The 106,256-nt window shown below is 37.9% G+C and carries 101 protein-coding genes, 1 rRNA gene and 2 riboswitches; of the genes, 25 read left to right on the top strand and 77 right to left on the bottom strand.

Going from position 1 to position 106,256, the window contains the following annotated elements; all coding sequences use genetic code 11:
- Positions 1-141 precede the first annotated feature (141 nt).
- The gene (locus ACIQZG_RS11195; protein ID WP_402755257.1) at positions 142-1,080 is read right to left on the bottom strand and encodes a YihY/virulence factor BrkB family protein; all 939 of its coding nucleotides are present in this window, start codon (positions 1,078-1,080) and stop codon (positions 142-144) included.
- Positions 1,081-1,163: 83 nt separating this feature from the next.
- Positions 1,164-1,496, bottom strand: a complete 333-nt coding sequence (locus ACIQZG_RS11190) for a YtxH domain-containing protein (RefSeq protein ID WP_402755256.1) — start codon at positions 1,494-1,496, stop codon at positions 1,164-1,166.
- A gap of 179 nt (positions 1,497-1,675) precedes the next feature.
- Between ACIQZG_RS11190 and ACIQZG_RS11185 the strand changes: the two genes are divergently transcribed.
- Positions 1,676-1,897, top strand: a complete 222-nt coding sequence (locus ACIQZG_RS11185) for a DUF1128 domain-containing protein (RefSeq protein WP_402755255.1) — start codon at positions 1,676-1,678, stop codon at positions 1,895-1,897.
- Between the two features lie 49 nt (positions 1,898-1,946).
- Here ACIQZG_RS11185 and motB read toward each other — a convergent pair whose 3' ends face one another.
- Both motB and motA read right to left on the bottom strand, forming a co-directional pair.
- The gene (motB, locus tag ACIQZG_RS11180; protein WP_402755254.1) at positions 1,947-2,714 is read right to left on the bottom strand and encodes a flagellar motor protein MotB; all 768 of its coding nucleotides are present in this window, start codon (positions 2,712-2,714) and stop codon (positions 1,947-1,949) included.
- Complete coding sequence (gene motA, locus ACIQZG_RS11175; protein WP_402755253.1) at positions 2,698-3,501, bottom strand: flagellar motor stator protein MotA; 804 nt, start codon at positions 3,499-3,501, stop codon at positions 2,698-2,700. The genes motB and motA overlap by 17 nt, the downstream gene beginning before the upstream one ends.
- 620 nt (positions 3,502-4,121) lie before the next feature.
- Here motA and ACIQZG_RS11170 point away from each other — a divergent pair.
- Entirely contained in the window at positions 4,122-4,256 is a 135-nt protein-coding gene (locus tag ACIQZG_RS11170; RefSeq protein WP_402755252.1) for a hypothetical protein, read from the top strand.
- Positions 4,257-4,455: 199 nt separating this feature from the next.
- Complete coding sequence (locus ACIQZG_RS11165; RefSeq protein WP_402755251.1) at positions 4,456-5,019, top strand: beta-class carbonic anhydrase; 564 nt, start codon at positions 4,456-4,458, stop codon at positions 5,017-5,019.
- A gap of 53 nt (positions 5,020-5,072) precedes the next feature.
- On the opposite strand, the gene ACIQZG_RS11160 is transcribed toward ACIQZG_RS11165, so the two are convergent.
- Both ACIQZG_RS11160 and ACIQZG_RS11155 read right to left on the bottom strand, forming a co-directional pair.
- Entirely contained in the window at positions 5,073-5,657 is a 585-nt protein-coding gene (locus ACIQZG_RS11160) for a GNAT family N-acetyltransferase (protein ID WP_402755250.1), read from the bottom strand.
- A gap of 127 nt (positions 5,658-5,784) precedes the next feature.
- The gene (locus tag ACIQZG_RS11155; RefSeq protein ID WP_402755249.1) at positions 5,785-6,555 is read right to left on the bottom strand and encodes a polyphosphate kinase 2 family protein; all 771 of its coding nucleotides are present in this window, start codon (positions 6,553-6,555) and stop codon (positions 5,785-5,787) included.
- Positions 6,556-6,851: 296 nt separating this feature from the next.
- Between ACIQZG_RS11155 and ACIQZG_RS11150 the strand changes: the two genes are divergently transcribed.
- Entirely contained in the window at positions 6,852-7,583 is a 732-nt protein-coding gene (locus ACIQZG_RS11150) for a hypothetical protein (protein ID WP_402755248.1), read from the top strand.
- A gap of 28 nt (positions 7,584-7,611) precedes the next feature.
- On the opposite strand, the gene map is transcribed toward ACIQZG_RS11150, so the two are convergent.
- Positions 7,612-8,367, bottom strand: coding sequence for a type I methionyl aminopeptidase (gene map / locus ACIQZG_RS11145; RefSeq protein ID WP_402755247.1), 756 nt, complete (start codon positions 8,365-8,367; stop codon positions 7,612-7,614).
- A gap of 194 nt (positions 8,368-8,561) precedes the next feature.
- A complete protein-coding gene (thiT, locus tag ACIQZG_RS11140; RefSeq protein WP_402755246.1) occupies positions 8,562-9,122 on the bottom strand; it encodes an energy-coupled thiamine transporter ThiT in 561 nt (186 codons plus the stop codon).
- A gap of 140 nt (positions 9,123-9,262) precedes the next feature.
- Positions 9,263-9,371: riboswitch (TPP riboswitch) on the bottom strand.
- A gap of 130 nt (positions 9,372-9,501) precedes the next feature.
- On the opposite strand from thiT, the gene ACIQZG_RS11135 reads away from it, so the two are divergent.
- From ACIQZG_RS11135 to ACIQZG_RS11105, 7 genes are all read left to right on the top strand, one after another.
- Positions 9,502-9,834: a magnetosome magnetite crystal formation protein family gene (locus ACIQZG_RS11135; RefSeq protein ID WP_402755245.1), complete on the top strand. Its 333-nt coding sequence runs from the start codon at positions 9,502-9,504 to the stop codon at positions 9,832-9,834.
- A 56-nt stretch (positions 9,835-9,890) separates the two neighbouring features.
- On the top strand, positions 9,891-10,016 hold the full coding sequence (locus ACIQZG_RS11130; protein ID WP_402755244.1) for a hypothetical protein: 126 nt from the start codon (positions 9,891-9,893) through the stop codon (positions 10,014-10,016).
- A 102-nt stretch (positions 10,017-10,118) separates the two neighbouring features.
- Positions 10,119-11,912, top strand: coding sequence for a helix-turn-helix domain-containing protein (locus ACIQZG_RS11125; RefSeq protein ID WP_402755267.1), 1,794 nt, complete (start codon positions 10,119-10,121; stop codon positions 11,910-11,912).
- Positions 11,913-12,027: 115 nt separating this feature from the next.
- The gene (locus ACIQZG_RS11120; RefSeq protein ID WP_402755243.1) at positions 12,028-13,341 is read left to right on the top strand and encodes a GntP family permease; all 1,314 of its coding nucleotides are present in this window, start codon (positions 12,028-12,030) and stop codon (positions 13,339-13,341) included.
- A gap of 65 nt (positions 13,342-13,406) precedes the next feature.
- On the top strand, positions 13,407-14,150 hold the full coding sequence (locus ACIQZG_RS11115; RefSeq protein ID WP_402755242.1) for a (Fe-S)-binding protein: 744 nt from the start codon (positions 13,407-13,409) through the stop codon (positions 14,148-14,150).
- Positions 14,141-15,565 carry a LutB/LldF family L-lactate oxidation iron-sulfur protein gene (locus ACIQZG_RS11110; protein ID WP_402755241.1) on the top strand — a complete coding sequence of 475 codons (1,425 nt, stop codon included), beginning with the start codon at positions 14,141-14,143 and terminating at the stop codon, positions 15,563-15,565. Before ACIQZG_RS11115 ends, ACIQZG_RS11110 begins: the two co-directional genes overlap by 10 nt.
- 2 nt (positions 15,566-15,567) lie before the next feature.
- A complete protein-coding gene (locus ACIQZG_RS11105) occupies positions 15,568-16,287 on the top strand; it encodes a LutC/YkgG family protein (RefSeq protein WP_402755240.1) in 720 nt (239 codons plus the stop codon).
- 34 nt (positions 16,288-16,321) lie between these two features.
- Here the strand turns inward: ACIQZG_RS11105 and ACIQZG_RS11100 are convergent, their stop codons facing one another.
- From ACIQZG_RS11100 to ACIQZG_RS11060, 9 genes are all read right to left on the bottom strand, one after another.
- A complete protein-coding gene (locus ACIQZG_RS11100; RefSeq protein WP_402755239.1) occupies positions 16,322-19,402 on the bottom strand; it encodes an AAA family ATPase in 3,081 nt (1,026 codons plus the stop codon).
- Positions 19,399-20,556, bottom strand: a complete 1,158-nt coding sequence (locus ACIQZG_RS11095) for an exonuclease SbcCD subunit D (RefSeq protein WP_402755238.1) — start codon at positions 20,554-20,556, stop codon at positions 19,399-19,401. Before ACIQZG_RS11095 ends, ACIQZG_RS11100 begins: the two co-directional genes overlap by 4 nt.
- Positions 20,557-20,594: 38 nt before the next feature.
- Complete coding sequence (locus tag ACIQZG_RS11090) at positions 20,595-21,554, bottom strand: SGNH/GDSL hydrolase family protein (RefSeq protein ID WP_402755237.1); 960 nt, start codon at positions 21,552-21,554, stop codon at positions 20,595-20,597.
- Between the two features lie 70 nt (positions 21,555-21,624).
- A complete protein-coding gene (locus ACIQZG_RS11085; protein ID WP_402755236.1) occupies positions 21,625-22,854 on the bottom strand; it encodes an aminopeptidase in 1,230 nt (409 codons plus the stop codon).
- 1 nt (position 22,855) lies between these two features.
- Positions 22,856-24,004, bottom strand: coding sequence for a DEAD/DEAH box helicase (locus ACIQZG_RS11080; protein ID WP_402755235.1), 1,149 nt, complete (start codon positions 24,002-24,004; stop codon positions 22,856-22,858).
- Positions 24,005-24,121: 117 nt separating this feature from the next.
- A complete protein-coding gene (gene cuyB / locus ACIQZG_RS11075) occupies positions 24,122-24,823 on the bottom strand; it encodes a cysteate racemase (protein WP_402755234.1) in 702 nt (233 codons plus the stop codon).
- Entirely contained in the window at positions 24,820-26,052 is a 1,233-nt protein-coding gene (locus ACIQZG_RS11070) for a carboxylate--amine ligase (RefSeq protein WP_402755233.1), read from the bottom strand. Before ACIQZG_RS11070 ends, cuyB begins: the two co-directional genes overlap by 4 nt.
- 145 nt (positions 26,053-26,197) lie before the next feature.
- Positions 26,198-27,121 carry a C39 family peptidase gene (locus ACIQZG_RS11065; protein WP_402755266.1) on the bottom strand — a complete coding sequence of 308 codons (924 nt, stop codon included), beginning with the start codon at positions 27,119-27,121 and terminating at the stop codon, positions 26,198-26,200.
- Positions 27,122-27,324: 203 nt separating this feature from the next.
- Positions 27,325-28,821, bottom strand: coding sequence for a class I adenylate-forming enzyme family protein (locus ACIQZG_RS11060; protein ID WP_402755232.1), 1,497 nt, complete (start codon positions 28,819-28,821; stop codon positions 27,325-27,327).
- Positions 28,822-29,078: 257 nt separating this feature from the next.
- Between ACIQZG_RS11060 and ACIQZG_RS11055 the strand changes: the two genes are divergently transcribed.
- Positions 29,079-29,657, top strand: coding sequence for a metallophosphoesterase family protein (locus ACIQZG_RS11055; protein ID WP_402755265.1), 579 nt, complete (start codon positions 29,079-29,081; stop codon positions 29,655-29,657).
- Between the two features lie 45 nt (positions 29,658-29,702).
- Here ACIQZG_RS11055 and ACIQZG_RS11050 read toward each other — a convergent pair whose 3' ends face one another.
- The 6 genes from ACIQZG_RS11050 to ACIQZG_RS11025 all read right to left on the bottom strand — a co-directional run bounded on the left by ACIQZG_RS11050 (position 29,703) and on the right by ACIQZG_RS11025 (position 33,548).
- Positions 29,703-31,454: a protoglobin domain-containing protein gene (locus ACIQZG_RS11050; RefSeq protein ID WP_402755231.1), complete on the bottom strand. Its 1,752-nt coding sequence runs from the start codon at positions 31,452-31,454 to the stop codon at positions 29,703-29,705.
- Positions 31,455-31,891: 437 nt separating this feature from the next.
- Positions 31,892-32,464 (bottom strand): DUF305 domain-containing protein, encoded by a 573-nt coding sequence (locus tag ACIQZG_RS11045; protein WP_402755230.1) that lies wholly within the window; start codon positions 32,462-32,464, stop codon positions 31,892-31,894.
- Between the two features lie 82 nt (positions 32,465-32,546).
- Positions 32,547-32,747, bottom strand: a complete 201-nt coding sequence (locus ACIQZG_RS11040) for a cysteine-rich CWC family protein (protein ID WP_402755229.1) — start codon at positions 32,745-32,747, stop codon at positions 32,547-32,549.
- 117 nt (positions 32,748-32,864) lie between these two features.
- Positions 32,865-33,050 (bottom strand): gamma-type small acid-soluble spore protein, encoded by a 186-nt coding sequence (locus ACIQZG_RS11035; protein WP_402755228.1) that lies wholly within the window; start codon positions 33,048-33,050, stop codon positions 32,865-32,867.
- Positions 33,051-33,066: 16 nt separating this feature from the next.
- Positions 33,067-33,276, bottom strand: coding sequence for a hypothetical protein (locus tag ACIQZG_RS11030; protein WP_402755227.1), 210 nt, complete (start codon positions 33,274-33,276; stop codon positions 33,067-33,069).
- Positions 33,277-33,320: 44 nt separating this feature from the next.
- Positions 33,321-33,548, bottom strand: coding sequence for a hypothetical protein (locus ACIQZG_RS11025; protein ID WP_402755226.1), 228 nt, complete (start codon positions 33,546-33,548; stop codon positions 33,321-33,323).
- Between the two features lie 153 nt (positions 33,549-33,701).
- On the opposite strand from ACIQZG_RS11025, the gene ACIQZG_RS11020 reads away from it, so the two are divergent.
- Complete coding sequence (locus ACIQZG_RS11020) at positions 33,702-34,196, top strand: L,D-transpeptidase family protein (RefSeq protein ID WP_402755264.1); 495 nt, start codon at positions 33,702-33,704, stop codon at positions 34,194-34,196.
- Positions 34,197-34,297: 101 nt separating this feature from the next.
- Here the strand turns inward: ACIQZG_RS11020 and ACIQZG_RS11015 are convergent, their stop codons facing one another.
- Positions 34,298-34,573, bottom strand: a complete 276-nt coding sequence (locus tag ACIQZG_RS11015) for an MBL fold metallo-hydrolase (protein WP_402755225.1) — start codon at positions 34,571-34,573, stop codon at positions 34,298-34,300.
- A gap of 199 nt (positions 34,574-34,772) precedes the next feature.
- Here ACIQZG_RS11015 and ACIQZG_RS11010 point away from each other — a divergent pair, with 199 nt between their 5' ends.
- Positions 34,773-36,446 (top strand): ribonuclease J, encoded by a 1,674-nt coding sequence (locus ACIQZG_RS11010; protein ID WP_402755224.1) that lies wholly within the window; start codon positions 34,773-34,775, stop codon positions 36,444-36,446.
- Between the two features lie 152 nt (positions 36,447-36,598).
- On the opposite strand, the gene ACIQZG_RS11005 is transcribed toward ACIQZG_RS11010, so the two are convergent.
- Together ACIQZG_RS11005 and ACIQZG_RS11000 are read right to left on the bottom strand one after the other, a co-directional pair.
- Entirely contained in the window at positions 36,599-37,384 is a 786-nt protein-coding gene (locus ACIQZG_RS11005; protein ID WP_402755223.1) for a DUF7225 domain-containing protein, read from the bottom strand.
- Positions 37,385-37,540: 156 nt separating this feature from the next.
- Positions 37,541-38,416, bottom strand: a complete 876-nt coding sequence (locus tag ACIQZG_RS11000; protein ID WP_402755263.1) for a radical SAM/SPASM domain-containing protein — start codon at positions 38,414-38,416, stop codon at positions 37,541-37,543.
- A gap of 216 nt (positions 38,417-38,632) precedes the next feature.
- On the opposite strand from ACIQZG_RS11000, the gene ACIQZG_RS10995 reads away from it, so the two are divergent.
- Positions 38,633-39,055, top strand: coding sequence for a hypothetical protein (locus tag ACIQZG_RS10995; protein WP_402755222.1), 423 nt, complete (start codon positions 38,633-38,635; stop codon positions 39,053-39,055).
- A 125-nt stretch (positions 39,056-39,180) separates the two neighbouring features.
- On the opposite strand, the gene ACIQZG_RS10990 is transcribed toward ACIQZG_RS10995, so the two are convergent.
- From ACIQZG_RS10990 to ACIQZG_RS10945, 10 genes are all read right to left on the bottom strand, one after another.
- The gene (locus ACIQZG_RS10990) at positions 39,181-39,636 is read right to left on the bottom strand and encodes an SRPBCC family protein (protein ID WP_402755221.1); all 456 of its coding nucleotides are present in this window, start codon (positions 39,634-39,636) and stop codon (positions 39,181-39,183) included.
- 382 nt (positions 39,637-40,018) lie between these two features.
- Positions 40,019-41,212 (bottom strand): NupC/NupG family nucleoside CNT transporter, encoded by a 1,194-nt coding sequence (locus tag ACIQZG_RS10985; protein WP_402755262.1) that lies wholly within the window; start codon positions 41,210-41,212, stop codon positions 40,019-40,021.
- A gap of 213 nt (positions 41,213-41,425) precedes the next feature.
- Positions 41,426-42,463: an S-methyl-5-thioribose-1-phosphate isomerase gene (gene mtnA, locus ACIQZG_RS10980; RefSeq protein WP_402755220.1), complete on the bottom strand. Its 1,038-nt coding sequence runs from the start codon at positions 42,461-42,463 to the stop codon at positions 41,426-41,428.
- A gap of 45 nt (positions 42,464-42,508) precedes the next feature.
- Positions 42,509-43,141, bottom strand: coding sequence for a class II aldolase/adducin family protein (locus tag ACIQZG_RS10975; RefSeq protein ID WP_402755219.1), 633 nt, complete (start codon positions 43,139-43,141; stop codon positions 42,509-42,511).
- A 13-nt stretch (positions 43,142-43,154) separates the two neighbouring features.
- Positions 43,155-43,889, bottom strand: coding sequence for a GntR family transcriptional regulator (locus ACIQZG_RS10970; protein ID WP_402755218.1), 735 nt, complete (start codon positions 43,887-43,889; stop codon positions 43,155-43,157).
- An 82-nt stretch (positions 43,890-43,971) separates the two neighbouring features.
- Entirely contained in the window at positions 43,972-44,700 is a 729-nt protein-coding gene (locus tag ACIQZG_RS10965; protein WP_402755217.1) for a nucleoside phosphorylase, read from the bottom strand.
- Between the two features lie 493 nt (positions 44,701-45,193).
- The gene (locus ACIQZG_RS10960; protein ID WP_402755216.1) at positions 45,194-46,594 is read right to left on the bottom strand and encodes a SpoVR family protein; all 1,401 of its coding nucleotides are present in this window, start codon (positions 46,592-46,594) and stop codon (positions 45,194-45,196) included.
- A 63-nt stretch (positions 46,595-46,657) separates the two neighbouring features.
- Positions 46,658-47,815, bottom strand: coding sequence for a sporulation protein YhbH (gene yhbH / locus ACIQZG_RS10955; RefSeq protein ID WP_402755215.1), 1,158 nt, complete (start codon positions 47,813-47,815; stop codon positions 46,658-46,660).
- Positions 47,816-47,996: 181 nt separating this feature from the next.
- Positions 47,997-49,892, bottom strand: a complete 1,896-nt coding sequence (locus tag ACIQZG_RS10950; protein WP_402755261.1) for a PrkA family serine protein kinase — start codon at positions 49,890-49,892, stop codon at positions 47,997-47,999.
- Positions 49,893-50,205: 313 nt separating this feature from the next.
- A complete protein-coding gene (locus tag ACIQZG_RS10945) occupies positions 50,206-51,474 on the bottom strand; it encodes a saccharopine dehydrogenase NADP-binding domain-containing protein (protein ID WP_402755214.1) in 1,269 nt (422 codons plus the stop codon).
- A 229-nt stretch (positions 51,475-51,703) separates the two neighbouring features.
- Between ACIQZG_RS10945 and ACIQZG_RS10940 the strand changes: the two genes are divergently transcribed.
- Positions 51,704-52,663, top strand: a complete 960-nt coding sequence (locus tag ACIQZG_RS10940; RefSeq protein WP_402755260.1) for a M23 family metallopeptidase — start codon at positions 51,704-51,706, stop codon at positions 52,661-52,663.
- A gap of 167 nt (positions 52,664-52,830) precedes the next feature.
- Here ACIQZG_RS10940 and ACIQZG_RS10935 read toward each other — a convergent pair whose 3' ends face one another.
- Positions 52,831-53,361 carry a DUF3841 domain-containing protein gene (locus ACIQZG_RS10935; RefSeq protein ID WP_402755213.1) on the bottom strand — a complete coding sequence of 177 codons (531 nt, stop codon included), beginning with the start codon at positions 53,359-53,361 and terminating at the stop codon, positions 52,831-52,833.
- Positions 53,362-53,568: 207 nt separating this feature from the next.
- On the opposite strand from ACIQZG_RS10935, the gene ACIQZG_RS10930 reads away from it, so the two are divergent.
- The gene (locus ACIQZG_RS10930; protein ID WP_402755212.1) at positions 53,569-54,969 is read left to right on the top strand and encodes a trypsin-like peptidase domain-containing protein; all 1,401 of its coding nucleotides are present in this window, start codon (positions 53,569-53,571) and stop codon (positions 54,967-54,969) included.
- Between the two features lie 89 nt (positions 54,970-55,058).
- Here the strand turns inward: ACIQZG_RS10930 and ACIQZG_RS10925 are convergent, their stop codons facing one another.
- Complete coding sequence (locus ACIQZG_RS10925; protein WP_402755259.1) at positions 55,059-57,431, bottom strand: polyprenyl synthetase family protein; 2,373 nt, start codon at positions 57,429-57,431, stop codon at positions 55,059-55,061.
- Positions 57,432-57,660: 229 nt separating this feature from the next.
- The gene (locus ACIQZG_RS10920; RefSeq protein WP_402755211.1) at positions 57,661-58,353 is read right to left on the bottom strand and encodes a hypothetical protein; all 693 of its coding nucleotides are present in this window, start codon (positions 58,351-58,353) and stop codon (positions 57,661-57,663) included.
- Positions 58,354-58,690: 337 nt separating this feature from the next.
- Between ACIQZG_RS10920 and ACIQZG_RS10915 the strand changes: the two genes are divergently transcribed.
- Entirely contained in the window at positions 58,691-58,900 is a 210-nt protein-coding gene (locus ACIQZG_RS10915; protein WP_053581958.1) for an alpha/beta-type small acid-soluble spore protein, read from the top strand.
- A 98-nt stretch (positions 58,901-58,998) separates the two neighbouring features.
- Here the strand turns inward: ACIQZG_RS10915 and ACIQZG_RS10910 are convergent, their stop codons facing one another.
- The 4 genes from ACIQZG_RS10910 to pxpA all read right to left on the bottom strand — a co-directional run bounded on the left by ACIQZG_RS10910 (position 58,999) and on the right by pxpA (position 62,896).
- Positions 58,999-59,511, bottom strand: coding sequence for a YehS family protein (locus ACIQZG_RS10910; RefSeq protein ID WP_402755210.1), 513 nt, complete (start codon positions 59,509-59,511; stop codon positions 58,999-59,001).
- Between the two features lie 510 nt (positions 59,512-60,021).
- On the bottom strand, positions 60,022-60,813 hold the full coding sequence (locus tag ACIQZG_RS10905) for a putative hydro-lyase (protein ID WP_402755209.1): 792 nt from the start codon (positions 60,811-60,813) through the stop codon (positions 60,022-60,024).
- Between the two features lie 63 nt (positions 60,814-60,876).
- Positions 60,877-62,094 carry an NRAMP family divalent metal transporter gene (locus ACIQZG_RS10900; protein WP_402755258.1) on the bottom strand — a complete coding sequence of 406 codons (1,218 nt, stop codon included), beginning with the start codon at positions 62,092-62,094 and terminating at the stop codon, positions 60,877-60,879.
- Positions 62,095-62,119: 25 nt separating this feature from the next.
- Positions 62,120-62,896, bottom strand: a complete 777-nt coding sequence (gene pxpA / locus ACIQZG_RS10895; protein ID WP_402755208.1) for a 5-oxoprolinase subunit PxpA — start codon at positions 62,894-62,896, stop codon at positions 62,120-62,122.
- Positions 62,897-63,172: 276 nt separating this feature from the next.
- On the opposite strand from pxpA, the gene pxpB reads away from it, so the two are divergent.
- From pxpB to ACIQZG_RS10880, 3 genes are all read left to right on the top strand, one after another.
- Positions 63,173-63,913 (top strand): 5-oxoprolinase subunit PxpB, encoded by a 741-nt coding sequence (pxpB, locus tag ACIQZG_RS10890; protein ID WP_402755207.1) that lies wholly within the window; start codon positions 63,173-63,175, stop codon positions 63,911-63,913.
- Positions 63,904-64,902: a 5-oxoprolinase subunit C family protein gene (locus ACIQZG_RS10885; protein WP_402755206.1), complete on the top strand. Its 999-nt coding sequence runs from the start codon at positions 63,904-63,906 to the stop codon at positions 64,900-64,902. Before pxpB ends, ACIQZG_RS10885 begins: the two co-directional genes overlap by 10 nt.
- A 72-nt stretch (positions 64,903-64,974) precedes the next feature.
- Complete coding sequence (locus ACIQZG_RS10880) at positions 64,975-65,109, top strand: hypothetical protein (RefSeq protein WP_402755205.1); 135 nt, start codon at positions 64,975-64,977, stop codon at positions 65,107-65,109.
- A gap of 139 nt (positions 65,110-65,248) precedes the next feature.
- Here ACIQZG_RS10880 and ACIQZG_RS10875 read toward each other — a convergent pair whose 3' ends face one another.
- The gene (locus ACIQZG_RS10875; protein ID WP_402755204.1) at positions 65,249-66,007 is read right to left on the bottom strand and encodes an IclR family transcriptional regulator; all 759 of its coding nucleotides are present in this window, start codon (positions 66,005-66,007) and stop codon (positions 65,249-65,251) included.
- Between the two features lie 348 nt (positions 66,008-66,355).
- Positions 66,356-67,633 (bottom strand): MFS transporter, encoded by a 1,278-nt coding sequence (locus ACIQZG_RS10870; RefSeq protein WP_402755203.1) that lies wholly within the window; start codon positions 67,631-67,633, stop codon positions 66,356-66,358.
- 363 nt (positions 67,634-67,996) lie between these two features.
- Between ACIQZG_RS10870 and ACIQZG_RS10865 the strand changes: the two genes are divergently transcribed.
- Complete coding sequence (locus ACIQZG_RS10865) at positions 67,997-68,164, top strand: hypothetical protein (RefSeq protein WP_402755202.1); 168 nt, start codon at positions 67,997-67,999, stop codon at positions 68,162-68,164.
- Between the two features lie 145 nt (positions 68,165-68,309).
- On the opposite strand, the gene ACIQZG_RS10860 is transcribed toward ACIQZG_RS10865, so the two are convergent.
- From ACIQZG_RS10860 to rlmD, 3 genes are all read right to left on the bottom strand, one after another.
- Positions 68,310-69,278: a tRNA dihydrouridine synthase gene (locus ACIQZG_RS10860; RefSeq protein ID WP_402755201.1), complete on the bottom strand. Its 969-nt coding sequence runs from the start codon at positions 69,276-69,278 to the stop codon at positions 68,310-68,312.
- Between the two features lie 213 nt (positions 69,279-69,491).
- Entirely contained in the window at positions 69,492-69,680 is a 189-nt protein-coding gene (locus ACIQZG_RS10855; RefSeq protein ID WP_132363450.1) for a hypothetical protein, read from the bottom strand.
- Entirely contained in the window at positions 69,680-71,053 is a 1,374-nt protein-coding gene (gene rlmD / locus ACIQZG_RS10850) for a 23S rRNA (uracil(1939)-C(5))-methyltransferase RlmD (RefSeq protein ID WP_402755200.1), read from the bottom strand. The genes ACIQZG_RS10855 and rlmD overlap by 1 nt, the downstream gene beginning before the upstream one ends.
- A gap of 374 nt (positions 71,054-71,427) precedes the next feature.
- Between rlmD and ACIQZG_RS10845 the strand changes: the two genes are divergently transcribed.
- A complete protein-coding gene (locus ACIQZG_RS10845) occupies positions 71,428-72,789 on the top strand; it encodes a methyl-accepting chemotaxis protein (protein WP_402755199.1) in 1,362 nt (453 codons plus the stop codon).
- Between the two features lie 69 nt (positions 72,790-72,858).
- Here ACIQZG_RS10845 and cydS read toward each other — a convergent pair whose 3' ends face one another.
- The 15 genes from cydS to ACIQZG_RS10770 all read right to left on the bottom strand — a co-directional run bounded on the left by cydS (position 72,859) and on the right by ACIQZG_RS10770 (position 90,384).
- Positions 72,859-72,966 carry a cytochrome bd oxidase small subunit CydS family protein gene (gene cydS, locus ACIQZG_RS10840; protein ID WP_402755198.1) on the bottom strand — a complete coding sequence of 36 codons (108 nt, stop codon included), beginning with the start codon at positions 72,964-72,966 and terminating at the stop codon, positions 72,859-72,861.
- 12 nt (positions 72,967-72,978) lie between these two features.
- Positions 72,979-74,004 carry a cytochrome d ubiquinol oxidase subunit II gene (locus tag ACIQZG_RS10835; RefSeq protein WP_402755197.1) on the bottom strand — a complete coding sequence of 342 codons (1,026 nt, stop codon included), beginning with the start codon at positions 74,002-74,004 and terminating at the stop codon, positions 72,979-72,981.
- On the bottom strand, positions 74,001-75,347 hold the full coding sequence (locus ACIQZG_RS10830) for a cytochrome ubiquinol oxidase subunit I (RefSeq protein ID WP_402755196.1): 1,347 nt from the start codon (positions 75,345-75,347) through the stop codon (positions 74,001-74,003). Before ACIQZG_RS10830 ends, ACIQZG_RS10835 begins: the two co-directional genes overlap by 4 nt.
- 266 nt (positions 75,348-75,613) lie before the next feature.
- The gene (locus ACIQZG_RS10825) at positions 75,614-76,546 is read right to left on the bottom strand and encodes a diacylglycerol kinase (RefSeq protein WP_402755195.1); all 933 of its coding nucleotides are present in this window, start codon (positions 76,544-76,546) and stop codon (positions 75,614-75,616) included.
- Between the two features lie 68 nt (positions 76,547-76,614).
- On the bottom strand, positions 76,615-77,175 hold the full coding sequence (locus ACIQZG_RS10820) for a thioredoxin family protein (RefSeq protein WP_402755194.1): 561 nt from the start codon (positions 77,173-77,175) through the stop codon (positions 76,615-76,617).
- Positions 77,176-77,367: 192 nt separating this feature from the next.
- Positions 77,368-78,795, bottom strand: coding sequence for an Asp-tRNA(Asn)/Glu-tRNA(Gln) amidotransferase subunit GatB (gatB, locus tag ACIQZG_RS10815; RefSeq protein ID WP_402755193.1), 1,428 nt, complete (start codon positions 78,793-78,795; stop codon positions 77,368-77,370).
- 1 nt (position 78,796) lies between these two features.
- Entirely contained in the window at positions 78,797-80,260 is a 1,464-nt protein-coding gene (gene gatA, locus ACIQZG_RS10810; protein WP_402755192.1) for an Asp-tRNA(Asn)/Glu-tRNA(Gln) amidotransferase subunit GatA, read from the bottom strand.
- A 24-nt stretch (positions 80,261-80,284) separates the two neighbouring features.
- Positions 80,285-80,572, bottom strand: a complete 288-nt coding sequence (gene gatC / locus ACIQZG_RS10805) for an Asp-tRNA(Asn)/Glu-tRNA(Gln) amidotransferase subunit GatC (RefSeq protein ID WP_053581921.1) — start codon at positions 80,570-80,572, stop codon at positions 80,285-80,287.
- 302 nt (positions 80,573-80,874) lie between these two features.
- Positions 80,875-82,014, bottom strand: a complete 1,140-nt coding sequence (locus tag ACIQZG_RS10800; RefSeq protein ID WP_402755191.1) for a CamS family sex pheromone protein — start codon at positions 82,012-82,014, stop codon at positions 80,875-80,877.
- Between the two features lie 23 nt (positions 82,015-82,037).
- A complete protein-coding gene (ligA, locus tag ACIQZG_RS10795) occupies positions 82,038-84,038 on the bottom strand; it encodes an NAD-dependent DNA ligase LigA (RefSeq protein WP_402755190.1) in 2,001 nt (666 codons plus the stop codon).
- Positions 84,039-84,052: 14 nt separating this feature from the next.
- Positions 84,053-86,302, bottom strand: coding sequence for a DNA helicase PcrA (gene pcrA, locus ACIQZG_RS10790; RefSeq protein WP_402755189.1), 2,250 nt, complete (start codon positions 86,300-86,302; stop codon positions 84,053-84,055).
- 109 nt (positions 86,303-86,411) lie between these two features.
- Entirely contained in the window at positions 86,412-87,101 is a 690-nt protein-coding gene (gene pcrB / locus ACIQZG_RS10785) for a heptaprenylglyceryl phosphate synthase (protein ID WP_402755188.1), read from the bottom strand.
- Between the two features lie 135 nt (positions 87,102-87,236).
- Complete coding sequence (locus ACIQZG_RS10780; RefSeq protein WP_010857147.1) at positions 87,237-87,557, bottom strand: YerC/YecD family TrpR-related protein; 321 nt, start codon at positions 87,555-87,557, stop codon at positions 87,237-87,239.
- Between the two features lie 14 nt (positions 87,558-87,571).
- Positions 87,572-88,615, bottom strand: a complete 1,044-nt coding sequence (locus ACIQZG_RS10775) for a DUF3048 domain-containing protein (RefSeq protein ID WP_402755187.1) — start codon at positions 88,613-88,615, stop codon at positions 87,572-87,574.
- 47 nt (positions 88,616-88,662) lie between these two features.
- Positions 88,663-90,384: an adenine deaminase C-terminal domain-containing protein gene (locus ACIQZG_RS10770; RefSeq protein ID WP_402755186.1), complete on the bottom strand. Its 1,722-nt coding sequence runs from the start codon at positions 90,382-90,384 to the stop codon at positions 88,663-88,665.
- Positions 90,385-90,576: 192 nt separating this feature from the next.
- Here ACIQZG_RS10770 and ACIQZG_RS10765 point away from each other — a divergent pair, with 192 nt between their 5' ends.
- Complete coding sequence (locus ACIQZG_RS10765; protein ID WP_402755185.1) at positions 90,577-90,996, top strand: YgaP-like transmembrane domain; 420 nt, start codon at positions 90,577-90,579, stop codon at positions 90,994-90,996.
- A gap of 69 nt (positions 90,997-91,065) precedes the next feature.
- Here the strand turns inward: ACIQZG_RS10765 and purD are convergent, their stop codons facing one another.
- From purD to ACIQZG_RS10700, 13 genes are all read right to left on the bottom strand, one after another.
- The gene (gene purD / locus ACIQZG_RS10760) at positions 91,066-92,322 is read right to left on the bottom strand and encodes a phosphoribosylamine--glycine ligase (protein ID WP_402755184.1); all 1,257 of its coding nucleotides are present in this window, start codon (positions 92,320-92,322) and stop codon (positions 91,066-91,068) included.
- A 474-nt stretch (positions 92,323-92,796) separates the two neighbouring features.
- A complete protein-coding gene (gene purH, locus ACIQZG_RS10755; protein WP_402755183.1) occupies positions 92,797-94,323 on the bottom strand; it encodes a bifunctional phosphoribosylaminoimidazolecarboxamide formyltransferase/IMP cyclohydrolase in 1,527 nt (508 codons plus the stop codon).
- A gap of 234 nt (positions 94,324-94,557) precedes the next feature.
- Entirely contained in the window at positions 94,558-95,127 is a 570-nt protein-coding gene (purN, locus tag ACIQZG_RS10750; protein ID WP_402755182.1) for a phosphoribosylglycinamide formyltransferase, read from the bottom strand.
- The gene (gene purM, locus ACIQZG_RS10745; RefSeq protein WP_402755181.1) at positions 95,127-96,182 is read right to left on the bottom strand and encodes a phosphoribosylformylglycinamidine cyclo-ligase; all 1,056 of its coding nucleotides are present in this window, start codon (positions 96,180-96,182) and stop codon (positions 95,127-95,129) included. The genes purN and purM overlap by 1 nt, the downstream gene beginning before the upstream one ends.
- A 119-nt stretch (positions 96,183-96,301) precedes the next feature.
- On the bottom strand, positions 96,302-97,726 hold the full coding sequence (gene purF / locus ACIQZG_RS10740) for an amidophosphoribosyltransferase (RefSeq protein WP_402755180.1): 1,425 nt from the start codon (positions 97,724-97,726) through the stop codon (positions 96,302-96,304).
- Positions 97,702-99,936: a phosphoribosylformylglycinamidine synthase subunit PurL gene (gene purL, locus ACIQZG_RS10735; RefSeq protein WP_402755179.1), complete on the bottom strand. Its 2,235-nt coding sequence runs from the start codon at positions 99,934-99,936 to the stop codon at positions 97,702-97,704. Before purL ends, purF begins: the two co-directional genes overlap by 25 nt.
- On the bottom strand, positions 99,923-100,606 hold the full coding sequence (purQ, locus tag ACIQZG_RS10730; RefSeq protein ID WP_402755178.1) for a phosphoribosylformylglycinamidine synthase subunit PurQ: 684 nt from the start codon (positions 100,604-100,606) through the stop codon (positions 99,923-99,925). The genes purL and purQ overlap by 14 nt, the downstream gene beginning before the upstream one ends.
- 2 nt (positions 100,607-100,608) lie before the next feature.
- Positions 100,609-100,857, bottom strand: coding sequence for a phosphoribosylformylglycinamidine synthase subunit PurS (gene purS, locus ACIQZG_RS10725; protein ID WP_402755177.1), 249 nt, complete (start codon positions 100,855-100,857; stop codon positions 100,609-100,611).
- A 2-nt stretch (positions 100,858-100,859) separates the two neighbouring features.
- Positions 100,860-101,570: a phosphoribosylaminoimidazolesuccinocarboxamide synthase gene (purC, locus tag ACIQZG_RS10720; protein WP_402755176.1), complete on the bottom strand. Its 711-nt coding sequence runs from the start codon at positions 101,568-101,570 to the stop codon at positions 100,860-100,862.
- A gap of 127 nt (positions 101,571-101,697) precedes the next feature.
- Entirely contained in the window at positions 101,698-102,993 is a 1,296-nt protein-coding gene (gene purB / locus ACIQZG_RS10715) for an adenylosuccinate lyase (RefSeq protein ID WP_402755175.1), read from the bottom strand.
- Between the two features lie 13 nt (positions 102,994-103,006).
- A complete protein-coding gene (purK, locus tag ACIQZG_RS10710; protein ID WP_402755174.1) occupies positions 103,007-104,131 on the bottom strand; it encodes a 5-(carboxyamino)imidazole ribonucleotide synthase in 1,125 nt (374 codons plus the stop codon).
- Entirely contained in the window at positions 104,128-104,616 is a 489-nt protein-coding gene (purE, locus tag ACIQZG_RS10705) for a 5-(carboxyamino)imidazole ribonucleotide mutase (protein ID WP_402755173.1), read from the bottom strand. The genes purK and purE overlap by 4 nt, the downstream gene beginning before the upstream one ends.
- A gap of 215 nt (positions 104,617-104,831) precedes the next feature.
- Positions 104,832-104,930: riboswitch (purine riboswitch) on the bottom strand.
- A gap of 93 nt (positions 104,931-105,023) precedes the next feature.
- The gene (locus ACIQZG_RS10700; protein WP_402755172.1) at positions 105,024-105,218 is read right to left on the bottom strand and encodes an NETI motif-containing protein; all 195 of its coding nucleotides are present in this window, start codon (positions 105,216-105,218) and stop codon (positions 105,024-105,026) included.
- A 340-nt stretch (positions 105,219-105,558) separates the two neighbouring features.
- On the opposite strand from ACIQZG_RS10700, the gene ACIQZG_RS10695 reads away from it, so the two are divergent.
- Positions 105,559-105,717 carry a hypothetical protein gene (locus tag ACIQZG_RS10695; protein WP_402755171.1) on the top strand — a complete coding sequence of 53 codons (159 nt, stop codon included), beginning with the start codon at positions 105,559-105,561 and terminating at the stop codon, positions 105,715-105,717.
- 448 nt (positions 105,718-106,165) lie between these two features.
- Here the strand turns inward: ACIQZG_RS10695 and rrf are convergent.
- Positions 106,166-106,256, bottom strand: a 5S ribosomal RNA gene (gene rrf, locus ACIQZG_RS10690); the annotation flags it as partial.

Here is a 106,256-nt window from a genome sequence, read left to right as displayed (position 1 = left end):
GCAATGGACGTTAAAAAAAATGACTCCGGCAGCATACCGAAGTCATTTAATCGCTGTTTAATGTAGCAAATGGTCTTTTATTAAACTGTCTACTTTATAGGGTTCAGTTCATAATCGTGATGCAAGGCTTTTTCAATGTAATCAAAACTCAGGTGATTTTCGATGTTTGTATAATTCTTTTTGTAGCGCTCTTTTTTGCATTGTCGCATTGAGCATTGCGCCAAAAATTAAAATCATGCCGGTGAAATATAACCATAGCATTAAAATAATGACACCACCAATACTGCCGTATGTAGCAGAATAATTCCCAAAATTATTAATATAAAAAGAAAAGCCATATGTTAAGGCCAACCAAGCTAATGTAGAAAATATTGCACCTGGCCATACCCCCATTATCTTTTGTCGCGGACTCGTATTAGGTACAAACCAATAAAGTCCCAGTAAAACTAAAAAGATAAGCAACAAAGGCATACTCCAACGTATATTATTCCAGAACACAATGAATTTCTCTTCGACACCGACTATCGAAAATAAAAAACGCCCTATTTGCTGACCAAAGACAGGCAATAGTAACGCGACACCCACAACAACTACAAGTGCAATTGTAAAAACAAGAGATAGTCCTCTATTCACAATCCCTACTCTACCTTCCGTATCGTAGGCTTTATTTAATGCACGGAACAAGGCATTAATTCCTTTTGATGCAGACCAAATCGTACCGATTATCCCAATGGATAATAAACTACTATTACGACGCGTTAAAATTTCATTTAGTGTGCTTTCAATTAGCCTATATACTTCATCAGGCAATATGTTCACTAATGTCGAATACATTAGCTCGGTTTCTAAATTTAAATACGGTAACAACGTCACAAGGAAGATAAGCAACGGAAAAAAGGATAATAAAAAGAAATAAGCCAACTGGGCACTAAGTGCAGATATTTCAACTCGGTGGATTCGAAGCAGGATATCTTGCAAAAAGCCCTTTGAGGTTGTGACATCTACAGTCGCTACATCCGCTGAGACAAAGGCTTTTACAGCACCTAATGCAGCATTTGCTGATGCTTTTTTCTTCTCCATGCAGTTCTCCTCCTTACTATACAATCACACTTTGGCCGAATTGCACATATCACTATGGCTCGGTACTTAAACATTTATTAAAATTAAACTTGTTCTTTATCTGTTGGTGAGAAGGCAGATTTTGTATCACTAATCATATCTTGAATTGTGGAAGGTAACTCTTTAAACTCATCTACTTTTTCGACTAACATATTGACATTATCTGAAGCACTTTCATAAAACGACTGAGCAGCTGTCACTTTTTCTTGAATAAGTTCCTGCAATTCTTCTCGATTTTCTGCATAATAAGATACTGTTTCAGCAATTCTCTTTGTAGAAGCAATTGTTTTTTCACGTGTTGTACGATCAAGCATACTAAGTGCAGCACCTACTGCAGCGCCAACGATAATAGATGCTAATAACTTACTTTTCCCCATACTATAATACCTCCTACTAGTGTTAATATACATTTCCTCTATAGATAAATAAACAACTTACCTCCTCTATTCTACCCAAAAATAGGATGTTTTTAAAGCAATGCTCAAATACAGTGTTGACAATTTTTTTATTCAATGAAATGATATTGGCGAGGACTACGAAAGGTAGGTTTAAACAAATGAATTTATCAACACCATCTAAAGAAAATGTTATTTATATGGTTGAGCAAATGAAGGATAAACTTCGCATGGTCAATGTGGATGCAATGAAATCAGAGAATTTCGATGAAGCCAACTATGAGGATTTAGTATATTTATATGAAATGGTCATGAAGCGCGATTCATTTAGCCCTAGCGAAATGCAAGCGATCGTTGCAGAACTAGGCTCACTTCGTAAATAATAAAAGCTATTAGCTGCGGCGTAAAGCCTGTTGCTAATAGCTTTTATTTTTATTGTGTATTTGTTGTAACTGAACCGTCTTCTGCAACAAGAGGCTGAATTAACACTTCTACTCGACGGTTTTTCGCACGCCCCTCAGCAGTATCGTTTGGAGCAATGGCTTTGTTTTCACCATGCCCTTTTGCACTAAAATATCTCGGATCTAAATTCTCATTACTATTTATTAAAACTTTCAGGAAGTTTGTAGCACGCATAACCGACAATTCCCAGTTTGAGGCAAATTCAGAACCTGATTGTGGTACATTATCTGTATGCCCTGTAACGACAATATTACGTGCAGGATCTAATACTAATACATCGGCAAGCTCTTTAGCAATCGGTTGATACTCTGATTTAATCGTTGCTTTTCCCGAGTCGAATAGGATACTATCACGAATCGTTACTAATAAACCTTCATCAGTCATCTCCGTTGCAAACTGACCTTCCATTTCATTAACTGCGATGAAATTATCGACACTACCCTTAATCTCAGCTAGTTCCTGCTGATCTTTTAAGTAAGCCGAATTTTGTTGAGGTGTTTCATCACTATCTGCATTAGGTGTTTGCACTGCTGATGGTTGTTCTAAAAAGCTCGTCCCACCATCAAACACTTGAGTAAAAACTTGTGACATTCGATCTAGCTTTTCTTGGTCAACCGAACTTGAGGCAAATAACACGATGAATAACGCTAATAACAGCGTCAAAATATCTGCGTACGGTACTAACCATGACTCATCCATATGCTCTTCATGCTTTTTTTTCTTAGCTTTCTTTGCCAAGGCCGCCCGCCCCGCTTTCACCCATAATTTGACGACGTTCTTCCATCGTTAAGTAAGAAGATAATTTCTGTTCAATAACACGTGGAGCTTCCCCTTCTAAAACAGAAAGGATTCCTTCAATCATCATGCGCTTTTGCTTTACTTCTACAGATGATTTGCGTTTTAACTTGTTGGCAAATGGATGCCATAAAACATAACCTGTGAAGATACCTAACAATGTTGCCATGAAGGCAGCTGAAATGGCATGTCCTAATTTTTCAATATCATTCATATCTGCTAATGCGGCGATTAAACCAACTACCGCACCAAGTACCCCAAGTGTAGGGGCATATGTACCTGCTTGCGAGAAGATTGCAGCACCACTTGTATGACGATCTTCCATTGCTTCCACTTCTTCCGTCAATACATCACGAATATAATCTGCATTTTGACCATCAATGGCTAATGTAAGGCCATTTTTCAAGAATGGATCTTGAACTTCAGAAGCTTTACTTTCAAGAGCTAGTAAACCTTCTCGACGTGCTAAATCAGCCCACTGTGAAAACATTTTAATGATTTCAATATCATCAGCTAATTTAGTCTCTTTAAATAGGATTTTAAATAACTTTGGTACACGCTTTAATTCCTTCATTGGGAAGGCAATCGTAACCGCGGAGATTGTACCAAAAATGATGATTAATATGGCTGCAGGATTGTAAAATGCACTTAAGCTTACACCTTTCAACACCATTCCTGTTAGTAGCGCAATAAACGCTAAAATTATACCGACTAACGACGACATATCCATTAATAGAACCTCCAAATCTTAAACCAGTATTGATTACGTTTAATTTTTCCATATTATATAATATAGTATAAATGTATTTTAAAAATTAATCGATGCCATAAATGCTATTTCTTTGAATTTTGACTATATTTGATTATATTGAATTAAGAATAATACACTAATTTGTTCATATTCTAATTGAGTTAAGGATTTGTTATTATCATTTGACACAATTTTACTACACAATACTAAATTAGCTACGAAAATAGTATTAAATACCCAAAAAACACCACCTTTTTAAATGAGTTGTTAGACCGATAAGGCAAAACCAACTCATATAATTATCGAAATATCGAGGTGAAATGATAAAAAAATGATTCCATCGACTTTTTCAGTCAAAATTAGGTTGCTAATCATTATGAAAAAGTTCCAAAAGAGACATTCTTTTTTTCACCCTCAAAAAATCCAACAGTTTTCATGGAGCATACTACATCAGTAACACACCCAAATAATTTATTAACATACATTTCTAACAAACTCTTGCCATATATTTCATAAATTAACCTTACTCTTTTATGACAATCTATTGTATAATTGCATTTAATGAAAGTTGATTATCTAGTAGAAAGGGGTATTTATCTATGTTCATCACAACTGTACTTGGCTTTTCGGCCGTTCTATTAATTGCAACTGCATTCTTCATCCATTACCTACAAGTAGGTTTAGATTCTAAATCTTCAGTAACTGTAGATCCAAAACCAACACAAAAATTTTAATCTCTGTTAAGACAGCTACTATTTTTGTAGCTGTTTTTTCTTTATTATATGCTATATATTTATCACCTTTATTTCGATATACTAAGTAAATTACTGAACTTCTTAATTTCTTCGCAAAATTGCGTGAATATTGTCATTATTGTTTGCGTATTTTTAATTTTGCTCTAAAATGTTTCAGTAGGGAAGGGAGCAATTTTTCATGACAATGTTAAAAGATATTCTAGAATTCAATGAAGATTTTGTACAAGACAAAAAATACGAACCTTTTATTACAACAAAATACCCAGATAAACATATTGTAGTTTTATCTTGTATGGATACTCGCCTTGTCGAGCTTTTACCAAAAGCAATGAATCTACGAAATGGTGATGTAAAAATCGTAAAAAGTGCAGGAGCATTAATTAGTCATCCATTTGGCGCAGTTATGCGTAGCTTACTAGTTGCCGTTTACGAATTACAAGCAGACGAAGTATATGTAGTTGGTCATTATGACTGTGGTATGAGTGCAGTTGATCCTGAGTCTATGCTAAGTAAGATGGTAGACCGAGGCGTAAGCGAAGAAACAATTAAAATGATGGAGTATTCTGGTATCGATCTAAAAGAGTTTTTACGTGGCTTTGGCGACGTAGCGACAAGTGTAATGAAAAGTGTTGATACAATACGCAATCACCCACTAATGGTAAAAGATATTCCTGTTCACGGTCTAGTCATCGATCCTAATACAGGTCGTCTAGATTTAATCGCAGACGGTGCCAATCAATAAAAAGATGTGTCTATCCTTCGAAGTCTCGGAGGATAGACACATCTTTTTTAAGTTTATTTTTCTAAGCGTGCATACATATAATGATCTACCCATTTCCCATTAATATATAATAGTTTACGCAATAAACCCTCCTGCTGGAATCCCGCTTTTTCAAGTACCCGAATAGAAGGCCTATTTTCTGGTGCTACATACGCCTCAATACGATGTAAACCAATTTCCTCAAATGCAAAATTGGCAACTAATTCTACTGCTTCTGTCACAATACCTTTTCCAACATAAGCTTCATCCATTGCATAGCCTACAAACCCACTTGAATACGGCAATCTTTTCACTGAGTAAATTGCAATATGTCCGATTAAATAATCTGTACCAAGCTCATAAATGCCAAATGTGAATTCCCGTTGAGTGCCCATTAAATATAAGCTTTCCTGAATTTTTTTATATTGTGTGTCTACTGTATAGTAGTCAGGCCGATTCAGCGGTTCGTATGTAGACCAAAAGTATTTATTGCGGCTTACGAGACCTGTTAAACTCCGTGCATCTTTTTCTTGGAATGTCCGAACGTAGCATTTCTTCCCCTCAATCAACACCACATTTCCACCCTTTTTCTTTAGTAAATTCCAAATTTTCAACACCATTTCTCCACACAAACCTTCCAATAATTGTCGATATATTTCTCATTGTATGTAAAAAAAGATGCTGCTACAACTAAATCAGCTTATTGTTTAGTTGTAGCAACATCTCTCGTATTATTATATTTTCTACTTACACATTTGATGATTCTAGTGTGTCTAATATATTTGTTAAATGCAAACCGCGTCTTTGAGCTTCACGCTCGATGTGTGCAATTGTTTCTTGTAGCACTTGTACACGTGAATGTTTTTTATCGTCGCCCGCTACTAAAATCCATGGAGCATTTTCCTTATCTGTTTTCTCAAACATGTCATTGGCCGCCTCTATGTATAGAGGTGTTTTTTCACGGTTACGCCAATCTTCTTCTGTTAGCTTCCATGCTTTATACGGATCTTGTGCTCTGTCTGTAAAACGTTTTAACTGTTCTTCATCGGATACATGTAACCAGAACTTCACAACTATGTAATCTCCGTCTGTCAGTAGCTTTTCATAGTTATTAATTTCATCGTATGCACGAGACCACTCTTCCTTTGTCGCAAAGCCTTCGATACGCTCTACAAGTACACGCCCATACCATGACCGGTCAAAAATTGAGATTTGCCCATGCTGCGGCAATTTACGCCAGAAGCGTTGTAAATAGTTGTAACGAAGTTCATGTGGTTGCGGTGCCGATATTGGATGCACTACATAGCCGCGCGGGTCTACTCGTTCGATAAGGCGTTTAATAGCTCCCCCCTTACCTGCCGCATCCATGCCTTCAAATACAAGTATAAGACCTATTTTATTATTTAGTAAAAATTGTTGAGCATTTAACATTTCATATTGAAGGACTTTTAATTTCTTTTTATACATTTTTTTATCTAATTCAATGGATAAATCTAAATCTTTTATAGTTTGAGACATTTAAAAACCTCCCCTTATGTGATTAATCTTATTGTACAAGAGATAAGTAAGCTTGAATATAAAAATGGTAAATTGTAGATAATACTAACAAATTAGCATAATATACTAGTCGGTATTTCCGTTATAATTAAACGTTGTATTATTTGAAAGGCTCATTCGGATTACTTCGCTCATCAACAGAACATTTCGGATTATCGCTATAAAAGGTATACTTATTTAATAAATAGAAATTCAGTGACAATCATATACTTATTTGCTTTTTCACTATACAATTTAACAGGAAGGGAGAGGAAATTATGCCTCAATTTATTTTCGTGACAATTACGTATATTGTCGCACTCATCCTAACCTTTTCATCCTATATCATAAAGATAAATGGTCAATCTTCATTAGAAATTTCTAACCGCTTACCGGTTATGTTTGCCCCTTTAAATGTAAGTTATGTTATTTGGATTGTGATTTTTATATTACTCGGTTATTGGTTAGTTATGAATCTGAATAAACAGCGCACGCAGGAAGCCTTGTCTCTCAAGCAGGGAATACTATTTGGGAGCGCATGTACACTACAAATGTTGATGATAATCTTCTGGCATTTAGAACTATTTATCGCCTCTTTAATCGTCACGTTCATGTTAGTCCTTTACTTATTTATGCTGTATAATACGTATCCACTCAGCAATAATAAGCTAACTGGTCGTGTACCACTGTCTATTTATTTTGCATGGACAACATTTCTACTCATGACAAATTTAAGTTTTACATTAACCTCATTTGAATGGAATGGTTTTGGTTTAAGTAACCCTCTATGGGCCGTTATTTTATTAACAGTTGGCACTGCCATTGCTTTACATATTCGCTTCCATCATTTCGATATTGCGTTTCCACTTGTCTTCATTTGGGCATACATCGGCATCGCACTCCATAATGGCTTTGATGAACTTCTTGTGACAACAGCTGCACTTTTTTTATGTGGTGTCCTGCTTGTCGGCATAATATTCATCAAAAAAAATCCCGCATACCAAAAATAATTTGGTATACGGGATTTTTTATTTTTTGTTACTCGTCATCTAACGTTGTTAGAATAATTGGTGCACCCTTAGTGACAATGATCGAATGCTCAATTTGTGCAACTAATGATTTGTCTGGTGTGACAAATGTCCAGCCATCACCAGACTCAACAATATGCTCAGCTTTTGCGGAGATGAATGGCTCAACAGCAAGCACCATACCCTCCTTCATAATTGTTGTATCCCATGCATCGTAATAGTTTAAAATATGACTTGGCTCATCGTGTAAAGACTTCCCTAAACCGTGACCTGTTAAGTTCATAATAACTGTTAAATCATTCGCATAGGCTTCACGCTCAACAGCCTTACCAATTTGGTTTAGTTTTGAGCCAGCTTTTACTTTAGTCATCGCACGTTCAAAAGCACTTTTCGCTACGCGGCAAAGCTTTTCTTTCTCTTCATAGCCTTCACCAACTACGAATGAAATACCTGTATCTGCAAAATAACCATTTAAAGAACCAGATACGTCGATGTTCACGATGTCCCCTTCTTGAATGACACGGCTACCAGGAATACCATGTGCTACTTCTTCATTCACACTAATGCAAGTATAACCAGGGAAATCATATTCTCCTTTAGGTCCAGATACAGCGCCTCGCTCGGCAAACATACGTCCTGCAATCTCATCTATTTCCAGTGTCGTCACACCTGGTTTTGTAGCGGCCTTCATCGCTTCACGGATTTCAGCGCAAATACGGCCAATTTTTTTAAAAGCTTCAATTTCTTCTTGTGTTTTTACAATCATTTTAAAACGTCCCTTTCATCCTAATGTCTACTCTTTAATATACCACAACTCCAGTATAAAAATGAGGAATCCGCGTTATTTGGTATGTCAATTACGCCTTGGCATATTTGCCTTCAAATTTCGAATAGTGTATGAACACCAGTTAAAAAAGCTAAAAACCGCCCGATTATTAGAGAAATCAGACGGTTTAATAATTAAGATTTTCGTTGCATTAATTGTGGTGCAGATGTAAATAATAGCACGCAAGCCACAGCTGTTAAAATTGTAGCAGGCAGCATATACGTTCCGTTGTAAATAATAGAATAAACCCATGCATTTTGGTCGCCAGCATATTCTGCAAAGAACACTGCACCAGCAGCCGTATGTGCAGCATACCTTAAAAAGCCTGCTACAACGATGCCAATGATAATATAGTTTGCCATTTTCACCTTATTCGAATTCGCGGCTGCATCAAGTACTGGTTTACGTACAATCGCTGCTAGCCCAACAACCGTGAAGGCAACGCCGTAATCTAATAAACCTTGGAACCAGTGTACGATATAAGCTCCAAACATTGTTTGCATAACACCAACGAGTAGACCAGTTGTTAACCCTGCACCTAGTCCCCAACGAAATGCTATTAATACAATCGGCACCATGACAAGACTAACCGAGCCACCCTGTGCCCATACTTTAAATGATACTTGGTCGAGCACAAGGCCTACCGCAGCAAAAATCGCAATTTCCACCAGCATTAATAATCTTTTTTTGTCCATAACATTATTCTCTCCTTTGTTCCGATGTAGGATACAAGGCAGGAATAGAAATCAGTTGCTTTAATGCTTGGCTGTCTGGCAATCTACTATAATGGGTAAAATAAAAACGATGCCAGGACAGAGCCTAACATCGTAAAAGTGTCGGTTTCTATCCACAATCCCTACGCAAGCGTTAACTTACAGGTTCAAAGAGTGAAGGCATTACGTGCCAAGTCTCAGCCGACATCATCGGCACCCCTTGTGGTCGTTACATCTAGATTTTTGTTTGAACATCATTATTGTACGCAAACACTCGCCCAATTACAACCGTCTCTTTACTAAATTTTTTTGAAACTTTTCAGATTTTTGTGCGTAAATATTAAAAAAGGAGGGACAACTAATGGAGAATCAAAAAATCTTATCTGCATTTAGTTATCTCAGTATTTTTTTCGCACCATTTATCGTACCTTTAGTCGTTTATTTTATTTCAAAGGATAACGAAGTTAAGCGCCACTCTATTCGAGCACTCATCTCACACTTAATTCCAGTTGCTTTTGGTATCGTTTTCTTTATCCTATTCGTCTTCTCAACGATATCGTTTAATACAACTGATCCATTTGCAAATGGCAATTCGCTCATTATTGTTTGGCTAGTTACCTTTGTTATTTACTTATTCGTATCACTAGGCATTGTCATTTGGAACATCATTCAAGCAGTACGCGTTGTCCGTTAATGTTTCTTCCAGACAAAAACAGGTAGCAATAATGATAAAAAGGGAGTTGGATTCAAATGAAAGTATCTAACGTAGTAAAGACTGCTGTTAAATTAGCACCAATCGTTATTCCTATCATAAGAAAAGTAGTAGAAGCTAAAAAAGGAAAGGCTCCTACTTCATCAAACACATACACAAAATAATTTGTTCGCTTTAGCTATCTCCAGTTCGTGAGATAGCTTTTTTATTGTCTGCATACATCCACAAATATAGTTTAAAATGAATAGCAACAAAACAAAAAGGAGCTGTTTACGATAAATACCGAAAAACAATTACTAAGCTTAGTCAATGCAGCGCAAGTACTTACTTCAACGCTCGATATTAATCAAGTGCTGGAAAAGCTGATGAGTGAAGTATTACATGTTATTGATGGTGCCGATGCAGGGGTACTATTTATGCTTAATACACAGACTAATCGACTGATTGCCAAGCATGCCATTGGCTATAATCTCGCACACTTAAAAAAAATTCATCTGGCCTCTAATGAAGGTATGACTGGAAAAGTGTTTTCACAAAAAAAGGCGTTTAGATTCCATTCGAGTGACGATGTAACTGAGAACATGTCCGACTTATTCCCACTATATGAGGAAGACTATACAAAGGCAGTTGGTGACTTTGCATATCCCAAAAGCGCTGTTTGTGCACCACTTCTCGATAAAAGTAACGCATGTATCGGCGTATTAACAATTGTCAATTTTTCAGGGGATACACACTTTGAAAATAACGATTTAATGATGCTACAAGCATTCGCCAATCAATCATCTATTGCGATTGAAAACGCAAAACTATTCACGCAAAATGAGCGCTCCAAGCGGATTTATGATGCGCTAACACGTGTTTCTTTAACACGAGGTCGTCTCAGCGACATGACAGATACACTGGCTTCTTTACTTGGACAACCAGTAGCCATTATGACAGATTTTTATGATGTACTTGTTGCCTCATCCGCAACAGCAAAACACGCTGCAGAACTTTTGAGGGAGCAGCAAATTGAGTATCTAAATAACGTAGTACAGCAGTGCGTGCAACATCAAGTTCACATCGCAATGGACGAAGATATGTATGTAAGTTACTTATTCCCGATTCATACAGAACGTGGTGTTATCGGTATGCTACTTGTTGTGATGCACGATCATTTGCAGATGGATCCTCTTGACTTGTTTGCTGTCGAACAGGCAAGCGCTCTATTTGCTCTTCAGTTAGCTGAGCAAGAAAAGGAACTTGAAATTTCTTTCAAATACGACGGCTATTTGTTGCAACAACTTTTAAATTTAGATTTCACTGGATTTTATAAGCGCCAAGAAGCACTTCAAACTACGCATTTCTTATGCGCTACGCTACAGCTTCAAGATAATGCTTTCGGCGTTATGCAAACAAAAAAACAGCAGCAACAATTTAGCCAATTACTCTATCGTGCTTCACGTTTATTTTCTTTTCCGATTTTCACCTCGGAGCACGATTTCCACTATCAATTTTTATTTATGAACAATCTCCAAGTACCTGTTGAACAATTTAAAGAACATATTCAACAGTTTTTCGAGCTAATTGATAAAGATGTGAAAATATACAATTCTTTATCCTTTCATGTTGGTCTTGGACGAGTTTTCGAATCTATAGAAAATATTACAAGCTCACACCGTGATTCAAAAAAGTGCATCGACTATTTACAAACACTTGAACAAGCACCACTTATTTTGTCCTATGACAAACTTGGGCCTTATACACTTTTTTTAAATAACGATCCACAGGAAATGGCAGAGTACATAGATATGAAACTTGGAGCAATTATCAAATATGACAATCAACATAAAACGGATTTGTTATACACACTTAAATTGTATTTTGTACATAATCAAAATCGCAAACACACTGCGGAAGCGTGCTTTGTGCATATAAACACGATTAAATATAGGCTTCAGACTATTTTTTCATTACTTGATATCAATGAAAAAAACGGGCAAATTATGTTTGAGTTGAATCTCGCACTCTATATGCAATCGTACTTACAAAATGCCAAATTGGCCAAAACAAACAAATGACAAACTCTACCTTTGTCGTTTTTTACATAGTAATTTTATAGCATTCATTGTTATACTATATCCTACTTGTTGAATTTTCAGAATATTTAAGATAAACATGGAGGACCTGAGAACAATGGAAATATGGAGTTTGTTTACGATTATTGCTTCACTTGCATTATTAATATTTTTAGCATTACGAGGTTTCAGTATTATTATCATTGCGCCAATCGCTAGTTTGGTCGTAATACTATTAAACCAAATGCCTATTCTAGATTCTCTCCAAGGGAACTATATGAGTGGATTTATGAACTTTATGAAAAATTACTACCTCATCTTTTTGTTTGCCGCAATTTTCGGTAAATTCATGGAAGATAGTGGTGCAGCACGATCAATTGCTGAAAAGCTATTAATCGTTATGGGACGTAATAGCAAGTTCAATGCACTGATGGCAATCGTGATTATTTGTGCCTTTTTAACACTAGGTGGTATTAATACATACGTTGTTATTTTTGCTATTTTACCAATTGCTAAGCCATTGTTTAAGGAATTAAATATGCCTTGGCACTTGTTCACAGGGGCATTCTTCTTTGGAATAGCAACCTTTACGATGACGATGCTTCCAGGTTCACCATCTGTACAAAACATTATTCCAACAAAATACTTAGGCACAACTACTACAGCAGCTCCTGTTGTTGGAATTGTCGCTACGATTACCATTATTTTTTTAAACTGCTTCTATTTAAAACGTCAATTATCAAAGTCAGAGGCACGTGGTGAAACATATGAGAATATGAAAAATCCAGATAAAAATGATTCAAAAGCATTTGAGGCAACAGCAAAAAAATTACCGCCATTTATCTTAAGTGTTTTACCACCAATCTTTTTAATCGTCACATTAAACGTGTTTAAAGTAGATATCCTCTACACGTTAATGCTTACTGTTCTTATTGCGATTATTATCTTCTGGAAATATATCGATAACAAATTACAGGCGATAAACATTGGCGCAACGAATACCGTTTTACCAATTATCAATACTAGTGCGGATGTCGGATATGGGACAGTAATTGCTGCTACAGCTGGCTTTGGTTTAATAACAGAAATGCTTGCTAACATTCCTGGCAGCCCGTTAATTTCCCTTTACGTAGCCATTGCAGCACTCGCAGGGATTACAGGTACAGCATCTGGTGGTCTCGGCATTGCAATGGAAACGTTTGTTCAGACGTATTTAGATTTAGGTGTTGCCCCTGAGGCAATTCACCGTATTGCAGCAATCGCCTCTGGTAGTTTAGATTCATTGCCTCATAATGGTGCAGTTATTACTGTACTTGCAGTTATTGGCTTAACGCATAAAGATGCCTACAAACACATATTCTTTGTATCAGTCATCGGTCCATTAGTGGCTGCCATTCCAGCACTAATTGCCGCTATCTTAATTTATTCGTAATACTAATTCGCCCTCACGCTATATGAGGGCATTAACATTAATTAACCAGTAGGAGATGAACGCACATGAAAGTCTCACTTTTCGCGACATGTATAGTCGATATGTTTCAAACAAATGTGGGCAAGGCAACTGTAGAACTTCTAGAACATCTTGGCTGTGAAGTCATTTTTCCAAAAGGACAAATTTGCTGTGGACAACCAGCCTACAATTCTGGCTATGTAAAAGATGCAAAGGAAGCGATGAAAAACATGATTACAGCATTTGACGATGCTGAATATGTTGTCTGCCCCTCTGGCTCTTGCGCTTATATGTTCCGTGAATATGAAAAAGTTTTTGCAGATGATGTGCTATGGGCAACACGCGCAAAACGATTAGCAAAAAAAACGTATGAACTAACACAATTTATCGTCGATGTATTAGGTATTACAGATGTCGGCGCTAGCTTCGACGGCAATGTGACCTATCACATGTCATGCCATATGACACGACTACTCGGTGTCAAAAGTGCACCATTAACATTACTAGAAAACGTTAAAGGGTTAACCTATACAGAGCTACCAAACAAAACAACTTGCTGTGGCTTCGGTGGTACATTCTCAGTCAAAATGACACCTATTTCCGAGCAAATGGTTGATGAAAAGGTACAGCATATTATCGAAACGAAAGCCAAATATTTAGTTGGTGCAGATGAAGGCTGCTTAATGAATATCCGTGGACGCGCAGAGCGATTAGGCGCGCACGTACAAGTACTACATATTGCTGAAATATTAAATTCTAGAGATGCGGAGGTGCGTGCACAATGCCAATGAAGGTCGGCGATGAGCCATTTAATAATCGGGTTGGAGAAGGCATTCAAAATACTTTTATGCGTAGTGCTGTTTCCGGAGCACAAGATCGACTAGAAACGAATCGTCTATTAGCTATTGAGGAACTTAGCAATTGGGAAGAGTGGCGCTCACTTGGTGAAGAAATTCGTCAACATGTGTTAGCAAATCTTGACTACTATTTAACGCAGTTAAGTGACCAGGTTGCAGCACGTGGTGGTCATGTTTTCTTTGCTGCCACAGCTGAGGATGCAAGGTCCTATATCGCAGGTATTGCCAAGGACAAGCAGGCAAAAAAAATTGTCAAATCAAAGTCGATGGTGACAGAGGAAATTGACTTAAATCATTATTTAGAGAAGCATGCTGGCTGTCGCGTGATTGAAACCGATTTAGGAGAGTATATTTTACAACTCGACGATGATTTACCTTCACATATCGTAGCACCAGCTTTACACCGTAAGAAAGAACAAGTACAGGAAAGCTTCAAGCGTCATCATCAATACGAGGGCTCTGAACGTCCTGAGGAATTAACTAAGCATGCACGTAAAATGTTGCGAGATGATTATTTAACAGCGGATATCGGCATTACAGGTTGTAACTTCGCCGTGGCGGAAACAGGATCTGTTTGTATCGTAACCAATGAAGGTAATGCGGATTTATCGACAGCATTGCCGAAAACGCAAATTACTGTAATGGGTATGGAACGACTCGTACCAACTTTTGAAGAGCTAGAAGTGCTTGTCAATATGCTAACACGAAGTGCTGTTGGTCAAAAGCTTCCAAGCTATGTAACTGTATTAAGTGGTCCCCGCCAAGAAGGTGATGTAGATGGTCCTGAAGATTTCCACTTAGTCATTGTTGATAATGGCCGTTCTGAAATTTTAGGTAGTGAATTCCAATCGATTTTACAATGTATTCGCTGTGGCGCTTGTGCTAATATTTGCCCTGTTTATCGTCATGTAGGCGGTCACTCATATGGTTCTATTTACTCCGGTCCAATTGGTGCCGTTTTATCTCCATTGCTTGGTGGCTACGATGAATATAAGGAATTACCATTTGCGTCTACACTTTGTGGGGCTTGTACCGATGTTTGTCCCGTAAAAATTCCATTGCATGAATTACTGCACAAGCATCGACAAACGATTGTGGAAAAAGAAGGCCGTGCACCAATATCAGAACGCTTCCTTATGTCTATCTTTGGAATGGGCTCATCATCATCTGGTATGTATAAATTTGGATCTAAGGTTGCCTCAAGTGCCTTAAAGCCATTGACAAAGGGCGACCATATTTCAAAAGGTGTTGGACCATTAAAAAATTGGACGGATATTCGTGAATTCCCTGCACCAAAAAAAGAACGCTTCCGTGACTGGTTCGACAATCGACAAAAAGGAGACCACTAATCATGACAGGCACAATTCAAAATCGCGACTCATTTATAAGCCAATTATCGTCTAGACTACAACGCACTGATGTTCCTAAGCATGTAGAACGTCCACAATGGCGCCATACACCGCAACATAAAACATTACAAAATTTATCGCAGGATGAGCTATTAGCCGTTTTACAAAAACAATGCACACGCATTAATACAAACTGTATTGTTACATCCTCTGCTGATTTAGCATCTACGATGGAAGAAGTCATTACGGATAACGGTAGTGGCCCAATTATGGTTTGGCAGGATGAACGCTTTGATGCATACGGTCTTACACCACTATTTACACAAACATTACCCGACAAACAAATCGAGCTCCATACTTGGGACCCCGTGATAGGGAGCGATAATATTGCACTTGTAGAAAAAGCCAATATCGGGATTACGATAAGTGATATCACATTGGCCGAGTCTGGTACAGCAGTACTATTTAGCGAGCCTAATCATGGCCGTACAGTAAGCTTCTTGCCAACAAAGTCGATTATTTTAATGCCCAAAAGCTCAATCGTTCCTCGAATGACACAAGCTGCTATGCAAATCCGTGAACGTTTACAAAATGGGGAAACATTAGCTTCGTGCATTAATTTCATTTCAGGTCCAAGTAACTCTGCTGATATTGAAATGATATTAGTCGTAGGAGTACACGGTCCAATGTATATGACCTACATCATTATCGACGATTTATAAAAAAGAGGCGCTTTTTTGTTAAGCACCTCTTTTCTTATTTCACTTCAAAGCGGGTTTTACTATAGCCACTCAATGTTTTTTCAACATGTAAAACTGCTGGCATTGCCGCTTTTAGCTCTGCTACATGTGAAATAACACCAATCATGCGACCGGAATCCTGTAAATCAATTAGGGTATCTATTGCTTTATTTAATGCTTCTTCATCAAGAGAACCAAAGCCTTCATCAATAAACATTGTTTCAATGCGAATATTTCCTTGGAAGCTCTGTATAACATCCGCCATACCAAGCGCAAGGCTTAATGACGCATTAAACTTCTCTCCGCCGGACAATGTTTTTACATCTCGTATTTGGTCGGTATAAGCATCGTAAACATCCAAGCCAAGCCCACTTTGCTTCGCATGCTTTTCTAAACGATCCGAACGGCGAAGCTCGAACTGTCCATTTGATAAATGATACAGGCGAATATTTGCCGCTGCAGTTATTTTATCTAAATAATTGATTTGAATATAACGCTCAAAAGATATTTTTTTCGCATTCTGACCATTTAGTAATGAATGAAGCTCTTTAACACGCCCCGCTTCTTTCTCCAGTGACTGTATTTCCTCAGCTACCTCTTCTATTTTTACGATAAAGTCTGCACAAGCCTTCGCATAACCTTTTGTACGTTGCAGTAGATTAAACGCTTCCTCATATGTTGCACGTAACGTCACTAGCTCAGCTTCCAACAAACTTAAATCTTGTTGCTCTTTACCTTGAAGTTGCTTAGCACCTTCCGTAATTTGCACTTGCAATGTGTGAACTAATAATTCATAATCACTGCACGCTTTTCGTAATGTCTCAATTTGCGCTACGCTTCGTTTTGCCGCATTATATGCCTGGTAGCCTTCAAAACCAACATCCTTCATACTCTCCGAAAATTGCTCACGTTTTACATTTAAGTTCGCTTGTACTTCCTCATAAGCAGTTTTCGCTAACTCAACAGCCATCGTTGCATTACTAGCAGCTTCTTTTGTCTGCTGCAAATTTTGCTGACTTGCTTGCCATGCTGCTTGTAACGCTATTTTGTGTTTACCTGCTTGATCAATTGCACCTTTCAATGCCTGTAGCGATTGCAAGCCTTCAGGAATTTGTTTTTGTTGTTCTGCAACAATTGTCTGTTGCTTCGTTAACTCCATTGAACATTCAGCCAGATGACGTTCAAATTGTAATTGTCTTGTCTGCAACTTTTCTGTTATGTCCAATGAATTTTTATGCTTTGTACGGATTAGCGACAATTGTTCACTAACTACTTTTAAAGTTGCAATTTGTTGTTCAACATGTTGTAAAGTTGCTTTAATGTCCCTTTGATCTGCTACAGTAATATTTAAAGTCGCTAGTTGTTCATCGGTTTCTTGATAAAGCTGCTTCACAGATTTAAGCGTTGCTTCTTTTTCAAAGTACAAGCGTTCTTCCGCCTGTACCATCTCTCGCATTTTCTCAAGCTGTTCTTCATCAATTGCTTCTATATCAGTAGTATGTGTGATTTGGTGATCCATGCTTCCGCATACTGGGCAAGGCTCGCCCTCTACTAATTTCGCAGCTAAAATACTCGCCTGATTGGTAATCCATTTTTGTTCTAGCTGTTGAAGTAGCTGCTTTGAATTTTTATATTGATGATCTGCCATGTTTACTTCATGACTAGATGATTCTATCGTACTCTCATATTTCTCGACTTGCGTCAGTAACGCTACTTGCTCACGAAGCTTTGGTAATTGTACTAAATATGACTCGTATGGTTCCAGTTGTACTTCATAGTCTGCTATTCTTTGTGCAAATTGCTGTAGTTGCTGTCGCTCTTGCTCAAGCATTATTTGGTTGTCTGTGACCGCTTGTTGAGCAGTTACCACCTCTTGTCCTAACGCATGCAATTGCTGCCGATTGCTTTCATAAGTTTCGAAAATCGGTAAAAGCGCCTGCAGTTGTAGCTCTTGCTCTATAGCTTGTTGACGTTCTTGCTCTTTCTCTTCCTCTTGTGCAAACACCTCTTGTGCCATTTTAAATTGTGTTTCCGCTTTTTGCTGTTTTGCCATCGCTTGCTTATATATTTCTTCTTTGCGATCTTGGTCGGTCCGTATATCAGTACACTGCTGCTCAAAAATAATTAAACTATTAGCCCGTTCAGCTACTTTTATTTCCTGTTCCTTTGCAACATATATACTTCTTTCATTTTCAAGGGATTGAAGCCGAATTTGACGTTTTGCCTGTTCTTCAAATTGCTCATTTAGCGCTTTTGCCATGCTGTAATGCTCTTGCTCTTTTTGATGCAATGCATAAGCATCATCGTAGCGCTTTTGTTCCATTTGAATGTTTTCAATATAAAAGGATTGTTCTACTTCAAGCGCTGCCTTAAGTTGATGCATATTTTCGGTATTATTTGTGATGCAATCAAAAAGCTGTGATGTACGCTGAGGTAATGCACCTGCAATTTGCCCTAAGACATGCTCTTTTAATTGTTTTGCCCGCTCTAAATCTTTCTCTGCTTCCTTACGTTTCGCATCGAGCTTTTTCGTCATATCACCGAAGCGATCTGTTTTAAAGATTTTGCGTAAAATCGATTCTTTATTAGTAGAATCCGAAGTTAAAAGTTTACGAAACTCCCCTTGAGGCAACATCACAATTTGACTAAACTGATCCTTTGTTAAACCAATGATTTCTTGTAGCTTTTTATCAACTTCATTTGTTTGCTGTTTTTCAACAATGCTAAAATCAGCAACACCTGCCTTGATCTCTGCAAGCTCAACCTTCTTACCTGTAACACTTTTATTTTTTGCTTTAATATGACCAGGTTGACGCAACACTTTAAAGGTTTTCCCTCGCATTTCGAATACTAGCTCTACTGATGTATAGACATCATCCTCTGCGAAACCACTGCGTAGTGTTGCTGTGTCCTGACGATCTTCACCGCTACCTGCACCATAAAGTGCATAGCAAATGGCATCAAAAATTGTTGTTTTACCCGCACCTGTTTTCCCAGAAATCGCAAATAATCGATGCTCGCCCAACTGCTCAAAATCAATGACTTCTGTATTTTTATATGGACCAAATGCGGTAATTGTTAATTTTAATGGTTTCACCTAGCAGCCTCCCGTTCTTCATCAAGTAATTCTTGTAGCATATCGGTAAATAATTGCTCGGTTTCACTATCTGGTTGTTCACCTATCATTTCCCCATAAAAAGCGCGGAATAAATCAATATCCTCTACTTTTTCTGCCTCAATCGCTTGGATTTGATTCGACAAATCAGTATGAGCTGCCTTTCGTTCAATGTGCAACGCATTTGGAAATACTGTACGAATTCGCTCCATCGGTGAAGAGACTGGAATTTCGTCCGTTAAATGCACAAAGACATAGTCATCACTTGGTGGTTGCATTAATAAATCATCCATTAATCCCTCCACTACACGTAAATTACGTCTTGGAATTAACTTACGTTTTTCTACAGTTACTTGCCCTTCTTCATTTAACTCGACTATTAAAAAACCCTTTTCATGTAAATGTTCAGAAAGGGAATACTTTAATGGTGAACCCGCATACCGAATTGTTTCATTTAAGACAAAGTGTGCCTTATGTAAATGCCCAAGCGCCGTATAGTTGAAAGGTTCGAATAGCGCAGCATCCACGCATTCGGAACCACCAATTGATAATGGCCGTTCTGAATCACTCGTATTCTCTTCTTCTTTTCCGTACTTCGTCACAAAGGCATGTCCAATAAAAATATTGCGCTGCGATTTGTCCATTGTCTCTTCAATGTGCTCTATAATTTTCTGCATGGCATCTTGATAAGACTGAATTGTATCATCTGCTAAAATTGTGCGTACCGCTGCTGGTTCTGCAAAAGGCACAAGATGAAAATGCACCTCACCAAAGTCATCTGACAAAACAATTGGTGTATGCTCCTTTGTAAACTGCCCTGCCATATGAAGCCCACTCTCGCGCATTAAACGACTACCGAAATTCAAGCGTCCAGCACTATCATGGTTCCCTGCGATTGCTAATACCGGAATTCTCTTCTCCAATACAATTTCTGCTAATGTATCATTTAGTAAATTCACTGCCTCTACAGGCGGCAGTGAACGGTCATATAAATCGCCCGCCACAATGATGGCATCTGGCTTTTCTTCATCAATAGCCTGCATAAATTGTTGTAAAATATAGTGTTGATCTTCAGTCATATAAACACCTTGAACAAGCTTTCCTAAATGCCAATCCGCTGTATGGAATATTTTCATTCATCGTGCCCCCAGTCTTTTTTTCATTTTACCATGAGTCAAACAAGAATATACGTTCTAAACTCAAGCAAAAAAAAAGGGATTCCACTTGCTCGAATCTCTTTCATACGTTCTATCAATGTCACATAGCCAAAAACATTTCGCAACGATAGTATTTCTTCTTCAATGACCGCTACCTCTTCAATTTCTACTTCCGCTGTGCGCTGCATTTCTAAAATTTCATCAAACGTCTTCGGATTAGGCTTTGGCAATTCCGAAGATTGAATAGCTAGTGCATTACTTCCACTATAAGTCTTCAAAAAAGCATTTGCCATTTGGCGATAGCCTTCAAAATTCGGATGCACGTCCGCTAGGTTTGGTAAATAATTGACTGCATTTAAGCCGAAAGCATCGTACACATTAACATACGTTGCACCTGCCTGTTCAGCCTGTTGTTGCAGGATTGTATTCAAACGCACAAGTTGAGCATTCGTGCCCTCTTTTTGTGACGGATGCACATTTGGATAGGCAAAATAATATCCCATCACAAATACCTCCGCTTGTGGTGCACGCACCCGTAGCTCTGCCAATATCTCTGTCATATTCTTTCTTGCCATATTCAACGCATAATCTGTCTGTAGTTGTGAAAATGCTAAAGTTCCGGCATTTGGATTCACTTGCACTAATCGCAGTAAATCATTCGCTCCAGCTGAAACCGTGATGAGCGTCGCATTTTTTAGTAGCTCACTTGCTTCCTCAGACTGCACTCGCTCTAATACATCTGCAGTTGTAAATCCTGGGAAAGCAAGTTCCTTCGTATAGCTGTTTAGTTCTCCTAACATACCAAGTCGCATCGCAATAAAATCAGTATAACCTGCATCGATTTCCTGATACGGTGTTTGACCAGCAGCCAAAGAGTCACCAAGGGCAATATAATTTTCACTCGATGCATAAGCAGATGAAACGCCCAGCATGACTGAAAGCATAACTGCACCTATTAAGCTAAATAAACGTTTCATCTGCTCACCTTCCATACTCGATAGTAATTCTGATATCTTTTTTAAAAGAAAGCACCTTATATAAATTAGATTAAAACGCCCAGCTACCTTTACGGAAAATCGGCTCAACTGTACCATCAGGTAAAATACCGTCGATATCCATCTCACCACTACCAATCATAAAGTCCTCATGCGTTACAGAAACATTCGCACCTAATGCTTCCAGCTGGCCGTTCGCAAGATCACGACCACCTTCTAAGCAAGTCGGATAAGCTTCACCAATTGCTAAATGATTGGATGCATTTTCATCAAATAACGTATTGAAATACAAAATTTCAGACGCTGAGATTGGCGATTCATGCGGTACTAAAGCAACCTCACCTAAGTAACTCGAACCTTCATCTACTGCAATTAACTCTTGCAACAAATCATGCCCTACGCCAGCTTCTGTCTTCATAATTTTCCCGTTTTCAAAAGTGAGTTTGAAATCATCAATAATATTGCCTTGATACACAAGTGGTTTTGTATTGCTTACATAGCCATTAACCCCTTGTTTCATTGGCAGTGTATACACTTCTTCAGTCGGCATATTAGCAATAAATACTGTATCCTCTGGTGTTTTACTACCACCCGTCAGCCATTTATGTTGTGGTGCTAGCGCAATTGTTAGGTCTGTGCCTGGTGCTGTGTAATGTAGTTTCGCATATTTTTTCTCATTTAATAATGTTGCACGTGACTCTAAATTAGTGACGTGCTTACGCCAGTTTTCAACCGCGTCGCCTTCTCCAATACGCACTGTTTTGAAGATTGCTTCCCAAAGAGCCGGTACTTGCTCATCTGTACTTAAATTAGGAAAAACTTTCGCTGCCCATTTTTGTGATGGTACTGCCACGATAGACCAAGCAATTAAATCTTTCATGACCGCATTGCGATAATTTTTTAGTGCCGCTCCAGAAACCTTTTGATGTGTTGCTAAACGATCGGCAGGAATTCCTGTTAACAGATCAGGATCAGCTGCATCAATCCACAAAAGTGCACCTTTACGTTCAATTAGCTCATCACGCATTTTGACAATCCACTCTGGATAACGATTGAATTCTTCGTTGGAGGCATTTTCAAAATAAGCACGGTCAATTTGACCATCCGAAAAATTGACATGAACACGCCCTGCTCCAGCTTTATAAGCTTCTTGTACTACCAAGCGCGCAAATTCTAATGCATCAACAGATGTATTCACTAATAGGTACTGCCCTGGCTGAATATTCACGCCAATTTTTACTGCTAGCTCTGCGTATTCTTGCAATTTTTCTTCAAATGTCATCTTATTTCCCTCGCTTTTTTACGACCGTTTTAGAATTCCCTTCTACTAGCTCACCATCATGCCAAATTTTTTGCACAGGCTTGCCAGGAATTTCACGTGTCCATTTTTTATACGTTTTTTCATCATGGTATGAAAGTAAAGTCAATACTTCACCATCAGCCCCTGCACGGCCCGTACGACCAGAACGATGTAGGTACTGCTCAATTGTACGAGGCACATCGACATGAATAACATGTGTTAAACCTGCTATATCTAAACCTCGTGCAGCAATATCTGTGGCGATTAAAATACGTGCATCACCTTTACGGAATGCGTCTAAAGCTTTTTTACGCTCTTCTTTTTTCATATCTGAATGTAGTGTCACGATTGGTGCCGAACGATATTGTAATTTCGTTTCCTTCATTAAAAGCTGATCGATATTGTTGACGAATGCTAATGCACGAATACCCTCTGTATGAGATAGACGACGTAAGAAATCTGTTTTATCACGTTCTTCAACTTTGACGAATGAATGCACGACTTTGCCGAATTTCACCATATCTTCAGGTCTAATTTTAATGCGTATTGGTTCGAACATCATACGACTTGCCACTAACTCAATTTCTTCAGTAATTGTGGCAGATACAACGACAACTTGGCGACCGAAGGCAGCATTTTCGATAAATGATTTCACGACTACACGATATTCGCGACTTAACAATTGGTCACATTCATCTAAAATAACAGTCTCCACTTCTTTTAACTTTAACTTACCCGCACGTGCTAATTCATTTAGACGACCTGGTGTCCCCACAACGATTGTTGGTTTCTTTTTTAATTTTTCAATTTGACGCGCCGAGTTGGCTCCACCGATAAGTTGTTGCACAGTTATATCTGTACCCGCTGTCCACTCACGAATAACCTCAACAATTTGCATCGCTAATTCTTGTGAAGGTGCTACGATTAAACCTTGTGTTTGTTTTTTCGCACCATTTACTTTATTTAATAAAGGTAATACATATGCTAACGTTTTCCCTGAACCTGTTGGAGATTCAGCCACGATGTCTTTTCCTTCAAGCATTGCTGGTAGCATTTCTTCTTGGATTTTCATTGGTTCTTCGAAACTCCACTTTGCTTGTAATGTTTCATTTAATAAATTTATTACTGACATTATTTTTTCCCACTTTCTATCTACTTGACTTTAGTTTAACACACTAACAAGACACAAGCATTTGCGAAAATCATGTAAAAAACCCGCCTCTCTTAAAAAGGCGAGTTCTGAATAATGTTAATCCACTAATTCATAACCGCATGCAAGTACTGCACATTCCGCCAATACAATTAGTGAATCTATATATTTCTTAGATAGCTTTAAATCACGATTGACGATGGAAAGCTCTGTACAGCCTAAAATAATACGATCACAACCAAGCGCTAGCATCGCATCTTCTATTGGTTGCCAATCTTCTTTCGTGACATCCTTACCTGCTTTGACGTAGTCATAAATGATCGACATCACTTTTTCTTTCATACCGGCATCAGGTACAACAGGTGTAATACCATATTCTTGTAATGCATTTTGATACATGCGCGAAGTTAATGTACCTGTTGTCGCTAAAATCCCGACACGCTGCGCACCTAATTCGTGTGCTCGTTTCGCTGTTTCACGAATCATATGTAATACAGGTACAGGTGATCCTTCCGCTAATTCTTCATAAAATGTATGGGCAGTATTACACGGAATAACGATCATATCGGCTCCTACTGATGCAAGTTTTTTCGCATCTTCGACTAATACAGGCACTGGGTTTTCATTTGTATTATCCAAAATATAAGCCGTACGATCAGGGATATTTGTATCATTATCGATAATCGTATGCACGTGTTCCTGATCCTTCGCTGCTTTCGTACGTCTTACAATCATTTCACCGATAAACATTGTTGCTAGTGGACCAACGCCACCAATAATACCTAAAGTTTGTTTTTTCATGTGTTAGTCAGACCTTTGTTGTTAAAATATTTCTTATACTTGCGGTAATAGTTTAAATTATCTAGCGTCACATTCATCCAGCGTTTGGCATTCATATCCTTGTAGTTAAAAATTGAATCCGTCGCTAAACCTTGGCGAATTAAACTTTTTGCTTCAATCACAAGCTGTTCATTAGATACATACTTAAATAACACACCATTTGGTACAATCGTCCAAAGATGTCTCTTTTGCACATATGTTAATGGTAGCTTGCTGCCACGAATAAAATCATCCGCTACGTACTGCATTAAATTAAAGCCACTTGCCGTTACATAATAGTTCGAAAGCTCATTATGTAGTTCAATACTTAGCAATTTATACTGTCCGTCACGATCATCATACTTCATGTCAAACGTCGCAAAACCTTGAAATTGTATTGTTTCTAGAAACGTCTTTACACGCTCCATAAGATCTTTATCATATGTTGTCATAATCGCAACATAACGGCCAATTCCGTCTGGTGAATGTTCTTCTAAAATAGGGTTTCCTACAGATAGTAGCTTGACTTTATGATCTTGTCCAACATAAGCATTCACGACATGCATATTTGCATCTTCCCCTGGGATATACTGTTGAATCATCAAATCATCCCTGTACGCAGATTCCTTGTAAATCGCGTGGAAAATTGCATCTTTTTCTTCTTTATTATACGCAATAAAAACTTTTTTCTTCCCTGGAAAAATACATGTTTCATATTTCGCCATATTCATCGGCTTAATGACAACTGGATACTCGATAGGTTCATCGAATGTCTCATAATCATTAACGGTGCAAACATGCATTGGCGGATAGTCAAAACCGTATTCTGCACAAAGTTTATACATCTTTTCACGTGTTAATAACTGCTCTGCTAATGATGCATCCACATAAGGAATCACATACAGCTCTGATAATTCTTCTTTATGCTGGATAATTTTTTTCACATAAAACTCATCACATGCTAAAAGCAGTAATTTTTTCTCTGGAACTTCTTCTGCAATTGCTTTTAATGCGATGACGAATCGTTCCTCAATATGAAGTCTCGGTACTTCACGAAACGTTAGTAAATCACTCTGCTGAATTTTGGCCTTATTTGTATGATTTAACGCAAGTGATTTTACGCCATAGGACTCATAAAAGGCACGTGCCATGCCATATGCATTCATTTCATCTCCCAATAAAACTGGTAAAAAAGCATGTTCAATGACCATATTGTTCAACTCACTTTAGCTTTTCTTTTTTTGTAAGTGTATCATATTTCACGTGTACGCTCGTTCCTACTGAAAAAAAAAGAATAAAGTACAGAAAGAGGCACCTCAGAATAACTTCTGAGACACCTCCTTCGCTGTGATTTTCTTAATGTACTGCCACTGCTTGTCTACCAAGTTCTCGGTAGCTTTTAAAAAACTGATTTTCATTGTATGTTACATACCCTTTTAACGGGTCCATCACAACTACTTTCTCATCTAAATGCCCTGTTAACACAACTGCATGCAGGTTGCTAAAGCCTTCACGTGGCAAACTTTCTCCTTTATAGATCCAGCCCTTATTAAACTTTGGTGGTGATAAATCGAGGGTTACCCACACAACGACAGGTATACCGTCCTGTACAAGCTTTAAAATCTCTTCCTTCGATTTACCACTCATATCCGTTACACTCAATTCCTTCTGCTTGTCTGCAATTACGGCTTGAGCTGCTTTTACAATTGGTGCAGCAAAAACGTACATACCAGTTTGTTTGTTTCGAGGATTTCCTGCAAAGGCATCCGCTGGGTTTGGACCAATGCGCTGTCCATTCACAATCTCAAACTCCTGCTTAGGTAAATACTTATCCGCCATTTCTAGCTTTGAGACACTTAACCCATAATAATTTAATACCGAAGTCAATGACGTAATTTCACAACCGTGTGGTAGCTCTGGATTTTGCATCACAATCGGTACATCTAATTCTTGCTCATCACGTGAAAAATGCGTTTGTAGATTGTAATATGGTTTTGTCTCGTCATACGTAAAAGTATCAATCGTCGTATAACCATCGCCTGTTACACTATTTTCAATTGTCGTCGCTGCTATCGCATACTCTTTACCATTTACTAACTTTGAAAATGTCGCCTCGCCCTCTTCTGAGCCAAGCGCATTCTCTATTTCTAACCCAGTCGCCAAATCTGTTACTGTTATATATAAATCTGGAATCGGTGCTCCACTATAAAATTCAACAGTCAATACGGTTAATTTATTTCTTTCCTCGTCAATTAGCTGATTACAGCCTGAAAGCATCATCACTATAAGACATATAAAAAGCAGGCGTTTATATTCCGGCCACAATGCGAAATTCTCTCCTATCTCGCTCAAAGACAATGACTATCTTCAATTCTAGTTTTTCAATTTCCAATAGTCTTCATTATACGCCATCTTTTACTATGTTCCCATGTTATCATGATACTTTATTGAGGATTATGAAGATTCTTTGTCTAGACTTGTAACTACGACGTTTTCACTTTTGGTCGTAAAGTATGCTTCAACACTTTGCCTGACGCATTACGAGGTAATTCTTTTAAAAAGTCTATTTCAAAAGGAACTTTATATTTTGCGAGATGTGTACGACAATGCGCAATAATTGTCTCTGCATCGACTTCTTTACCTTTTTTTAGTACAACAAAGGCCTTCGGAACTTCTCCGTATACTTCGTGTGGAATGCCCACAACCGCAGCTTCTAAAATTTCAGGAATTTGATATAATACCTCTTCCACTTCAATCGGATAAACATTTTCTCCACCACGAATAATCATATCTTTTTTACGATCCACAATATATAAGTATCCCTCATCATCAAAGCGACCTAAATCCCCCGAATATAACCAACCATCATTTATAGTCCTCGATGTCTCTTCTTCATTACGTAAATAACCTTTCATTACTTGAGGACCTTTTACGCAAATCTCTCCGACTTCTCCAGCAGGTACTATTTCACCATAGCTATCTACAATTTTTAATTCCGTTCTTGATAAGGCTTTACCAACTGAACCTATTTTCGTTAGTGCATCAGCATCTAGGAGTGATGTTGCAGCTGGCGAGTTTTCAGTTTGACCATATAAGTTTTGTATTTTCACATTAGGAAATATCTCTTTCATTTGCTTTACAAGCTCATACGGCATAGGTGCCGCACCATAACAGAGTAAACGTAGGTTTGACAACGAAGATGTTTGCAAAGAAGGTGTGTTTAATAAAATTGTATACATTGCTGGCACGCCAAAGAAAATGGTAGCATTTGTTTTTACGATCTGTTCTAACGTAATACTTGGTGAAAAGGCTTCTTCTATAATCAATGTGCCCCCTTGATAAAATATTGGCATCGCAAATACATGTAGCCCTGCACAATGGAACAGTGGTGTACATATAAACATTCGGTCCTCATTTGTCATAGTCATCGATGCAGACCAAATTTCTGCAGCAGCAACAATATTTTGATGCGTCAGTAAAACGCCTTTGGGCTTACCTGTCGTACCCGATGTATACATCACTACAGCTGTATCATTCGGGTCTAGTAATATCGCATCCATAGGTTCATCATAGTGTTTAATAATGTCAGCCATTTCTTTTAAGTTTACTTTATGCTGAAATTGGTATGAGGTCTCCGCTATAACATTTTCAATTTTCTCATCATAAATAAGCCCTTTTGCTTCTGAATGATTGAAGATAAATTTAATTTCGGTTGCGGCAAGCTTTGTATTGATTGGCATCACTACAAAACCAGCTAAATGTATCCCCATGTAAGCTACTAAAAATAAGTCTGAATTAAGTGTATAAAGAGCAATGATATCTTCTTTTTCAAACCCCTCGCCTTGTAAGTAAGCTGCAAATTTTTGAGCGCGCTCGTAAAGTTCTCTATACGACCAACTTCTTTCTCCATATATCGTTGCAATAGCATCTGGCTGTTTTTGTACATATTGTTGTAAAACATCTGTCATTAATAAAGACATTATGAATTCCCCCTATAAAAAGAATTGTTTAAACCTTATTACATCAGGTACTTTTAAAAACATTACCTTTCTTCAAAAAATTATTGATTCTACGTAATATTTGTCTTCTATCAAGCTACTATATGATTTACATCTTCAGTTCATACTTAATATCTTCAAAATGTTGTCACAAATTATACTTATACATATTACTTTTCTATAAAATACCATTAGGTGTATGATACTTTTATAGTTAATTTTAGAAAGGCTTGATTGCTATTATTTACGCACTATTAGGAGATTTACATTCTAGTATTGAAGATACAAAAACAGTGCTAGCACAAATACAACAAACAGCCAGTGATGCTGAAATTATTGGTCTCGGGGATTTATATGAATGTACTGTGAGTAAAAAGAAAGCGAAGAACATTACAAATTTACCGCTGCAAAAAGCGGCCATTGTAGAAGATGAATTTGAAGAGCTTCTAACATTCCCCTCTGTTCGTGGCAATCAAGAAGAACGTATTATGAATGTCACAGGGATTGATCGTTTCACTACATTACCTGAGTTAATAGAAATAGACGGCGCTACAATTATGCATGGTCACCAGTTTCAATGGAACATCAAATGGCAGCCTACTTTTCCTACTTTTAAACAGCAAATTCTTTTCTTTGGCCATAGCCATGAATCTGGGCTTTACCACAAAAATAAAAAAATACCCATTAACATTACATTCGGTAAACCAATTTCACTCCAAGAAAAACAATACGGTGTAAATGTTGGCTCTGTTGTAGACCACCGGGAATGGTGCTTATATGATAGCAACAGCCAAACAATCACATTCATGCGTGCATGATAAAAGGGCCTTTCCGCTGTGGAAAGGCCCTTTTTAAAATTAACATTAATGCATGTATTGTTTCTTCTCATTTATTATAATTTGTTTTAATTCTTTAAGCTTTTCAATTACAATCAATGATTCGCTTGTAATGTCATTTAAATAATTTTCAGCGTCTTCTTTATTGCCACAGTTATACGCGTTCACTGCTTGTTTGGCAATCTCGTGCACATGGATAAATGGTTTTTCTAAATCAATGTATGCTCGCTCTTTGCCTAATAAAGATTTCCCAGTACCATAATACCATTCACCCAGACGGGAATCTTGTGGTGATCCCACATCACTTTCTGTCAATGACTCGAAACCAAGCAGTAAATTGTAGATTTTCCAACGCCACAATAAATGATCCGTAATAGTGAGTTCAATTATATCCTCTTGACTAATAATGAAATTTTTTGAAATCGTAGTCGAACGATACTCGTCAATCATTTTACTTAACTTATAAATAGCGGAGCCAGTTTCAAATACAATCTCCTTACTTTGCTGCATATTTTCTGTAATATTATGATTACGTTCTGCAATATAATTTGCAGACACAGCTTGTGCTCTCACAGTAGTAGCAAGTTCTTCAAACCGAGCACCTTGCTGTTGCAGGTTTTTATTCAAAGCAGCTAGTGTATCAGAAATATGTAAAGTATCTGTAACCCCTTGATGTAAATCATGCGAGAATTGATTTGTTAAGGTGCTAATATTATTTGTAATTTGAAGCAACGCTTGTATATCTGTATGAATGGACTGAACAGATTTTTTTGTGTCATCTGCAAGCTTTCGAACTTCTTCTGCTACAATGGCAAAACCTTTACCCGCCTCACCTGCACGCGCAGCTTCAATCGATGCGTTTAGCGCAAGCAAGTTTGTTTGATCTGCAATAGCTTTAATAAGTTCCATTAGCTTCGCAACGCTATTGACCCGTTCTACTAAGCGTTCAATATCTCCTTGCATTATCTTTTGACCCTCGTCAGTCGTTTGTAAAATAGCAGACACATGTTGCAACGAATTTAAGTCTTGGTTTAACTCTTTTAATGCGATTCTCGTATGACTAGAAATATCGCTTACTGAAGCCGAGATTTCTTCTATGCTCACATCTAAATCACGCATCGAATCATCTGCTGCAATAATTTCTTTTTGCTGCACATCTTGGAATTGGACTAACTCTTTAATAGAATCTAGCTGTGTATTGTACGTAATAATTTCTCCTAAACCATTTACAACAGATCCTGCTTGAATTTCGATATATGTTTCTATAATAATTTGTTGGTCAATCGTTACCAAACTATCATACGCTAAAAGTACATCTAACATCTTTTCCTGGTTGCGCGATAAATCTTTTACGATTAATGGGATGATTAATTGGTTAATTAACGTGTAAGCTGAAATCATCCAGTTTGGTAATACGCCAATACGTGCATGTGTATATGCAATACTTCTTCTTTTAAACACATACTCAAGATTGAGTTCATCTACAAAAAGACTATAAAAATGTTTATCAAATAAACCCTTTAAACGTTCTACAGACGAGTGCTTATTAATAACACTCTTGAATTCTGGTATTTCTAATAAGCGATCATAGAAGTTGTCTAAAATATATTGTCGATTATCTTCATAAATTTTACGTAGGAAACCTACTGATTCTCTTCTAATTTGGGATAACGCTAAGAAATCTAGTTTCTCTTTAAATCGTTCATTTGCTTGAATATCTGATTTTTTTATTGCTGAAAAATAATCATAGGATTGATTGTTCTTTTTCTTTTTAAACACTTTTTTCCGCCCTTCTAAGACCTATTGTTTGATAAAATACAGTGAGGCTTTAACCTTTAGGCGTATAAACACACTCTATTTAAAGTTAAAGCCACAAAACCATGCTTTATACAATTGTCCTCTCAAAAGAGCAGTTCCCTCCCTTCATCTTAGTATTAAATATGTAAAATCCATCTGCATTTTTCTATCATTAAGCGTTCTATCCTTCAATTTGAATATGGAAAAATTAGCTTTTAAAAAGTAATTTTTCAATTTATAGAACAAATATATTTTACCAACTAAAGATTCACAATAATAGAGCAATTTGATTTGTTTATAGAACTATTGATAATACATACCTATGAATGAAAGAGATGAAATACGCCTTCAATCCCAGGTTATTAAGATAACTAAAAAAAACGCTAAAGTCTTGCGTGGATTTTAGCGTTTCTTTCGTATTAACAATCCGATAATCCTTCGAGTAATTTAAACATTAGCTCGATTTGCTTACATTGCGTATTGATAATAGATTGAAGAATTGGGATTAATTCTTGGCAAATACAGAATCTAAGTGCGTTTTGCGCCATTCGCACAGCCCCTTGATGATGGGGAATCATTTCGCGTATAAAGTTCACATTTATACTGTTTGATATAGGTGCTGAGCACATTTCATGAAACATCACTTCAGCAATTTCTTTAAAGGCACACATATAATCATAAACTTCATATTCCGAATTTTGAACAATACAGCATCGGTTTTGAATTGCTTCCATATATTCAATGCTCTCTTTTTGTTCTGCAATTATGTTTTGTGCAAGACACTGTACGCCTAGATTTGTTGTGTATCTCAGGATATTTTCAGACATTTTAATGCCTGCAATATGGTGCGGAATCATCTGCTTGATAAAATTATCGGAAATACTACACGTTATCGTTATATAGGTCATTCTTTGCATCATCTTTTTTAGGATTCTTTCATATTCCTCTAAGTACGCTTGGGTCACATTACTTAACTCAACCATTTTTTTCATAAGGTCATAAGCTCCTTTCAGAATAGTGTATGCCTTATAGGTTGTTGTGCCATAGACGTTTGTACCAGTGGATTCCTAAACCCTAGTCACACTTATATGTATCGATACAGTTCTGACAAATACAATGTTTCCCCTGACTTTCAACAGGAACAGTTTCTAAAATTCCTTTAGGAAATTTTGCTGTGACACACCAACATGTCATTTGCTGATCTGCTCCTACCTTGCAATGATTATCTCCGCCACAAAGGGGACAACGTTTTTCATCTAATGACAACTTATTCACTCCTTACTAAATCTTACTTCTCTTCAACCTTATCAAACTTAAACGAAGTTTTCTACTTCGTGCAAATAAAGTGGGAGTACGAAAACTTTGCTCTTTTCGCACTCCCTCGGCTACCCTCTATTGGTTTTTCATCTTTATTTCATCACTATTGGTATCACTGTATACAGCAGTGCCTTTTCCACCACTTTTTGCTATTAGCTCTTTCACTTCATTATAGGTTAACCCTGAAGCTGCATTTTGTCTTTTCACTTCAATAATATCGGTGCCGGAAGATGTGAACTGCTTTTCATTATGATCGTTCATGCGAAAACCTCCATTTTTATAATTCATCAGGCTGCATTTCGACTAATTCATCGCCTTCTCTTTTCACCTTTTTATTAAGTTCTTCAATCGGTATGGCATCCACTGTCTGCATATCTTCATGTAAATCAAAAATACTAATGGTATCCGAATCGACCATGTCTGGTTTGTCTTTACTCGCAAGATTCATAAAGACCTTTTTCTCATGCGGTACATTTTCCTTATCCAAAACATCACGCTCCTTTAGCGTTAATGTGTGTAATGGAATGAGGATTATGTGTCACTTTTAGATTTGTCGATTCTATGATATTCGGAAATTTGAACGACCCGGACATTGCGCGTGTGCAACTCATGATAAATCCCTCTACTATCTGTAAACGAAATCCAATGATCTCGCTCACTTTTAATAAGCGTTTCAACTTGTTTCAGAGTCTCCTCATGTACAAACCTTCTGATGTAATGTTCTTCGTCAAAGAAATAAGTTACTTTAAATTCTTTCATGCCTTCTAAGCTCCTAATTCGTACAGTATAAAATGCTAATTACCTTTATCTTGTCCAATGATTTATGGCTTCATCCTCCAAAGTTGTTGCTGAAACTTTCTAAATGCAAAGCATAGAATACTGTAACAACTTGCATCTATGGAGGTGGTTGCACTGATTCATACGGTTACAGCAGGTCAAACATTATCGCAAATAGCAAGAGATTATCGTACGCCTTTATCCGCCATCATAAGCGCAAATCCAGGTATCAATCCAAATGTCCTTTATATTGGCCAACAAATTGTAATACCTGGTTTTCCAAACCCTAATACGATTCCCTATCGAATTGAAATTTCGGTGAACAATCGTTGGTTACGTTTAATCAAAGATAATGTTCTTCAAAAACAATACCCTATTGCAGTAGGAAGAATGTTGCACAATACACCGGTAGGTAACTATATCATCATTAATAAAGAACCAGACCCAGGAGGTCCATTCGGTACATTATGGATGAGTTTATCCAAAGAACACTACGGCATCCATGGAACAAATGATCCAAGCTCCATTGGTCATGCCGTCTCACATGGCTGTATTCGCATGCACAATAATGATGTTGAAGAATTATCCAGTATTATTCCAATAGGTACATCGGTTTTTATACATCCATAAGCAAAAACAGCTCTGCTAACCAAAAGCTAGTCGAGCTGTTTTTAGTTTGTGCAAAATTTCAATACATAAAAGTAGCATTATTATGAAATACTCTAATTTAATCAAAAACTTAATGTTTCTCCAAGCTTTAGCAACTTCAACTTTTCCGTTTTTAGATTACTCTCTGTCCACTTCTTTTCTAATCTATCTATTGCCTCTTTCGGTGTATCATCTGCCAAACGAAACGCATCATATTGCATAGGAATAAATAAATCAGCGTTTAAATCTTGATAGCTTTGCACAGCTTCTTTTGGTGTAATATGTTGTGATTTCATAAACCACTCTGGATCATAGGCCCCTATCGGCATCAAAACACAATCAATGTTCCAGCTGAGCATGTCCCTGGAGGCATCTGATGAGCCGCTTCACTCGGCAAGCATCATCTCAAACAATGAGCATTCAATATGCTTTATAGAGCATGTCATCCCTACTTTTTGATGACAAAAAATTTTATGTAAAACTCTTTAAGTATAAGCCTAATCACTTCATGCAATACTATTGAATAACATAGTGAACGCAAAGTAGGAGGACTTAATTTTGGCTAATAAAGAGAATTTATTATCTATTTTCGCCTTAGGTGGCATCAATGAAATCGGCAAAAATATGTATGTAGTGCAATATGCAAACGATTTGGTCATTATCGATTGTGGCGCAAAGTTTCCCGATGAAAGTTTATTGGGGATTGATTTAATCATCCCTGATATTACTTACTTGCAGGAAAATAAAAATAAAATCAGAGCGTTAGTTGTAACACATGGACATGAAGATCATATTGGGGGCATCCCCTATCTCTTAAATAAATTAAATGTCCCTATTTATGCTACACGCTTTACCCTTGGATTAATTGAACTAAAACTAAAAGAGCATAAACTTTTGAGAACTTCGGAGTTAAACGAGATACAATCTGATTCCCAGCTGAATTTCGGTAATATTAATGTTAACTTTTTTAAAACGAGCCATAGTATACCCGATTGTTTAGGTATTGTCTTTGATACCCCTGAAGGAAAAGTCGTTCATACGGGAGACTTCAAATTTGATTTAACTCCTGTCAATAATCAAGGTTCAGACATTCATAAGATGGCCGAAATTGGATCTCAAGGTGTTTTAGCCCTCATTTCTGAAAGTACCAATGCCGAACGTCCAGGATCTGCACCATCTGAACAGTTAGTAGGTGGTCATATTGAAGATGCCTTTGCTCGTGCCACTCGTAAAATCATCATCTCTACTTTCGCCTCAAATGTAAATCGAATTCAGCAAATAGTAAATGCCGCTATAAAAGTTAATCGAAAAATAGCATTACTAGGGCGAAGCATGGTGAATGTAGTATCTGTCGCGTTAGAGCGTGGTTATTTAACTATTCCTGAAGAGATGCTCATCGATGCGCAAGAAGTGAAATATCTCCCACCTGAAGAAGTCGTTGTTTTATGTACAGGAAGTCAAGGTGAGCCATTAGCCGCGCTTGCTCGTTTAGCAAGGAACCAACATCGTGACGTTAAGATTTTACCTGAGGATACTGTGATTTTTGCCGCTTCACCCATTCCAGGAAATGAGAAAGATGTTTCACGTATCGTAGATCATATGTTTAAAATCGGCGCTAAGGTAACTTACGGCTCCTCTAGTCATACAGGAATGCATGTATCTGGCCACGGCTATCAAGAGGATTTAAAACTCATGCTTACTTTTATGAAGCCGAAATACTTTATCCCAATCCACGGAGAATATCGAATGCTCCATTTACATCGTTTGTTGGCGGAATCTGTTGGTGTAGAAAAAGGACATACCTTTATCATGAAAAATGGAGATGTCGTCGATATTGAAAATTCAATAGCCCGCCAAACCAGAAAGATACCAGCTGGAGATTCATACGTTGACGGAGTAGGTACAGGAGAGGTTGAAGGGATTGTATTACGCGATCGTAAGCAGCTTTCAGAAGATGGTATGCTCGTAATTGTTTTAACGTTAAACAAAGCAGACGGAACACTCTTTTCTGAGCCTGACACCATTTCCCGTGGATTTGTGTACGCAAGAGATTCTGAAACCCTTTTAAGCAAGGTTAGCGTACTTGTGAAAGAAACTGTAAACGAGCTACAAGAAGTATATACACAACAACCCTTCATATTTAAAAAGGAACTAAAAAAAGTAGTCGGTCAATATATTTTTTCACAAACAAAAATGAAGCCCATGCTTCTACCAATCATTATTGAAATTTAATCATCGAGAATGTTTTGAAAAACCAATCAAAACATTCTCTTTTACATTTATCATTTTTGCTATTGCACTAAAAAGAACATCAATACATATACTTCGGTATAGTATGCAATATTGAATACTACTATATAAGTGACCCTTATCTACTTTTTTGATTATTTTTCAGCAGTATATAATTTTTTCAGACGATTAATATCCACTTCAAATTTATTTTCATACTTTCTCGCTATAGTTTTAACTTGTTCTTTTGGTCCGAAATAAATTACTTTAAAATCATCATTTATGTATTGAACGACAAACAATTCATCAAATGCATCAAACGTATTTTGATTTAGAGTGATAAAACCCGTAGTTTGAGCTGTTGTTTTAACGCTAATTTTTTTACCATTACTCACAACATCAAATCCATGTTGATTTGTTTGCCTTGATAGACTTCCTTTTGTGACAATTGCACATAGAAATTCGCCAATTCGCCCAGTTAAATGACGCAATTCAGTAGGTTTGCAGCCAAGTAAAGTCATTTCATATTGTAAAATTTGATTGTAATCTTCATAAAGCTTTAGGATTTGTTCAGTACTAATAATGTCCATTGCACCATGAGCATCACTAACATTGATTGGTTCATCATAAAGAATTTTTTCACCGTTCCGCCATTCTCCTACAACGAATTCACCTGTCTGCCCCTTAGGCTTATGAAAAATCAGGCCTGTATATGCGAAGTTTTCTCCTATGTATTTGTAATTACTTTTTGTAACATATTGAAACAAATGCTTGTTGAAAGTAATTCCTTTATTGTATCGGTTGTAACAATAATCTGATAAAATCACACTTTCTGGATTAGTACCATACTGTCTTTTTAATTGAGACTTTACTTCTCCTGATGAAATAATTTGGTTTTCCTTATTCTTCATCATTTCTTTAATTTGCTCATAAATTGTCATTATGTAACCTCCGTTTTGAACCATCAATTATACATATGACTAACACATCCACCGATGATTATTAGCTATATTTTCAAGTAGTATAGCATTTGTAATACCCATATTTTGTCCATATAAAAAAACAGCTCCATATCGAGCTGTTTTTTGTATGTCTTTTCACATGCCAAATTTCTGTCTGTATCCGCACTTCCTGCACAATTCTTCGACCGCTTCTCTTCTCGAAAACCCATCCACAATATTATTAGCTCTCTCACCTTCGACAATTTCAGTAAAAGATTTATCATTAACGTTCCCTAGATTAATGACGCCCTCGCCATCTAAACAACAAGGCACGACTGTACCATCTACAAGAATTGCTGCTTGACTACGCAGTGCATGACAGAATCCTTTCCCCTCATCCTCAGGTGCAAGCAAGCTAGGCCATCTAAATTCATGATCTTGGTTTAAGTACACATTATGCGCGATTTTAACACCTTTGCCTGGCTGTACTTTTTCTTCAATTTTATAATCTAAGCCATATTCTTTTTCTAGAATTTCTAATGTTTCACGATTCCGTCTCGCTGCAATATCCGTCATTTGCTCTTTTTGCAAATTCCATAAACGATACGAAATGATTGTATTATATTCCTTCGCTTCACGCACAAAATCTAAAATATCACCTAAATACTTTTCACGATTTTCAGAGCCCTCATGTCCATCAAAGCTATGCAGTGAGAAGTTTATTTGACGCAACGCTGGCTTACCAAGTAATTTTTCACGGTTCTTTTTAATCAGCGTACCATTCGTAGTAAGGTTAACTTTGAACCCTTTTTCATGGGCAGCATCTAATAGTTGATTGATGCGCGGATGTAATAATGGCTCCCCCTTTACATGCAAGTAAATGTATTTAGTATGTGGCCGGATTTCATCAAGTATTTTATTGAATTGCTCTACCTTGATAAGTCCTTTTGCACGTTCTGTCGGCGGACAAAAACTACAAGCAAGATTACAAACACTTGTAATTTCGATATATACTTTTTTAAATGTTTTCAACGGGTATTCACCAATCCAGTTCTTTAAATATTCAATCCTTCTCATTTTAACAAATTTTCACGATGTCGAGCATTTTTTCACAACTCTACCTTACGATAACTAAGCGAATATCTCATCTCTATTCAATTTCCTCATTGAACAATGGCTACTCGCACAAACAAATCCAATCAATTTTAATATTTTAATAGTAGACCAAAAGAAAGGAGTGAAAACCCCGTGTTAGGAAATGAGAGAAACTTAAACAATTCTAATTTTAATAAAAAACAAGAAAGAAAATGCCATAAAGATCCAGATCAAGATTGCTTAAATATCACTATCCACATTCATAACACCTTTAATATCGGAAAAAAAGAATATCATATTGAACAAAGGGCAGAGGGCGGCGGACAAATCAATAAAGATGTTGGTACGAATGCCAACCAAGGTGGTCAAAACGCTTTAAATCGTAGCCAAACAAAAAATGAAAAGTCCCAATTTGCAGATGGAAATGGTAGAAGTGGTATTGCTGGAGACCATAATGATGAGGCAGGTGGGCAACAAGGCATAAAAGTAAAAGAGAGTGTTGTAAAAGACAGCGATATTCATTCATCTTCCAATCATAGCGAAAGTCAAGAAGACGTAACGGAAGATGATGATTAACTTTCATTCAACAAAATAAGCTACCTGGTGTAGATTCCAGCTTCATATCTTTTTGATTGAAGGGGTCGTCAAAAAGCCCAATATTGACTTTTCGATGACCCCTTCGCTTAAAGATTATACGACCATTAACCACTGAATTCAGTTTCAGCAACGTTTTTTACACGCTCTATAAACCTAATGACTACCTTCTCGTTAGCAAATAATAATAATAATTTTACTAACCACTTTAAAGGACGATTTGTCACTGTATATGTAAATGAAGTCTCACTTTCATTTATTTTATATAGTTCATAGAATGCCGTAATTTCAAATAAATCAGCGAGTCTGAAACCTACTTTCAGCATTTTTTTATCCGGTGTATCCATGTATTCTAAAGTTTCTACATCATACTCTTGTTCCCGTTTTCCTTCTCTATATTTTTGGCGATATACACTACCAACTACTTCTTCCGTAATTTTAATAGGTATGTTTTCAACAATTTGAGGCATAATTTTTTGCATATCCTCCAATGAACCGTTAAAAAATCCCCATACATGCTCAATTGGAGCTTTTATTTCGATATTTTTTGTCCATGTCTTCATTAGAAACACCTCTATTTTTAAAGCAAGTTTTTTATAGTACTATCCATTAAAGCTGACCTTCAAACAAAATAGCTAAATTGGTTCAAAAATATAACAAAAAAAAAAGCAGAGTAGCCTAGAGACTGCTCTTCAACCATAGAAGTAAAAACATCCTCGTTAAAGTAAAGAAGTTACTATGAGCATATCCCAAAAGGTACACCCTCTGATATTCCCCGCCCTTTAAACGTTCTAACTCGACCGAACCTACCATGATAAATATCCCTATCTAAACAAAAATAAACAGCCAGTCTTCGGTGAAATACCGTCAACTGGCTGTACAATAAGGGTTTTTCTTACTGTCTTAATAAAACAATAAGTGCTTATTATTTACTCAACATTTTTATTACCAAACATATAGACCAACCATGGCCGCGCTTAATAACGAGACTAATGTTCCCGAAAGAATCATCATCCAAACACCTTTGGACAAATTATCTGCTTGCTCTTTTTTAAGAATACCATTAAAGCAACCTAGAATCATACCAATAGTAGAAAAGTTCGCAAATGACACAAGGAATGTACTAAGAACCGCCATCATATGCGGACTGAACGAATCCATAATCGGCATAATATCTGCCATTACAACGAACTCATTCGTCACTAACTTAGTACCCATGTATTGAGCCGTTTGGAATGCTTCTCCGATTGGCAAACCAAGAAGGAAAGAAAATGGAGTCATGATTACACCCAAAATATTACTTAGCGATAACCAAGGAGCGAATAAATGTAGAACTTTATCTATAAGAGCAGCGAGTGCTACAAATGAAATTAGCATTGCAGTAATGATTAAAATCAACTTACCTGCTCCGAGAATAGATTCGCCTAAGAAAGAAAAGAACGGTGGCTTTTCTTCTTTGTTCATTTCAAAAATAACGTCTTCTTCCTTTGTTACAACTACTGGATTTAAAATACTTGTAATAATAATCGCATTAATGATATTTAAAGGAATCGCCGTTAATACAAATTGAGCTGGTAACATTTGTATGTATACCCCAATCATTGCCGCTGAAACACAACTCATGGACATCAGTGATACTGTCAATAAGCGCTCCTGACTCATTGACTTTAGTTGTCCACTCGATACCGCCAACGCTTCTGTATTACCAAGGAACATCATTTCAATTGCATAAAAAGATTCAAATTTAGGTTGTCCAGTCAGTTTAGAAAGTCCCCAACCTAATCCTTTAATTATTTTCGGCAACACACCAAAATACGTAAGGATATCAAATAGTGGAACAACAAGTAGTATTGGCATTAAGGCACTAAATACCATGTCCATATTTTCGACATTTACCATGCTAGAAAATGCCAAACCAACACCTGAAAATGCAGTGTCTATTAACCAACTAAAACTTATAGCTGCTTGTTCAACAAACCATCTCCCCAGTGGAAAGGCAATTAATAGCCAAGCCAAGAAAGCATTGAATACTACTAAAATACCAATAGCCTTCCAATTAATCTTCTTTTTGTCCTTCGAAAACAAAAAGGCAAAACCAATAAACGCAAATATACCAAGGATGTTAATAATCAGATATATGCCCATAATGTACTCCTTCGATAAGTTCAAACTCTTAACAATCCAACCATAATAACAAGATCATCTAGTTATCTAAATGTCTAACATTTCTTATACTTGTCCACCGTAGAATAACGACGGTAGATGTTTGATGTGTTTATAAAGAGCATGTTCTTTAATTTATCCATTCGAATTATAATACTTATTTGATAAATATAACAACATAACGTTCGATTAAAATAGATTTTTTAAACTTTCTGTATATGGCGCTCTAATAATCCCTTTTTCTGTAATAATAGCTGTGATCAAATCATTTGGTGTCACATCAAATGCAGGATTAAAAACTTTCACACTATTTGGAGCTGTTTGTTTACCAAAGCCACAAGTTATTTCTTCATCTGAGCGCTCTTCAATTGGTATATCAGCACCCGTTTCTGTCTCTAAATCAATTGTTGATAACGGACTAGCAACATAAAATGGAATATTATGCTTTTGTGCTAAAACTGCTAAACCATATGTGCCAATTTTATTTGCTGTGTCTCCATTCGCTGCAATGCGATCACAGCCAACAATTACGGCATCCACTTTTCCTTGTTGCATCACCATAGCGGCCATGCTATCTGTAATTAAAGTTACATCGATATCTGCTTGCATAAGCTCCCATGTTGTTAATCTTGCACCTTGTAACAATGGTCTTGTTTCATCAGCAAATACACGAATGTCCATATTTTTTTCCTTTGCTAGATAAATTGGTGCAAGCGCAGTTCCATATTTAGCTGTCGCAATTCCCCCTGCATTACAATGTGTTAATAGAGTCATGCCATCTTTTAAAAGTGTTAAGCCATGTTCTCCAATGCTTTTACAAATTTCAGCATCATCTTTCTTAATTGCATCTGCTTCATTCCATAAAATTTGCTTAATTTCAACAACTGGCTGTTCTTTATTTGCAACAAGCGTGTTCTTCATTCGATTTAATGCCCAGAATAAATTAACTGCAGTTGGACGTGAGGAAGCGAGATATTGTGAAATTTCTTCGTACTTAGCTACGAATGACTCATAATCCTCTTCCTTCAATTGACTTGCTCCAAGTGCTACTCCATACGCTGCCGCGATACCAATCGCTGGTGCTCCACGGACTTTCAACTGAACAATAGCATCCCAAACATCTTTTACAGAATCGATTTCAAGATACACTTCCTCTAGAGGTAGTTTTGTTTGGTCAAGTAGAATTATTTTTTCTCCGTTATATGTAACAGATTCTATATTTCTCATAATTACACTTCCTTTATTTGAAAATTCAGTAAATTAAAATTCCTATTATAGCCCTAGTTTTTCCTTCATTTTCTTTATCGCCGATTCCTTAACTAAACGAACATCGCCTATTGATCTTGCAAAATGATAAATTTTTGCAGAATCCTCCAAATATACAGCCTTCATATACGCTTCATCCATTGTTTTACCAATTGTAAGTGCTCCATGATTAGCTAGTAGACATGCAGATGTTTGTTCTTTCAATAAAGTTTCAGCAGTAACATCACCTAACTCTTTAGAGCCCGGCATTGCGAATGGAGCAAGCGGTACCTTTCCTCCAAGCAAGACCATTTCAATCAACACTACTGGAATAGATTGATTGAGGACTGCAAAGGATGTTGCATAAGGTGAATGCGTATGAGCAACACCACCTACATCTGATATTTTTTCATAAATACTTAGATGCATTTGCCATTCAGAAGAAGGTGGCTTAGTGCCAGATAGAATATTTCCATTAAAATCAATAACAGTGATATCCTCTGGCAACATTGTTTCATAAGCGGCACCACTTGGCGTGATTGCCATCACTTTTAAATCTCTGTCAACTGTACTGAAATTACCGCTAGTTCCAGCCATCAGACCCGTATTATAAGCTTTCAAAGCATTCTCATGTACCGTTTGTTTTAACTTACTATACATTTCGCAGTTCTCCTTACCTTCTACGAACCAAATGAAACTTCATGATGTTATTAACAATAAGACTTTTCCCATAAAAAACAGGCTCATTCATATTTGTATAGAAGGTTTGCTCCAATACTTGTAGGGCTTCATTTTCTAAAATAGCAAGTTTTTCTGCAACATTTGCCGAGGCATTTTCAGCAAAAATATTACACTGCGAGCTAAAAATAGGAGTACCTTGAACAGTACTAAAATAATTCAGAAGAGAAGCATCTGCATACTTAGTGTAAAAATCTTCGCATATATACTTTTCAGGAATGTATATATAGTCCAACGCAAATGGCTTTTTGTCTGCTGTACGAATGCGTTCAAAAAACATTAAATTATCCGTTTTTTCTAAGCCTAGTATTTCTCGTATTGAATCATCTGTACATTTACAAAGTTCGGCTGTACCGATCGTTCCAACTGAATAGTTTTGTGCTTTGACAAGGTCTGTCATGCTATCTAGTCTCTCAAGTCCCGTTGAAAGCATTGGTGTTTTAGAAATAACAAATGTACCAACACCATGTTTTCGCATAATGTAACCCTCTAGTTCTAACTTTTGAAGAGCCTCTCTCAAAACAGGACGGCTTATATTTAATTTGTTTGCTAGCTTTTGCTCTGCATCTAATTTTTCACCAATTTTAAGTACATCATTTTCTATTAGTTCGATTATTTTTTTAAAAGCAATAGATGATAATGATTTTTTTTCAATTCCAATATCCTTCATGTGTATTCCCCCTAAGACATCTCTCTTCCATCATACTATTGTTAAATAATAAATGACAACATATGTCATAGGAGGTCACTCATTACAGGTTGATAAATGTATCTAGTGCAATATCAATTTCTGCTTGAATCGCATCATTTACGATATCTTTATGTGGATTATAATTATTCATATCCGCAAATGCATAACCATCAAGAGCAAAAATCCCTACTGCTGATACACCTCGTAATCTCGCAATAACATATAAAGCAGCCAGTTCCATTTCAGCACCTAGAGCGCCTGATTCTTTATATAACATATGTGGTATTTCAACTGGACCAGCATAAAACGCATCTATTGTAGCGATTGTTCCTAACCCGTATGTAACATTCGCCTTTTTCGCACTTTCTTCTAATTTCAGCAACATTTTAAAATCTGCAACTGCTGGTACACCTTCTGGAACAAGCTGCCTAGTTAATCCATCTGCTCGCACAGCTGAATCAGCAATAATTAAACTACCTGGTGGTAATTTTTCAGTGTACGACCCAGCAGTCCCAACACGAATGATTTTTTTTGCTCCAGCTTTAATTAATTCCTCAAAACATACCGCAGCTCCTGGAGCGCCAACGCCATGTGAGGCTACTGTAATTTTTTCACCTTTATAATAACCATTAATAATACGGTATTCCCTAGAATAAGCGATTTCCTCAGCATGATCGAATCGCTCACCAATCACCTTTGCTCGTTCTGGACTTCCACAAACGATGACTTTTTCCGCAATAGATCCTTCTTCAACTTGGATATTCGGCAACATTTTCCCTGCGCTCTCCATGAATTATCACCTCGTTATTTGTAAAGAGGTTTGACCTCTTAACCACTATACTATATATCCATGTTAACACTGTCAATATTATTCTAAAAATTATTATAATATAACATTCTCACTCGATTTAAAGACCAAAGACAAACAGCTTTTAACCTTTAAATGAGCAAAATTAGTTACTACTATTTCCACACTGCTAGGTAGAGCTTGTGGCGGCGGCGAATGTTTTTCCGTGCGAAAGCAAAGCGACAGTAGCGCGAGACTCCAGCAGGAATAGCATGAGACGTAAGACGCAACAAACCACGCGTAGCGAGGGTTGCGGCTTACGATATGCCTGCGGAAAGCGAGTGCCTCCCATACATTAATAGAATGGAAATAACTGTTTTAAAAATTGCTCATTGTTAGCTATAACAACAAAAAAATCAGCCATTATTACTTAACGTAATAATGACTGACTTGAATTCAATAATCGCTCTACTCTCTATCTCTGGAATGCTGAGTACTAAATCGTTCGTTTATAATTCTTTTTACCGTCATACGTATAAAGGGTTTGTTTTTCTTCATTATAAGTTTCTACATGAACAGGGCGCCCCCACAATTGATAAATATACTTTAGTACATTCTCTAAGTAATGTGGATCGAGTTCCATCCCTTCGTAGCCATGCACTAAATATAACTCACCATTTCGCAAATAATCCCCATTAACTACTTCAATATAAGGGAACCCTCCATTTACACGCATCGACACGAGCTGGTCACGTACATTTTCATAATCTTTATCTGAAATCTTATACTCATTGCCCTTTTTTTCAAATAAATAAAGATCTTCCTGCTTTACTAAATCCTTCGTCAAATAATTTCTAATAAAAGAAATATCAGATTCAACCTCACGTACTTCAAACATTTTCTCACGGCCTGAATTTGGCTTAATCCCCAATTTTATTAACTCTTCATTGGGGTTATCATATCTCTTCTCAATATCTTCAAAGATTTTTATCCCCAAGTAATAAGGATTGATGGATGTTTTTGATGGTTGCACAACGCCCGCGTTTAACTTCGCATATTCAATTGTTTCAGACGTCGTTAACTTTAGTTCCCTCATAATACGCTGATGCCAATAAGAGGCCCAGCCTTCATTCATGATTTTCGTTTCTAATTGAGGCCAAAAGTAAAGCATTTCCTCACGCATCATCGTTAATATATCCCGCTGCCATTCTTCCAACTCGCGACTATTTTGTTCGATGAATAGTAACAGATCCTTTTCCGGTTTTCGTGGAAACTTTTTTATTTTTTTCCATAATGGCTTTGGTTCAGTTTCTTTTTGATCCAACTGCCAAAGATCATCATAGTCCGTTTTTTGTTCAATAATTTCCTCTTCTTCCTCATCGTAATCACTCGCTAATAACTTAGGCCGGATAATAGACGGGTCAATATGTTCTTGAATTGCTAACACAGCATCTAAAAACTGTTCCACTTCATCTTTACCATAGAGCATTTCATAATGAGCAATTCGCTCAGCTGTTGCAGTCATGCTCTCGACCATGTCTCTCCTTGTATTGGAAAAGCGAATATTATTTTTAAAGAAGTCACAGTGTGCCAGTACATGCGCGATGATTAGCTTATTTTGTACCAATGTATTTGTATTAAGTAAGAACGCATAACAAGGGTTAGAGTTAATGACAAGTTCGTAGATTTGACTTAAACCAAAGTCATATTGCAGCTTCATTTTATGAAATTGTTTCCCAAAGCTCCAATGGGCAAACCGTGTCGGCATTCCATATGCGCCGAACGTATAAATAATATCTGCAGGGCATATTTCATAGCGCATTGGATAAAAGTCTAAACCAAATCCTTCAGCAATTTCCGTAATCTCAGCTATTACACGGTGAAGCTCTTTTTCCATTTATCTAAATCCCTCCCGCGTCTATTATTAAGAAATAAGTACTCGACGATGCTTCGCTCAAGATTAAACCTCTGCTTTTTGGAAAAAGCTTTTTAACGCTTCGTACACGTCACTTTTTTGTTTTAAAATATAATGTCTAAACTTTGGATTGTCGATTTTTTTGTAGGTATTCATTAGTGTGGAATACCTGCTATGTTGATTGACTTCTCCATAGCCGAACATACTGGATATCCCCATTAACTCCTGAACTAATTTCATACATTTCTCATTGTCCATGGACATATTTTCTCCATCCGAAAAATGAACAGGATAAATATTGTAGCGAACTGGATTATATTTCTCCTTTACTAGCTCTAATGCTTTTACATACGCAGATGAACAAATCGTCCCTCCACTCTCACCTTTTGTGAAGAATTCTTCTTCTGTCACAACTTTGGCTTCTGTATGATGCGCGATAAATTCAATTTCAACTGTTTCATATTTTGATCGTAAAAACCTTGTCATCCAAAAGAAAAAACTTCTGGCACAATACTTCTCAAAATTCCCCATCGATCCACTTGTGTCCATCATTGCAAGGACCACTGCTTTCGATTCTGGTTTTACAACCTCATCCCATGTTTTAAAACGTAAATCGTCATTATGAATAGGTGCAATCTCAGCCTTTCCTTTCATAGCATTACGTTTAATAGCGGTTAAAATTGTTCTTTTTTTATCGATATTGCCCATAAGCCCTTTTTTACGTATATCATTGAATTCGATTTTTTCTGTTGTGATATCCGCCATTTCTTTTTGTTGCAAATTCGGTAACTCCAACTCTTTAAATAAGACATTCTGAACTTCCTCAAGGCTGACTTCTGCTTCATAGTAATCTTTCCCAGCCTTGTCACCTGCTTCTTTCCCTTGCCCTGGCGCTTTATTTCCCTGCCCCGGTTCACGAGCCACTACATCGCCTACTTGGCTGTCACCTTGTCCTTGACCAACATGCTTTGATTTATCATAGTTATAGCGAATTTTATATTCATCTAAAGAACGTATTGGAATTTTAATAACATCTCGCCCATTCGACATCACAATACTTTCTTCACTTATTAAATCTGGTAAATTATTTTTAATCGCATCTTTTACTTTATCCATATGACGCTGTTGGTCTTGGTACCCTTTACGATGGAGGGACCAATTTTCCTGAGAGACGACAAAACGTTTATTCTGATTTTCAGTCATTTTTATCCTCACCCATCTTTAACAAAAATTTAAGACTGCCTTGCAAGTGCCCCTTCTAAAACTTTGTAAAGAATGGAATCACTTTTTCTATCCTATGCGAATCTAGCGAATTATTTAACTTCTTTTGATAAATAAAAAAGGAGTGTCACCCAATTATTAATTGGACACTCCTATTAACAGCTTATCGATTCAACAAGCTACCAACGTATTGCAATAATTCATTAGCAGAAGTTGAATTATAGCCATGCTCATCAATAAGCCTAGCAACAACATCGTTGATTTTTTTAAGTTGTGATTCATCTGGCATTTTGGACGACGTTGTAATTTTCACAACGTCTTTTAAATCAGCAAACAATTTCTTTTGAATAGCCTCTCGTAATCTTTCATGCGAATTGTATTCAAATCTTTTTCCTTTTCGTGCATATGCCGAAATTCGGATTAATATTTCCTCACGAAATGCCTTTTTCGCATTTTCTGAAATACCAATTTGTTCTTCAATGGAGCGCATTAATTTTTCATCTGGGTTCATTTCTTCCCCCGTTAACGGATCACGAATTTTGTTTTTATTGCAGAATGCTTCCACATTATCGAGGTAATTATTCATTAACGTCTTTGCAGATTCTTCATACGAATACACAAACGCCTTTTGCACTTCATTCTTGGCAATTTCATCGTACTCTCTTCTCGCAACTGCAATATAATTCATATATTTTTCTCGGTCTTCCTGAGAAATCGAAGCATGTTGATCGAGCCCATCCTTCAATGCACGCAATACATCTAAAGCATTAATAGACGGCACTTCTTTCCGAATGATGGCTGAAGAAATTCGATTAATAATATAACGCGGATCAATACCGTTCATGCCTTCATTCAGGAACTCTTTTTTCAATTCCTCTACGTCCACTGAGTTAAATCCTTCTACACTTTCCCCGTCATAGAGACGCATTTTCTTCACTAAATCCACGCCTTGCTTTTTCGGCACTTCAAGTCTTGTCAGTACAGAGAAAATGGCTGCGGCTTTTAATGCATGTGGCGCAATATGCACATGTGCAATATCACTTTCATTAATCATTTTTTTGTAGATTCGCTCTTCCTGACTGACTTTTAAATTATAGGGAATCGGCATTACAATAATTCTTGAATGTAGTGCCTCGTTCTTTTTATTGGAAATAAAGGAGCGATATTCTGTTTCATTCGTATGGGCAACAATCAATTCATCAGCGCTAATCAATGCAAAGCGTCCAGCTTTAAAATTCCCTTCTTGCGTCAAAGATAATAAATTCCATAAGAATTTTTCATCTAATTTAAGCATTTCTTGGAACTCCATCATGCCTCGATTTGCCTTGTTTAACTCTCCATCAAAACGATATGCACGGGGATCCGATTCAGAGCCGTATTCAGCAATCGTTGAAAAATCAATACTTCCCGTTAAATCCGCAATGTCTTGTGATTTTGGATCAGAAGGTGTAAATGTTCCAATCCCCACACGTTTGTCTTCAGAGAAGATAATACGCTCAACCATGACATTTTCAATACGACCGTTGTAGTCCTCTTCTAGTCGCATTGTATTTAAAGGAGACAAACTACCTTCAATGCGTATACCGTACTCTTCAAAGAAATCATTACGTAAATGATGTGGAATTAGATGCAATGGATCTTCATGCATCGGACATCCCTTAATCGCATAAACTGCACCTTCGTCCGTTCGTGAATATTGCTCAAGCCCTCGTTTTAGCAATGTCACAATCGTCGATTTACCACCACTCACAGGCCCCATTAATAATAAAATTCTTTTTCTAACATCTAACCTTTTTGCTGCTGGATGGAAATACTCCTCCACAAGCCTTTCAATTGCTGTTTCAAGCCCAAATATTTCTTGACCAAAGAAACGATACATTTTCTGTTCGTCTCTTTCACCTAATCCAGCGCTTTTAATCATATGGTACACGCGAGAATGCGCTGTTTGAGCAACCTCAGGCCTTTCTCTCACAATGTCTAAGTAATCTGCAAATGTGCCTTCCCATTTCAACCTGTCTTCTTCTTCACGGTAGCTTCTAAGCTTATTTAAAATGTCGATAGCCTTCCCTCCATTCAGGGCTTGTTTTCTATCATAGTATGAAACTAGAAAAATTATGATACCTAATACTTTTTGTATTCCTGAATAATTTCTACAGGCGTGTCAAGAATTCCCTTACTCTTGCATCCGCAAATCATCTTCATTTCAAATTTCACAGCTTTAAAAACTTCCTTTCAACAATCCACGAGGACATTGTTAGCTGAACAACCGCCTCAAGTAATGCTTCCCTTTTTAAAATGTACCCTATAAAGTAGACGTTTTAAATTGGCTACTTCATAGGGTACATTTTACTTTCAGTTGGCATTTTTTATGTTTACTTTTTATTTCTTCTAATTCGTTCTAATAATAAACCATCTGTCTTTTCGTTTTCGCCTATAACAAAGTCGGTCATATAATACGTTAAATAATCTCCAAAATGATTATTTGTATTGACTAAAAGCTCATCAACATAATAAGCACCCTTTTCGATATCATCTAATAATAGGACTGCCAAGGATGCATAAATACCGCAAGCAACTTGAAAATACGTCGCATTCGTCTGAAACTTTGAGAATATATCTTCATTTTTCAATACATTATACATATACTTTTCCCTATCTTTATATACGAGGAGAACACCACATAAATCCTCACCATCCAATGCCTCATCAATTGGGTCTAGTACCTTCATTTCAAAATCCCATAACTTATCTAAATCATTCATATTCGAAAGAATTAGCTCCGTTGTGTGATCATTTATTTTGTATAAAAAACCACTTTCCACATTATATAATTTACCTAATGTATACACCTCTTCATGAGGCATTAAGCAGCCAAAAAATTTTTTGTTCCCCAATGTAACCTTAAACTCTAGATCATAAACATTTTCGTATAAGAAAAGTGGCATTTTCTGACTCATAAACATCGGATAACTTAAAATCGCCTCATCTAAAAAACATTCTGGCGACCAAGTTGTATATATAGTATTCTTCTTTGCTTTTTTCTTATCCTTATAAAAAGAGGAATCATGCTCTACTATATAGCAAGCAAGTGGTACCTCCTTTGTTGGTTCTATTTTTAGTAATTCCATAGCCATCCATTGTACAACACCTGGATTCATGCCAGAGCAAATAATTGAAGCCGAGTTTGAAATACTATCCTTATGTTTTTCTAAATGCCGAAGCCTCTCTATTAAACCAAATCCTTCAAATAATTCTTCGTTTTCATCAATATAGGGATTTTCTAATGCAGTATTTACATAATCAACACCTAATTGATCACAGCATTGCATCATTTCCACCGTATCTGCCCACGATACATCAATAACTAAAGTCGTATTTGTTTTTTTAAGATGTTCAATCAGCTTATTATTCTCAGTTAAGTCAAATTGATGGAATACACATTGATTTTTCAAATATGGAAAATATTGCTCGAAATATACTTTGTCCACTTGTTTCTTGTCTATTAAATGGATCAAGCTGTTTTCGATAACGGCATTTATTGGGTCGTACTTGTCTTGAACCGATTTGTTTAGTATTGAAAGGATTGCTTTTGCTACACCACCAGAACTACCTAGAATCGTGATGGAATTGCTATATTTCATCTTATTATCACCTCGCTTTCTTCTTACTAGCATATGAAGTAGAAAACGGTGAACGTAGGTATATAACAATTGGCACCAAAATTACTAATCACTAACTACGGGTCAAAGTCCGCATTAATGCTCAATAGATAAACTGGACTTATGAAATATAAAATTCCGGTTATTCTAATCGTAGAAGAAAGGAGGTTAAATATTGGCTCGAAATCTTATTCCCTTCCTAGCATTTACCATGTTGTGGAATGCTTCTTTTTTCACCACCGCATCAGCAAATGAAGAACCCTCAAGGGAAGAGATACTACAGCAGCGTATGACTTATTATGTACAATTTGAAGATCAACTTGTCCCATGGTACTCTTTAGCTGCAATCGATCAATATGAACGAAATATACAGTCCGTTCGTTCAGATATTCCTAAACGGGATGGCATTATTGCCATACAATTTTCGGACGAATATTGGTCAGGAGCATTAAATCCCTCTAGCCAAGATACATCTCCAGCAACAATTGACTTTTTTGGAGGCATGGGTCTTGATGGAAATGGTGATGGAATTGCCAATCCAAAAGACGATGTAGATGTAATGTTCTCAATGGCAAATTATTTAAGCAGTTTCGGATCGAAAGAAGAAGATTTCAAATTAGCCTTATGGGAATATTACGGAAGTGAAGAAGCGGTAAATCAAATTATGACCATTTCTAAACTTTACAAACATTTTAAAACAATGGATTTAGATGCCCACACATTCCCTATTCCAGTTCGCGCTGATTATAGCTACAGAGGGACTTGGGGCGCCAATAGAGGTTGGGGTGGACGAAGAATCCATGAAGGTACAGATCTATTCGCCGGCTATGGAACACAAGTAGTTTCAACTTCTTATGGTGTTGTCGAAGTAAAAGGCTGGAATCAATTTGGTGGTTGGCGTATCGGTATACGCGATAATCACAACTCTTATCATTATTATGCCCATCTTGGTAGTTATAATAAGGAAATTAAAGTTGGAGACATTGTGGAACCTGGTACGCTACTCGGCTATGTCGGTAGTTCTGGTTATGGAAAAGAAGGAACATCCGGTAAATTCCCTCCCCATCTCCACTATGGTATCTACAAATTCAACGGGCGATCGGAATGGGCTTTTGACCCTTACCCATCGTTATTGCAATGGGAACGACAAGCAAAAAAAGACAAACAGTAAATAAAGTCAAGACGATGAAGCTGTATCAAAGTCACCATACTTACTTTGATACAGCTCTTTTTTTAAAGCTGTTTTCAAAAAGATTGTTGCTATTCAACCAACAAGGAAAACAGTCTTATCCTATTTAAAATTCCAACCTTATTTACTTTTTTGTACAACTACAAACATTATCCTCTGCCGATAAATCTTGAAACTTTCTTAACTTGCTCCATTGTAATTCGTGGTGTAACACCTTGAAGCCAGTCATCTTTATAATCGCCAGCCCATTCAGTCGGTCTACTTGCTAACCATTTATGGTCAAATAGTCGTTCCCAAGTTTTTATCACTTCTTCTTTTGGAAATCCTCTTTCTTGAAAATTATCCCATTCTTTTTCATTGTAAGTTATTGGACTATCGTTTAAAATGCTATGCCATACATCGAATGATGACCATAAAATTTTCTCTTCTGGAACCTCTAATTTTAAAATAACCCATCTTTCACCTTTGGTTGCAAGTGCATCCTCATTTCTGTTTGGTCTTCTTTGCCATAACCATAATGGGTAGTTTTCCATGTTACAATTGGCTATGCGCTTTTTCATTTGACCTACCATCCATTCGTAGGCTTCAGGAAACATAGCAAATTTCTTGTCTCCTTCTAAGTATCCTTGCTCTCGCATTTTTTTATAAAGATATTCAGGTTGAACAGTGTATACAATCAAAGATATTCCTCCCTTGTTTCACTTAACAAATAGCAACAATCTATAAGAGAAATGCCTTTTTTAAATACAAATGTGTCATTTTTTGCTCCATCATTCACACTACATCTGTAATGAATTTGATCGTTTAACCTCGAGAAAATCTAACTATGCAATACATCCAATTTTATCTATAATTGTAATATAAATAATTCTGATTGGAGAATGGATATGATAGTTAGAACGAAACCTTTAAAAATCAACCTTAAACAAACCCAAAATCCTCTCGATGATTTTATGCACATAAATCATTATTCAGCAAATCAAGAAATCCTTTTTGTAAGATACATTGGTATTCCTAATTCCATCGATACTTACAATGAGAGCATTCTTAAAATAGACCGCTACTTTTCTTCACATTTATCTACTGCACCTTACTTACGAATACTTGGACTTGAACCAATATCGAATAAAAATGATATTAATCGACTATCAACTATTTGGGATAGTTGGAAGGACATAGTTAACAATCCCGGCATTGACTCTTATTCACTATATCAAACACCTCTATGCACTCAATTAGAGAATGAAACTCTTGAATGGACGAAAAAAATTACATTTCTTAAAATAATTTCACTATACAAAGAATCCTATCCTAATTCCAATGCAACAGTATTAAAAAATTTTGTTGTTAAATTTTTGCATTGGATAGAAACCTATTTACCAAAGCTTTTTAAGAATACTAACGTATTTCCAAAAGTCGTTTTTGTCGGGGATCTTAAACACCATGAATTATTATTTTTGTATTTCTTATCTAGACTTGGCTGTGACATATGCTATATGAATCCGAAAGAGGATATTGTCAATTTGTATCCTGACGTAGAAACATTCTCAACATTATATAAGTGCAGCACCTGTCATTCAGGTAATATAACAATTCCAGACTTTACACCTGCACCAAATTTAGAGCATACTTTCGTGCCCCCTAGTACAATTTCTCAATCCAAAATATCTAAGCCTGCCAAACAGCCCCAAATTCGAACTCAAGCTGAAGAATTTAGTTATGAGCAATTAGCTAGTCTATCAAACGCTGTTGTCATGATTACAGTGTATGCTGATGAAAATACTATTTTATGTGGCGGCTCAGGTGTTGTCATCCATAGCAGCGGATATATTTTAACGAATCTCCATGTCGTTGCGGGTGGGCATTACTATTCAGTACTCTATGAAAATGAAACGGAAGAATATTTCACAGACAGACTCATTAAATATCATCAGCTTTATGACTTAGCAATTATTAAAGTCGATAAACACTGCTCACCTCTCATTGTTAAAACCGATAATAATTTAGTTAGAGGGCAGAAGATTGTTGCCATAGGAAGTCCTTTAGGGTTATTTAATTCTATTTCTGATGGCATTGTTTCAGGTTTCAGAGAGATAAATAATATCCCGATGATTCAATTCACTGCTGCTATTTCTAATGGCAGTTCTGGCGGTGCACTGTTAGATATGTATGGGCGCGTTGTGGGGCTAATTACTGCTGGCTTCGATAAAGGACAAAATTTAAATTTAGCAGTACCCTCCGAAAAAATAGCTCAATTTGCAGAAAAATTTATTGAACATACGCACTAGTTTTATTCACAAAAAAACCCTCTAATTGTTAGACACCTCTAACAATTGAAGGGCTTTTCTTGTAAAATTTCCATTTAATTATACATAGCTTACCGATCTCGATTGACTAAATAATTCATAAAATGCTTCAGGAAAGTGGTATTGTGTGAGACTCCTTGTAGCGCTTCTATTGCCATACAGTAATGGTCCCACATTTCTTTTTTGGCCCCTTCTTGACCTAGGATTGATACGAAAGTGGAGCTGTTGTTTTCTGCGTCCTTGCCAATCGATTTTCCGAGTAAATTCGTATCTCCTTTCACATCTAGGAGGTCATCTTTAATCTGAAATGCAATGCCGGCATGTCGTGCAAATTTTTTCAGGGCTTCAATCTCATCGTCTTCTACCTGAGCCAGAATTGCAGGCATTATAAGTGAAGCTTCGAATCCTATCCCCGTTTTATAAAAACACATCATATTTAATTGTTCTAATGTTAATGGTTTTCCTTTGGAGCCTAAATCCATCGCCTGACCTCTACACATATCCGCAGTCATCTGAGCAGAATATTGTATAAGCTTCAGCACAGTCCACGAATCGAATTGATCCAGTGATGCTTGTTCCTCAACCGCCCTCTGCATCAAAAAGAGACCCGTTAATTCTGCAATAGCACTGTTATATACTTGATGTAAAGTTGGACGTCCTCTACGAATGGATGCATTGTCCTGAGATGGTAGATCATCAAAGATTAAAGAAGCTGTATGCATATATTCCAATGATTTTAGTAAAGGAATAATTGCTGACTCATTTAGTCCATAAGCTTTAACCCCCATGAACCAAGTTATTATTGGCCTCAAGCGTTTACTATTACCTTCTAAAATGTAATTTGCCGCATCAATGATTGGCTCTTCTACCAAAAATGCTTGTTCTTTTTGAGGAATACTTAAGATATTGTTCATCTGATTGCGTAAAGTAGCAATCGTATCCAAAAAGTCTTCCCGCTCCTCACGTTCATTTTTCAATATCGTAATGATGTGATCACGTAGCAGTTTATCAAAGAAATCCACATCATCTGCTTTATGAACCATATTTTGAACGACTTTGTTCAATTGGGGGTCTCCAGATGCAAATAACTCCATCACTTCATTGTATTTTTCATTCCCCACTCGTTCTTTAAATCGTTTTAGACCGTTTATAGCACGGTCTAAAATCACTTCACATGCTTTTGTATCTGAGTTGTAAACGTTATGAATGAGATTGGCGATAACCGTCCAGTACAATTCAAAAGGATTTATTAGATCTGGACGCTCTTCATGATATTTCATGTAATAAGTATAAGGAGTTACCGCGCCCACTTCCATGTCATCAAACATATCTGCAAAATCATCCGCTAGCTGATTGTAAATACCATATAAGAATGTACGATTATCAAAGCCCTCATCCTCAGGAACACTAATTAATGAACGGGTAATTAATCGTGAAGAAGAAGATTTTAAAATGATAGGTATATATAATTCTTCATTAGAATAATTGGCATGTGAAAGGTCCTTTACTCGGTCCACATCCTGCGCATTAAAAAATACATAAGATTGCTCGAAAAAACTTTTTAATCTCTCTGGTAGTTGGTGAGATTTAATATATTCGAAGGCTTCTCGCAGCTCAGCGTGAATATATCGGATAAGCTCTGCGTTTCCACCAGTCCAATCTTCCAATTCCGGCACAGATCCTGTCGTAAGTGTGATACGTATTAAATCGGAATATTGCTTTTTCTCTTCAGCAGATAAAACATTGGCATCTAGAAGGTCGTCAACAAAAGGATACGTTAGACCATAGGAGTATCCTAATCGAATTGCTTCATCCAGCTTTTGAGTACGTTCTTCAGGAGATATCTCATTCCCCATCTCCTCAACGACATGTAGTATTACCCCGGCGATGATTTTGATAAGTTTCCGTTGCGCATGCACAGCATCCATCCCATCTGGAATATTAGTGGACACAGTATTTAATTTGTTCATCACCCAAATCATAGCTGACTCAACACCTTCTTTTTGAGCCTGCCTATACAATCTAGGCATACTAAACATCTCAACGTCTCCTTCTCTATCAGCTGTTAGATGATTCTTCAATGTATCAACTATATCCCTAATTTTGCTCTGTGTGTCGGGGCTATCCAACGCTTTGCCCAAATCTCGCATAAAAATATAGGAGACGCTTCGATCCAAATAATTATCTAATTTCCCTGTGTAATTCAGCCATTTAATATAGTTGTAATATCCTTTTGGACTCGTTTTTTCCTTGCCACGAGAAAAAAAGGAGAACAATGACTGGGGTTTAATATGATGTTGTTTCCAACCCTGTATATCTTTTGTTAAGGTTGGACCATATTTTTTTTGCTGGACCTGTTCGTAAAGTGATGCAAAATAATGAGCAGCTCTCTGCTCAGCTTGCCAATAGCATCCATCAGCATTTATTAGTAACGTTTCATTCATTCTATAACTCACCTTTACTTATTGGTCTCTTTTATTCAAGTCAATCTAAATAATCTAAAAGAAATATATTTTCCTTTACCCTAGCCGACATTTACCTACCTTATCTTTAACTTCTAACCTTACAGCCATTTTTCCTCTAGTATTGATTAAAAAACATTATTTTTGTATTTTATGCATAGAAAAAGCCCTTTACCATAGTAAAGGACAGTTTGATTGAATCTAGTTTGCATTAACGCCATTGCCTAACCGGTACCCTATCAAGGCGTTTAATAATCACACTTACTTTTTTATACCACTCATTACAGTTTTTAAATGCTACTTCATAATCCTCAGTGTCTTTAGCAATGGGATCATCATTTTCCATAAATACATACTCTACGATTGGTTCTGCTAAATCATCGACGACCATTTTTAAGCTTAGCTTTTCAACAGTTTCGTCTTCATCTTCTTCGTCTTCTTCATCGTCGGACTCTACAATGTAAACGACAGAACTTCCCTCACTATCAGGCAAAGTGCTACCTAGTAAACCTTCCTTGGGGTATAAAGATAGGATAGTGTCATCTTCTTCAATAGCAACTTCAAGTATTTGATTGAATGTATATTCTTTTATCTCAAATTGAGGATGATCTTCCTCTCTTTTCACCATATAGAACTTCTTTGTAACTTCATCTATTAATAGCGCGCTTAAATAATCTGTGGATAAAAAATGCTGGGTGTGTGGAATTCGTGCCAGCGCTTCTTCACTGACCCTTCTTCTTTCAGCATCTCTTCTAGCGGCTTCGTTTTTTCTCTCAATATTTGCCCAAATAAACATGCTGAGTGCAATGATGATACAAATGCCAGTTACTATAGTGCTTTTCACTAAATACGCTATAAAAACCCATATAATTCCTATGACATATAGGAGTATAATTATGTCCATTTACATTCCACCTTGTAAATCTATATTCGATTGAAAGCTCAATCATTATAGAAATACTATTCGGCAACTGCTATTTTTATTCTCTTTAAAAATTAGAGTTGTATACATTAACTTACGAAATATTAGAAAAGGAAAAATACAGAAGTAATTACTACTCAGCATTTAAGTTTGTAATTCAATCAACTATGTAAAGTTCCTTTTTTAAAAAGAACTATTAATTTTGGAGATTGATGTTAGACCATCATAATACAGTATGTAGGTTTAATATATACCACTTTCTAAAATGTATTAAAAACAAATCCAAGACCATTCTAATAGCACAGGAGGTGAGAAAGATATGGCTACAAATAACCGAAGTTCAAATAAACTTCAAGTACCAGGTGTACAAGAAGCTGTGAATCAAATGAAATATGAGATTGCACAAGAATTTGGCGTACAACTTGGAGGAGAAGCTTCTTCTCGCTCAAACGGTTCAGTTGGTGGAGAAATCACGAAGCGACTTGTTCAAATGGCTCAAGAGCAAACAAAACAAACTAAAGGTAACTAATAAAATTAAATAAAACAAAAGAACGAATTCCAATCATTAGGATTCGTTCTTTTTTACAATTATTTTTATTTTAAACCGTTTGTCGCTTCACTATTCACTTAAGATCTATATTTTATAGTTAGGCCTTTTAAAAACTTACGCGCAAAATTATCGCCGCATTCTTTATAATTTCTATGCCCTGGTTTTCTTAAAATAGCGCCTAATTCGCCTTTTGATACAGCTATACCACCATCATCAAGAATATCTAGCATCTCTTCCGTCGTTAATTGTAGAGCTACTTTCAATTTTTTTAACAGCATATTATTCACATTGTCTGATTTTTGTACAGGTGGTTCGGGATTTTTAGGCTGTCCTGGTCTTTCTTCTTGATTCCCTCTTTTAAATGTGATGAAGCCGTTTAAAAATGCTTCTAACATCTTATTATTACATTTGATTTGATCGTCATTTTCTTCAACTTCAACATCATCAAATTCCTCTTTTGATTTCGTTAAAATTTTAAGTACATCTTCTTTTGTAACTTCAATTCCACCAAGTTTAAAGATTTCGATCATATCTTGGTTTTTTATATCTAGCGCATAGCGCACTCGTATTAAAATATCATTATTATCCATTTATAAACCTCCAAATAAAATTCACCAATGCCATTTTGGTACTTTAAATACCATATTTCTAAATAACAAGAGGCCATCCAATAAGTCCCTTAAAGCAGACCAACTGGCTTTCTATATGGTGAAAACCCCATATATCCCCACGGGGGTCTATGGAGATTTTCACCTGCATATCTAAACAACATATTAAGATTATTCTCAACACACTATTTTACTTTTAAGACAGCCCCTTATATCTAAAGGATATTAGTGTTCGATTACTTTTATATTTTTATACTTTTAAAGCATCATATCACCAATTAAAATTAACATCATTTTTTAATTGAAGATGATTGACAAAAGTACATTATCAGTACCTATTATAGCACCCGATTCCGCCAGTTCAATGCAATATCTCAGATATTTGTCATGATCAGATTGACGGTAGAATCGCAAACGACAAGTAAAGCCCACTAAAAGACTTAGTGGACTTTACATTTGCGATTATAGTAGATAGACTTCTTCGAACATATTTTAAAGAATACTCAAGCTTGTTTCCTTAATATCTGTAATTAGCATATGACCAGGTGCATGTGTAATCATGATAGCAGGTTTACTTTCCATTGCCACTGCTTGTGGTGTTACGCCGCAAGCCCAAAATACTGGTATTTCTCCTGGCTTAATAGTTACAGCATCACCGAAATCGGGTTTTGAAATATCATTAATCCCAATTTGTTCTGGATTGCCGATATGTATTGGAGCACCGTGTACATTTGGAAAGCGTGAGGTAATTTGAATTGCACGAATTGCATCTTCTGGTGTCATTGGACGCATACTGACAACAGTTGGGCCCTCAAACATACCTGCCTTCACGCATGGGATATTTGTTTTATACATTGGTACATTGCAATTTTCTTGAATATGTCTAATTGGAATACCGGCTTCAAGAAGCGGTGTTTCAAATGTAAAGCTACAACCAATTGAAAATCCAACCATATCGTCTTCCCAATAATCCGTAACATCTAATATTTCCTCTGTGAAAATGCCGTCGCGATATATACGATATTTCGGAATGTCCTTTCGAATATCTGCATTTTTTGCAATTGTAGAGGGACTAAATGATCCAGGTTCTGTCACGTCTAATAGTGGACACTGTTTTGGATTTCGTTGACAGAATAATAGAAAATCGAAAGCATGCTCCTTCTTTAAAATTACTAAATTTGCTTGTGTAAATCCAATCGACATTCCAGAAGTCGGTCCAGTTATGTCTTGATTTCGAATAAGTTTACGTATTTCATTTGGCTCTAAAGCGCTAAATGTAGTCATCGTCAATTCGCTCCTTATAAAGGAACCATCCATGAAAAAAAATACTCACGGATGGTTCGTAGATTAACTAAATAATTTTTGCATTTGTTCCATTAGTGTAATAACGCTTAAATATCCCATAAGAACAACTACGATTGCGCCTGTAACTGTTAACCAACGAGGATGTTTATATGTACCCACAATGTCTTTTTTATGTGCCGCAATTAATATAATCGTAAGTGCCAATGGTAAAATCAGTGCATTTAATGCCCCTACAATAATTAACACATTGACAGGCTTTCCGATTAATGCAAAAGTTCCCGTTGAAACGATGATAAATGCAATAATCACCCAATTGTGATATTTTTCAATCTTTGGATGGAATGAACGAATAAATGAAACCGATGTATAAGCCGCACCTACGACAGAAGTAATCGCAGCTGCCCACATAATCATACCAAACATGCGATAACCAATATCACCCGCTGCAAGTTGGAAAACAGATGCAGGTGGATTATCAGGATCAATCGCTAAACCTTGTGAAACGACGCCAAGAACCGCTAAGAATAACGCAACACGCATCACACCTGTAATCAAAATCCCTGTTACAGAACTTTTTGTTACTTCTGGTAAAGATTCTTGTCCTTTAATGCCTGCATCTAAAAGGCGATGACCACCAGCAAATGTAATGTATCCTCCAACTGATCCACCAACCAAAGTCACAATCGCAAACCAGCTAATTTCTTGAGGCATAAAGGTACTCGCAATCGCTTCTCCTACAGGTGGTGATGTTTTAAAAGCAACAAATAGCATCAGCAGAATCATAATACCGCCAGCCAATTGTGCAACTTTATCCATTGCCTTCCCTGCTTCTTTATAAACAAAGATAAAAACTGCAAACAGTGCACTTACAACCGCTCCGGTAATAGGATCTAAACCAATCATGGCATTTAGCCCTAGACCAGCTCCAGCGACGTTCCCAATATTAAATGCTAAACCACCAATAACGATCATAATGGCAAGCACAACACCTAATCCTGGCAATACCTTATTGGCAATTTCTTGCCCACGCATACCAGAAACAGCAATGATTCGCCAAACGTTAACCTGTGCGACAATATCTAGAATTAAAGAGATTAAAATAACAAATCCGAAACTAGCAGCTAATTGCTGTGTAAATATTGTTGTTTGTGTTAAAAAACCAGGTCCGATAGATGAGGTAGCCATTAAAAATGCGGCTCCTAGTAATACACTTTTACTTGCTGTTTTTTTCACAAATTTACTTTTTTTCTTTTGTTCAATTTCTTTTGTACTCACTTCGATTTTATTAGCTCCCATTGAGGTCCTCCTTGATTGCACGTACAGATATTTGCTGCTCCGCTAGTTTTGCGTAAATATCTTTTGCGAATTCTACAGCATGTTCCCCGTCTCCATGAATACAAACAGTATCTGCCTGTAGAGAGACTTCGATTTGCTGCTGTGACTGTACTTTTCCTTCTTTCACCATCTTCACAACCTGCCCTACAGCTTGTCCATTATCCGTAATTAATGCATCCGCTTGTTTACGAGATGTTAATGAACCATCCTGCTGATAGGTACGATCTGCAAACACTTCATGAGCTGTTTGAAGCCCAATTTTTTCTCCGGCTTTAGTTAGCTCACTACCTGATAGACCGAATAACACAATTGAAGGTGAAATATCATAAACAGCTTGTGCAATTGCCTCAGCAATCGCTTGGTCTTTAGCTGCCATATTATAAAGCGCTCCATGGGGCTTAACATGCTGCATCGTTTCATTATGTATTGTTAAAAAACCTTGCAATGCCCCAACTTGATAAACGACCATATCGTAGGCCTCCTGTGGCGTGATGTTCATCTCACGTCGTCCAAAGCCATTTAAATCAGGTAATCCCGGATGTGCCCCAATTTTCACACCATTAGCAACCGCTAGCTTAACTGTTTCTCGCATGACAGTTGGATCTCCCCCATGAAAACCACAAGCAATATTAGCAGATGTTACATATTTCAGGATTTCCTCTTGCTCTCCAAGTTGGTAACGACCAAAACTTTCCCCTAAATCACAGTTTAAATCAACACGAAACATCTTCTTCCCCCCATTTTTCTTTTCACTAACACATTAATATGAATGCGTTTCCAAATATTTGATACCGATATTCGGAACTTAAGTTTTGAAATGTAAAAAAATCTTAGCATATTTTATTATTGTAGGAAAGGATAATTTTTAAATCTTAAGAAATAATGCAATTTTTCCACTTTTATTAAAATTCAACTTGTTTTTGTTTATCGTTAAAATATAATATTAATAATCCATTATTTAAAACTTGTATACCGAATTACGAAACTTAAGGAGGTGGTTTTCATGCCAAATTTAAAAGAACATGTACAAATAAGGCCTCTAAATGATTCTGCACTTGTTATTCAAGTCGGTGAGGGAATCAATGAAGCAGCGCATAAAAGAGTAAAGAACATATTAAATTTATTAGAGAATCATCCATTTAGTGGATTTGTCGAGGCTGTACCTGCCTATAACAGTGTTACAGTTTATTACAATCCGATTGATGTCTACTTTTCAAATTTAGAGAAAGGTGTAAAAACGCCTTACGAAAATGCGAAAGCAAAGATCCTTTCCTTAATGAATCAGTCTTACATAACTGAAGTGGTGAATGATCGTGTTGTAAAGATACCTGTAGCATATGGTGGTGAGATGGGCCCAGATTTAGAATTTGTAGCTTCTTATAATGGTTTAACACCAAGTGAGGTTATTAAAATCCACTCTTCTGCTGAATATCTTGTCTATATGTTAGGCTTTGCTCCAGGCTTCCCATTTATGGGCGGAATGGACAAACAAATTGCAACGCCACGTAAAGAAACACCACGTTTAGCAATAGCTCCGGGATCAGTTGGAATTGCAGGAAATCAAACTGGAATATACCCATTAGAAACTCCAGGTGGATGGCAAATCATCGGACGAACACCTTCTCGTTTATTTCTCCCTGAACAATCTCCCCCGACCTTATTACAGCCGGGTGATCGAATTAAATTTGTGCCAATTTCATTGGAGGAATATACGAGCGATTGGGAGATGAAAACATGGGTGTAAGGGTAAAACAACCAGGTATGCTGGCAACCATTCAAGACTTAGGAAGATACGGACTTCAGAAGTTTGGTGTTATCGTAGGAGGGGCAATGGATTCAAATTCCTTACGAATTGCGAATTTACTCGTTGGAAATCCTGAAGGAGAAGGCGCTCTAGAGGTGACACTTTTCGGTACTAGCCTATTATTTGAAAGTGATGAACTGATTGCTATTACAGGTGGAAATCTACAACCTACAGTAGATGGAAAAGTAATACCTATGTGGCAACCACTTTTAATTCGAAAAGGATCAGTTTTAAAATTTAATGCTGCAATTAATGGCAGCCGGGCCTATGTATCATTTAGTGGAGGCATACAAGTACCCAAAGTAATGGGTAGTAAAAGTACCTACATACGTGCTGGAATTGGTGGCTTTCAAGGTAGAAAACTGGAAAAGAATGATGTTTTTGAGTGCAATACACGTACAGAATCAGGAGAAGATCTTTTTAATCAATTACAAAAGAAAACCAATTACCTATCTTGGTCGGTTCATTACACACCCTTTGTTACATTAAAAAAAACTCAAACAATTCGCTTCATTAGAGGCTCTGAATATGATCGTTTTGATGAAGATAGTTTTAAAAAATTCTTTTCAACACCTTACACTATCTCAACACATTCAGATCGAATGGGCTATAGATTGGAAGGGGAAGACATCCACTTAAAAGAGCCGTTTGAGTTATTATCCGAAGGTGTTACATTTGGAACGATTCAGGTGCCTTCTAGTGGGCAGCCTATTATTTTAATGGCGGATCGTCAAACGACCGGTGGATATCCTAAAATAGGGCAAGTGATTTCTGCGGATTTACCATCCTTAGCACAAATGCAAGCAAATGGTCAGGTATATTTTAAAGAGGTCACGCTTGAAGAAGCGCAGTGGGCATTAATTCATCAAGAGAAGGAAATTAATGAATTGGCATTCGGGCTCCGTTTAAAAAGATTACATCAACTGTAAGTAAAAAGAAGTTCATCACCATAACTTGGGGTTGATTTCCGTTCCAACTGAGCGCGTTTCGGGGCGCGTCTGATGAGTCGCTTCGGGCAACAGATGTTTTGTATAGCGAAAGCAAAGCGTCAGCTACAGGATGTTGGTCGCGAAGGCGTTGTCACAGGACGTGATGCTTTTAGCGTTCGTTCCCCTAAAGCTCGCTCCAATCAATGAACATTCTAAATTCAATACATTGTTCAATAAAACGGCATCCTCTTCTTTGGTGATGAACGAATAAGAGTAAATCTATTGAGTAAAAACCAGCGATTTCAGCTCGAAAAAAGTGTCTCAAATGACTTTTGAGACACCTCTTTTAAAACTGTTTACAACCCATTTGTTTAGAAATTTCTGCGGTAGCCTTCTTAAGTTTCTCAACGAATATTTCAACATTTTCTTCTTGATAATTGGTTGCTAGTCCTGCGATACTCATCGCTGCAATGACTTCTCCTTTATGATCGAAAATCGGCGCTGCAATAGCAGATGTATGATTTTCTAATTCTGAATGGCTGATGGTATGGCCAAGTTCTCTCGCTTGTACAACCGTTTCATAGAGCTTTTCTATATCTGTAATCGTCCCCATTGCAAATGATTCAAGATTGATTGATTCTAGATATTCCTTTATTTCAGCATCCGGTAAGAAGGATAAGATAGCACGAGAGCATGCTCCTGCATAAAGCGGACTTTTTCTACCGATTGCTGTATAGAGTCGAACTTTTTGCTTTGTATCCACTTTCTCGATATACATAGCTTCGTTCCCATCACGAACGATTAAATTAATCGCTTCTTCTACGTCATTGTGTAGCTCGTTCATAATTGGATACGCAATTTTCCGTACATCTAAGCGTATGGAAACTAGGTGACCAAATTTGAGGAACAGAATACCCAACCTATATTTTGCATCAGTGCCCTTTTCCAAAAACTCCATTTCCTCAAATGATTTTAACATTCGGAAAGCCGTGGTTTTAGGAATTCCTGATAGCTCAATTACTTCTTGAAATGACAGTTCAGTATGATCGATAAATAGATTTAAGATGTCCATCGAACGGACGACCGTTTTATTTTTATTTGTCAAAGCAGGTTTGTCTTCCTTTCATTACAGGCTTCACTCTACTCATTATGTATCTTTAACCAATTATAATTTAATGCCTTCTAATCATTCTTTATTAAAATTTCAAGCGCTCGAAGAAAACTTCATATCTTTTCTCAATTTATAATTATACCTAACTTCTTACTGTTTTTGTATACGTTGTAAAGTAGGTTGAAAATGCAAAAAACAGGTGTAAAGAATGGTCGCTTTGCTTCCATGCTCTTTACGCCTGCTTATTTTTATTTCCTCGATGGCCACGATTTTATTTTGACGTTTTCAATAGTTTGTTTAAACTCTTGAATTAAAACATATCATTACTTCACAAAGTACCGTTTAAGTTATGCTAGTATTCTTCTTAGGCCCTGTTTCCTGGCGCTTTTCCTTAAATGAAATAACGCCAATCAACCCGATGATGGAGAAAATTACCGGTATGATGAAACCATAATAGTATCCATCAGCTTGATTGCCCGAAGTAGCTTGGTAATGATCTAATATAAATCCGAAAATGATTGGTAGCAATACAGCACTTAGAAATCCACCCGTATTCGCAAATCCAGAAACAATGCCCGATTCTTTTATAGGGAAAGATTGACGAACACCTGCAAAAGTTAATGCACTTGCCCCATACCCAAAGCCGATAATAAAGTAAAGAATAATTAATAAGAACAATGATGGTTGCCCATTACATAAAAGGAAAGAAAACCACCCCAGTAAAACCGTGATATGAACGACAATATATGGCCTTTTTATTGTTTCTAGCCGGCTTGAAATCCAACTAGATAGAGGCGCTCCAATAAGTGCCCCGATAAGACCAATCATAATCATCTGGCTTGCATCTGACCGTGTCATTTCATACATATTCATCCCATACGGTACTGCCCACGAACTGATAAACCCTACATAACCGCCGACTACTCCAAAATGACAAAAAAATAGAGCCCATGCTTGCCGATTTGAAAAAATTCTTCGTAGTAAAACTAATGGTTTTTCACGTTGTACTTCTTCTGTTGCAACTACTGGCTCATCCAAAAAGATTTGTTTCGTTCTTTTTATAAGGACAAAATAAAGAAGTAAGCCACATAAACATAATAGTAGCCCAGCTGAAAAAAAAGCTGTCCGCCAACCAAGTAACTGTATCCATGCGGAAAAAGGGACTGTCGCCAATAAGAAACCAAGACTTCCTGTCATGCCCGCAAGGCCTATTAATCGAACAAATTCCTTCTTATGAAACCACTGAGCCAAAATTAACACCATATTCACCCATATGGTCGCATCCCCTATCCCTGTTAGTATTCTGGCAAAAAACAGGATGAACTCGTGTGTACCAAGGCTATAAATAATTGTACCTAAACCTGTAAGTGTGGCACCGATAATTAGAAAAAAATTTGGCCCATAACGATCAGCTAAAATCCCCATTGGAATTTGCAGACTCGTGTATACAAAAAATTGTATACTCGTCAGTAATCCAATTGTTGAAGCTGTTACATTAAAATCCTTCATCAATTGGTCCGTAATCAACCCTGGAGCAGTCCGTTGACTCGCCATTAACAAATAAGTAAACAATACAGCAACAAATACAATCCATCTATATCTGCTATTTTGTTTGTCCAATGATCACTACTCCTATTAGTTTTTACAATATATATATGAACTCATGTAAAGGAAAAAACATATCTTCAGCGTAATTTTATAATTTGAAGTGGAGTGACAATGTTTTAATAAAAAAAAACCATTACTTAAAATGCTAATGCACTTTAAATAATGGTTATCTATTTTTAATTATATAGTTTCGCTCGCAGTCTCTAAATCACCTTTTTTAAGCATGAGTAAACAAAGATATCTTCTCAACAGAAAGCATAACTTATTTATTCATGCAATAACTATCTATTTTATCTGTCCAACCCAGCGTAAATAACCCGTATTATACCATATCTTGTTATAATATTCATAAAAACTATGGGAGGTACTTTTCTAATGAAGCGTATTTTCTTGGCACCCTTAGCTTATTTAATGACAGGAATGGGTTGCTATCATACATTTTTCGGTAACAATAATATTTATGGAATCATTATATTAATTGTCGGTTTAATAGGAGTTTGGTTGGATATTACTGATAAAAAAGTAAAATTCGAAAAAAACTAATATTATATATGGCTGTAGTGATATTACAGTAACAGGTGGAGCTGAATTGAAAAGCGACTCCACCTGTTTGTTTTATATCTTCTTATCTGTTTTATTTTTAATAAGCTCTAACTTTTTTGCTGTTACATCATTCTACCGTTCACCGTCAATCAACATTGTTTGATTCAAAGTTATTGAGCACTGCACGCACCTCATCTGTTGATTTCGTGTTCATCAATTGATTTCTTAATTCACCCGCTCCACGGAATCCTTTAACATAAATTTTGAAAAAGCGATGAAGTCCTGTGATTGGTCGTGGTAGTACTTCCGCATACTGATCTTGAAGATTAAGCTGCAGTCTTAAAAGATCAAGATACTCTTTACTGCTATGCTCTTTTGGCTCTTTTTCAAAAGCAAACGGGTTTTTAAAAATACCGCGCCCGATCATCACGCCATCAATACCATATTTTTCAGCAAGCTCTAGGCCAGTCTTACGGTCAGGAATGTCGCCATTGATTGTTAATAGCGTATTTGGTGCGATACGGTCACGTAATTTTTTGATTTCCGGAATTAGCTCCCAATGCGCATCTACTTGGCTCATTTCCTTTCTTGTACGTAAATGAATTGAAAGGTTCGCAATATCCTGTTCTAAAATATGCGTTAGCCACTCCTCCCACTCATTTACTTCTTTAAAGCCAAGTCGTGTTTTCACGCTGACAGGCAGTCCGCCCGCCTTTGCAGCTTGAATAAGCTCTGCTGCAACGTCTGGGCGCAGAATAAGCCCACTACCTTTCCCTCTCGACGCCACATTTGGAACAGGGCAACCCATATTAATATCGATGCCTTTAAATCCTAGTTCTGCCATACCAATACTCATTTGACGGAAATATTCGGGATTATCCCCCCAAATATGTGCCACCATTGGCTGTTCATCTTCCGTGAAAATTAAACGACCACGCACACTTTTCATGCCCTCTGGATGACAATAACTATCTGAGTTTGTAAACTCTGTGAAAAATACATCCGGTTGACCTGCTTTACTTACAACATGACGAAAAACAACATCCGTCACATCTTCCATTGGTGCAAGTACAAAAAATGGTCGCGGTAAATCACGCCAAAAATTTTCTGTCATATTCAAATCCAAATCCTCTCATTACGGGATACAACTAAAAACTCTCGGTCAAAAAAATGTTCCACTTCTTTTACACTTTTACCATGCTTAATAACTTATTATCAAACACAAGTACATTTGGACATTTTTAATTTGTGAAAAATAAAAAACCCTTCCATGCTTACACAAAAAGGATTGAATATTCACTCCATCCTTTCAGAGTTCTATCATTTACTAATCAATCACCCGAGCAACATCCCTACCACAAGTCTTGCATTTCCCCTTCAATACAGGGGCATATTCTCCCTCTTGTATCGTGTACTTCACAATTGTCGTTACACCACAATTGCCACAAAATACGTTTTTTACGAGCATTTCTCTAATATCCTTCGGGATAGAGAGCCATTTTTTTGCTGCGTCCATTATGATCGCTCCTTTAGAGTTAGTTCCGTAACAACCTCCACATGTGTCGAGTGTGGGAACATATCAACTGGCTGTATTTCCTGTGTTTTGTAGCCGCCATCCTCTAGAATACGAAGATCACGAGCAAGTGTACCCGGGTTACATGAAACGTAGACAACTCGTTTAGGTCGTTGTTCAAGGATCGTTGTCAATAATGCCTCATCACAACCTTTGCGTGGTGGATCAACTACAAGTACGTCTGCTTCCTTACCTTCTTTATACCAACGAGGAATGACTTCTTCTGCTGGACCTGCTTCAAAGTATGTGTTCGTAAAGCCGTTTAGTTCGGCGTTACGTTTTGCATCTTCAATGGCTTGCGGTACAATTTCAACGCCCATAACAGCTTTGGCTTTTTGTGCTAAAAATAATGAAATTGTTCCGATTCCACAATATGCGTCAATTACCCGCTCATTCCCTTGTAAATCCGCGTAATCTAACGCTTGCTGATACAGTACTTCTGTTTGAATTGGATTCACTTGGTAGAAAGAACGAGCAGAAATTTCAAAGCGAATACCACCAATCGTATCGATAATGACATCATTGCCCCAAAGGTTTAATGTTTCCTCACCAAAGATAACGTTTGTTTTATCGCAATTTATATTTTGCATGATTGATGTGACATTCGGTACGAGCTTTTGAATTGTCGCAACAGCTGCTTTTGCTTGTGGGAATTTTTTCTTTTTCGTCACAAGTACGACCATGACCTCACCAGTTGCACGCGCTTTACGAACAATTACATGACGTAGCATCCCCTCATGCGTTCCTTCATTATATGGACGAATACCGATTGCAGATAATTCTTTTTTCAAATCAGCGAGAATGGCATCCGCTTCTCCAGTTTGAATCAGACAGCGTTCCATATCCACAATTGTATGAGATTTTGTTTTGTAGAATCCGGCAATTGCTTGTCCCGCTTCATCTTTTGAGAATGGAATTTGCGCTTTGTTTCTGTACTGCCAAGGCTCTTCCATCCCTTTTACTGGTAATACAGGCGCGTCGATTTTGCCGATACGTTGCATGACGTTACGCACCATGTTCTCTTTCCATTTCAGCTGTCCTTCGTAAGACAGATGTTGTAGTTGGCAACCACCACATTGTGAGAAATATTCACAAGGTGCTTCCACTCTATCTGGTGAAGGTGTGACGATTTCTACAATTTTGGCAAAGCCATAGTTCTTTAATGTTTTCAAAACATGCACTTCAGCTGTTTCATCGGGAAGTGCACCTTGAATAAATAACGGATAGCCATCGATTTTGGCAACGCCATTACCGTCATGCGTTAAATCTTCTATATAAACTGTTAGTCGATCATTCTTTTTTACGGGTGCTGACATACGTAAATCCTCCATTTCAATTCTTCTATTGTAGCATGCACGCGTGAAATGTCATCTCCTAAACGCCTAATCTCACAAATAAAGCTCATCACCATAACTAGGGTTTGATCTCCCTTACGACTGCGTGTTTCCTGATAAGCCGCTTCACTCGCTCCAGGGTCTTATATGTGACGATCTTTGTGGTGCAGTTCACTAATCCCCAAGGAGCCACATTGGTTCCACTCCAATCAACAAACACTTTATTTAAAATATCAACCCCACCATTAAGTGAAGAGCCACAAATAATGAATTTATATTCATTCATATTATTTGGAAATAGTTTACACAGTACTTGTGCTATAATTATACTAAAATAACGCAAGGAGATGTTTATGATGTCCGTTCGAAAGAGACTGAACTTCGGTTTTTTAACATTGTCTGCAATTTTATACATATCACTTATCACCATGTCTGTCCAATTTTATCGAGTTGGTGAAAAAGTAGAAACGGCCATTACTGATTATAGTGTGCAACAGCAAATCGATAAAGACATGCCAAATGAGCTCGAACATATTATAACTAGCACCAAAAGCATCGCCTCATTTTCTATATATTTAGCCATTGGTTGTATTGTGCTGACAATTATTATCGCGACACTCTTGATGATTTTCGTGCGTCGTCAGATTACAGCACCACTAAAGCGTGTGGGGGATGCAGCTAAAACACTTGCAGATGGTGATCTATCAATTCCAGATTATCATCACGAGAAAAAGGATGAAATTGGTGATTTATCCGATGCCTTTAATAAAATGAAACAAAACTTCCAACTTGTTATTCGAAACATTCAAGATAACACTGGCGATTTAACCTCTTCAGCTAAGCAATTATCAACGAATACAACTGAAATGTCCGCCGCTTCAAGAGATATTGTCGAACGTATAAATCAAACATCAAAAATGGCGTTGACGATGACCACAGCAGCCAAGGAAAGTGCACTTTCGATGGAAGAAACAGCTACTGGCGTTCAGCGCATTGCTGAGTCTACGCAAGTACTTCACCAAAACGCTATGAATACGTCGAATAAAGCATCAAATGGGGTTGAAACGGTGGAGAAGGCTCGCTCTCAAATGCAAGTAATCCACGACTCTACAACGCTCGTTTCCGAACTAACAAATCAGTTAAATAAACAATCTGAGGAAATCAATCAAATTACGAACGCCATCACAGAAATTAGTGAACAGACAAACTTACTTGCTTTAAATGCTGCTATTGAAGCTGCACGAGCAGGTGAACATGGGAAAGGATTTGCTGTCGTTGCAGATGAAGTACGAAAGTTAGCAGAGCAGTCTAAGCAATCCGCTACACAGATTGTCCAGCTAACTATTAATATTCAAAACGATGCTAAAAATGTGGATCAGGCTGTTAAAGATGGTCTCCATTCTGTAATTGAAGGGGTCCATATGATTGAACATGCTGGAGAAGCATTTACTGCGATTTCAACAAATATTGCATCCATTACAGATCAGGTTGAAGACATTTCAGCAACGTCCCAACAAATTTCAGCAAGCGCAGAGGAAGTATCTGCTTCAGTCAATGAAATTGCCTATAACACCGAGCAAACTTCTGCAAACTTTGCTCAAATCGCTGCGACAACAGAAGAGCAATCTAATACAACACATCAAATAGATGATGTATCAAAAGAACTCAGCACAAATGCACATGAACTTCAAATACTCGTACAGAAATTCAAGTTATAAAAATCAAGAAAATGGACTACCCTTAAAGTCATTCAAATTGACTTTTAGGATAGTCCATTCTTTTATTTGTTACTCTTTTTTCGTAGCATGTGAATCTTTTGGTGCCCACCAGAAGGCAACTGCAATACCTAAAATGACCACAATAAATGGCGCATAAAAAATGATGAAGTTATTCATCCCTACTACCTCCTATGCATGATTGTCTTTTTTTCCTGTTAAGTAATCTTTGTTGAACAAGAATAATTTCAACAGTAAATATAAAGAAGGTATTAATAGACATAACCCAAGAATAAATACGATGACTAACGCAATCGCCATTTGTGTACTTGTGAAGCTATCGTAAATTGTTAAATATGGATATAGTAAATACGGATATTGCGCAATACCGTAGGCGAAGAACGCGAAGGCGAATTGTGCAATTAGTAATCCCACTGCCAAACCGTAGTTTTTCTTCATCCATAGAAGTACAACAGTAATGACAAAGAGGATTGCTGAAATGGCAAACAACCACCATAACTTAACCATATTGTCGTAGCTCTCTGGGTTAATGACTTTCATTTCGTATATAATGCCGAGCGCACTAACCATTAATGGCGCTGCCCAGATAAGTGCGTACTTTCGCATTAGTATAGTCGCTTTCGTATCTTTCGCTTTATGTGCATACCACGTGAGGAATACTGCTGAAATATAGAGTACTGCAGCAATGCTCAACACAACGATACTCCATGCATAAGGGCTCGTATACAACGCCCAATAATCGAGTACTGGTTGCCCATTCACCATATCTACAAAACCACCGCCTGCAATGGCAAATACGACAGAAAATGATGCTGGGATTAGTAATCCTGCAATCCCATAAGTTAAAGCATATCCTTTATGACCACGTGAACCATATGATTCAAACGCATAATATGAGCCACGAATCGCCAGTAATACAAGTGAGATACTAACTGGTACGAGCAAAATTGTGCCGTAGTAAAATGCAGTTTGCGGGAAGAATCCTACAATCCCTACGAAGAAGAAAACTAAAAAGACGTTCGTTACTTCCCAAACCGGTGATAGATACCGTTGAATAATGTTCGTCAAAATATGATTTTTCCCAACTACCAAACTATAAGCATTAAAGAACCCTGCTCCAAAATCAATCGATGCGACAATCACATAACCAAATAAGAAAATCCACAGCACTGATATTCCTAGAACTTCTAACGTCATACGATGTCACCACCTTTTTCAGTTTGGCGATCTTCAATTTCACGCTCAATTGGATTCTTTTTAAACATACGAATAAGTACGATGACACTACCAATTCCAAGTACAGTATAAACACCTGTAAATAACAGCATCATTAAATCGACATGATTACTTGTCGTTGCACCTTCTGGCGTGCGCATTAAGCCATATAAAATCCACGGCTGACGCCCAACCTCTGCAAGCCACCAACCCGCTTCAATCGCGATAATTGAAAGTGGACCGCCTGCAACGATAATCCATCTATACCAACGAGCATGAATAAACTTCCAACCACGTGCTTTACCTACAACATAAAGTAGTGAGACAAGTACCATGAACATCCCTATAAACACCATGATATTGAATAGATAGTGAATATAGAGTGGAGGTATATCTTCTTCTGCAAATTGGTCTAACCCAATTACTTCTGCCATCGGATTATTATGCGCAAGAATACTTAGGGCATAAGGCACTCTAATTTCATACTTCACTTCTCCGTCTTGCATAATACCAAACAACACAAGCGATGCTTTATCTTCTGTTTCAAAATGCCATTCCGCTGCCGCTAATTTTTCTGGTTGATATTCTGCTAAATATTTACCCGAGAAGTCACCAATAATGGCTGATGCAATAGAGAATACCAATCCAATTTTCATTAATAACAACAAGGCTTTCTTATGATAAACATGATCGGAGCCTTTCAACATCCGATAACCTGCAATTGCTGCTAACACAAATGCCGATGTCATATAGGCAGTTACTAGTACATGCGCCACTTTTGTCGGCATCGCTGGGTTAAACATCGCTAAAAACGGTTGGATGTTAACGAGCTGACCATCTACAATATCAAAACCTTGTGGTGCATTCATGAACGCATTCACGATTGTAATAAATACCGCAGACATCGAAGCACCTATTGCTACTGGAATGAGCAGAAGCATGTGTTTCTTTTGACTATCAAATCGATCCCAAGTATATAAGTAAATTCCTAAGAATATCGCTTCAAAGAAGAATGCGAATGTTTCCATGAAAAGTGGTAATGCAATCGTTTGACCGGCAAGCTGCATAAAATTTGGCCATAGCAGTGATAATTGCAAACCAATGGCTGTTCCAGTTACGACCCCAACAGCAACGGTAATAACAAATCCACGCGCCCATCTTCTTGCCAATAAAATATAGTGCTCATCATTGTTTTTGTATCCTGTCCACTGTGCAATCATAATCATAAGTGGTACACCAACACCTATCGTTGCATAGATAATATGAAACGATAAAGTCAACTCCGTTAACGCTCTACTCCAAAAGACTGCTGAATCATTGACCATCATTTCCCACTCCTAACTTCCAAATATTTTGCCGAGTATGGAAAGTAGCATAATAATTGCAACTCCAAAGCTCAGCCACATCAGCTTCTTTTCTTGCGCTTTATACAAATGCAACACTTCCTTTCCTTTTTATACCTACATTTTCCACTATTGATATAAAAAAAACCTTTATAATGGACCGAAAATCCGGCCCATTATAAAGGTTTCAATATTTGTTCAACTAATATACGTACATTTGTCAAACTCTTCACTTATTTATTTCACAATTACTCATTTTGGAAATTTTCCACACGATCTTCTTCACGAATATCATGTATCGGTACAAAAATTTCAATATGTCGTTTTAAATTCTCAAATGTTGCCGGTGCATCACCACCGTACTCTCCATCTAAATTTAAATGTACTTCATCCTGCGACGTTACTTTTACAAAACGAGCTTTTTTATAAATCACGCGGTCATCTTTTAAATGCTCGCCGCGCAATGCCATAGCTGCAAGTTGAACGAATTCAGGTAGGCTCACTTTTTTCACCACAATTAATGTAAACAAGCCATCGTTAATGCTCGCATCAGGGGCAAGTTTTTCAAAGCCACCAACTGAATTCGTTAGACCACATAAAAACATCATTGTATCGCCATCAAACACTTCATCATCGTATTCAATACGCATATGTGTCGCTTTGATGGATGGAATCATTTCGACGGCTTTAAGATAGTAAGCTAACTGTCCAAGCATTGTTTTCATTTTGCTCGGTACTTCATAAGATAGCTCTGTAATACGACCACCTGCAGCGATATTAATGAAATAGCGTTCTCCATTTAATAATCCAACATCGACAGGTAACGTGTCCCCCTTAATAATAATATCGATCGCTTCATCAATATTGCGTGGAATATGAACCGCACGTGCAAAGTCGTTTGTCGTCCCCATAGGTATCAAACCGAGTTTAGGTCGGTTTTCAAACTGACTAACGCCAGCAACAACTTCATTTAGCGTACCATCACCACCAACTGCAATAACAATATCAAAACCACGCTCTACTGCAACTTTTGCCGCATTGGTCGCATCGCCTTCACAAGTTGTTGCGTGACAAGATGTTTCATAGCCTGCTACCTCTAGTTTTTCCAACACTTCTGGTAAATGCTTTTTAAAAGCTTCACGTCCAGATGTAGGGTTATAAATGATTCTTGCTCTTTTCATAACATACCTTCCTGCTTCATAAGATTATATTCTTTAAACGCATTTCGCGTAGAAATGTTGCGCGACTGTTAGCGTAATGCTGATGTTATTTGTTGTTTGAAATCTTCGTAAACAAATGTCCAAAACTCTTTATTTGAAATACTTTCTTCACGAATTTCAGCATACAATGCTTTTTGTGCTTCTTCAAACGCCGGATCTTCTTTATCCGGTAAGCTAGCGCGCTTATTTACAACGTTTTCTTGTAGTTCTGGCGCTCGAGGGCCCCATTTACAGATTACTTGTCCTGCTTCATCTAATAATACATAAATTGGAATAGCGCGACCACCATTTGTTAAATAACGATCAATTAAATCTGTATCCGCGTCGCGTAATACTGTACGCATGTCCAAATCAGCCGCTTCTGCTACACGTCGAATAATCGCGTTATTTAACATAGCATCTCCGCACCAATCTTCTGTAATTGTTAAAATCTTTGGTTGCTTTTCCTTTAACAACTCGATGAAGCCATCATTCGTCGGCACTTCAAAGCCATCGTAAATACGGAAGCTCTCCTCTTTTAAAGTAGACATATTGTCCATATATTGTTGAATTGAAATTGCTTCATTAAAATATGTTTGCTCAGTTTTCATCTTACTTCATTCCCCCTAGAAATCAAATAGTACATCTATTCTATATTTTGCTATGAATACGCAATTTAGACAACTATTAAATGTAGTCTCTCACTATATTAGTTAGTATACACATTTCTTTAGCTTCTTTGTTGTATAGAAAAAGCCAAGAAAGCAATTTTGCTCTCTTGGCTTTTTTCAATGAACAAGTGATTAGCGTTTAGCAATCTCTTGTTGTAGTAATTTATTGACCATCGGAGGGTTCGCTTGACCTTTAGTTGCTTTCATAATTTGACCAACTAGGAAGCCAATTGCACGATCCTTACCATTTTTGAAGTCTTCGATAGATTGTGGGTTGTTATCTAATACTTCTGAAACGATAGCTAATAATGCACCTTCGTCAGAAATTTGTACTAACCCTTTTGCTTTAACGATTTCATCTGCAGAACCACCATTTACAACTAATTCGGCAAATACTTTTTTACCGATTTTAGATGAGATCGTATCGTTCGCGATTAATTTCACCATACCTGCAAGGTTTTCCGGTGTTAAAGCAGTATCTTTAAGATCTTTTTGTTCTGCGTTTAGGTAAGCAGAAACATCACCCATTAACCAGTTTGCAGAAAGTTTTGCGTCAGCGCCAGCTGCTACCATACCTTCAAAGAAGTCAGAGATTTCTTTAGAAAGAACAAGTACGCCTGCGTCATAATCTGTTAAGCCTAATTCTTCAACATAACGCTTTTTACGAGCATCTGGAAGTTCAGGAATTTCAGCACGTACACGCTCAAGCCACTCGTCGTCAATTGAAAGACGCACTAAGTCTGGCTCTGGGAAGTAACGGTAATCGTCTGTTCCTTCTTTGACACGCATAAGAATTGTTTTTCCTGTTTTCTCATCGAAACGACGAGTTTCTTGCTCGATCACGCCGCCTGAAAGTAATACGTCTGCTTGACGTAATTCTTCGTGCTCTAAGCCACGGCGTACAAAGTTGAATGAGTTAAGGTTTTTAAGCTCTGTTTTTGTACCGAACTCTTCTTGACTGTACGGACGGATTGAAATGTTCGCGTCACAACGTAAAGAACCCTCTTCCATTTTACAGTCAGAAACATCTGTATATTGGATGATTGATTTTACTTTTTCAAGATATGCATATGCTTCGTTTGGTGTGCGGATATCTGGCTCAGATACGATTTCAACAAGTGGAGTACCTTGACGGTTAAAGTCAACTAATGAGTGGTCACCAGCGTGTGAAAGTTTACCAGCATCTTCTTCCATGTGAAGACGTGTAATACCAATACGTTTTGTGTAACCGTCTACTTCAATATCAACCCAACCGTTTTTACCGATTGGCTTATCAAATTGTGAAATTTGGTATGCTTTCGGATTATCCGGATAGAAGTAGTTTTTACGGTCAAATTTTGTTTCTTGTTCGATTTCCATGTTAAGTGCAAGTGCAGCACGCATCGCGAAATCTACTACGTTTTTATTTAATACAGGAAGGACACCAGGGTAACCTAGGTCGATTACTGTTGTATTTGTATTTGGCTCAGCACCGAAGTGAGCAGGTGCTGAAGAGAAGATTTTCGAGTTTGTTTTTAACTCAACGTGTACTTCTAAACCAATAACTGTTTCAAAGTTCATGTTATTTTCCCTCCCAAATTTGAGGAACTTGTTTATGGAACTCAGTTGCTTGTTCGAAAGCATGAGCTGTACGGTAAATTGTTTCTTCATCGAAGTGTTTACCGATAATTTGTAAACCTAGTGGTAGACCATTTTCAATACCACATGGAATTGAAATTGCAGGTACACCCGCTAAGTTCATAGGAATTGTTAAAATATCATTTGCGTACATTGTCATTGGATCGTCTACATTTTCACCAATCTTGAATGCTGGTGTTGGTGTAGTTGGCCCGATGATTACGTCATAGTCTTCGAAAACTTTGTCATAGTCTGCTTTGATAAGCGTACGTGCTTGTTGTGCTTTTTTGTAGTAAGCATCATAAGTACCTGCTGAAAGTGAATACGTTCCAAGCATGATACGACGTTTTACTTCGTCACCGAAGCCTTGCGCGCGTGTTTCTTTATAAAGGTCTAATAAGTTATCTACATTTTCAGCACGGAAACCGTAACGGATACCGTCGAAACGAGAAAGGTTAGAAGACGCTTCAGAAGAAGAAAGAATATAGTAAGCTGCAAGTGCATATTTAGAATGAGGAAGAGAAACTTCTTCTACTGTTGCACCTAAAGATTTTAGTACTTCTAATGCATCTAGTACTGATTGCTTCGCTGCTTCGCCAACACCTTCGCCAAGGAATTCCTTAGGTACTGCGATGCGTAAGCCTTTAATGTCGCCAGTCAAAGCTGCTGCATAGTTTGGTACTTCTACGTTTGCTGAAGTTGAATCGTTCGGATCTATGCCTGCGATCGCTTCAAGTAAAAGTGCATTATCTTCTACATTACGTGTAATCGGTCCGATTTGGTCTAAAGAAGATGCGAAAGCCACTAGACCAGAACGAGATACACGACCATATGTAGGTTTCATCCCTACAACGCCGCAATATGCTGCTGGTTGACGGATAGAACCACCTGTATCAGAACCAAGTGAGAATGGAACTTCGCCAGCTGCTACTGCGGCTGCAGATGCACCTGAAGAACCACCTGGTACATGATTTAAGTTCCAAGGGTTTTTCGTTGTTTTATAGTATGAGTTTTCGTTTGAAGAACCCATTGCAAATTCGTCCATGTTTAATTTACCAATTGTCACCATACCCGCTTGGCGTAGTTTGTGGACAACTGTTGCATCATAAATCGGCATGAAACCTTCAAGAATTTTAGAAGCACAAGTTGTTTCTAAACCTTCTGTTACGATGTTGTCTTTAACCCCGATAGGAAGACCAAAAAGTGGTCCACGCTCGTTGAATGGTACTTCATCCATAATAGCTGCTTGTGCAATAGCTTTTTCTTCGTTTAGAGCAAGGAATGCTTGTACATCGCCATCAAGCTTTGCTACGCGTTCGTATGCTTCTTTTGTTAAGTCAGCGATTGTTAAGTTACCTGCTTGTATGTCAGCTTGTAGCTCTTTTGCTGAACGTTCGAATAACGTCATGAGGAATCCTCCTATATTTTAGTATTACATGATAGCTGGTACTTTTACTTGACCATCTTCTTGTTCTTTTACGTTTAACATCATTACTTCACGGTCTAAACCTTTGTGTGCTACGTCTTCACGCATTACGTTAACAAGTGGTAAAACATGTGTTGTAGGTTCAACATTTGTCGTATCAAGCTCGTTTAATTGTTCTGCGAAGTCTGTAATTTTACCAAGTTGCTCAGCAAATTTCTCTGCCTCTTCCTCTGTAATTGCAAGACGTGCTAAATTCGCAACGTGCTTAACTTCTTCTTTTGTTAATTTTGCCATTATTTACACCTCCGAATATTCATCAAATTCACTTCAGCAAATTTGAGTCCAGATTTTAGCCTGAGTTCTACTCTATCAGCAGGCATTACGATACCGACTGAATATAGGTAAAATCGTTATTTTTATTGATAACAATAGGGCTGAATAAAGTTAACCATGCCAACAATCATAACATTTTTCACCTTAAAAATCACATCTTTCTCCAAATTTACGGAAACTTCCGCTACTATAACTGCGTATTGAAGATGACAGTCATACTAGAGATTGCATAAAAATATAGTCAGCATAATGCCGACTATATTTCACCATTCGTAAATATGCACAAAAGGATCGCGATCATTCGCTTCTTTCACAATCAAAGCCTCTGGACCATTAACCGACGTAATGCTTACTTCAACATTAATATTATCGAATTGCTTAATGAGTACGCCCATCAAATATTGGGTAAAACCAATAACTTCAGTAGTTCCGAAAAATTGAATAGGTATTTCAATCTTAAGTTTTTGAATTTTTTTATTCTGATAGAAGCCTGTACCAACAACACTTGTATAGTTTGAGAAGTATTTATCGACGTCTTGCTTAAAGTTTTTGAAGTTATGGCTTACTTCCCGGTAGACATCTTTAGAATCATCAGTTGGGAACATTACATATTCTTCATCAATTCCTTGCCAATCGCCTATATCATTTTGCCCTGCTTTCGCTACACCATAAGAGAAATACGAACCTGGAATAATCTTATTGCGTGCTTGTTGCTTATATAATCCAACGACAATCGGTACATCCTTTAGCTCATCACGTGAACGTAAACGAGATACAATTTCAGTAGCCATCTTCTTCCCTTGCTTAACTAATTCAGCTTCGTCAATTGGCTCCTCATAATATTCACCGTATTTCTCTTTTTGATAGTAATAAATAGAGTTCATGGCAAGGGCAATAGAAATTCCGCCTAACTTCACTTTATTATCATTTGTTTTTGTTAAATAGTTTTGCTCGACAATATGCGCTAAATAAATAGGTGCCTTTGTTGCACGTTCTTCAGCTGGCATTGACTCAGTTGTCGGAGGATTTAAGCCCGCCTCATCTTGAGAACTGCGCTTAAGGTACTTTGTTATTGTACTTTCAGCTAAATACTGCCCTTCTTGGAAGAAGTAATTGTCTGTATCAAACTCATTTTGAGAAAGACGCATTAAGCCTTTCTCTACTTCCTTGATATCATACTTCGTATAAATATTTGAAACAATTAACCCACGACTAGCACTTTCTTTATAGGGAGTTAACGTTTTATAAAAAGTATCATCTATCTGATCTTTAGGAATAATCGTTGTCTCTGCTTTTTCCTGCTGCGTGTCCTTTGCAAGCTCCGTATCTTCCTTAGCTGCAGGCACACACCCTACTAACATTGCTGCCGCCACTAATGCCGGAATGAGTCGAAATGACTTCATTTTCTAGTACCCCTTTACTGTTTTTACTGTGAAAGTTGTTCGATTAGGCGGTCTTCGTCCCAAACTTCAATGCCTAGTTGCTCTGCCTTTGTCAGTTTAGAACCTGCATCCTCACCTGCAATAACAAGGTCCGTCTTTTTGCTGACACTTCCTGTGACGATGCCACCTAACTCTTCTATTTTCGCTTTTGCTTCGTTACGTGTCAATTGCTCAAGTTTACCAGTCAATACAATTGTTTTGCCTGCAAATGGATTATCACCTGCAACTACTTCGACCTTTTTGCCTTTATACGTCATATTGACGCCCACTTCAGCAAGGCGAGCAATTACTGCCCGTGCATTTTCATTTGCAAAGTATTCAACAAGCGATGAGGCCATTTTATCGCCAATTTCATGGATCGCAACTAGCTGTTCTTCAGTCGCAGCCATGACTGCCTCCATCGTTCCAAATTCCTCTGAGACAATTTTTGCTGCCTTTTCACCGACATGACGAATACCAAGTCCAATCAATAAACGTTCCATTGAATTATCCTTTGATGCTTGAATCGCGTTTACTAAATTCGTCGCTGATTTTTCACCCATACGCTCTAATTCAATAAGCTGTTCAACCGTTAATTGATATAAATCTGAAACGTCATGGATTAAATTAGCACGTAGCAATTGTTCAACAACCTTTTCACCAAGCCCGTCAATATTCATGGCATTACGAGAGACAAAATATTTAATGCTCTCTGCAATTTGAGCAAAGCATGCCGGATTGACACAACGTAGTGCTACTTCTCCTTCAATACGAATTAGTTCGCTGTTACATACTGGACAATTTGCAGGCATTTCATAAGGGACAGAATCCTCAGGGCGTTGCTCTACTAGCACACCTACAACCTGTGGAATAATATCCCCCGCTTTTCGGATTATGACAGTATCACCAAGTCGAATATCTTTCTCACGAATTAAATCTTCATTATGAAGAGAAGCACGTTGCACAGTCGTCCCTGCCACCTGTACGGGTGCTAGAATTGCTGTTGGTGTTACAACACCAGTACGTCCAACTGTTAAATCAATATCAAGTAATGTTGTCACAACTTCCTCTGCAGGAAACTTATACGCTATAGCCCAGCGAGGACTTTTCGCTGTATATCCAAGCTCATCTTGTTGTGCAAAACGATCGACTTTAATGACAATCCCATCGATTTCATATGGTAAATCTGGTCGTTTTTCAGTCCACTTTTCAATAAAGCCTAATACTTCTTCAATCGATGTACAGTGCTGACGTTCTTTATTTGAAGGGAAGCCAAGACCTTCTAAATAATCAAGCATCTCGCTATGCCCATCGATGCCATATGCTTCACCGTCGCCACCAATAGCATAGATAAATGTGGCTAGCTGACGACTAGCAGCAACTTTAGGGTCTAGCTGACGCAGAGAACCTGCTGCCGCATTACGTGGATTAGCAAACAGTTCTTCACCATTTTCAATACGCTGTGCATTCAACTTGTCAAAAGATTTTTTTGGCATATATGCTTCACCGCGAACTTCAATCGTTAACGGCTCATTTAAACGAAGCGGTACCGCATGAATGGTCTTCAAATTAGCCGTAATATCCTCGCCAACTACACCATCTCCACGTGTTGCGCCTTGCACAAAAACGCCATTCTCATATTTTAAAGAAATCGCTAAGCCATCGATTTTCAGTTCACATACATAAGAAAATTTATCACCGATTGCTTGGCGAATTTTCCGGTCAAATTCACGCAAGTCTTCCTCATTAAAAGCATTTGAAAGACTTAGCATCGGATAATCATGTGTTACTTTTTTAAAACCATCTACCACTGCACCGCCAACTCGTTGCGTCGGTGAGTCGGGGTAGACAAGAGAAGGATTAGCTTCTTCCAGAGCTATTAATTCATGCAGTAGTTGGTCATATACGCTATCCGCTACAACCGGCTTATCAAGCACATAATATGCATGTCCGTACTCATGTAATAATTTATTCAACTCCGCAATGCGTTGTTCAATGTCGTTCATTTAGTTTCCTCCACTTACGCTTTTTCGATTGGGGCAAATTGTGCAAGTAATCGTTTAATACCAATTGGTTGTGGGAATGCAATATCAAGTTCTGTTCCATCGCCTTCACCCTTGACACTAACGACCATGCCCGTACCCCACTTCTTATGGACCGCCTTATCGCCAGCCTTCCAGCCAAACTGGTCACCACCTGTGGCTTGCAGACGTGCTGATGCTGGTTGTGTTTGCTGCACCGCTCCAATTGTCCGTTTTTTATAGCCATTAGAACGATTACTTGATGCAAACGGCACATCTGATTTATTACCACTTTTAGAAATGGATTCTGTAATATCCTCTGAAATTTCACGTAAAAAACGTGATGCATTGTTATAACTTGAGCGTCCAAAAATCGTTCGTGAACTTGCACATGTTAAATATAAGCGCTCTTCAGCACGTGTCACACCCACATACATCAAGCGACGTTCTTCTTCCATTTCATCGTTATCATCAAGTGAACGAGAATGCGGGAAGATATTTTCCTCCATTCCAATAATGAAGACTACTGGGAATTCTAATCCCTTTGCAGCATGCATCGTCATTAATATGATGCTGCCTTTAGACGTATCTTCTTTATCAAGGGCATCAATATCAGCCACTAACGCTAAATCTGTTAAAAAGCCAATTAATGATTTATCCTCGCTACGCTCTTCAAACGCTTTGGTTACAGATAAAAACTCTTCTATATTTTCTAAACGGCTTTCTGCTTCAATCGTTTTTTCATTTTGTAACATTGCACGATAGCCAGACTTCTCAATCACTTGCTCCACTAGCTCTGTTACAGATAGATATTCCTGCATCTCCGTGAAGCCTTTAATCATCGCATAAAAATGCTCTGCGGATGCTGCAGCCTTACCTGTTAGCCCCATAAAAATTAAATCATTCATTGCTTCAAAAATTGAACGATCTTGATCAATTGCATAACGCGCCATTTTTTCAAAAGAAGTGGCACCAATACTACGCTTTGGCTCATTAATAATACGTGCCAGTGATAAATCATCATCGTTATTCGCAATCAGTCGTAAATATGCAAGTAAGTCTTTAATTTCTTTACGATCATAGAACTTTGTACCACCAACGATTTGATAAGTCATGTTCGATTTAACGAGCACTTCCTCCATAACACGTGACTGTGCATTCGTCCGGTAAAGAATCGCAAAATCATCAAGCGAACGGTTTTCTTTGTCGATTAAGTGTTGAATTGTTTGCACGACAAACTGCGCTTCTTCCTGCTCATTATATGCTTTGTACATCGCTATTTTTTCGCCTTCAGCATTATCCGTACACAACTCCTTCGGATAGCGCGTCGTATTATTTTGAATGACGTCATTTGCCGCTTGCAGGATGCGCTTTGTCGAACGATAATTTTGCTCAAGCATAATAGCCTTTGCATTCGGATAATCCTTTTCAAACGATAAAATATTACCGATATCTGCCCCACGCCAGCGATAGATGGATTGGTCTGAATCCCCTACTACACAAATATTTTGGAACTTCTTTGCTAATAGTTTCACTAATAAATACTGTGATTTGTTCGTATCTTGGTATTCATCCACATGGATATATTGAAATTTATTTTGATAGTATTCCAATACTTCAGGTACACGCTTAAATAAAGTAATCGTCGTCATGATTAAATCATCAAAATCGAGTGATTGATTTCGACGCAGTCGTTTTTCATAGCCTTTGTAAACGAGCGCAACTGTTTTTTCATAAGGGTTGTTTTCATTCATATTCGCAGCGAACTCATCGGCTGTAATACATTCATTTTTCGCTGAACTAATAGCATTTAAGATTGCTCGAGGCTCAAAACGTTTTGGATCTATATTTTCATCCTTTAAAACATTTTTCACAACGGATAACTGATCTGTAGAATCTAAGATGGAGAAATTACGTGACATGCCGATTTGATCGATATTACGGCGTAAAATTCGTACACACATCGAGTGAAAGGTTGATACCCACATGCTATCGCCAGTTCCATTACCAAGGATGCCGTCAATACGCTCACGCATTTCACGTGCTGCTTTATTCGTAAATGTAATGGCTAAAATTTTGGATGGATAGACTTCTTTCTCAACCACTAAATAAGCGATACGATGCGTCAGTACGCGTGTTTTCCCCGATCCAGCACCCGCCATAATAAGTAGCGGACCTTCTGTAGTTTTCACCGCTTTTTCTTGTTCAGGATTCATTCCTGCTAATAAATTTTTCGTTATATGTTCCATTTCGCACCACCTATTAAATTCCCCTGCAATTGTGCACATAGGGCTTTCACTTCTTTCAACTAGCTTTAAAGTGCTAGATGAACGAAGATAAACAAACGTTTGTTCTTAATTATATCGTACTTTTTACAGCCTTAACAGTAGCAAGCGCAGCCTTTAAATCGTCATAAATAATATTGCCGACAATCACTGTATCTGCGTACTTCGCCATCTCCTCTGCCTGTTTTGCAGACGTAATGCCTCCACCATAAAACAGTTTTGTGTGATTCAATTCATTTTTCACAGCACGTACAATTTCAATATCGCCATACATGCCACTATATTCTACATAAAATACAGGAAGTTTAAAGAAGTTTTCAGCCAAACGTGCGTAAGCAATCACATCATCTACTGATAAATCCGTATTAGCACCCGTTTGTTTTGCTACTTTACAATCAGGATTTAAAATACAATACCCTTCTGCCACGAGCTCTTCCCACACCATAATATCTCCGTACTCTTTAATCGCCTCGTGATGTAAGTTTTTAATCCATTTTGGGTCATCACTATTTAATACTGTTGGAATGAAATAATAATCATAACCCGGTGTCACCGATTCAATCGTTGAAATTTCCAGCGCAATCGGTACCGTAAATCGACGTACACGCACTAATAAATCAAGTACATTATCAAGTGTTATGCCATCTGTACCCCCAACTAAAATGACATCGGTACCTGACTCACAGAGTTTCTCTAACGCCTCATCTGAGATTTCTTTTGCTGGATCTAGTTTGAACACATGTCTCCACTCTAAATATTCCATCTATTAATACCACCTATCTAGCTTTTTCTATTTATATATATTCGTTTATAAGTATAGCCGAACCAACACTACAAAAAAATGAAAAAGACTGAGTAGAAGTTCTACCCAGTCTCTCTAATGACTTATTCTATAATTCTACTCTTTCGGTGCTTGGAATGGCTTTTCATCTGGATATAGACGCCCGAGCATCTCATCATACGTATCGTTCCCATAATCGAAGCAACGACGCACACGTGAAATAGTAGCAGTACTTGCACCTGTTTCCTTTTTAATGGATTCATACGTTTTTTTCAAACGTAATAGATGCGCAACTTCAAAACGTTGTGCTAGTGATTGGATCTCACTGATCGTACATAAGTCGTCAAAAAATTTATAGCATTCTTCAATATCATTAAGCTCTAACACAGCTTTAAATAATTGATCTGTTTGATGCCCTCGAATTTTTTCGATTTGCATGTGCTTTCCTCCCTTTAAGGCTGCGTTTTTACCATTGCTTGTAACCCCGGTGAGGCTGGTACGAAATGAACCCAAGACTTTCCTGGTACAAGCTTCACAAGCTCACCAGATTCCTCTACAGCCATTGGAAGTCCATCTTTATTTGCCCATTTGACTTCTCTCATATAGCCATTCTGAAATACATACGCATTTCCACCAGATGTTAAATTGATATCTTGTCGACCTTCATTATCAATTGTTTTATGGTTCATTTCGAAAAATAACACATTTTCAAATGTTAATGCATCACCAGTCAACATATCTTTTGTAGTTTCGCCAGCCGATTGTCGTTCATAATGATTGTTTTGATGATCATACACATACGTATTGTGGAAATACTTATTATTCCCATAATAAACATCAACTTGATTAGTTTCAATTCCTATCTTACCATGTTCATCTGGTTCATAAAAAGCCTGAACAACTTTTTCACTGTAATTCATTGAAGCGCCTACTTTTTCCGCGCCTGCTAATATATTTTCAGAGGAAATATACGAATTATGTGGTGCTACACGATCTGTCGAGCGTTTAAACAAAGTACCATCATAATTCATCCCATTAATATTGTCGACTACATTGTTGCTAAGCATTGATTTTGCCTCTGGGCTAAATCCATGAGCAATATAGAACGCATCATATGCTTTAGCAATATCAACAAAATAAGAACGTGCACTACGCACTGGGCCTACTTTTTCAGGTAATGCACTTTGGTAGACTGCTAAAAAGCGAGTAACATTACCTTCTGCCAGCATTTCATAGACGATATCAGCTTCAGCTAGACCCGACTGTGGACGCGCTTGAGGATGATTATTCACTGTCACAACAATTGGACGTTGCGTGACTTCTTCTTCTACAACCTCACCCGTTAATGGCGCTACGTGTATCTCTTCTGCAATAGTTTCCTCAACCTGTGGTTTATCTTCTTTTGGGGTTTCCAACTCTCCTTTTTCCTTCGAGCATCCCCCGATGAATAATGCGCTAAATGCTAATGCCATAAATAATTTATTTGGTTTAAACACAGACAAAATCCTCCCTAAAGTCAATTACACCTAATCTTTGTATGCTATTAAAGCATTACTGCTGGTAATAATAATTTATTTTTCATCACATCAAAAATTCCTTTTTGCGTTATGCGTATATAAGGTAAATGCGTAGATTGTAAAAATAATAATGAATAAATTGCATCCCCAAGTTGATAGCCTCGTGCTGCTAAAGCTTGTTTTAATACAATCTCTTTCTCTATTAAATCCTCTACGTTCCCTTCATATAACAACCCACCAATAGTAAGCGGTAAGCTTGCTACGATTTCACCTTTCTCAACGAGCACAATACCACCGCGCATCGCTTTCATCTCTTCAAATGCTCTCGTCATATCCTCTTTATTTTTACCAATAAGCAAAATATCGCCAGTATTTGAGTAGGAAGATGCAAATCCTTGTACATCCGTTGCAAAGCCCTTAATCATCGTATTGACATGCCATTTACCTTTTCGATCGATAAGCATTAAATAGCATTCATCATGATTTGATAGCTGATTTTCCTTTGCAATCGTTGAATTATAAGGCTTCGTAATAACGTCATTGACCATTTCAATTCCAAATGGCATTGAGAACTGGAAATTTTCAGGTGTTAAACTAAAACCTAAATTAAATTCAGGAATGACTGAATAATCGACCTCACTCAGTCTTTGCACTCGTTCTCCGTCACGCTTCAGCCAGACCCCTTTCGATAATACACTTTCAGGAACAGGATGCCATTCATCTTGTAAAATATTTAGCGATGCAAAACGACCAGTTGCGATAAAACCGTGTAAATTCGACATATTGTAGTAGCGTGCTATATTATATGAAGCCATTTGGTACGCATCAATCGGTGATACACCCACGTCTAATGCCACTTGAATACACTTATCCATCACACCGTCTTGATGGAACGTAGGCGTAGAACCATCCGTTGTCATCATTAAATGATCAAAAATAGGCAGTTCTTTTTCAAGAATACCTTTTAAAATATTCGGTAAATCCGGTCGAATTGACGAGTGGCGAAGCGTTACCGCAAAACCTTGCAATATACGTCTTTCCACTTCCTCAGCTGTCATCGCTTCGTGATCTCCATCTGCACCAAGTAACTTCATACGTGCTAATGTACGTTCTGATGCACCTGGAAAGTGACCTTCAATCTTTTTGCACTTGCTCTTGGCCATTTGCATGCGGTACAGCATTCGATCATCACCTTGTAATAAACGTGGCCAGCCTGTTAATTCACCACCGAGTAAAACGTCATCACGCTCTAACCATTCTGAAATCGAAGTATTTGAGAAAATTTCCTCCTCATGCTCCATCTCAGTTTGCGAATCAAAGCGTGTCCACCAATAAAATGAAAATGGTAGCTTTTTTAAATCATCCAATATTGAAAACGCTTTCCTATTTTCTAATGACAGAACAAAGCTTAAGTTATCAGAGATAAATGTCGTTGTACCAAGCTGTCCACAAAAATCAGCAAATGACTGTGGATGATATAGTTGGAACGGATGAACATGTGGTTCAATGTAGCCTGGTACGATCGTTTTTCCAGCACAATCTACAATTTCACTACCATCAATGAAAGGAGGCATTTTATCTCCGGCATAGACAATACGATCACCCGAAATCCAAATATTACCTTCCACCCATTGTTTTAGCATGCTATGTAAATAACGTGCATTTTTCAGAACAATGTCTGGCGCTTTTTTTCCATCGATTACTGCTAATTGTTGACGAAGCTCTGTAATTTTCCATACTGGATTCATCAAATTCGCCCCTTCCTATATTACGTAATATTTCTTCGTGTAGATTACTTTAAACAACGCATACTACAATCGCATAAGCATACGGTCATTTAGCTTGTGTAGCTATCTTGTTTCAATCGTAACACAGCATTTTCGTAAAACAAAGTGCTCGAGTGCTATTTTTCCATTAAAATCTAAAGGAGGTAATTTATATTGCAACAGTCCAATTTAAGTGAAAGAAATGCATTTTGTCGTTTTTTCCTAGGTACAAGTATGACCGCGTTTGGTATTGCGAAAGTTTCTCGAAATCCCGACTGTACTTCCGGCAAATTAATGATTGCCATTGGTGCCATGAAAATGGCAGAGGGTATTTTTAAATACTGCCCGACAAAGGCCATGTTAAGTACGAACATGCAAAGTGCCATGTCCACTACTATGCAAAGTATGCTCAGTGGTCAGAATTCTATGACACCTGAAGACGTGAATAAGTTAATGAAGGATTTCTCTGCTGCTTTCTCAAGTAGTAGTTCTGATACTAAATCAACAACTACACAAAAGAACGACACAGCAGAAAAAAAGCAAAACACATCAGACCATACAAATTCTACAAACAAAGCACAGAACCCTTCTTAATAACAAAAAACATGTCTCTTCGCGAGACATGTTTTTTCTGGAATAAAGCTAAAGCGTACGTTATGAAAATTATTTAAATGTACGCCAACCAATATCTTTTCGGAAGAAGAAGTTCGCCCATTCTTCAGTCGCAATACCTGCATATACCTTTTCTTGTGCTTCTTTTAATGTTGCTGCTTTTGCACCTACTAATAGTACACGTCCACCGTTACCAACGAACTTGTCATCTACCAATTTTGTCCCAGCATGGAACACATCATGTGAAGAAGATAGTGCAGCTAGATTTGGTAATACATTACCTTTTTCAAGATCCCCAGGATATCCCTCAGCCGCAATTACTACACCTAACATCGCGTCCTCAGACCATTGTAAATCAAACGGTTTTTCATCCATTAATGCTGTCATGAATGCACCAAAATCAGATGCCATACGTGGTAATACGACTTGTGTCTCAGGATCACCGAATCGTGCATTGAACTCAATTACTTTAGGACCATTCTTCGTTAAGATTAAACCCGCATATAAAATCCCTGTGAACGATACACCTTCTTGTTCCATAGCTGCAACTGTTGGCTCAACAATTTCTTTATAAGAACGATCGACAACATCTTGCTCAATTTGTGGAACTGGTGAATAAGCACCCATACCACCAGTGTTTGGACCTTTATCCCCATCATATGCACGTTTGTGGTCTTGGGCAATCACCATCGGATAAATTTGACCTTTATGAACAAATGACATGAATGAGAATTCTTCGCCATCTAAAAATTCTTCTACAACAACGCGAGATGAAGATTCGCCAAAGCGTTGATTACCAATCATATCTTGCACCGCTTCAATTGCTTCTTCTTCTGTCATTGCCACGATTACACCTTTACCGGCCGCTAAACCGTCCGCCTTAATAACAATTGGTGCACCCTGCTCTTTAATGTATGCCACTGCCTTATCCGCTTCTGTAAATGTTTCGTGCGCAGCAGTTGGGATATTGTATTTGTTCATAATTTCTTTTGCATACGATTTACTACCTTCTATTTGAGCGGCTGCTTTCGTTGGACCAAATGCACGTAAACCACGCTCTGTAAAGAAGTCTACAATTCCACCAGCAAGTGGTTGCTCTGGACCTACAAATGTTAAAACAACCGCGTTTTCTTTGGCAAATTGTGCAAGTCCTGCAAAATCCATTGCATCGATTGCCACTACTTCTGCATCCCCACGCATACCATCATTACCTGGTGCTACGAATACTTTTTCTACTGACGGAGAAATGTTAAATTGTTTGGCAATTGCATGCTCACGACCGCCACTACCTATTACTAATACGTTCATGTGGATAAATCCTCCTTTTGTCAATCAAATTCGCCTTGGCGCATTTGCGTCCAGATTTTGAATTGTGCTTGCACAAGTAACTCCCTTCAAAATCTGTGACATCCGCCGGAGGCTTTACCTTCATTCAGCTGAATGAAGGTAAAACCGAGATGTACCACCATCTCGGTTAAAGTGTCTGTATATTGTTGGTTCATCACCATAATCTGATTTCCGTTTCGGCTGGGCGCTTTCCGGGGGGCGTCTGATGAGCCGCTTCACTCGCAAGCTCGCTCCAGGGTCTCGGGCCAACATGATGTTGGTCACGAAGGCGTTGTCACACGATGTGACGTTTTTAGCCTTCGTTCCTTTATTGTAATCCCGCAGGAGTCGCTCAGCCTCCACTCCAATCAATGAGCATTCTAATATTGGTATGCTTTTAACTAAATGTCATCCCGACTTTTAGTGATGAGTCATTTTGCTGATTATTTTTCTAAATTAATGTTTGAAATGACGTACGCCTGTAAATACCATAGCGATGCCGTATTCATTTGCTTTATCGATAGAGTCTTGGTCTTTAATAGAACCGCCTGGTTGGATAATTGCTGTAATTCCTGCTGCTGCAGCCGCTTCTACAGTATCGCCCATTGGGAAGAATGCGTCAGATGCAAGCGCTGCACCTTTTGCTTTTTCACCAGCTTGTTCGAACGCAATTTTCGCTGCGCCAACACGGTTCATTTGACCAGCGCCAACGCCTAAAGTCATTTGTGCATCCGTTACAACGATAGCATTAGATTTCACATGTTTTACAACTGACCAGCCAAGTTGTAATGCTTCCCACTCTTGTTCAGTTGGTTCACGGTCTGTTACTACTTTAATATCTGCATTTGCAAATCCGTATCGGTCCGGCTCTTGTACAAGTAAGCCACCTTCAACAGATACAACATTGAATTTATCTTGTTTTTCTTGCTCAAATGGAATTGTTAATAAGCGAATATTTTTCTTTTGCGTTAAAATATCAAGTGCTTCTTGAGTGAATGATGGCGCAATAATAATTTCTAAGAATATATGGCTTAATTTTTCAGCTGTTGCTGCATCTACTTCCATGTTTAGCGCGATAATACCACCGAAAATTGATGTTGGATCTGCTGCATATGCTTTATCAAACGCTTCTTCTAACGTAACACCTGTCCCAACACCGCAAGGATTCATATGTTTCACAGCGACTGCTGCTGGCATTTCGAATTCCTTTACGATTTGAAGTGCTGCGTTACCATCTTGGATGTTATTGTATGATAATTCTTTACCATGTAATTGTGTTGCATAAGCTAAAGAGAAATCAGAACCAAGACGTTTTTGGTAGAACGCTGCTTTTTGGTGAGGGTTTTCACCGTAACGAAGATTTTGTTTTAGCTCATAAGTAAGCGTTAGGCTTTCTGGGAACTCTTCTTCTGTTAAGTGGTTAGAGATATATGAATCATAAGCTGCTGTATGACGGAATACTTTTGCAGCTAGTTTTTTACGTGTTTCAAGAGTTGTTGCACCATCTGCTTTTAACTCCTCTAAAACTTTTGCATAGTCATTCGAGTCAACGATAACTGTTACGTATTGGTGGTTTTTTGCTGCTGAACGTAGCATTGTAGGTCCACCGATATCGATATTTTCGATTGCATCGTCCCATGTAACATTAGGCTTTGAAATTGTTTCAACGAACGGGTAAAGGTTTACACATACGATTTCGATTGGCTCAATACCATGCTCGTTCATTTGAGCTTGATGACTTGCGTCGTCAAATTTCCCTAGCAATCCACCATGAATCATTGGGTTTAATGTTTTCACACGACCATCTAAGATTTCTGGGAACTTTGTTACTTCGTCAACAGCTGTTACTGCTACATTGTTGTCTTGTAGCATTTTTTTCGTACCGCCAGTTGATAAAATTTCATAACCTAATGCGACTAATTCCTTCGCAAATTCTAAAATACCTGCTTTATCTGAAACACTGATTAATGCACGTTTTGTCACAACAAAATCCTCCTAATTTGTCTCTTTGGAATGTTTGATTGAATAGGGATAGGTCGTTGTTGAGCGGGTTATCCTTCATGTTGAGCGACTTCCACTCATTGTTGAGCGATTTGCCCCTCATGTTGAGCGACTTCCACTCATTGTTGAGCGATTTGCCCCTCATATTGAGCGACCCACCATCCATGTTGAGCGACCTTCCCCCTATATTGAGCGACCTATCCATTTCAATCTTAATTATTTCAATAGTTGCTTCAATGCTGCTGTATATAATGAATGTTCTTCTTTATGAATCGCCGTTTCTGTCGCCACGCGGTCACCAACAACAACTGGTACAGCAGCCTGTGCGATAATTGGCCCCGTGTCCATGCCTTCATCGACAAAGTGAACTGTTACGCCGGTTACTTTGACACCGTGATCCATCGCTTGTCCAATAGCATCTTTGCCAGGGAAAGACGGTAATAATGAAGGATGAATATTGACGATACGCTGCGGATAAGCCGCTAACAACACTTCGCCAATTAAGCGCATGTAGCCAGCAAGAACTACCCACTCCACGCCACACTCGCGTAATGCTTCAATAATAGCAGTCTCGTAAGCTGCTTTTGATGCAAACTCTTTCGGACTTAACGCTAAAACCGGTATACCAAAGTTTTCAGCACGTGCTATCACGAAAGCGCCAGGCTTATCTGTGACAACAAGCTCGACTTTCGCATGTAACTCGCCTCGCTCAATCGCTTCTTGAATCGCTTGAAAATTACTGCCGCTGCCTGAAGCGAATACGGCAATTTTGGTTGGTGCAGTCATTACACTAAGCTCCCATCATGTGAGCCGTTAAATACAACACCTTCACCTTTCACAACGCGACCGATTTTATAAACTTTTTCGCCGTTTGCTTCAGCTGTAGCAATTACTTTGTCCGCTTCTGCTGCTGGTACAGCGATAACGAATCCAATCCCCATGTTAAAGACATTATAAAGATCTTTATCTTCTAATTGCCCTTTTTCTTTTAAGAATTCGAAAATACGAAGTACTGGCCAAGAACCTAGATCGATTTCAGTTGCTAATCCTGCTGGCATCATACGTGGTAGGTTTTCATAGAAACCGCCCCCAGTTACGTGTGCGCAACCATGAACGTCAGCTGCTTTTAATGCTGCAAGTACTGGCTTTGCGTATAATTTGGTTGGCGTTAGAAGTGCTTCACCAATTGGACCTAAATCCTCGAAGCCATCTACAACCGCATCTACTGCATAACCGTTATCAGCGAAGACAATTTTACGTACCAATGAATAACCGTTTGAATGCACACCACTTGATGCAAGACCTACAAGCACGTCACCTTCTACGATTTTTTCACCTGTCACGATTGCTGATTTTTCACAAGCGCCTACTGCAAAGCCTGCTAAATCGTACTCATCTTCTTCATAAAGACCTGGCATTTCAGCTGTTTCGCCACCAATTAAAGCTGCGCCTGATTGTACACAACCATCTGCAACACCTTTAACGATTTGCTCAATTTTCGCCGGTTCTGCCTTGCCTAGTGCTACGTAATCTAGAAAGTAAAGTGGTTCTGCACCTTGTGCTACGATATCATTGACACACATAGCGACACAGTCAACACCGATTGTATCGTGTTTATCTACCATAAATGCTAGTTTTAATTTTGTCCCAACACCATCAGTACCTGAAATAAGAACAGGTTCTTTTAGATTTAGTTCTGACAAGTCAAACATACCACCAAAGCCACCGAACGTACCCATCACACCTAGACGGTTTGTACGCTCAACGTGAGACTTCATTCGTTTAACGGCTTCATAGCCTGCTTCAATATTTACACCTGCTTGTTCATATGCTTTTGACATGCAGAGTTCCTCCTTATAATGAAATTCACCTTGGCTTGAGATTTTGCATCATGCTAACACGATACAAAATCTACGACAGTTACCAGAGGCTCATTAAGATTTTCCGCTAGTGAATAATCTTAACGTAGTAGTTCTTTTTCGTGCGGTAAGATCGTATCTGGGAAAATTTCAGTTGGATATTTACTTGTGAAACATGCTAAGCAAAGTCCACGATTCTCGTCATCATATGGACGTGCGATTGTCTCGACCATGCCCTCCACAGAAAGGAAAGTCAATGAATCAGCACCGATTGCATCACGGATTTCTTCGACACTATGACTAGAAGCAATAAGCTCCTCATGTGTAGAAGTGTCAATACCGTAATAACAAGGATCTGTCATTGGTGGTGAAGAAATCACAACATGCACTTCTGCTGCGCCCGCATCTTTTAACATGTTAACGATACGACGAGAAGTAGTACCACGTACAATCGAATCATCGACCATAATAACGCGCTTATCTTTTACAACTTGGACAACTGGTGAAAGTTTCATCTTCACGCCGCGCTCACGTAATTCCTGCGTCGGCTGAATAAACGTACGACCTACATAACGGTTTTTAATTAAGCCTAGCTCGTAAGGAATTCCACTTTCTTCAGCAAATCCAATAGCAGCAGAAATACTTGAATCAGGTACCCCTGTTACAACATCCGCTTCAATATGTGCACATTCACGAGCAAGTTGTTTACCCATGCGTTTACGCGCCATATGTACATTAATTCCGTCAATGTCAGAATCTGGACGTGCTAAGTACACATATTCCATCGCGCACATCGCACGATTTGCCATATCTGCAAAACGATCAGACTTTACGCCTTCATCGTTAATAATTAATAACTCACCTGGTTCAACAGAACGAACAAACTCAGCACCGATTAAATCAAAGGCACAAGTTTCAGAAGCTACGACCCAGCCATCACCTAACTTACCAAGTGATAGTGGACGTAAACCATGTGGATCACGTGCCACAAGCATTTCATCCTTCGTCATAATTAAGAACGAGTATGCACCTTTTAATAGTGAAAGGGCATTTTTCACCTTCGCACGGAATGGCGAATGTGAACTTTTCTTAATTAAATGCGCAAGCACTTCTGTATCCGAGCTAGAGTGAAAAATACTACCTTGGCGCTCTAGATATTGTTTTAAGTGATTAGCATTGACTAAGTTACCGTTGTGGGCAACAGAAAGGCTACCTGTTGATGAGTGGAATAAAAGCGGTTGCACATTTTCAATGCCTCCACCACCAGCTGTTGTATAGCGTACATGGGCAATTGCCGCTTTGCCGTTAACAGCTTTTAGTTTATCCTCATTAAACACATCATTTACTAGACCTTCGCCTTTAACCGCGCGAAGGTGCTGACCGTCAGTTACGACGATACCAGCTCCTTCTTGTCCACGGTGTTGAAGAGCATGTAACCCGTAATAACTAAGGTGTGCTGGACTTGGGTTACCCCAAATACCAAACACCCCACATTCTTCGTTTAAGCCTCTGAGTTCAGCAAGCATGGGATTGCTCCTTTCCAATTAGAACGGAATTCCTCCACTGTACCCTCTACAAGCACACCGTTGTCACCGTTGATTTTAACAAGCGCATCGTTAGTTACGACACCGATTTTTTGTGCATCTTTAACAGTCTCTAAAAATGCAGCTGCATTTTCTTCTTTAACTGTTACAACAAAACGAGATTGTGTTTCACTAAATAAAGCAGTAACAGCCGAGCCAGCTAATGTTACATCAACGCCTAAACCGTTTGCACCAAATGTTTTTTCAGCAATGGCTACTGCTAGTCCACCCTCTGCTACGTCATGAGCAGAAGCTACAAGTCCAGCTTTAATTGCTGTTAATAAATCATTTTGACGAGCCGCTTCAACTGCTAAGTCGATAGCCGGAGCTTTACCAGAAATCACACCACCATTTAGTAATTTTTGAAGCTCTGATCCACCAAACTCAGTTTTTGTATCACCGATTACGAATACTACGTCGCCAGCTGATTTCACGTCTTGCGTTGTTACGTGCGTTAAGTCTTCTACTAGACCAACCATACCAATTGTTGGCGTTGGGTAAACCGCTTCACCAGAACGTTCATTGTAAAGAGAAACGTTACCACCAATAACTGGTGCATTTAGCGCTGTACAAGCTGCTGCGATACCATCTGCTGATTTTTGGATTTGCCAAAAGATTTCTGGTTTCTCTGGGTTACCGAAGTTTAAGCAGTCTGTAATTGCAAGTGGCGTACCACCAGTAGCAACGATGTTACGAGCCGCTTCAGCTACTGCAATTGCACCACCCACTTCTGGGTCAAGGTAGATATAGCGAGAATTACAGTCAGTAGTCATCGCAAGGCCTTTGTTTGTACCACGTACACGAATAACAGCAGCATCAGAACCTGGTGCAACAACTGTTGACGTACGTACTTGGTAATCGTATTGATCGTAAACCCACTCTTTTGACGCGATTGTTGGCGCTTGAAGAAGTGCATTTAACGTTTCTTTGTAGTCTGTTAAAGCTGGTTCAGCATTTTCCATCGCTTGAAATTCAGCGTAGTAAGTTGGTTCAGCAGATGGCTTATGGTAAACTGGTGCATCTTCTGCAAGAGCGTCAGCTGGTACGTTAGCTACTACTTCACCGTTGTGTACTAGGCGTAGCATTTTGTCGTCAGTTACAACACCGATTGCTACTGCATCTAAATCATATTTATCGAAAATCGCTTTGATTTCATCTTCGCGACCTGCTTTTACAACGATTAACATACGCTCTTGAGATTCAGAAAGCATCATTTCATAAGCAGTCATGCCTGTTTCGCGTTGAGGTACTAAATCTAAGTTCATCTCAACACCAGTACCTGCTTTAGAAGCCATCTCTGCTGAAGATGATGTAAGACCTGCAGCACCCATGTCTTGAATACCAACTAATGCATCTGATTTCACTACTTCTAGACATGCTTCAAGAAGTAGTTTTTCCATAAATGGGTCACCAACTTGTACTGCTGAACGACTTTCTTCTGAGTCATCTGATAGTTCCTCAGAAGAGAATGTTGCTCCGTGAATACCATCACGACCTGTTTTAGCACCAACGTACATTACTGTGTTGCCCACACCCGCTGCTACACCTTTTTGGATATCTTTATGGTCGATTAAACCTACACACATTGCATTTACTAATGGATTTCCTTCATAGCAAGGGTCGAATTGAATTTCGCCACCTACAGTTGGAATACCAATACAGTTACCATAGCCAGCGATACCAGCTACTACTTCTTCAAATAAGTATTTACCACGTGCTGATTTTAACTCACCAAAGCGAAGTGAGTTCAGCATTGCGATTGGACGAGCACCCATAGAGAATACGTCACGGATGATACCGCCAACACCTGTTGCAGCACCTTGGTAAGGCTCGATTGCCGATGGGTGATTATGTGATTCCATTTTGAATACAACGGCTTGCTCGTCACCGATGTCTACAATCCCAGCACCTTCGCCAGGACCTTGTAATACTTGAGGACCTTTAGTTGGGAATTTGCGTAACACTGGTTTAGAGTTTTTGTAAGAGCAATGCTCCGACCACATTACTGAGAAAAGACCTGTCTCTGTCCAGTTTGGTAGACGACCTAAAATACCTTCTACCATTGCGAATTCTTCGTCTGACATACCCATTCCAGCGTATAGCTTTTCTTCTTTAATTTGCTCTGCTGTTGGCTCAAACTTAGTTGTTGACATGATTTTCCCTCCACTGCTTTACAATTGATTTAAATACGGCAAGACCGTCTGCTCCACCAACAAGTGCGTCTACTGCACGCTCTGGGTGAGGCATCATACCTAGCACATTTCCGCGCTCGTTCACAATCCCTGCGATATCTTCTAAAGAACCGTTTGGATTTTCACCTGAGTATGTAAACACGATTTGATTATTGTCTTTTAATTTTTGTAATGTTTCCTCGTCACAGTAGTAATTTCCTTCACCGTGTGCGATTGGGATATCAATTACTTGGCCTTGCTGATATTGATTTGTGAATAAAGTATTGTTGTTTTCAACTTTAAGTTGTACTGTACGGCACATGAATTTTAAGTTTTGGTTACGTAGTAAAGCACCTGGCAGCAAACCTGCTTCCGTTAAAATCTGGAATCCATTACATACACCTAATACTGGCTTACCAGCATCCGCTGCTTTTTTTACTTCAGACATAATGTTTGATTGGTTTGCCATTGCACCACAGCGAAGGTAATCACCATAAGAGAAACCTCCTGGTACTAGAATTCCATCAAAACTACTTAAATCTGTTTGAGAATGCCAGACATATTCTACTTCTTCACCTAGTTCATCTTTAATGGCATGATACATATCGATGTCACAGTTTGACCCAGGGAATACTAGTACTGCGAATTTCATGATTAGTTAGCCTCCTCGACTTCGTAACGGTAATCTTCAATGACAACGTTCGTTAATACTTTTTCACACATTTCTTTTACTAGTGTGTCAACGTCACGAGCTGAGTCAGCAATTGTTAATTCTAAGTATTTCCCGATACGCAAGTCTTCAACTTCACCGTATCCCATTTTTGTTAATGAACCTTTTACTGCTGAACCTTGTGGGTCTAAAATGCTCTCACGTAATGTTACGTAAATTTTTACTTTTTTCATTTTTATTTGCCTCCGAGTCTAGTAAGAATAATAGTATAAACTTCAGTTAAATTACCGAGGTCACGACGAAAGACGTCCTTATCCAGCTTTTGCTTCGTGTTCGCATCCCATAGTCTGCAAGTATCTGGTGAAATCTCATCTGCCAGTAATACCGTTCCATCCGTGTCACGACCAAACTCTAACTTAAAGTCTATTAACGTTACACCTACATCTGAGAAGATTGGTTGCAGTACTTTGTTAACAGCGATTGCGCCGTCATAGATTGCTGTTACTTCATCCGGTGTTGCAAGGTCTAGTACATCAATATGCTCCGTCGTAATGAACGGATCGCCTAGCTCGTCGTCTTTATAGTAAAACTCAACGATTGGGCGCTTTAAAGGTGTGCCTTCTTCAAAACCAAGGCGTTTCGCCAAACTACCAGCCGCAATGTTACGAACTACGACTTCAATTGGAATAATGTCGACCATTTTCACAAGTTGTTCTGTATCAGACAATTGTTTTATGAAATGTGACGCAATTCCGTTAGCTTGTAATTTTTCGAAAATTAACGAGGTAATACGGTTATTTAACACGCCTTTTCCGACTATTTCCTCTTTTTTCTCACCGTTAAATGCTGTTGCACTATCCTTATATTCAACTAGGAGGACATTTGGCTCCTCAGTCGCATACAATTTTTTTGCTTTACCTTCATACAAAAGTTGATCTTTATTCATTTCGTCATTCCCCCATATTTTCAAATACACCTTGGCGTATTTATGTGCGGATATTGAATCGTGCACGCACGATCCAATACCCATCACATCCGTCAAGGCACTAACGTTATTCAATCTAATGACTGAATTAATTTAATCCAAGACGTTCAAAAATCATGTCTACATGTTGTAAGTGGTAGTTATAGTCAAAGCAATCATCTAGCTCTTCCTTCGTTAAGAATGATGTGATTTTTTCACTCGCATCAACTAATGTTCGGAATTGTACTTGCTCGTCCCACGCCTGCATCGCCAATGGTTGTACTGTGTCATACGCTTCCTCACGAGCTAAACCTTTATCGATTAGAGCAAGTAAAATGCGTTGAGAGTAAATTAGCCCAAATGTGCGACCCATATTACGTTTCATGTTTTCAGGGAATACTGTTAAGTTTTTCACGATATTGCTGAAGCGATTTAACATGTAATTCAATGTAATTGTCGCATCTGGTAAAATCACGCGCTCTGCAGATGAATGTGAAATATCACGCTCATGCCATAACGCTACATTTTCATAAGCTGTCACCATATAACCACGCATTAAACGTGACAGACCAACCATGTTTTCAGAACCGATTGGATTACGTTTATGTGGCATTGCAGATGATCCTTTTTGCCCTTTTGCAAAGGCTTCTTCTACTTCTCTTGTTTCTGATTTTTGCAAACCGCGAATCTCGGTTGCGAACTTTTCAATTGATGTTGCTACTAAAGTTAAGGCACCTAAATACTGTGCATGACGATCACGTTGCAAAGTTTGTGTTGAAATAGGTGAAGCTGCAAGCCCAAGCTTGTCGCATACATATTGCTCTACGCGTGGGTCAATATTTGCATATGTCCCAACAGCACCAGACATTTTACCAGTTTCAATTACTTTAGCTGCTGCCTCAAAACGTTCAAGGTTACGCTTCATTTCTTCATACCATAACCCTAGTTTCAAACCGAAAGTCGTTGGCTCTGCGTGCACACCGTGTGTACGGCCCATCATTACCGTATGTTTATGTTCTTTGGCTTTCGCCGCAATAATATCAATAAAGTTCACAATATCTTTTCGTAAAATATCATTTGCTTGTTTTATCAAATAAGAAAGGGCTGTATCGACAACGTCTGTTGAAGTTAAACCGTAATGTACCCATTTACGTTCCTCACCAAGGGTTTCAGAAACGGCACGTGTAAAAGCTACTACGTCATGTCTTGTTTCTTTCTCAATTTCTAAAATACGATCAACATCAAATGAAGCATTTTCACGAATTTTCGCTACATCTTCTTTTGGAATGTCACCAATCTCTGCCCAAGCTTCACATGCTAAAATCTCTACCTCTAACCAAGCTTGGTATTTGTTTTGCTCTGTCCAAATTGCTCCCATTTCGGGTCTTGTGTAACGTTCGATCATCGCGTATCTCCTTCTATTCTGACCAGATGCCAGAATGTTCGATTTCTTGTAAAGTATGTTCCAAATCTTTTGTCATAATCGTTACATGGCCCATCTTACGGTTTACCTTAGCTTCAGCTTTGCCGTAAAGATGTAAAGACCAATCAGGATATTTTGCAATTGAATTACTAAGTTGCATTACGTGCTGCCCTAGGACATTCACCATGATTGATGGTGCCCATAGCTGTGGTTTGCGCAATGGCCAACCACAAACAGCTCGAATGTGTTGATGGAATTGTGATACGTTACATGCTTCTATTGAATAGTGGCCTGAATTATGTGGTCTTGGTGCTAACTCATTAATGACAATGTCACCATTTTCTAAGACGAACATCTCCACTGCTAGTGTACCCACAAGATCTAAATAATCAGCAATTTTCATTGCTTCACGTTCAGCAGTCTGTGCTGTCGCCTCCAGGATGCGGGCCGGTACAATCGTTTCATGTAAAATATGATGTACATGAATATTTTCGCCAACTGGTTGGCAATAGGACTCACCTTCCCCATTACGTTGTACAATAACTGAAACTTCCTTCACAAAAGGAACAAAGCCTTCTGCAATACATTGTGAATGTGTGAAAAGCTCTTCAGCCATTGGAAGGTCAGCCGCTGATTTTAATAGTTGCTGTCCTTTACCGTCATAGCCACCTCTTGCTGTTTTCACAATACATGGATAACCGATTGTTTCAATATTTTCTACTAGCTCTGCATATGTACTAGCTACAACATATGGCGCAACTGGGCAACCAGCCTCTACAATCGCCGCTTTTTCTATCACACGATCTTGTGTAATACGTACTAATTCAGCCCCTTGTGGTACATACGCCATCTCTGTTAAACGTTTTAAGCCTTCATAATCAATATTTTCAAATTCGTACGTGATAACATCACTTACTTCTGCAAGCTCTTCTAACGCTGCTTCATCATCGTATGGAGCGAGGATGCGAATGTCTGCTATCTGACCACATGGTGAATCCATTGCTGGCTCAAGTACAGCAATTTTAAGTCCTGCCTCTTTTGCCGCGAGTGCCATCATACGTCCAAGCTGCCCACCACCGATAATACCTATCGTTTGACCGGGATAAATAATCTTTGTCACACTAGGTCACCTGTGCTTTCTAATACTTGCTGCTTTGTCGCTTCGCGTTGAGCATCTAGTTTGTTAGCAAGCTCTGAATCTGTTGTCGACAAAATTTGCGCTGCAAGCAAACCTGCATTTGTAGCACCTGCTTTTCCAATTGCAACAGTTGCTACTGGTACACCACCTGGCATCTGTACAATGGATAGTAATGAATCAAGACCGTTAAGTGCGCGAGATTGCACTGGCACTCCTATAACAGGCAATGTTGTTTTTGCTGCCACCATTCCTGGTAAATGCGCTGCACCACCTGCACCTGCAATAATTACTTGAATACCACGTTCACGCGCTGCTTCTGCATATTCAAACATTAAGTCAGGTGTACGATGCGCAGACACTACCTTTTTCTCGTATGGTACTTGTAATTCATCTAAAATATCACAAGCATGTTTCATTGTTTCCCAGTCACTCGAACTACCCATAATGACACCGATTTTCGGATTCATGAATTGTCGCTCCTTTTAAACGATAGAAAAATGATCGATTGTTGTGCAAGCCACTATTATTTATTCAATAGCCACCGCATTATTTACTTTTTCGCACAAAAAAATCCTCAAATAAACTACTCTCTACAGTACACGTGAAAGCAGCTTACTTAAGGACACTAGATGAAAAGAATATGCAGATTTACACATCTGTAATCACACCTTCCCGTAACATGCCAAAAGTTGCTTTCCCGCATAGTCCAGCATTTACGGTGCCGGGTAGAGACACTAGAGCCAATCCTCTAGCATATATGGGGGATTTAATTGTTTTTCCTTATCACATTTTAACAATTGAATACACTATCGTCAATGCTAAAATGCGAACGTTTTATTTTCACTAAATGACATCGTTCGGTTTTCGGTCATATCTATTCGAAATCTTGACATAACATTGCTTTAAATTGTATTTTTTGACGTAAATACGTTGGTTCTCCATTTACGATATGAAAGACAGGCTCTTCCTTTCTCCCCATCGCAATATAACCATCTTTTTGCATTCGTGCCAAACATTCCTCTATAGTTTCATTTTCTTCTACTTCATACAAAATTTGCTTTTTTCCCAAATTGCCCTTCCTTCCACTTCTCATATCGTTTATAGATTTCCTCACTTAAACCCAATTATACATTGTTATCCTTAATAAGGAAGGTAAGATTTTATAACAATTATTTATATACTACTAACTACAAATAAAAAGTCGATACATTTTATTAATGAGGTGAAAAATGAAAATTAATATCGTTAAAGGAAATAAAAACTTCTTTAACGCCCCTACTCTGATAGCTTCGAAAAAGAACCTACAACAAATACAGTACCATGCACAAAAAGATAACTTAACAATTAGACAACAACATAATACATATCTTATCGAGAGCTTAATAAAATAACTTGAAAGTATCCAAGAAATGAAAAGTAATTTAACTAAACGCACCGTTGATAATGGCGGCGATATTACAGCAATTAAGGAGCAACTAAAAGAACTTGAAAAGCAGGTTGCCGAAATTGACGTACAGATTGCAGAACAACAGATAGTTGAACAGAAAAAACCAAATAGAGACAAATAAGTCGCTGAAAAACACTCAGCAACTCCTATTGAGGATTTATTAGCAAAAACTGCACTTTTAGATCAAAATAAAACGTTACACATAACTAACAATGCATTAAAACGTGAACAGAATCATCTAGAAAGTGAAGTTAATTTAGAGGCCAATCGCGGTGTATTTATTGAACGTAAATATGAAAAGCTTTCTAATCTAGAAAAACAAATTCAACACACACAGAATGCAATAGCTGCTGAAAAATTTAGAGAATCCTAATAATACAGCGTTAGAGGATCAATCGAGGACATAGCAAAAGAAAAACAAGAAAACACTGAGGATGAGTATTATTAATAACTCTTTCAGGAAATTCTCTATTGCAATAACTTTTATGTATAATCTAGGCCGAAAAGTATCTCATTATATAAAATTCGCATAAAAAAACAGCCAACAAATAGTTGACTGTTTTCAATGTGCCTAGCGACGTCCTACTCTCACAGGGGGAAGCCCCCAACTACCATCGGCGCTAAAGAGCTTAACTTCCGTGTTCGGTATGGGAACGGGTG

This window comes from Lysinibacillus sp. NPDC096418 (assembly GCF_044762775.1).
In the GTDB taxonomy this organism is placed as follows: Bacteria; Bacillota; Bacilli; order Bacillales_A; family Planococcaceae; genus Lysinibacillus.
The sequence above is the reverse complement of the archived record's forward strand: the minus strand, read 5'-3'. Positions and strand labels throughout refer to the sequence as shown.

Coding starts and splice junctions, on each gene's coding strand:
- ACIQZG_RS11195 (WP_402755257.1), bottom strand. CDS start 1,080: ATGGAGAAGAAAAAAGCATCAGCAAATGCTGCATTAGGTGCTGTAAAA.
- ACIQZG_RS11190 (WP_402755256.1), bottom strand. CDS start 1,496: ATGGGGAAAAGTAAGTTATTAGCATCTATTATCGTTGGCGCTGCAGTA.
- ACIQZG_RS11185 (WP_402755255.1), top strand. CDS start 1,676: ATGAATTTATCAACACCATCTAAAGAAAATGTTATTTATATGGTTGAG.
- motA (WP_402755253.1), bottom strand. CDS start 3,501: ATGGATATGTCGTCGTTAGTCGGTATAATTTTAGCGTTTATTGCGCTA.
- ACIQZG_RS11170 (WP_402755252.1), top strand. CDS start 4,122: ATGTTCATCACAACTGTACTTGGCTTTTCGGCCGTTCTATTAATTGCA.
- ACIQZG_RS11165 (WP_402755251.1), top strand. CDS start 4,456: ATGACAATGTTAAAAGATATTCTAGAATTCAATGAAGATTTTGTACAA.
- ACIQZG_RS11160 (WP_402755250.1), bottom strand. CDS start 5,657: ATGGTGTTGAAAATTTGGAATTTACTAAAGAAAAAGGGTGGAAATGTG.
- ACIQZG_RS11155 (WP_402755249.1), bottom strand. CDS start 6,555: ATGTCTCAAACTATAAAAGATTTAGATTTATCCATTGAATTAGATAAA.
- ACIQZG_RS11150 (WP_402755248.1), top strand. CDS start 6,852: ATGCCTCAATTTATTTTCGTGACAATTACGTATATTGTCGCACTCATC.
- map (WP_402755247.1), bottom strand. CDS start 8,367: ATGATTGTAAAAACACAAGAAGAAATTGAAGCTTTTAAAAAAATTGGC.
- thiT (WP_402755246.1), bottom strand. CDS start 9,122: ATGGACAAAAAAAGATTATTAATGCTGGTGGAAATTGCGATTTTTGCT.
- ACIQZG_RS11135 (WP_402755245.1), top strand. CDS start 9,502: ATGGAGAATCAAAAAATCTTATCTGCATTTAGTTATCTCAGTATTTTT.
- ACIQZG_RS11130 (WP_402755244.1), top strand. CDS start 9,891: ATGAAAGTATCTAACGTAGTAAAGACTGCTGTTAAATTAGCACCAATC.
- ACIQZG_RS11120 (WP_402755243.1), top strand. CDS start 12,028: ATGGAAATATGGAGTTTGTTTACGATTATTGCTTCACTTGCATTATTA.
- ACIQZG_RS11115 (WP_402755242.1), top strand. CDS start 13,407: ATGAAAGTCTCACTTTTCGCGACATGTATAGTCGATATGTTTCAAACA.
- ACIQZG_RS11110 (WP_402755241.1), top strand. CDS start 14,141: ATGCCAATGAAGGTCGGCGATGAGCCATTTAATAATCGGGTTGGAGAA.
- ACIQZG_RS11105 (WP_402755240.1), top strand. CDS start 15,568: ATGACAGGCACAATTCAAAATCGCGACTCATTTATAAGCCAATTATCG.
- ACIQZG_RS11095 (WP_402755238.1), bottom strand. CDS start 20,556: ATGAAAATATTCCATACAGCGGATTGGCATTTAGGAAAGCTTGTTCAA.
- ACIQZG_RS11090 (WP_402755237.1), bottom strand. CDS start 21,554: ATGAAACGTTTATTTAGCTTAATAGGTGCAGTTATGCTTTCAGTCATG.
- ACIQZG_RS11085 (WP_402755236.1), bottom strand. CDS start 22,854: ATGACATTTGAAGAAAAATTGCAAGAATACGCAGAGCTAGCAGTAAAA.
- ACIQZG_RS11080 (WP_402755235.1), bottom strand. CDS start 24,004: ATGTCAGTAATAAATTTATTAAATGAAACATTACAAGCAAAGTGGAGT.
- cuyB (WP_402755234.1), bottom strand. CDS start 24,823: ATGAAAAAACAAACTTTAGGTATTATTGGTGGCGTTGGTCCACTAGCA.
- ACIQZG_RS11070 (WP_402755233.1), bottom strand. CDS start 26,052: ATGGTCATTGAACATGCTTTTTTACCAGTTTTATTGGGAGATGAAATG.
- ACIQZG_RS11065 (WP_402755266.1), bottom strand. CDS start 27,121: ATGATGCTTTCAGGCTGTAATCAGCTAATTGACGAGGAAAGAAATAAA.
- ACIQZG_RS11060 (WP_402755232.1), bottom strand. CDS start 28,821: ATGTCTTTATTAATGACAGATGTTTTACAACAATATGTACAAAAACAG.
- ACIQZG_RS11045 (WP_402755230.1), bottom strand. CDS start 32,464: ATGAAAAAAATGGTTGAGTTAAGTAATGTGACCCAAGCGTACTTAGAG.
- ACIQZG_RS11035 (WP_402755228.1), bottom strand. CDS start 33,050: ATGAACGATCATAATGAAAAGCAGTTCACATCTTCCGGCACCGATATT.
- ACIQZG_RS11025 (WP_402755226.1), bottom strand. CDS start 33,548: ATGAAAGAATTTAAAGTAACTTATTTCTTTGACGAAGAACATTACATC.
- ACIQZG_RS11015 (WP_402755225.1), bottom strand. CDS start 34,573: ATGCTCAGCTGGAACATTGATTGTGTTTTGATGCCGATAGGGGCCTAT.
- ACIQZG_RS11005 (WP_402755223.1), bottom strand. CDS start 37,384: ATGACAATTTATGAGCAAATTAAAGAAATGATGAAGAATAAGGAAAAC.
- ACIQZG_RS10990 (WP_402755221.1), bottom strand. CDS start 39,636: ATGAAGACATGGACAAAAAATATCGAAATAAAAGCTCCAATTGAGCAT.
- mtnA (WP_402755220.1), bottom strand. CDS start 42,463: ATGAGAAATATAGAATCTGTTACATATAACGGAGAAAAAATAATTCTA.
- ACIQZG_RS10975 (WP_402755219.1), bottom strand. CDS start 43,141: ATGTATAGTAAGTTAAAACAAACGGTACATGAGAATGCTTTGAAAGCT.
- ACIQZG_RS10970 (WP_402755218.1), bottom strand. CDS start 43,889: ATGAAGGATATTGGAATTGAAAAAAAATCATTATCATCTATTGCTTTT.
- ACIQZG_RS10965 (WP_402755217.1), bottom strand. CDS start 44,700: ATGGAGAGCGCAGGGAAAATGTTGCCGAATATCCAAGTTGAAGAAGGA.
- ACIQZG_RS10960 (WP_402755216.1), bottom strand. CDS start 46,594: ATGGAAAAAGAGCTTCACCGTGTAATAGCTGAGATTACGGAAATTGCT.
- yhbH (WP_402755215.1), bottom strand. CDS start 47,815: ATGACTGAAAATCAGAATAAACGTTTTGTCGTCTCTCAGGAAAATTGG.
- ACIQZG_RS10945 (WP_402755214.1), bottom strand. CDS start 51,474: ATGAAATATAGCAATTCCATCACGATTCTAGGTAGTTCTGGTGGTGTA.
- ACIQZG_RS10940 (WP_402755260.1), top strand. CDS start 51,704: ATGTTGTGGAATGCTTCTTTTTTCACCACCGCATCAGCAAATGAAGAA.
- ACIQZG_RS10930 (WP_402755212.1), top strand. CDS start 53,569: ATGATAGTTAGAACGAAACCTTTAAAAATCAACCTTAAACAAACCCAA.
- ACIQZG_RS10925 (WP_402755259.1), bottom strand. CDS start 57,431: ATGAATGAAACGTTACTAATAAATGCTGATGGATGCTATTGGCAAGCT.
- ACIQZG_RS10920 (WP_402755211.1), bottom strand. CDS start 58,353: ATGGACATAATTATACTCCTATATGTCATAGGAATTATATGGGTTTTT.
- ACIQZG_RS10915 (WP_053581958.1), top strand. CDS start 58,691: ATGGCTACAAATAACCGAAGTTCAAATAAACTTCAAGTACCAGGTGTA.
- ACIQZG_RS10910 (WP_402755210.1), bottom strand. CDS start 59,511: ATGGATAATAATGATATTTTAATACGAGTGCGCTATGCGCTAGATATA.
- ACIQZG_RS10905 (WP_402755209.1), bottom strand. CDS start 60,813: ATGACTACATTTAGCGCTTTAGAGCCAAATGAAATACGTAAACTTATT.
- pxpA (WP_402755208.1), bottom strand. CDS start 62,896: ATGTTTCGTGTTGATTTAAACTGTGATTTAGGGGAAAGTTTTGGTCGT.
- pxpB (WP_402755207.1), top strand. CDS start 63,173: ATGCCAAATTTAAAAGAACATGTACAAATAAGGCCTCTAAATGATTCT.
- ACIQZG_RS10885 (WP_402755206.1), top strand. CDS start 63,904: ATGGGTGTAAGGGTAAAACAACCAGGTATGCTGGCAACCATTCAAGAC.
- ACIQZG_RS10880 (WP_402755205.1), top strand. CDS start 64,975: ATGAGTCGCTTCGGGCAACAGATGTTTTGTATAGCGAAAGCAAAGCGT.
- ACIQZG_RS10865 (WP_402755202.1), top strand. CDS start 67,997: ATGAAGCGTATTTTCTTGGCACCCTTAGCTTATTTAATGACAGGAATG.
- ACIQZG_RS10860 (WP_402755201.1), bottom strand. CDS start 69,278: ATGACAGAAAATTTTTGGCGTGATTTACCGCGACCATTTTTTGTACTT.
- ACIQZG_RS10855 (WP_132363450.1), bottom strand. CDS start 69,680: ATGGACGCAGCAAAAAAATGGCTCTCTATCCCGAAGGATATTAGAGAA.
- rlmD (WP_402755200.1), bottom strand. CDS start 71,053: ATGTCAGCACCCGTAAAAAAGAATGATCGACTAACAGTTTATATAGAA.
- ACIQZG_RS10845 (WP_402755199.1), top strand. CDS start 71,428: ATGTCCGTTCGAAAGAGACTGAACTTCGGTTTTTTAACATTGTCTGCA.
- cydS (WP_402755198.1), bottom strand. CDS start 72,966: ATGAATAACTTCATCATTTTTTATGCGCCATTTATTGTGGTCATTTTA.
- ACIQZG_RS10835 (WP_402755197.1), bottom strand. CDS start 74,004: ATGACGTTAGAAGTTCTAGGAATATCAGTGCTGTGGATTTTCTTATTT.
- ACIQZG_RS10830 (WP_402755196.1), bottom strand. CDS start 75,347: ATGGTCAATGATTCAGCAGTCTTTTGGAGTAGAGCGTTAACGGAGTTG.
- ACIQZG_RS10825 (WP_402755195.1), bottom strand. CDS start 76,546: ATGAAAAGAGCAAGAATCATTTATAACCCTACATCTGGACGTGAAGCT.
- ACIQZG_RS10820 (WP_402755194.1), bottom strand. CDS start 77,175: ATGAAAACTGAGCAAACATATTTTAATGAAGCAATTTCAATTCAACAA.
- gatB (WP_402755193.1), bottom strand. CDS start 78,795: ATGAACTTTGAAACAGTTATTGGTTTAGAAGTACACGTTGAGTTAAAA.
- gatA (WP_402755192.1), bottom strand. CDS start 80,260: ATGACGTTATTCGAACGTTCAGCAAAAGAGCTACAAGCTGACATACAA.
- gatC (WP_053581921.1), bottom strand. CDS start 80,572: ATGGCAAAATTAACAAAAGAAGAAGTTAAGCACGTTGCGAATTTAGCA.
- ACIQZG_RS10800 (WP_402755191.1), bottom strand. CDS start 82,014: ATGAAGTCATTTCGACTCATTCCGGCATTAGTGGCGGCAGCAATGTTA.
- ligA (WP_402755190.1), bottom strand. CDS start 84,038: ATGAACGACATTGAACAACGCATTGCGGAGTTGAATAAATTATTACAT.
- pcrA (WP_402755189.1), bottom strand. CDS start 86,302: ATGGAACATATAACGAAAAATTTATTAGCAGGAATGAATCCTGAACAA.
- pcrB (WP_402755188.1), bottom strand. CDS start 87,101: ATGGAATATTTAGAGTGGAGACATGTGTTCAAACTAGATCCAGCAAAA.
- ACIQZG_RS10780 (WP_010857147.1), bottom strand. CDS start 87,557: ATGCAAATCGAAAAAATTCGAGGGCATCAAACAGATCAATTATTTAAA.
- ACIQZG_RS10770 (WP_402755186.1), bottom strand. CDS start 90,384: ATGAATCCAGTATGGAAAATTACAGAGCTTCGTCAACAATTAGCAGTA.
- purD (WP_402755184.1), bottom strand. CDS start 92,322: ATGAACGTATTAGTAATAGGTAGTGGCGGTCGTGAGCATGCAATTGCC.
- purN (WP_402755182.1), bottom strand. CDS start 95,127: ATGACTGCACCAACCAAAATTGCCGTATTCGCTTCAGGCAGCGGCAGT.
- purM (WP_402755181.1), bottom strand. CDS start 96,182: ATGTCAAAAGCATATGAACAAGCAGGTGTAAATATTGAAGCAGGCTAT.
- purF (WP_402755180.1), bottom strand. CDS start 97,726: ATGCTTGCTGAACTCAGAGGCTTAAACGAAGAATGTGGGGTGTTTGGT.
- purL (WP_402755179.1), bottom strand. CDS start 99,936: ATGTCAACAACTAAGTTTGAGCCAACAGCAGAGCAAATTAAAGAAGAA.
- purQ (WP_402755178.1), bottom strand. CDS start 100,606: ATGAAATTCGCAGTACTAGTATTCCCTGGGTCAAACTGTGACATCGAT.
- purS (WP_402755177.1), bottom strand. CDS start 100,857: ATGAAAAAAGTAAAAATTTACGTAACATTACGTGAGAGCATTTTAGAC.
- purC (WP_402755176.1), bottom strand. CDS start 101,570: ATGAATAAAGATCAACTTTTGTATGAAGGTAAAGCAAAAAAATTGTAT.
- purB (WP_402755175.1), bottom strand. CDS start 102,993: ATGATCGAACGTTACACAAGACCCGAAATGGGAGCAATTTGGACAGAG.
- purE (WP_402755173.1), bottom strand. CDS start 104,616: ATGAATCCGAAAATCGGTGTCATTATGGGTAGTTCGAGTGACTGGGAA.
- ACIQZG_RS10695 (WP_402755171.1), top strand. CDS start 105,559: ATGAAAAGTAATTTAACTAAACGCACCGTTGATAATGGCGGCGATATT.